General features: G+C 71.1%; 84 protein-coding genes and 2 pseudogenes. 46 read left to right on the forward strand and 40 right to left on the reverse strand.

The genetic code is table 11. The features are described 5' to 3' along the window. Window positions 1–526: 526 nt before the first annotated feature. Window positions 527–1,465, forward strand: coding sequence for an amidohydrolase family protein (locus ACZ49B_RS25725; RefSeq protein WP_468310167.1), 939 nt, complete (start codon window positions 527–529; stop codon window positions 1,463–1,465). A 36-nt stretch (window positions 1,466–1,501) separates the two neighbouring features. Here ACZ49B_RS25725 and ACZ49B_RS25730 read toward each other — a convergent pair whose 3' ends face one another. Continuing rightward, the gene (locus tag ACZ49B_RS25730; RefSeq protein ID WP_468310170.1) at window positions 1,502–1,726 is read right to left on the reverse strand and encodes a hypothetical protein; all 225 of its coding nucleotides are present in this window, start codon (window positions 1,724–1,726) and stop codon (window positions 1,502–1,504) included. A gap of 197 nt (window positions 1,727–1,923) precedes the next feature. On the opposite strand from ACZ49B_RS25730, the gene ACZ49B_RS25735 reads away from it, so the two are divergent. Then, window positions 1,924–2,148, forward strand: coding sequence for a hypothetical protein (locus ACZ49B_RS25735; RefSeq protein ID WP_468310171.1), 225 nt, complete (start codon window positions 1,924–1,926; stop codon window positions 2,146–2,148). A 98-nt stretch (window positions 2,149–2,246) separates the two neighbouring features. On the opposite strand, the gene ACZ49B_RS25740 is transcribed toward ACZ49B_RS25735, so the two are convergent. Further along, a complete protein-coding gene (locus tag ACZ49B_RS25740; protein ID WP_468310173.1) occupies window positions 2,247–3,395 on the reverse strand; it encodes a DUF7847 domain-containing protein in 1,149 nt (382 codons plus the stop codon). A gap of 183 nt (window positions 3,396–3,578) precedes the next feature. Between ACZ49B_RS25740 and ACZ49B_RS25745 the strand changes: the two genes are divergently transcribed. Together ACZ49B_RS25745 and ACZ49B_RS25750 are read left to right on the forward strand one after the other, a co-directional pair. Next, window positions 3,579–3,788, forward strand: a complete 210-nt coding sequence (locus ACZ49B_RS25745) for a hypothetical protein (protein ID WP_468310176.1) — start codon at window positions 3,579–3,581, stop codon at window positions 3,786–3,788. Next, window positions 3,788–4,036 carry a hypothetical protein gene (locus tag ACZ49B_RS25750; protein ID WP_468310179.1) on the forward strand — a complete coding sequence of 83 codons (249 nt, stop codon included), beginning with the start codon at window positions 3,788–3,790 and terminating at the stop codon, window positions 4,034–4,036. Before ACZ49B_RS25745 ends, ACZ49B_RS25750 begins: the two co-directional genes overlap by 1 nt. A gap of 60 nt (window positions 4,037–4,096) precedes the next feature. Here the strand turns inward: ACZ49B_RS25750 and ACZ49B_RS25755 are convergent, their stop codons facing one another. After that, window positions 4,097–5,332: a tryptophan 2,3-dioxygenase family protein gene (locus ACZ49B_RS25755; protein WP_468310182.1), complete on the reverse strand. Its 1,236-nt coding sequence runs from the start codon at window positions 5,330–5,332 to the stop codon at window positions 4,097–4,099. Between the two features lie 341 nt (window positions 5,333–5,673). Between ACZ49B_RS25755 and ACZ49B_RS25760 the strand changes: the two are divergent. The 4 genes and pseudogenes from ACZ49B_RS25760 to ACZ49B_RS25775 all read left to right on the forward strand — a co-directional run bounded on the left by ACZ49B_RS25760 (window position 5,674) and on the right by ACZ49B_RS25775 (window position 7,179). Next, window positions 5,674–5,793, forward strand: a pseudogene (locus ACZ49B_RS25760). 61 nt (window positions 5,794–5,854) lie between these two features. After that, window positions 5,855–6,229, forward strand: coding sequence for a VOC family protein (locus tag ACZ49B_RS25765; RefSeq protein WP_468310185.1), 375 nt, complete (start codon window positions 5,855–5,857; stop codon window positions 6,227–6,229). Window positions 6,230–6,232: 3 nt separating this feature from the next. Then, on the forward strand, window positions 6,233–6,679 hold the full coding sequence (locus tag ACZ49B_RS25770) for an ArsR/SmtB family transcription factor (RefSeq protein ID WP_468310188.1): 447 nt from the start codon (window positions 6,233–6,235) through the stop codon (window positions 6,677–6,679). After that, the gene (locus ACZ49B_RS25775; protein WP_468310189.1) at window positions 6,676–7,179 is read left to right on the forward strand and encodes an SRPBCC family protein; all 504 of its coding nucleotides are present in this window, start codon (window positions 6,676–6,678) and stop codon (window positions 7,177–7,179) included. The genes ACZ49B_RS25770 and ACZ49B_RS25775 overlap by 4 nt, the downstream gene beginning before the upstream one ends. An 80-nt stretch (window positions 7,180–7,259) precedes the next feature. Here the strand turns inward: ACZ49B_RS25775 and ACZ49B_RS25780 are convergent, their stop codons facing one another. After that, on the reverse strand, window positions 7,260–7,595 hold the full coding sequence (locus ACZ49B_RS25780; protein ID WP_468310190.1) for a hypothetical protein: 336 nt from the start codon (window positions 7,593–7,595) through the stop codon (window positions 7,260–7,262). A gap of 335 nt (window positions 7,596–7,930) precedes the next feature. Continuing rightward, window positions 7,931–8,470, reverse strand: coding sequence for a hypothetical protein (locus ACZ49B_RS25785; RefSeq protein ID WP_468310193.1), 540 nt, complete (start codon window positions 8,468–8,470; stop codon window positions 7,931–7,933). A 317-nt stretch (window positions 8,471–8,787) separates the two neighbouring features. On the opposite strand from ACZ49B_RS25785, the gene ACZ49B_RS25790 reads away from it, so the two are divergent. Beyond that, window positions 8,788–9,309 carry a DUF3887 domain-containing protein gene (locus ACZ49B_RS25790; protein ID WP_468310462.1) on the forward strand — a complete coding sequence of 174 codons (522 nt, stop codon included), beginning with the start codon at window positions 8,788–8,790 and terminating at the stop codon, window positions 9,307–9,309. Window positions 9,310–9,329: 20 nt separating this feature from the next. Here ACZ49B_RS25790 and ACZ49B_RS25795 read toward each other — a convergent pair whose 3' ends face one another. Continuing rightward, window positions 9,330–9,761, reverse strand: coding sequence for an SSI family serine proteinase inhibitor (locus ACZ49B_RS25795; protein WP_468310196.1), 432 nt, complete (start codon window positions 9,759–9,761; stop codon window positions 9,330–9,332). 492 nt (window positions 9,762–10,253) lie between these two features. Here ACZ49B_RS25795 and ACZ49B_RS25800 point away from each other — a divergent pair, with 492 nt between their 5' ends. Beyond that, a complete protein-coding gene (locus tag ACZ49B_RS25800; protein WP_468310198.1) occupies window positions 10,254–10,826 on the forward strand; it encodes an RICIN domain-containing protein in 573 nt (190 codons plus the stop codon). A 21-nt stretch (window positions 10,827–10,847) separates the two neighbouring features. Here ACZ49B_RS25800 and ACZ49B_RS25805 read toward each other — a convergent pair whose 3' ends face one another. Then, on the reverse strand, window positions 10,848–12,017 hold the full coding sequence (locus tag ACZ49B_RS25805; RefSeq protein WP_468310201.1) for a serine hydrolase domain-containing protein: 1,170 nt from the start codon (window positions 12,015–12,017) through the stop codon (window positions 10,848–10,850). Between the two features lie 230 nt (window positions 12,018–12,247). Here ACZ49B_RS25805 and ACZ49B_RS25810 point away from each other — a divergent pair, with 230 nt between their 5' ends. The 3 genes from ACZ49B_RS25810 (at window position 12,248) to ACZ49B_RS25820 (ending at window position 14,660) form a co-directional block, all read left to right on the forward strand. Further along, a complete protein-coding gene (locus ACZ49B_RS25810; RefSeq protein WP_468310204.1) occupies window positions 12,248–13,501 on the forward strand; it encodes a sensor histidine kinase in 1,254 nt (417 codons plus the stop codon). Continuing rightward, the gene (locus ACZ49B_RS25815) at window positions 13,498–14,265 is read left to right on the forward strand and encodes a response regulator transcription factor (RefSeq protein WP_468310207.1); all 768 of its coding nucleotides are present in this window, start codon (window positions 13,498–13,500) and stop codon (window positions 14,263–14,265) included. Before ACZ49B_RS25810 ends, ACZ49B_RS25815 begins: the two co-directional genes overlap by 4 nt. Before the next feature lie 158 nt (window positions 14,266–14,423). Continuing rightward, a complete protein-coding gene (locus ACZ49B_RS25820; RefSeq protein WP_468310210.1) occupies window positions 14,424–14,660 on the forward strand; it encodes a hypothetical protein in 237 nt (78 codons plus the stop codon). Between the two features lie 86 nt (window positions 14,661–14,746). On the opposite strand, the gene ACZ49B_RS25825 is transcribed toward ACZ49B_RS25820, so the two are convergent. From ACZ49B_RS25825 to ACZ49B_RS25835, 3 genes are all read right to left on the reverse strand, one after another. Continuing rightward, on the reverse strand, window positions 14,747–15,283 hold the full coding sequence (locus tag ACZ49B_RS25825) for an NUDIX hydrolase family protein (RefSeq protein WP_468310213.1): 537 nt from the start codon (window positions 15,281–15,283) through the stop codon (window positions 14,747–14,749). A gap of 385 nt (window positions 15,284–15,668) precedes the next feature. After that, window positions 15,669–17,012 carry a phytase gene (locus ACZ49B_RS25830; protein WP_468310216.1) on the reverse strand — a complete coding sequence of 448 codons (1,344 nt, stop codon included), beginning with the start codon at window positions 17,010–17,012 and terminating at the stop codon, window positions 15,669–15,671. Between the two features lie 164 nt (window positions 17,013–17,176). Then, a complete protein-coding gene (locus ACZ49B_RS25835; RefSeq protein WP_468310218.1) occupies window positions 17,177–17,584 on the reverse strand; it encodes a hypothetical protein in 408 nt (135 codons plus the stop codon). Window positions 17,585–17,763: 179 nt separating this feature from the next. Here ACZ49B_RS25835 and sigJ point away from each other — a divergent pair, with 179 nt between their 5' ends. Continuing rightward, the gene (gene sigJ, locus ACZ49B_RS25840) at window positions 17,764–18,726 is read left to right on the forward strand and encodes an RNA polymerase sigma factor SigJ (RefSeq protein ID WP_468310221.1); all 963 of its coding nucleotides are present in this window, start codon (window positions 17,764–17,766) and stop codon (window positions 18,724–18,726) included. 22 nt (window positions 18,727–18,748) lie between these two features. On the opposite strand, the gene ACZ49B_RS25845 is transcribed toward sigJ, so the two are convergent. Then, window positions 18,749–19,216: a ribosomal maturation YjgA family protein gene (locus ACZ49B_RS25845; protein ID WP_468310222.1), complete on the reverse strand. Its 468-nt coding sequence runs from the start codon at window positions 19,214–19,216 to the stop codon at window positions 18,749–18,751. Between the two features lie 74 nt (window positions 19,217–19,290). Then, complete coding sequence (locus tag ACZ49B_RS25850) at window positions 19,291–20,535, reverse strand: saccharopine dehydrogenase family protein (protein WP_468310224.1); 1,245 nt, start codon at window positions 20,533–20,535, stop codon at window positions 19,291–19,293. Between the two features lie 157 nt (window positions 20,536–20,692). On the opposite strand from ACZ49B_RS25850, the gene ACZ49B_RS25855 reads away from it, so the two are divergent. From ACZ49B_RS25855 to ACZ49B_RS25865, 3 genes are all read left to right on the forward strand, one after another. Further along, complete coding sequence (locus ACZ49B_RS25855; protein ID WP_468310227.1) at window positions 20,693–21,403, forward strand: TetR/AcrR family transcriptional regulator; 711 nt, start codon at window positions 20,693–20,695, stop codon at window positions 21,401–21,403. A gap of 76 nt (window positions 21,404–21,479) precedes the next feature. Then, the gene (locus tag ACZ49B_RS25860; RefSeq protein WP_468310230.1) at window positions 21,480–21,680 is read left to right on the forward strand and encodes a DUF5988 family protein; all 201 of its coding nucleotides are present in this window, start codon (window positions 21,480–21,482) and stop codon (window positions 21,678–21,680) included. Then, window positions 21,680–22,873, forward strand: a complete 1,194-nt coding sequence (locus tag ACZ49B_RS25865; protein WP_468310232.1) for a M20 metallopeptidase family protein — start codon at window positions 21,680–21,682, stop codon at window positions 22,871–22,873. The genes ACZ49B_RS25860 and ACZ49B_RS25865 overlap by 1 nt, the downstream gene beginning before the upstream one ends. 9 nt (window positions 22,874–22,882) lie before the next feature. Here the strand turns inward: ACZ49B_RS25865 and ACZ49B_RS25870 are convergent, their stop codons facing one another. Then, a complete protein-coding gene (locus ACZ49B_RS25870; protein ID WP_468310235.1) occupies window positions 22,883–23,437 on the reverse strand; it encodes a superoxide dismutase family protein in 555 nt (184 codons plus the stop codon). A gap of 383 nt (window positions 23,438–23,820) precedes the next feature. On the opposite strand from ACZ49B_RS25870, the gene ACZ49B_RS25875 reads away from it, so the two are divergent. Then, window positions 23,821–25,347 (forward strand): adenosine deaminase family protein, encoded by a 1,527-nt coding sequence (locus tag ACZ49B_RS25875; protein ID WP_468310238.1) that lies wholly within the window; start codon window positions 23,821–23,823, stop codon window positions 25,345–25,347. A 147-nt stretch (window positions 25,348–25,494) separates the two neighbouring features. Then, window positions 25,495–26,091, forward strand: a complete 597-nt coding sequence (locus ACZ49B_RS25880) for a hypothetical protein (protein ID WP_468310240.1) — start codon at window positions 25,495–25,497, stop codon at window positions 26,089–26,091. 119 nt (window positions 26,092–26,210) lie between these two features. Here the strand turns inward: ACZ49B_RS25880 and ACZ49B_RS25885 are convergent, their stop codons facing one another. Beyond that, entirely contained in the window at window positions 26,211–27,152 is a 942-nt protein-coding gene (locus ACZ49B_RS25885; RefSeq protein ID WP_468310242.1) for an alpha/beta hydrolase family protein, read from the reverse strand. Between the two features lie 330 nt (window positions 27,153–27,482). Here ACZ49B_RS25885 and ACZ49B_RS25890 point away from each other — a divergent pair, with 330 nt between their 5' ends. From ACZ49B_RS25890 to ACZ49B_RS25900, 3 genes are all read left to right on the forward strand, one after another. After that, window positions 27,483–29,288, forward strand: a complete 1,806-nt coding sequence (locus ACZ49B_RS25890) for a dynamin family protein (protein ID WP_468310244.1) — start codon at window positions 27,483–27,485, stop codon at window positions 29,286–29,288. Further along, window positions 29,288–31,360, forward strand: a complete 2,073-nt coding sequence (locus ACZ49B_RS25895) for a dynamin family protein (RefSeq protein ID WP_468310247.1) — start codon at window positions 29,288–29,290, stop codon at window positions 31,358–31,360. Before ACZ49B_RS25890 ends, ACZ49B_RS25895 begins: the two co-directional genes overlap by 1 nt. Before the next feature lie 387 nt (window positions 31,361–31,747). Continuing rightward, window positions 31,748–32,788: a trypsin-like serine peptidase gene (locus ACZ49B_RS25900; RefSeq protein ID WP_468310248.1), complete on the forward strand. Its 1,041-nt coding sequence runs from the start codon at window positions 31,748–31,750 to the stop codon at window positions 32,786–32,788. A gap of 40 nt (window positions 32,789–32,828) precedes the next feature. On the opposite strand, the gene ACZ49B_RS25905 is transcribed toward ACZ49B_RS25900, so the two are convergent. From ACZ49B_RS25905 to ACZ49B_RS25925, 5 genes are all read right to left on the reverse strand, one after another. After that, window positions 32,829–33,944: an MBL fold metallo-hydrolase gene (locus ACZ49B_RS25905; protein WP_468310250.1), complete on the reverse strand. Its 1,116-nt coding sequence runs from the start codon at window positions 33,942–33,944 to the stop codon at window positions 32,829–32,831. Between the two features lie 224 nt (window positions 33,945–34,168). Continuing rightward, entirely contained in the window at window positions 34,169–34,831 is a 663-nt protein-coding gene (locus tag ACZ49B_RS25910) for a hypothetical protein (RefSeq protein ID WP_468310252.1), read from the reverse strand. Between the two features lie 224 nt (window positions 34,832–35,055). Then, the gene (locus tag ACZ49B_RS25915; protein WP_468310254.1) at window positions 35,056–36,675 is read right to left on the reverse strand and encodes an ADP-ribosyltransferase domain-containing protein; all 1,620 of its coding nucleotides are present in this window, start codon (window positions 36,673–36,675) and stop codon (window positions 35,056–35,058) included. 73 nt (window positions 36,676–36,748) lie between these two features. After that, entirely contained in the window at window positions 36,749–37,426 is a 678-nt protein-coding gene (locus tag ACZ49B_RS25920; protein WP_468310257.1) for a macro domain-containing protein, read from the reverse strand. Window positions 37,427–37,651: 225 nt separating this feature from the next. Beyond that, window positions 37,652–38,974, reverse strand: coding sequence for an APC family permease (locus ACZ49B_RS25925; RefSeq protein ID WP_468310259.1), 1,323 nt, complete (start codon window positions 38,972–38,974; stop codon window positions 37,652–37,654). A 333-nt stretch (window positions 38,975–39,307) separates the two neighbouring features. On the opposite strand from ACZ49B_RS25925, the gene ACZ49B_RS25930 reads away from it, so the two are divergent. Further along, a complete protein-coding gene (locus ACZ49B_RS25930) occupies window positions 39,308–39,586 on the forward strand; it encodes a hypothetical protein (RefSeq protein WP_468310262.1) in 279 nt (92 codons plus the stop codon). Window positions 39,587–39,624: 38 nt separating this feature from the next. Then, entirely contained in the window at window positions 39,625–40,287 is a 663-nt protein-coding gene (locus ACZ49B_RS25935) for a hypothetical protein (RefSeq protein WP_468310263.1), read from the forward strand. Between the two features lie 31 nt (window positions 40,288–40,318). Here the strand turns inward: ACZ49B_RS25935 and ACZ49B_RS25940 are convergent, their stop codons facing one another. Continuing rightward, window positions 40,319–41,884 carry an MFS transporter gene (locus tag ACZ49B_RS25940; protein WP_468310465.1) on the reverse strand — a complete coding sequence of 522 codons (1,566 nt, stop codon included), beginning with the start codon at window positions 41,882–41,884 and terminating at the stop codon, window positions 40,319–40,321. 327 nt (window positions 41,885–42,211) lie between these two features. Here ACZ49B_RS25940 and ACZ49B_RS25945 point away from each other — a divergent pair, with 327 nt between their 5' ends. Next, complete coding sequence (locus tag ACZ49B_RS25945; protein ID WP_468310468.1) at window positions 42,212–42,754, forward strand: heme-binding beta-barrel domain-containing protein; 543 nt, start codon at window positions 42,212–42,214, stop codon at window positions 42,752–42,754. A gap of 87 nt (window positions 42,755–42,841) precedes the next feature. Here ACZ49B_RS25945 and ACZ49B_RS25950 read toward each other — a convergent pair whose 3' ends face one another. The 3 genes from ACZ49B_RS25950 to ACZ49B_RS25960 all read right to left on the reverse strand — a co-directional run bounded on the left by ACZ49B_RS25950 (window position 42,842) and on the right by ACZ49B_RS25960 (window position 45,819). Then, entirely contained in the window at window positions 42,842–43,600 is a 759-nt protein-coding gene (locus tag ACZ49B_RS25950) for an SDR family NAD(P)-dependent oxidoreductase (protein WP_468310266.1), read from the reverse strand. A gap of 68 nt (window positions 43,601–43,668) precedes the next feature. Further along, window positions 43,669–45,051 (reverse strand): MFS transporter, encoded by a 1,383-nt coding sequence (locus ACZ49B_RS25955; RefSeq protein ID WP_468310471.1) that lies wholly within the window; start codon window positions 45,049–45,051, stop codon window positions 43,669–43,671. A 183-nt stretch (window positions 45,052–45,234) separates the two neighbouring features. Then, complete coding sequence (locus ACZ49B_RS25960) at window positions 45,235–45,819, reverse strand: TetR/AcrR family transcriptional regulator (protein WP_468310268.1); 585 nt, start codon at window positions 45,817–45,819, stop codon at window positions 45,235–45,237. A gap of 260 nt (window positions 45,820–46,079) precedes the next feature. Between ACZ49B_RS25960 and ACZ49B_RS25965 the strand changes: the two genes are divergently transcribed. After that, window positions 46,080–46,223, forward strand: coding sequence for a hypothetical protein (locus ACZ49B_RS25965; RefSeq protein WP_468310271.1), 144 nt, complete (start codon window positions 46,080–46,082; stop codon window positions 46,221–46,223). A 29-nt stretch (window positions 46,224–46,252) separates the two neighbouring features. Here the strand turns inward: ACZ49B_RS25965 and ACZ49B_RS25970 are convergent, their stop codons facing one another. Beyond that, on the reverse strand, window positions 46,253–47,221 hold the full coding sequence (locus ACZ49B_RS25970; RefSeq protein WP_468310274.1) for a hypothetical protein: 969 nt from the start codon (window positions 47,219–47,221) through the stop codon (window positions 46,253–46,255). A gap of 280 nt (window positions 47,222–47,501) precedes the next feature. Here ACZ49B_RS25970 and ACZ49B_RS25975 point away from each other — a divergent pair, with 280 nt between their 5' ends. The 6 genes from ACZ49B_RS25975 to ACZ49B_RS26000 all read left to right on the forward strand — a co-directional run bounded on the left by ACZ49B_RS25975 (window position 47,502) and on the right by ACZ49B_RS26000 (window position 53,829). Beyond that, a complete protein-coding gene (locus tag ACZ49B_RS25975) occupies window positions 47,502–48,341 on the forward strand; it encodes a class II glutamine amidotransferase (protein WP_468310276.1) in 840 nt (279 codons plus the stop codon). A 382-nt stretch (window positions 48,342–48,723) separates the two neighbouring features. Beyond that, window positions 48,724–48,927: a cold-shock protein gene (locus ACZ49B_RS25980; protein ID WP_030299749.1), complete on the forward strand. Its 204-nt coding sequence runs from the start codon at window positions 48,724–48,726 to the stop codon at window positions 48,925–48,927. 356 nt (window positions 48,928–49,283) lie between these two features. Continuing rightward, window positions 49,284–51,353 (forward strand): phosphocholine-specific phospholipase C, encoded by a 2,070-nt coding sequence (locus ACZ49B_RS25985; protein WP_468310279.1) that lies wholly within the window; start codon window positions 49,284–49,286, stop codon window positions 51,351–51,353. A 126-nt stretch (window positions 51,354–51,479) separates the two neighbouring features. Further along, window positions 51,480–51,806: a hypothetical protein gene (locus ACZ49B_RS25990; protein ID WP_468310281.1), complete on the forward strand. Its 327-nt coding sequence runs from the start codon at window positions 51,480–51,482 to the stop codon at window positions 51,804–51,806. Between the two features lie 463 nt (window positions 51,807–52,269). After that, the gene (locus ACZ49B_RS25995) at window positions 52,270–52,530 is read left to right on the forward strand and encodes a helix-turn-helix domain-containing protein (RefSeq protein ID WP_468310284.1); all 261 of its coding nucleotides are present in this window, start codon (window positions 52,270–52,272) and stop codon (window positions 52,528–52,530) included. Between the two features lie 177 nt (window positions 52,531–52,707). Next, a complete protein-coding gene (locus ACZ49B_RS26000) occupies window positions 52,708–53,829 on the forward strand; it encodes a nucleotide disphospho-sugar-binding domain-containing protein (RefSeq protein ID WP_468310287.1) in 1,122 nt (373 codons plus the stop codon). 129 nt (window positions 53,830–53,958) lie between these two features. On the opposite strand, the gene ACZ49B_RS26005 is transcribed toward ACZ49B_RS26000, so the two are convergent. Further along, on the reverse strand, window positions 53,959–54,654 hold the full coding sequence (locus ACZ49B_RS26005) for a DUF1062 domain-containing protein (RefSeq protein WP_468310289.1): 696 nt from the start codon (window positions 54,652–54,654) through the stop codon (window positions 53,959–53,961). A gap of 345 nt (window positions 54,655–54,999) precedes the next feature. Between ACZ49B_RS26005 and ACZ49B_RS26010 the strand changes: the two genes are divergently transcribed. Beyond that, window positions 55,000–55,512 carry a hypothetical protein gene (locus ACZ49B_RS26010; protein WP_468310291.1) on the forward strand — a complete coding sequence of 171 codons (513 nt, stop codon included), beginning with the start codon at window positions 55,000–55,002 and terminating at the stop codon, window positions 55,510–55,512. A 51-nt stretch (window positions 55,513–55,563) separates the two neighbouring features. Here ACZ49B_RS26010 and ACZ49B_RS26015 read toward each other — a convergent pair whose 3' ends face one another. From ACZ49B_RS26015 to ACZ49B_RS26030, 4 genes are all read right to left on the reverse strand, one after another. Continuing rightward, window positions 55,564–56,088 (reverse strand): GtrA domain-containing protein, encoded by a 525-nt coding sequence (locus ACZ49B_RS26015; RefSeq protein ID WP_468310294.1) that lies wholly within the window; start codon window positions 56,086–56,088, stop codon window positions 55,564–55,566. Window positions 56,089–56,994: 906 nt separating this feature from the next. Further along, window positions 56,995–59,466 (reverse strand): SpoIIE family protein phosphatase, encoded by a 2,472-nt coding sequence (locus tag ACZ49B_RS26020; RefSeq protein ID WP_468310297.1) that lies wholly within the window; start codon window positions 59,464–59,466, stop codon window positions 56,995–56,997. A 221-nt stretch (window positions 59,467–59,687) separates the two neighbouring features. Then, window positions 59,688–59,837, reverse strand: a complete 150-nt coding sequence (locus ACZ49B_RS26025) for a hypothetical protein (RefSeq protein WP_468310299.1) — start codon at window positions 59,835–59,837, stop codon at window positions 59,688–59,690. 127 nt (window positions 59,838–59,964) lie between these two features. Beyond that, window positions 59,965–60,804 (reverse strand): SDR family oxidoreductase, encoded by an 840-nt coding sequence (locus ACZ49B_RS26030; RefSeq protein ID WP_468310302.1) that lies wholly within the window; start codon window positions 60,802–60,804, stop codon window positions 59,965–59,967. A 91-nt stretch (window positions 60,805–60,895) separates the two neighbouring features. Here ACZ49B_RS26030 and ACZ49B_RS26035 point away from each other — a divergent pair, with 91 nt between their 5' ends. Further along, window positions 60,896–61,267: a winged helix-turn-helix transcriptional regulator gene (locus tag ACZ49B_RS26035; RefSeq protein WP_468310305.1), complete on the forward strand. Its 372-nt coding sequence runs from the start codon at window positions 60,896–60,898 to the stop codon at window positions 61,265–61,267. A gap of 215 nt (window positions 61,268–61,482) precedes the next feature. Here ACZ49B_RS26035 and ACZ49B_RS26040 read toward each other — a convergent pair whose 3' ends face one another. The 5 genes from ACZ49B_RS26040 to ACZ49B_RS26060 form a co-directional block, all read right to left on the reverse strand. Continuing rightward, the gene (locus ACZ49B_RS26040; RefSeq protein ID WP_468310308.1) at window positions 61,483–62,577 is read right to left on the reverse strand and encodes a CU044_5270 family protein; all 1,095 of its coding nucleotides are present in this window, start codon (window positions 62,575–62,577) and stop codon (window positions 61,483–61,485) included. Beyond that, window positions 62,574–63,212 carry an RNA polymerase sigma factor gene (locus ACZ49B_RS26045; RefSeq protein ID WP_468310310.1) on the reverse strand — a complete coding sequence of 213 codons (639 nt, stop codon included), beginning with the start codon at window positions 63,210–63,212 and terminating at the stop codon, window positions 62,574–62,576. Before ACZ49B_RS26045 ends, ACZ49B_RS26040 begins: the two co-directional genes overlap by 4 nt. Window positions 63,213–63,328: 116 nt before the next feature. Beyond that, entirely contained in the window at window positions 63,329–64,408 is a 1,080-nt protein-coding gene (locus ACZ49B_RS26050; protein ID WP_468310313.1) for a sensor histidine kinase, read from the reverse strand. Continuing rightward, window positions 64,401–65,096: a response regulator transcription factor gene (locus tag ACZ49B_RS26055; RefSeq protein ID WP_468310316.1), complete on the reverse strand. Its 696-nt coding sequence runs from the start codon at window positions 65,094–65,096 to the stop codon at window positions 64,401–64,403. Before ACZ49B_RS26055 ends, ACZ49B_RS26050 begins: the two co-directional genes overlap by 8 nt. An 80-nt stretch (window positions 65,097–65,176) precedes the next feature. Beyond that, window positions 65,177–65,881 (reverse strand): VanZ family protein, encoded by a 705-nt coding sequence (locus ACZ49B_RS26060; protein ID WP_468310318.1) that lies wholly within the window; start codon window positions 65,879–65,881, stop codon window positions 65,177–65,179. Between the two features lie 513 nt (window positions 65,882–66,394). On the opposite strand from ACZ49B_RS26060, the gene ACZ49B_RS26065 reads away from it, so the two are divergent. The 5 genes from ACZ49B_RS26065 (at window position 66,395) to ACZ49B_RS26085 (ending at window position 73,203) form a co-directional block, all read left to right on the forward strand. Next, window positions 66,395–68,533, forward strand: a complete 2,139-nt coding sequence (locus ACZ49B_RS26065) for a YcaO-like family protein (protein WP_468310321.1) — start codon at window positions 66,395–66,397, stop codon at window positions 68,531–68,533. A 13-nt stretch (window positions 68,534–68,546) separates the two neighbouring features. Beyond that, complete coding sequence (locus ACZ49B_RS26070; RefSeq protein ID WP_468310324.1) at window positions 68,547–69,809, forward strand: MDR family MFS transporter; 1,263 nt, start codon at window positions 68,547–68,549, stop codon at window positions 69,807–69,809. After that, entirely contained in the window at window positions 69,802–70,308 is a 507-nt protein-coding gene (locus ACZ49B_RS26075) for a GNAT family N-acetyltransferase (RefSeq protein ID WP_468310327.1), read from the forward strand. The genes ACZ49B_RS26070 and ACZ49B_RS26075 overlap by 8 nt, the downstream gene beginning before the upstream one ends. Before the next feature lie 488 nt (window positions 70,309–70,796). After that, window positions 70,797–71,402, forward strand: coding sequence for a response regulator transcription factor (locus ACZ49B_RS26080; protein ID WP_468310330.1), 606 nt, complete (start codon window positions 70,797–70,799; stop codon window positions 71,400–71,402). Between the two features lie 106 nt (window positions 71,403–71,508). Beyond that, window positions 71,509–73,203 (forward strand): DUF885 domain-containing protein, encoded by a 1,695-nt coding sequence (locus ACZ49B_RS26085; protein ID WP_468310333.1) that lies wholly within the window; start codon window positions 71,509–71,511, stop codon window positions 73,201–73,203. 39 nt (window positions 73,204–73,242) lie between these two features. On the opposite strand, the gene ACZ49B_RS26090 is transcribed toward ACZ49B_RS26085, so the two are convergent. Both ACZ49B_RS26090 and ACZ49B_RS26095 read right to left on the reverse strand, forming a co-directional pair. Beyond that, the gene (locus tag ACZ49B_RS26090) at window positions 73,243–74,466 is read right to left on the reverse strand and encodes a PP2C family protein-serine/threonine phosphatase (RefSeq protein WP_468310335.1); all 1,224 of its coding nucleotides are present in this window, start codon (window positions 74,464–74,466) and stop codon (window positions 73,243–73,245) included. Between the two features lie 12 nt (window positions 74,467–74,478). Next, the gene (locus ACZ49B_RS26095; protein WP_468310337.1) at window positions 74,479–75,750 is read right to left on the reverse strand and encodes an MFS transporter; all 1,272 of its coding nucleotides are present in this window, start codon (window positions 75,748–75,750) and stop codon (window positions 74,479–74,481) included. 126 nt (window positions 75,751–75,876) lie between these two features. Between ACZ49B_RS26095 and ACZ49B_RS26100 the strand changes: the two genes are divergently transcribed. From ACZ49B_RS26100 to ACZ49B_RS26115, 4 genes are all read left to right on the forward strand, one after another. Then, entirely contained in the window at window positions 75,877–76,815 is a 939-nt protein-coding gene (locus ACZ49B_RS26100) for a LysR family transcriptional regulator (RefSeq protein ID WP_468310340.1), read from the forward strand. A 239-nt stretch (window positions 76,816–77,054) separates the two neighbouring features. Further along, the gene (locus ACZ49B_RS26105; RefSeq protein ID WP_468310342.1) at window positions 77,055–77,723 is read left to right on the forward strand and encodes a class I SAM-dependent methyltransferase; all 669 of its coding nucleotides are present in this window, start codon (window positions 77,055–77,057) and stop codon (window positions 77,721–77,723) included. 318 nt (window positions 77,724–78,041) lie between these two features. Further along, entirely contained in the window at window positions 78,042–79,565 is a 1,524-nt protein-coding gene (locus ACZ49B_RS26110; RefSeq protein ID WP_468310345.1) for an FAD-dependent oxidoreductase, read from the forward strand. Window positions 79,566–79,626: 61 nt separating this feature from the next. Next, window positions 79,627–80,295, forward strand: a complete 669-nt coding sequence (locus tag ACZ49B_RS26115) for a GDSL-type esterase/lipase family protein (RefSeq protein WP_468310348.1) — start codon at window positions 79,627–79,629, stop codon at window positions 80,293–80,295. Between the two features lie 41 nt (window positions 80,296–80,336). Here the strand turns inward: ACZ49B_RS26115 and ACZ49B_RS26120 are convergent, their stop codons facing one another. The 3 genes from ACZ49B_RS26120 to ACZ49B_RS26130 all read right to left on the reverse strand — a co-directional run bounded on the left by ACZ49B_RS26120 (window position 80,337) and on the right by ACZ49B_RS26130 (window position 81,573). After that, window positions 80,337–80,714: a hypothetical protein gene (locus ACZ49B_RS26120; RefSeq protein WP_468310350.1), complete on the reverse strand. Its 378-nt coding sequence runs from the start codon at window positions 80,712–80,714 to the stop codon at window positions 80,337–80,339. 68 nt (window positions 80,715–80,782) lie between these two features. Continuing rightward, a complete protein-coding gene (locus ACZ49B_RS26125; RefSeq protein ID WP_468310351.1) occupies window positions 80,783–81,130 on the reverse strand; it encodes an ArsR/SmtB family transcription factor in 348 nt (115 codons plus the stop codon). Continuing rightward, window positions 81,127–81,573 carry an SRPBCC domain-containing protein gene (locus tag ACZ49B_RS26130; protein WP_468310353.1) on the reverse strand — a complete coding sequence of 149 codons (447 nt, stop codon included), beginning with the start codon at window positions 81,571–81,573 and terminating at the stop codon, window positions 81,127–81,129. The genes ACZ49B_RS26125 and ACZ49B_RS26130 overlap by 4 nt, the downstream gene beginning before the upstream one ends. Window positions 81,574–81,801: 228 nt before the next feature. Between ACZ49B_RS26130 and ACZ49B_RS26135 the strand changes: the two genes are divergently transcribed. Together ACZ49B_RS26135 and ACZ49B_RS26140 are read left to right on the forward strand one after the other, a co-directional pair. Beyond that, window positions 81,802–83,019, forward strand: coding sequence for a serine hydrolase domain-containing protein (locus ACZ49B_RS26135; protein WP_468310356.1), 1,218 nt, complete (start codon window positions 81,802–81,804; stop codon window positions 83,017–83,019). Window positions 83,020–83,362: 343 nt separating this feature from the next. After that, window positions 83,363–84,694 carry an NHL repeat-containing protein gene (locus tag ACZ49B_RS26140; RefSeq protein ID WP_468310359.1) on the forward strand — a complete coding sequence of 444 codons (1,332 nt, stop codon included), beginning with the start codon at window positions 83,363–83,365 and terminating at the stop codon, window positions 84,692–84,694. A gap of 555 nt (window positions 84,695–85,249) precedes the next feature. Here ACZ49B_RS26140 and ACZ49B_RS26145 read toward each other — a convergent pair. Beyond that, window positions 85,250–85,597 (reverse strand): hypothetical protein, encoded by a 348-nt coding sequence (locus ACZ49B_RS26145; RefSeq protein WP_468310362.1) that lies wholly within the window; start codon window positions 85,595–85,597, stop codon window positions 85,250–85,252. Between the two features lie 668 nt (window positions 85,598–86,265). Here ACZ49B_RS26145 and ACZ49B_RS26150 point away from each other — a divergent pair. Then, window positions 86,266–87,013 (forward strand): annotated as a pseudogene (locus tag ACZ49B_RS26150) (hypothetical protein); the annotation flags it as partial.

An 87,013-nucleotide genomic window follows, 5' to 3' on the forward strand; every position in this document is an offset into this window, starting at 1 on the left:
CCGAGGAGGGCGAGGGAGGCTCCGGCGAGGACGACGCGGCGGGTCGGGAAACGCTCGAACATGGTGATTCTCCATTCGGCAAATGAATAAGGTTTTGTGTTCCGCCCTGTGGAGTGGGCCGGGGGGTTTGGTCGGCCTTTTGTTTTCCGGGGTTTCCCGGTGGGGCGTAGTTCCAATAAACCGTGTGGGGGAGCGGGCGTCACGCCCCTCGAATACGTGGCTTGACGCCGGATGCCGATCTTGATAAAAGCCGGCCGGCGCGGCCCGTGTGGCAGTCGGAGCAGCCTGCTGCACCGGGGCCCGCACCCTGAAACCGGGCCGACGGCATTCCGCCCCGACCGCGCCGGGTCGACCGCCCGCCGCTCTCAGGCTCGCCGCCCCGAGGCTCAGCAGACGCCGGGTGCGGTGGTTGAGCCGTTCCGGTGAGTTCCGGGTGGGGCCGGTCTGTCGGTCACCTGCTGCCCCTTCTCATGTGGACAGGGTGTCGCCGACGCAGACACCCGTATGCGAGGAGGCACGGGCAGGAATGACGGACCCCGCGCGCATCGACGTCCACCAGCACCTGATCCCCCCGGACCGCAGTCGTGGAATGGCCGAGCGCGCCGAGGCGCTCGGCTGGCCCGCGCCCGCATGGGACGAGCAGAGCGCGATCGCCATGATGGACCGCAGGTCCATCGCCACCGGCGTCCTGTCGTACCCCGCACCGCTCGCCGCCCCCGACGACCCCGCCGGCGCTCGCGCCGGGGCCAGGCGCGTGAACGAGTACACCGCCGAGGTCGTCAAGGACCGCCCCGACCGATTCGGTCACTTCGCCGCCCTGCCCCTGCCCGACGTGGACGGCGCGCTCGCCGAGGCCGCCCATGCCCTGGACGCACTGCACGCCGACGGTGTGATGTTGCTGTCCAACGCCAACGGCCGTTACCTCGGAGACCCGGAGTTCGATCCGCTCTGGGCGGAGCTGGACGCGCGCGCCGCCGTCGTCCTCGTCCACCCCACTGCGCCGCCCGGCGCGATGGTCCCGGGCCTGCCCGGCCCGCTGGTGGACTTCCCGTACGACACCGCCCGCACCGCCCTGCACATGGCCGTGCACGGTGTTCCGCGCCGGTACCCCGGGATCAAGATGATCCTGCCCCACGCGGGCGGTTTCCTGCCCTACGCCGCCCACCGCTTCGCGGTCGCCGCCCGCCTCCATCCCGACACCACGCCCGAGGGTCTCCTGGACGACCTGCGGCGCTTCTACTTCGACACGGCCATCTCGGCCGGCCCTGCATCACTGCCCTCCCTGACGGCCTTCGCCGCGCCCGGACACGTTCTGTACGGCAGCGACTTCCCCATGCTCCCGGAGGAGTGGGCCACCGGGTTCGACGCAGGGCTGGACACGTACCCCCACTGGGAGGACGGGCAGTTGCATGCGATCAACCGCGGCAACGCCGAACTCCTTCTCCCCCGACTTGCCCGGGCCTGAGACGCGTGCCTCCCACGTCGGGCACGGGCAGGGCCCTCAGGTGAGGGTCACGCAGGGCAGGCCGACGCTCTGACCGCCGCGGAAGCCTTCCGCGCACAGCCTGGTGCCCGCCGGGAAGTGGCGCTGGGGGTACGCCTGGTCCCGATACGTTCGAAACGCGGCGACATCCTCGACCTTCGTACCGGCGCTCCACCCGTTGGTGGTCCACACGCGGGCGGAAATCCTGTGCGGCTGGTTGGTGTTGACGACCGACACTTCCACCCGTCCCAGGTACGTCCCGCCCGTACGCGCTGGGTGGCCGGCCCGCTGACCTGCCCCAGCGGGTGCGTAGGGCAGCGGGCTGCTCTAGCGTCGAACGGGGAGGGGAAGCCCTGCCGAGCCGGTCCGGTGCGGGGCCCGGGCCATTCGCGGCACATCGGCCGTGTGCGCTCGGCGCCGTTCCCACGCGGATCCGGCAGATGCAGATCCCGGGCGCGGCCTTCACGGCCCCCGCCGCCCACGCGGACGTCTCGGCCTGTATCAACCAGGTCGAGCGGGAGCTGCAGGGTGGTGAGGTCCCGGCCTCCATCCGGGCGGCGTGTACGGTCGGGTCGACCGGCTACCACGACCAGTGCGTGACCGGCCTGACCAAGGCCAGTGTGACCAACGGGACCGCGGTGACCGCCTGCCGCGCGGCTCCCTGAGGGACTGCTCCAGTCCGCCACCCCGCGGCAGCAGTTCGTCCCGTCGCCACCACCTCGACACGGCCGGCAGTCGGACCGGCGGGACCTGCGGACACCCGTCAGGTGTCGGTCGGCTCCTCGGGTTGCGGGGGCGCGGGCGGGGCCGTAGGCGCGGGCGCGGGGCCGGTGGTCGGCGACTTGGAGGCGAGCTCGGCGAGGATCGCATCGGCGAGGCCCTCGCGGCGGATCCGCTGGTCGACGTACAGCACCCCGCTCACCAGCTGGCTGAATCCGATCTGGAACATCTGGCTGACGGCGGCGCCGAGGAGCATGGCGACGAAGGCCACCACCAAGGCGGTGATCATGCCGGACGTGGGGCCGCTCCCCTTGGGCTGATCCGCCGCAGCGGGAATCACCCCGAACATGCCGATGAGGTTGAACGGCAACTGGATCAGATACGAAATCGCCGCGGCAATCAGCCCGGCGAGCATCGTGATGCCGAAGATCCGCCACCAGTCGCCCCGGACCAGCTTGGCCGAGCGGCGCAGCGCGGTGACCGGGGTGACGCCCTCCATGACCACGGCGGCCGGCGCCAGGGCGAGCCGGGTGCTGAGCCACACGGTCACGGGCAGGGCAACCAGCAGGAGCACCGGCAGGAGGGCGAGTATCGCCGGGGAGACGTCCCCGGAGGCCGCGGAGAACATCAGCGGCAGCCACACCGCCATGGCGGCGAACACCGGAGAGCCGGCGATCAGCATGGTGAGCAGCATCGTGCCGGCCACCGCGGGCGTGCGCCGGAGGGCGGCGCGCCACATCGCGCGGAACGTGGTGGGGCGGCCCATGACCGCCTCCTTGAGGACGGCCGGACAGAGCGCGATGAGGACGGCCACGCCCAGCCCGCCCGTGAGGAGGAGCAGCAGGAACAACGCGCCGCCGGCGACGAGCACCGGCACGAGGTGCTCGGCCGCGGGCTCCGTCCCGAAGGGCGGATCGAAGACGGGCTCGATGTGCCGGTACACCGCGGCGACGGCGATGCCCACCGCGAGGGCCAAGACCGGCAGGACGATGGCCTGCACGGCCAGCATGACGCCGGCCAGCTGCTTCCAGTGGCGGCGGATGGTCGAGAACGATCCGCCGAGTATCTCCCCGAGGGCCAACGGCCGCAGGGGGATCACGCCCGGCTGCGGCGCGGGCGGCGCCCAGGCGCCCCACGGCGGGGTGTCACCCCAGCCGCCTCCGTGGCCGCCCCACCCTGTGTTCTGCGTCATGAACAAGCTCCGTAGATCGTCCCCCGAATGGAGGCACAACGTATCCCACCTCGTCAGAGGCCCGGCAGCCGCTTCCCCACCCCATGTGCCCTGCCGTGCACGCCCCTTCGTACCGGCCGAACGGGCCCGCGCGGCTGGGGTGCTGCGCTAGCCTCGGGTCAGTACCTATACCGGGAGGCCCCGATGCGGATCGTCTTCGACCAGGCGGAACAGGACGCGTTGCGCGCCGACGCACGCGATCTGGTGGCCGACGACCCGCAGATCGCGTACGTGCTCGAGCGGCTGGCCGGCGAGGGCATCGACATGGAGCGCGTCGTCCCGTGGGAAGACCTGCGCGAAAACCTCGGTCAGCCCCCGCTGGACGACAACTCCTCCGTCCCGAACGTCGCCTGATGGGCAAGCACGGCCCTCGCCGCGCCCGCGTCGTCTTCTACGACGTCGCGCAGGAGCAGATCGAGAGGATGTCGGAGAGCGAGCGGGCACGGCTCGACCCGGTGCTCGTCGCCGTGTCCCGGAACCCGGAGCTCGGAGTGGCGTCGAAGCACGGGTCCGTTCGGGAACACCGGCAGGACGGTGTCCGCGTCCTGTACGTCCCGACGGCTCTGGGCACACTGATCCTCGTCGCGTACGTCGAGGCCTGAGCGGCCCGCCCTTGGCGCGCCCGTCGGCCGGGGCGACCGGCGGAGCGGTTGCCCTTGTCGTCAGTCGGTCGCGGAGGGCTTCGAGCAGACCTCCCCGAGCTGCCGGAACAGGCGGTTGTCCAGGCATTCGGTCAGGTACGGAACGCCGTCGGTGTAACCCGACCCGTGGGCGTCGCCGAGCATGCGCAGGGCGAGCCTGCGGTGGGTGGACTTCCAGCGCTGGTGCCTGCTTTCCAGCCGGCCGAGTGCCGCGTTGAGAACGGTCCATTCCGCCTGGCTGAATCCGCCCTCGCCTCGGATGTCGAGGTAGGCCCGGGTCAGACTGTCGTGGGCGGCTTCTTCAGCCTCGGAGCGCACGGCCGGCACATTCGTGAAGGCAGCCGACTGCAAGCGCGGGGCCGTCGGCGGGCCACACGCTATCTCGAACCGCTTGTACTGTTCGGACTGGATGGCGCTGGCACCTTGGGTGAACTCCCGGAAGCCGAAGAATTGCTCTGCCCGCATCGTGGCGACTATCCGGAAGAGCGCCGAGGCGCGCTCGAACATCGCCGTCGCCTGGTCCACTCGCGCCACAGCGGCCTCGAGGCGCCCCTCACGCAATTCCCTGACGGCTGCCTGCGTGGCCGTCGAGATCGTGGTGAAGACCATTTCGTGAGTCTGAAGGGCGCGGATGAAGAAATATTCGTCGTGGAGCACGTATACCGGCTGGACGGATACGTCGAACCAGCGGCCTGCGTCCGTCGCCGGGGGCCGCGGCAGGTGGGGGAGGAGGTCCTCCATCCGCGATTGGGGCATCTGGGGTGTCCGGGACAGCAGGTCATCGGCATCCGTCGCGCCGAGAGGGCCGCCCACGAACCGCAGGGCGTGGCGCAGCCGCTTCCGCAGCGTCGCCGGATCCGGCCGGCCCCGTTCCTGCTCCCCTGTCGACGTGCGGGCTGCTTCGATCTCGAACCGAATGACATCGGACATGAGGAGCGTGGCCAGCCGGTCAGGGCTCAGGGCGGAGTGCCGTTCGTCCAACAGGAGCTCGAGGAGCGGCAGCGCGAGATAGGTTCGGTTCCAGAAGCGGCCTTCGTGCTTGTCGAGCATGCAGTGGAGAAATGCCTCGAGAAAGGGACGGCCCGAAGTGTTCCGGCTGTGAACCTCGCTCATCTGGGCAAGAATCTTCCTCGGCAGGAAATGCTTTCCTCTGCGCCGCGCCTGTTCCGTGATGGCCCGCGCCAGGGAGATCCCGTCGAGCTCGGCCGTCAGGCCGTCGCCGCTAGTCCAGCGTTTGACCTCTCGGAAACTGGCCACGCGTGAGGCGCACGTTCCGCTAGCCGGAAATTCGGGCCTTTTCTCGGCGTCTGCTCCGAGGCAGCCACCTTGGGACATGGCTCGAATGCATCGCGTTCGGCAGTCAGAACTCATGTGACTCATCTCTTCCTTGGATCACGGCTGCCGTGAGTGGCGAGGAACCGTTTTCTGTCCGGTGGTGAGCCTCACGCTTCCCGAAAGAGGCCCTGGGTCCCACTAGGCATGATCGAAGGGCCGTACGTCTTCGCTCGAATATTCGTGGCTTGACAAAAATGATGGCTGCCTCGCTGATCACGGCAGTAGGCTCCGCCGTAGTGGGACCGCGCGGTCCCTCAGGGCGCGGGGCTGTGGCAGAGCGGTCCATTGCGATCCCGGACACCGGAGGCCCCTGGCGTCCGGGACTGGTGGCCGATCGCCGGACCTGGCTGTCGGCCCCGCGGGTTCGAATCCCGTCGGCCCCGCGCCCGAACTCCCCGGTGATCGACTTGATAGGTAGGAAAATTCCTACCTATAGTGGTGTGCATGCACATCTCCCACACCCGCTTCGTGACCGTGCCCGTCTCCGACCAGGACCGGGCCAAGGCCTTCTACGTCGAGGTCCTCGGATTCGAGGTCGTTTCCGACCGCGCGGTGGGCCCCATCCGGTGGCTCCAGGTCGCTCCGAAGGGCGCCCAGACGAGTTTCGTCCTCGCGACCCCCGAGATGGGCTTCACCCCGGGGAACCTGGCCGCGACCCTCCTGGAGAGCACCGACCTGGACGCCGACTGTGCCGAACTCGCGCAGGGCGGCGTCGAGGTCGACGGCCCCGAGGACCACCCGTGGGGGCGCCAGGCCAAGTTCGCCGACCCGGACGGCAACACCTGGGTCCTGGCCGCACCCGTACCGGCAGGGTTCTGAGTCGTGGCCGGCGGGAGTGGCACGGCCGAGATGGCGCAAGAGGCGGAGAGCCGCGTGTTCGCGGCCCTCGCCAGTCCGATACGCCGCGAGGTCCTCAGGCTGCTGCGCGAACAGGGCCCGCAGCCGGTCGCCGAGCTGGCCGCGCACTTCGACATGGCGCGCCCGAGCTTCTCCGAGCAGCTGCGGGTCCTCCGCGAGAGCGGTCTGGTCGCCGAGACGAAGGCGGGCCGCCAGCGGATCTACCGCCTCCAGGCGGCCCCGCTGATGGAGGTCCAGGAGTGGCTGCACCCCTACGAGCGGTTCTGGCGCGAGAAGCTCACCGCCCTGGCCGGCCTCCTGGACGAGATGCCGGACGAGCCGACCCCGCTCGTCCCCGCGCCCGGTAGGCCCGGTACGGCCTTCGCGCCCGCCACGCCCACCACGCCAGACGGAAACGAGAACGCTCCATGACCGGACGCGAGGACCTGACCGCGGTCCACGTCGATCAGTTCCTGCCTCACCCGCCCGCGAAGGTGTGGCGCGCCCTGACGGAGCCGGAGCTGCTGGCCCGCTGGTTCATGCCGGGCGACTTCCGTTTGGAGGTCGGCCACCGCTACACCATGCAGGCGATCCCGATGCCGGCCACCGGCTTCTCCGGGACCATCGCCGCCGAGGTGCTGGCCTTCGAGCCGGGCCGGATGCTCCGTATCGGCTGGCAGGACGCCGACCCCGACCAGGGCATCGACGTCGACTGGACCATCACCTGGACCCTGCACCCCGAAGGCCGCGGCACCCGCCTCCTCCTCGACCACGAGGGCTTCGATCCCGACCACCCCCTCCAGCAGCGCGCCCGCACCCTCATGGGCAACGGCTGGCGCGGCGGGATCATGCGCTCCCTGGCCGCCTTCCTCGACCGCCTCGAGGGATCCGGCGAACCCGACGCACCCGCGGACGCCGACACCGCGGGATAGAGCCGCCGCTCCACGCAGCCAGGAAGGGCCCGCAACCCCGTACGGGATTGCGGGCCGTTCCAGGTTTCCGTGTGGCTGCCTCAGCCGTGCGACGCCGGGAGGGTCTTCTTGGACACGGTCGTCGTGATGGTCTGCTTGACCACCTTGCCGTGGTGCTTGGTCGTCTTGGTGACCGTCGTGGTCGTGATGACCCTGATCCTGCCGTCGGGCAGTGTGCGATTGACGGTCTTCGTCTCGGTGACCGTCGTCGTGTTGCCGACATGGTGCGTCTGGTGGTCGGGCGCCGTCTGAACGGCTGCGACCTGCGGTGCAGCCGGTGCGGCGAAGGCGCTGGAGGGCAGCAGCGCGCCACCCGCGGCGAGGGCGGTGGAGGCGCCGAGGAGGGCGAGACGCGTGGTCAGGGTCGTACGGATCATGATGTTGCTCCTTGTGGTGCGAGGGGGCCTCGGGGCCGAGACCCCGGGGCGGAGCCCGCGGCGGGCTCCGTGCTTCCATTGGGCCCCCGACACCCGCTCCCGGTCATGCCCCTGATGCTCGGGGCTTGACCCACGACGGCGGCTGTGGTCGCGGGCGGAGCAGCCCGCGGAGGGCGCCCCAGAGGCGGGCCCCGTGGATCCGTCGGACCGCCCGGCGGGCCCGGATGCGCGCAGCCGCCGCACGGTCAGCGTCCGGCCGACGCCACCCGGAGGCGGAACACGGTCCCTCCGGTCGGTGACGTCTCCAGCTCCCGCCTGGTCCCCCTGCGCCCGGCCTAGTAGCAGTCCATGCGCGAACCGTCGGGTTCCGCCTCGGCGGACCACGTGTACCAGGTCCGGGCGTCCACTCCGAGCAGCTCCGACGGGTGGGGTTCCATCCCGTGGAGCTCGCGCAGCGTCTCGGGCGAGGTGAAGGAGAGGGTGATGCTCGGGCGGTCGGCAGATTCGAAGCAGAAGACGACGAACCGGCCGTCGGACCCCATGTCCAGGTCCTCCACCGGACGCCATCCCACCGCCGACGCTTCCCGGCCGTAGTACTCCAGTACTTCCTTCCTGGTCCCGCCGTACGCGTAGAGCCGCTCCGCGGTGAGCCAGGCGCCCGCCGTGTCGTCGACGCAGTGGGCCCCGGACCGTGGAACGCCGCCGACGGCCACGGCCCCCTTCGGGCGCAGCTCCAGCGCGGGCAGCTGGTCGAGCTCGGCCACGGCGGCCTCCGTTCCCTCGCACGTCTCGAAGTGGGGAAGGAAGGAACACCCGCTCAAGCCGGTTCCCATGAGCAGGGCCGCCAAGACTGCCCGCACGGCAAGCATGTTCATGGCGAGATTATGACCCCGCCCGGAAGCCGTCCTCCGATGGGTCCGGTCGCTTGTCCGCCTGTTCACCGGTCTCGGGCGGTGATGCCGTGGCCGGGCGCGCAAGCTCGGCCCAGTTCAACGGGCGGGTTGGTGGCCACGTCGGCGACAGCAGCGCCATGAAGGCGTTCAGCATGCGGCCCCACTGCCGCAACGAGGTCAGAACACCGCCAAGCCGGGCCTGAGCCCGTCCGGCTGACGGGCCCTGGCATGCGCGGGGAGAGCGAGGGGAGCACGATGGACGTGTCCGGACCCGCCGAGCGGAGAGGGTCGTGGTGCTCATGCCGCACAACGTCACAACGCTCAGCAGCGGCAAGCGGCAACTCGCTCACGCCGTAGCCACTGTGGCGCTGGCCGCCTGCGCACTGCTGCCGGCCAGCGGTTTCGCGTCGGCTGCGACGCAGGCCCACGCCGTCACGACGACGGTCGCGGGCCCGGTCACGGCCGAATCCCCCGCGGCTCAGACTCCGTACGACCGGACCGCGACTCAGATGCTCGACGACATCGTGAGCGGCAAATTCGCCGCGGCCACGGCCCACTTCGATCCTGCCCTCCGCAAGGCACTGACCCCGGACGCCCTCGCGGGGGCCTGGAAGACCTACCAGGCCACGTTCGGGCGCTACCAGTCGCACGGGGATCCCAAGGACGTCGCAGTGGGCGAGTTCACCGTGGTCGGTGTGCCGCTGCAGATGGAACACGAGCCCGGGGAGTTCCGCGTGTCGTTCCACAAGGACGGAAGCGTCGCCGGTCTGTGGCTCCTCGAGCCAGGAGTACCGATCTCGCCGACCGTCCGACTGTCTTGAGCCCCCGTCGGATCCGCTGATCAGAACGCGAAGACGGCGTTCCCGTTGAAGGTCGCGGACATGGTGCACGCGTTGGAGAACGTGTGCTTCCAGGAGATCCGGCTGCCCTTCCAGACGCCGTCCGCGCTGACGGTGACGGGGTCGTAGTGCATCGGGCAGGCGCGGTTCGGGTCCGGGGCTGCCAGGAGCGTGTCGAGGCTGCCGGCGGTGGCGGCGAGGGCCGAACAGGCGGCCCGGGGGTCGGGGTGCGTGCCCTGGGCGGTCGGTGCGCAGCTGAGGGCGGACGCCCGTACGACGGTGGCCGCGTCCTCACCCTTGGCGACGGCGAGGACCACGGCGGACGGGGCGTACAGGCTCGCGGGCTGTGCCTCGGCGATGCCGGTGGCGCCGGTCAGGGAGAGGAGGGCGGCGGCGGAGACAGCAGCAGTGCGGTAGCGCACGACAGTACTCACTTTCAATTCGAAGGGTGGATGCAGCATTTGGCTGCGGTGTGTCGACTTGACGCTGCCGAGTCTCGCCGGTGTGAAGGACATGCGCACATCGGTGACCGATTTACGGACACCTTGTTCGAATGCAGGCGACCGAACGGTCGTTCTGGCTGCTCAAGTGCGGCGCGTGCCCTTCGCAACCGGGTGCGGACGGAGGGTGATGGCGGGCGTGGCGTGCCGATGGCAGGCCGTTGACCTGCCGACGGTCGCGCGCGGTTCATCGAACGGCCATCCAGGCTGACCGGATATCGTCGTTCCGCCTCCTTCGGTCCGGGGTCGGTCACCGGTTGCGGCACCGGGGGTGGGCTTCGATAGTGGGAGAGGCCGGCGCGCCGTGGCACTCGACCGACTCGAACCACCGGCAGGCCGTTCATGGGCCCAGGAGGACGGAACCGTCCTCGAGCCGGCCACCCGGTGCCTTCACCTCCCTCACACCCTCATGAGAGGGGCACTTCCATGCGCCAGCACACCCGCGCGCGTCGGCTTCTGACGGTGCCGACCGTTCTTCTCGCCGGGAGCCTCGTCCTGTTGCCCGATGCCGCGGTCGCGCAGGCAACCGCGGTCGCCTCCCCGGCACGGATATCGGGAACGTTCCAGCTCGTGAACGCGCAGACCGGCAAGTGTGCGACGGTCGCCGGCGGCGTTTCCGCCGCCAACAACCTCCAACTGGTCCAGTTCACCTGCGATACGCACCCCTCGCGCCGCTGGCGCATCCCTGCCTCGAGCAGCACCTCGAACCAGATCATCAACCTGCAGACCGGCAAGTGCGCCACCGTCGCGGGCGGGGTCTCCACCGACAACAACGTCCACCTCGTCCAGTTCACCTGCGACACGCACCCCTCGCGCCGCTGGCGCATCACCAACCGGGACAGCTCCGGCTCCGTCCAGCTCGTGAACGCGCAGACGGGCAAGTGCGCGACCGTGGCGGGCGGCGTCTCCCGGGAGAACAACCTCCCGCTGGTCCAGTTCACTTGCGACACGCACCCGTCACGCCGCTGGTTCCTGCGGACCGGAGTGCCCATCGACTGAGTGCCGCCACGGCGTCGTGGTTCAGCGGCACAAGGCCGTGTCCACGAGGCTCTCTACATGCTTCGTGGTTGCGTAGTCGGGCGGGATGATGGTCACCGCGACGCCGGCGGCGCGGCCGTCGTCGGTGACCCCGCCCCGGGTCTCGTATCCCGTGATGTCACCGCCGTGGCCCCAGTAGACACCGCCGCACGACAGGGGCCTGCTCATGAGCCCCAGTCCGTAGCCGGCACCGGTGTCCCCGACGGGGACGGTGGTGCGCATCTCGGCGAGCTGGGCCGGCGGGAGCAGGCGGCCGGCCAAGAGCGCGGTGAGGAACCGGTTGAGGTCGGAGTTGGTGGAGATCAACTGCCCCGCCGCCCAGGCCACCGAGGGGTCCATCTCCGTGACGTCGCGCAGGGGCGCGTCTGATGAATCCTTGTGATACCCACGGGGATGGGGCTCGCGGATGGCCATGTCACCCGGGGCGGGGAAGTAGGTGTGGCGCAGCCCGATGCGTTGGATGACGCGCTTGTCCATCTCCTCGGCCAGGGGGCGGCCGGTGACCTTCTGGACGATCAGGCCGGCCAGCAGGTAGTTCGTGTTGCTGTACCCCCAGCTCGTCCCGGGGGCGAAGTCGGCCTTGCGCTGGAAAGCGATGTCCAGGAGGTCGCGGGGGTCAAGGTAGCGGTGCTGACGTATGTCGTCGTCGACGAGTGCTTCGTAGTCGGGAAGTCCGCTGGTGTGCTGGAGGAGCTGCCGGACGGTGACGTGGCGCCCGTCGAACCCCTCTCCGCGTACGAGGCCCGGCAGGTAGCTGTCGACCGTGGCGTCCAGGGCGATCTTCCCCTCACCGACCAGTTGCAACACGACCACCGCGGTGAACACCTTGGTGTTGCTGCCGACCCTCACCTGCCCGTCGTCAGGCACCTTCGACCCGGTGGCCAGGTCACCCACCCCTGCCGTGTAGGTACGCGTACGGCCCTCACGGTCTTTGACGCTCGCCAGCGCGGCGGGCAGCCCGTCGGCGCGCACCAGGGAGTTCAGGCCCTGCTGGACGGTGTCCGGCCGGGCGGTGGCGAACGCCGCGGGCGGCGCCAGGGCGCCCAGCGTCATGACGCCGACGGCCACCGCGGCCACTGCCGACAGGACTCCGCGCCGGCCGCCCTGCCGGCGTGTGGAAGAGCGAAACATCTGCGCTACCTGCTCGGGCATGAGTCAACTCCTATGGAATCGTGGAATCGTGGAACTGCTGGGAAGCCGGCCCTACAGCTGTCGTTGGACGCACTGCTTGCGCTGCCGCAAGCTGTCGGGCGGCCTCCGGTCAACTGCTCAGCCCCGATCGTGACTTCTGGGCCCCGGTCGCACATCACGGGAAAGCGGGAGAACGTGCTCCCCCGATCGAGGGAGGTCACCGGCGCGCTGCCCGGCCATACTGGCCGACTATGATCAAGGTCATCCGGCCGCTGCTGCGCGGCTCCACGTACTCGGGCATGCTGTTCGCCTACTGCGGCGCGGTGGCGAGCCTCCCCCTCCTGCCCTTCGCGCTGCTGCCACTGCCGGCATGTCGATCCGCCCCCGAGGAAGTGCAGACCGTTCTGGTCCTGCTGGTCTGGGCGGCACTCCTCGGCGTGGTCGGGCTGGCCCGCATCACGCGGCGGGCGCTGATCGCGTCCGCCCGCCGACTGTTGGGCGTGCCGCTGCCGGATCTCGCGGCCGCACGGCGGCCCTCGAACTCAGGCGCTGACCGTTGGCGCACTCCACTCTGGCTGCTGCTGCACGTGGCACTGGGGTGGACCGGGGGCCTGGTGAGCGGTGTGCTGTTCCTTTCGGGCCTTGTGTTCCCGGGGGGCTGGCTCGGCGCCGAAGCGGGGCTGAGCCTGTTCGGCTGGTCGGTGCGGGTGGAGGGTGGCTGGCAGAGCTGGGTGGTGGCGCTCGGCTGCCTGCTGGGGGCGGCGGCCGTGTGCGCGGTGGTGACGCAGGCCCTGCGATGGTTGGCGCCCAGACTGCTGGGGCCGTCCTCGGCTGAGCGGCTCGCGCTGGCGGCGGAGAGGGAGCTGCAGCTGGCCGAGCGCAACCGACTCGCCCACGAGTTGCACGACTCCATAGGACACACGCTGACGGCGACCACGATCCAGGCCGCGGTGGCCGGCGAGGTGCTCTCCGCCGACCCGGTGGCGGCGCGAGCCGCCCTGCGCAGCATCGAGGAGTCGGCCCGGGCCGCGCTGGAGGACCTGGACTACGTACTGGGGGTGCTGCGCGAGGAAAAGGCGGAGACGGCGCCGACCCGCACCTTGGCCGACCTGCCCGAGCTGCTCGACCGGTTGCGGCACGCGGGCGCCATAGTGGAGCCGGAACTGTCGGGTGAGTTGGCGCAGGTGCAGGGGACGCTCTCTCGGGCGGCGTACCGGATACTGCAGGAGGGGCTGACGAACGCGCTGCGGCACGGTGCGGGCGGCCCGATCGGAGTCCGGGTCGCGGCCACGGAGGACGGACTGGAGCTCAGTGTCGTCAACCGGACGGGTGCCGGCACGGGCTCGGAGGCGAGCCCGCGCCCGGGTGCCTTTCCGACCTCCGGGCACGGCCTGCCCGGGCTGGCCGAGCGCGTACGGCTGCTGCAGGGTGAGATCGACGCCGGTCCGGACGGTCCGCAGCACTGGCGGTTGGCGGTCCGGCTGCCGGTACGGTGGTCGCCATGATCGGCTCTGACACAAGGGCAGCCGCCACGCCGAGCCCTGACGCGAGCGCACCCATCGGGGCCGGAGCTGCCGCTGACACAGGCCCGGCCGCCGCCGGCCCCACCAGCCGGCCCGTCACACTCCTGATCGCGGACGACGACGAGGTCACCCGCAGCGGTCTGCGTACGTTGCTGGCGGCACAGCCGGGGATCGCGGTGGTCGGGGAGGCCGCCGACGGCGTCGAGGCGGTCGAACAGGTGCAGCGGTTGCGGCCGGACGTGGTCCTCATGGACGTGCGGATGCCGCGTTGCAACGGGATCGAGGCCACCCGGAGGCTGCTGGCCGAGTCGGATGAACCGCTGAAGGTCGTGGTGATCACCACCTTCGAGAACGACGACTACGTCACCGCCGCGCTGAGCGCCGGAGCCAGCGGCTTCGTGCTCAAGCGACTTCCGGTCCGTCAGATCGCGGAGGCGGTACGGGTGGTCGCCGCGGGGGAGGCGATCCTCTTTCCGGCGGCACTGCGCCGGATGGTCGCAGCCCGTCCGCTGCACTCCTCGAAGGCGTTGCCGAAGGCTGCGCTGACGGGGCGTGAGGAGGGGGTGCTGCGGTTGATGGCCACCGGCCTGTCCAACCCGGAGATCGCGGAGTCTTTGACGGTGAGCCTGGAGACGGTGAAGACGCACGTCGGGAACGTGTTGACCAAGCTGGGAGCGCAGAACCGGACCCACGCGGTGGTGATCGCGTACGAGTCGGGTCTGGTGGTGCCCGGCTTCACCGGCTGACACGACCAGAGCTCGACCGGGTCCGGTCGACATGGGAACGTGTTTTCCCGTCACCACCCGCCGCCGGGGCGCGCCGTTTGGTGCCGTATGGGAAGCCGATCGGCCCTCGGAACGTGTCGCCGCGCCCGTCACCGGTCCCGGCATGGAACCGTCTCCGCATGACCGAAGGCTCGACACCTCACATCTCCCCGGCGCGGATCACCGTACTGGGCGTTCAACCCGGCAACCCGCCCTTTCGTATCGTGGAGGTCGACGGAGAGTTCATCGGCAGGGCGATGTCGATGACGGACGTGCTGTTGCTCGCCGCGGAGATGGGGATCGTGATCCACGACCTCGACGACCTGGACGTGGTGCGGTGGGTAGGAGGCGGCAAGTTCACCTGGACCCCGCACTAGTGGACGAGAGCCGTCCCCTGCGGGTCGCACCGCTGGTGGCACGCAGCAGGGGCTGGACCGGCCGGCCCCGGCTGGGCGCCGTTCACTCAGTACGTATGTCCCACGTGCGCAAGTGCTTGCTTCAGCAGTACCCCCTGCCCGCCGGGCATTTCGTTCTGCACGGCGGGGGAGGCAGCCTCCTGCGGACTGAACCAGACCAGGTCGAGCGCGTCCTGGCGGGGGCGGCAGTCGCCGCTCACCGGCACGATGTAGGCGAGGGACACCGCGTGCTGGCGCGGGTCGTGGTACGAGGTGACGCCCGCCGTGGGGAAGTACTCCGCGACGGTGAACGGCTGGAGGGAGGCGGGAACGCGGGGCAGGGCCACCGCCCCGAGGTCCTTCTCCAGGTGGCGCAGCAGCGCGTCACGGACCCGCTCGTGGTGCAGGACCCGGCCGGACACCAGGGTCCGGCTGACCGTTCCGTCCGGACCGATGCGCAGCAGCAATCCGATGCTGGTGACTTCGCCGCTGTCGTCCACGCGTACGGGTACGGCCTCCACGTACAGGATCGGCATCCGGGCCCGGGCCGTTTCCAGCTCGTCCGTGGTCAGCCAGCCGGGCGTGGTCTCGGTCGTGTCAGACATTGTTTGAGCATACTTTCCAGGTGGGGCGCCCGCAGGCATGCGGGCCGGTTCGGATACGGGAGTTTCGTGCCGGTCGTGCTCCACGGCCTCAGCTGGTGTTCCGTGTTGTCGCTCGGGCCGGTGGAGTTCCACGATCTCGCGTGCTGTTCGCGTCGATCCGGTCACCGATTCGCTGCGCGCGTCCGGGGGCCGGCCCGCGCACGCAGGCAAGGAGCTCGTCGGCAGTTCTACTTGGCATGCACCGGATCTTCTCAGGGCGCAGGACGACCGGCTCCGCCGGGTCGGCACCGGTCGTCGGACTCGGCGGCCGCCGGGCGCCCGAGTGGAGCCGCCACCGGGGTCATCCCTGGAGGGGGCGGGCCCGGTCCGGGGCCCGCCCCTGTGATCAGTCGTCCAGGGCGTCCAGCACCTTGCCCAGGTCCACGAACTTGAAGCCCGTGGCGGTGCGCGGGCCGCCCTCGGGGGCGTCGTGGCCGTCCTGGACCACCAGGAGGCCCCGGGGGAAGGCGCGGCCGAGGGGCTGGTTCAGGGCCGCGGCCCCGTCGCACTCCTCCGAGCCGTCGAGGTCCCGCGAGCGCGCGGTGATCCGTACGCCGCCCTCGTACTCGTGGTTGTCCTTGCGCTCCCGGTCGTAGAAGGCGAACGTGTTGTCGCCCTGGCTCGACACCATGAGGTAGCCGTCGCCGTCCCCTTCGTCGACGATGGTCAGCCCCTCCACGTCCGCGGTGAGGCGGCGGCCGCCGAAGCCCGGGTCGGCGCCGGGCGTGCACTCCTCGGCCTCCTCGTCGTACGTGGCCGGGACACCGTACTCGCGGACCCGGTCCACCAGCACCGGAGCCGACGTCAGATCGGCCCGCATCCGCCAGATGCCGACGTCCTCCTGGCCGGCGTAGAGGGTGCCGTCGGCGGGGTCGACGACCATGCCCTCGACCTGGGGCCGCTCGCCCGGCTCACCGCAAGGGCTCCAGGACGCGCCGTTCGGCAGGCGGAAGGAGGAGGGCAGGTCCACGGTCCGCACGAGGCGGTAGCCGACCGTGCCGCCGGGGGCGGTGGTCAGTTCGAGCAGGGCGATCCTGGTCTCGTGGCGGCGGCTGACCAGGGCGTAGGAGCGGCCGGTGGCCCGGTCCGTCCAGGTCGCCAGACCGTACGCGGTGCGCTGGTCGTTGATCTCCTCCTGCGAGGCGGAGAAGACCGGAGGAACGGTCGGCGCGGTGATGTCGGTCAGCGGGCCGCCGGGGCGGTCGCGGTCGATGCGGTAGAAGCGGAGCCGGTCGTTGCCGCGGTCGGTCACGACGGCGAGATCCGCCCGGCCGGCCGACAGGCGCATCCGGTGGACCAGGTCGACGTTGTTGAACCGCCCCGGTGAGTCCTCGGGCCCCGGCCCGCGCGGCGCGGGCAGCGCCTGCACCTGGCGCGCGCCGAGGTCGTAGACCCGCAGCCCGCCCGCCTTGGCCGTGGCGACGACCAGACTACGGTCGGGGTCGGCGCTGTTGCGCCAAATGGCCGGGTCGTCGGCGTTGGCGTTGCCGCCCTCCTCGTCGTCGAACAGCGTGGCGGTCTCCGCCACGGGGGTGACGGCGGGCAACGGGTCGCTCTGACCGCGGCCCTGCGCCGAGGCGGGGGCGGCCGCGGTGAGACCGGCGAGGACGGCGAGCGCCGCGATCAGGGCGAGGGCGGCTGCGGCGGGGCGAGCGGGGCGAGCGGGGCGAGCAGGACGATGAGGGTCCACCAGGAGTCTCCAACGGTTGGTCAGACACGTGTGCAGTCATGGGGCATGGCGGCTGAAGACTGGAGCCCACGCGTTAAGGGCTCGTCGTCGGCAGGCGACCGACAGTCATGCACGACATGAATACGACGTGTCGCCGCGCCGCTCGCCGGCCGTCGAATTCCCTTTCACCTACCGTCGCGCGGCAGCGCCGTCCCGCGTGCGAGGTGTACCTGGCCGCCCAGCGCCAGCAAGCTCAGCCCGAACATCAGGACCCCCAGGGGCACATGGACCGACGCTCTGTGTGCGATGCCCAACACCACCTGCACCGAAGCGAGGACGAGGAAGCCCGACGAGTACAGGATGGGGCGGGGCGAGCCGCCGCCCGGCCGCCACGCCAGGACCGCGGCGAGCACGTACACCATCGACGCGCCGTACATCACGCGCGCTCCCACGCCGTGCAGTACCTCGCCGTGGGACGAGGACAGCAGCAGTCCTGCGGTGACGGCCTGGAAGAAGATGGCCAAGGTCTGCAGGGCGATCGCGACCTGCACGAACGTGAGCCTGCGGTGGTGCGCCGTCGTCGTTGCGGCCATGAGTCGGTCCCCTCTTCTGCCTCGCGGCGATGGATCGGTAGTGTCTCGCCGGTCCGACGACGTGGGCCCGCGAAATGTGAGGCCAAGCCCCGACCTCACGATCCGGCGCGGTGTTTCGTCGAAGTGGCGAGAGCGGAAGCGGACGAGAAGAACCGAAGAACCAGGGAGCGGTCGAGGCCATGAACAACCCATCCGCGTCGGGGCACGACCGGTCCGAGCCGAGCCTGAGCGCGCTCGTGGGCGAGCGGCGGCATCTGATCAACCTCGCCTACCGGCTGCTCGGTTCGCTGAGCGAGGCCGAGGACGCCGTGCAGGAGACCTACACCCGCTGGTACGCGATGTCACGCGAACGGCAGGAGGCCGTCGAGTCGCCCGGCGCCTGGCTGACGACGGTGGCCACCCGGATCTGCCTGGACCAGCTCGGCTCGGCCCGGGCGCGGCGCGAGCGGTACGTCGGCGCGTGGATACCCGAGCCGCTGCCCGACCGTACGGAGTGGAACAGCGGTCCGGCGGGCGGGAGCAGGACCGAGCCGGCGGACCCGGCCGACCGGGTCACCCTGGACGAGTCGGTGAGCATGGCCTTCCTCGTCGTACTGGAATCGATGACGCCGGCCGAACGCGTGGCGTTCATCCTGCACGACGTCTTCCGGTACCCCTTCGCCGAAGTCGCCGAGATCGTCGGCCGGACGCCCGCGGCCTGCCGGCAGTTGGCCTCCTCGGCCCGACGACGCATTCGGGCCGAGCGGGCTCCGGCGGCCGCGACCGGTGAACAGGCCGCTCTTGTACGGCATTTCAAAGAGGCTTGGGAGGCGAAGGACATCGAGGCCCTCGTCGACCTCCTCGACCCCGATGCGACGATGATCGCCGACGGCGGCGGACAGGTCGGCACCGTCCTGCGTCCGGTCGAGGGCAGCGAGCGCATCGCCGAGTACCTGATCCACATCGCGGCCAAGGCCCCCGGGCTGACGCTGCTGGAGCGGACGGTCAACGGCCGGCCCGGCCTCGTCGCCCAGCACTCCGGCGTCACCGTGACCGTGGCGGCGTTCGACCTCACCGGCGACCGCGTCGCGCGTATCTGGGCGGTCCGCAACCCGGAGAAACTCCGACCGTGGACCGGGAGCCGAGACCCCCGCGACGCGTAGGTTCGGTTCCAGGGGTACCTGCCTATGGCCGCACGGTGCTGTCCGGTACCGCCAGGTGCCTGCGGCGCTCCCGGCCTCGCGGCAGGGAGCGCAGCACCGTGTGGAGCGTGAAGCCCGCCGCAGCGCCGACCGCGTACCAGAACAGGTCGGGCGGATTGAAGGTGGAGCCGAGTACGAGACGGGCGACGGTGCTGCGTCGGGAGAGTTCCCCGGGGACCTCGCTGAGCTGCAGGAACTCGATCGCCCAGCTCGCGGCCAGTGCGCCTGCCGCAGCCCGCAAGGGCGTCACCCGCGGTGCCAGGACAACGACGAGGGTGAGGAGCAGGACGGTGTACAGCGCGTCCCCGCCGTACTTGGCGACGTCCCCCGCCGTCACGGCCCTCAGCCCGAGCCCCGCGCCCACGGTCACCACCGCGGCTCCGGCCGCCGCGAGTCGGGTCCGTACGGGGTCGGCGGCGGCAGGGTCACGGATTTCGGGCGCGGAAGGCACGGGACCATCCTGCCGGACGTTCCCACCCGCCTCGGAGCCGGCCCCGCCTCGCGGAACGGGAGGCGGGATCCCGCTCAGCCCTGCTCCCGGACGCCCCACGGGGAGCCGTATGCGGTCAGCAGGTCCAGGAACGGGCGCGGCGGAAGGGCTTCCGGGCCGAGCACGCCGGCTTCTGCCCACGCCCCGCCGGCCATGAGCTCGAGGGCCACGACCGGGTTGACCGCGGTCTGCCACACCACGGCCTGGGAACCGTACTCGCGCATCGACCACTGGTTGTCCACGACGTGGTACAGGTACACCTCGCGCGGCCGGCCGTCCTTGGTGCCCTTCACCCAGGTGCCCGCGCAGGTCTTGCCGGCCATCCGCTCGCCCAGAGTGGCGGGGTCGGGCAGGCACGCGGCGACCACGTCCCGCGGGGAGACCCGCGCCGGGGCGCCGTCCGCGCCGCGCACCGTGACCGGCTCGGTCGAGTCCAGGCCGAGCGCGTGCAGGGTCTTCAGCTTGGCGATGAAGTCCTCGCCGAGTCCGTACTTGAAGGTGACCCGCCGGGCGCCCACCCAGCGCGGGACCAGCAGCACCTCCTCGTGTTCGACGTTGACGCACTCGACCGCGCCGATGCCCTCCGGGAAGTCGAACACCTCCGGCTCGCTGAACGGCTCGGTGGTGAACCAGCCGCGGTCCCGCTCGTAGACCACCGGCGGGTTCAGGCACTCCTCGATCGTCGTCCAGATGTTGAACGACGGGGCGAACTCGTAGCCCTCGACGGTCAGGTTCGCCCCGTCACGGATGCCGATCTCCTCGATCTCGTCGAACAGCTCGTCGGCCGCGTACCGGGCGAAGACGTCCGACAGTCCGGGTTCCACGCCCATGCCGACCAGCGCCAGTCGGCCCGACTTCTCCCACGCGTCGGCCCGCGCGAACTGCTCGTCGCCGAGCTTGACCCCGCACTCCGCGTACGGCCGGCCGGGGTGCGGCCGGGACAGTGACATCGCCATGTCCACGTAGTGGCTGTCCGCCGCGAGGGCCGCCTCGAACAGCGGCATCACGAACCGCGGATCGGTGGCGTTCAGCAGTACGTCGCACCGCTCCTCGGCGAGGAGCGCGGCCACCGCCGCCTCGTCGGAGGCGTCGATGCGGCGCGCGCTGAACCGGCCGGCGCCGGCGGCGGCGCCGGTCTCGGCGTCGACCGCGGCCACGGCCGCCTCGGCGCGGGCGAGGTCGTAGTCGGCGACGACGAAGTGGTCGAAGAAGTCCCGGCGGGCCGCGATCCGGGTGATCGCGGTACCGACGCCACCGGCGCCCACGAGCAGAACACGCATGACGAAACCCTCTCTAGGTGAGGTCCGCGCAGGTCCGCGCCTCATGGGAGGGATGAAAGCCGGGTCGGCAAGATAAGGTCAATGGTGTTGGCATAAGGCCCTCGCACGGCCGCCGGTCCGGCGGCGACCGTACGTCCGCGGCACAGGAAGGCACCCGATGGCGAAGCAGGTGGTCCCCGAGGAAGCCCGCAGGCGGCGGCGCCCCACCCGGCAGGGCACCGTCCTGTCCGAACGGCTGATCGTCGACACCGCCCTGCGCATGCTGCGCGAACACGGCAGCGCCGGGCTGTCCGCCCGCCGGCTCGGCGCCGCCCTCGGCGCGGACCCCAGCACCCTCTACCGGTACTTCGACGGCATGGACGGCCTCACCCTCGCCATCGGGGAGGAGCTGATCGGCCGGGCCCTCGACGGCTGGGCGGCCACCGGGGAGTGGCGCCGTGACCTGCGCGAACTCGGCCTCCGCATCCACAGCGCCTACCTCGCGCACCCGCAGGCCGCCGTACTGACCGCCGGCCGCGTGACCGGCCGGCCCCGCGAGATCGCCGCCGACGAGGCCGTCCTCGGCATCCTGCGCACCGCCGGCTTCCCCGACCCGGAGGCGGTCCTGATCTACCACGCCTTCATCGACCAGAGCTTGGCCTTCGCCGCCCTCGACGCCGGCGCGCTCGCCCTGGCCGAGACCTCCCGGACCTCCGACGAACAGCAGTGGGAGTCCACGTACGCCCAGCTGCCGGCCGAGCAGTATCCGCACATCGCGGCCACCCGGCGGCTGCTCGCCGCCCGGATGAACCACAGCGCCTACCCGGTCGCCCTGGACATGCTGCTCGCAAGCGCAGAGGCCAGGCTCCAGGCCCTACGGACCCGCTGACCCGACAGGGCCCGACGCCGCGGGCGGGGCGGCGCGTCGAGGTGCGCGGGGTTTGGCCGCTGGTGAGACTGGACCCATGACGACAAAGGCGGTACTCGAGGGCGGGCCGGACGATCTGCCGGAGCGGGTCGTACCGGTCACGGCGCCGGGCGAAGACCTGAAGATTGCGCATCGTGGCGGATACGAACACTTCAAAGCCACGTCGCGGTTCCAGGACGGCACGGAAGGCCGGCTTCCCGTCTACGAGTGGTGGGAGCGCACGGAAGTCGCCGAGTAGTGGACGCCCTGCTCGACGAGGCGCACCGGCTGCTGCCCGGCATCATCGACGCGCGACGTGCCCTCCACCGGGATCCGGAACTCGGCCTGCACCTGCCGCTCACCCAACAGACCGTCCTCGAGGCACTGGCCGGCCTGCCCCTGCGCATCACCGCGGGGGAGCGGCTCAGTTCGGTGGTCGCCACCCTGGACGGGGCGCAGCCCGGCCGGACCATTCTGCTGCGCGCCGACATGGACGCCCTGCCCCAACAGGAGGACACCGGCCTGGACTACGCCTCCCGGATCCCGAGCGCCATGCACGCCTGCGGCCACGACCTGCACACCGCCATGCTCATCGGCGCCGCCCGCCTGCTCTGCGCCCGTCGCGGGCAGATCCGCGGGCGCGTGGTGTTCATGTTCCAGCCCGCCGAGGAACGCGGCGGCGGCGCCCCGTACATGATCGAGGAAGGGGTCCTGGCGACCCCGGACGGCCGCGGCGTGGACGCGGCGTTCGCGCTGCACGTCATGACCCGCTTCGAGACCGGCACCGTGCACCTCCGGCCGGGCCCGATGTTCGCCGCATCCGACCTGATCCAGATCACCGTACGAGGCCGCGGCGGGCACGCCTCCGCGCCGCACCTCGCGCTCGACCCGGTCCCCGTCGCATGCGAAATCGTCCAGGCCCTGCAGAGCGCCGTGACGCGTACGGTCAACGTCTTCGACCCGGTGGTGGTCACCATCACCCGGATCGAGGCCGGCACGACCACCAACATCATCCCCGAGACCGCGGAACTGCAGGGAACCTGCCGCACGTTGACGTCCGGGTCCGGTCAGCGCATGCGCGCCGTGATCGAGAGGGTGGCCCGTCACGTGGCCGCTGCGCACGGCGCCGAAGCCGCCATCGGCCCGGCCGGGGGCTACCCTCCCGTGCACAACGATCCGGCCTTCACCACCACGGTCCGCGAGGCCGCAACCGACCTCCTCGGCACCGGCCCGGTACGGCACTTGCCCGACCCGGTCATGGCGTCCGAAGACTTCTCCTACGTCCTCGAACGCGTCCCGGGGGCCATGGCCCTGCTCGGAGCCCGGCCACCGTCGATCCCGGCCGACGGTGCCCCGGACTGCCACTCCAACCGCGTCGTGTTCGACGAGAACGCCATGGCCACCGGTATGGCCCTCCATACGGCCGTGGCGCTGCGGTACCTCGCGGGCTGACCCCGTGTGCTACTCGAACGGCACGTTGATGCAGGCGAGCCGCGCCCCGGCCGTGCCCGCCGTGCCGGGGTCCTTGTGGGTGGCGTGCTCGTGGATCACCACGGAGCGGGCCTCACCGCCGCGGTATCGCCAGGTCGTGGTGGACGCCGAGGCGCCGTCGCCGTGGCCGTCGGTGGTGATGTCGAGCCACGTCTCGTTGTGGGGATTGGCGTACGCGGGGTTCGTCGAGGGCTGCTTGGGGTCCACTTTGTTCTGGTAGTGCGGCCCGGAGTCGTTGGGCTTGCTGCCACAGGGCTTCTGGTGTACGTGGGCGCCGAACGTCCGGTTCGCCGTCACGCCGTGGAGCCGCAGCTCCACGTGGGTGCCGTCGCCCTCGACCCGCTCGGTGACAGTGACCTTGCTGCCGGCCGGTACCGCTTTGGCGTCGAAGGTGACCGCCTGCTGTGCGGGCCGGCCGTCGGCTGCCCGGAACGTCTCCTCCACCGTCACGTCCTGGCCGGCGACCACGCCCAGGGGCAGGACGACAGCCAGGGAGGCCGTGAGCGCTGAAACGAGCAAGGACATCTTCTGCTCCTCTTCACCACGGGTTCTCGCTGGGGCTCCCCCCGTCGCCCGCGGTCCAGCCATGTGCGTGCCGGATCATCAAGCGCTACACGGCCCGGATCTCGAGATCGTCCGGATGTGTCGGCCAGCGCTTCCTAGAACCATGTTCGCGCACCTCGGAGCCTTGCGCAGGGCGCCTCCGGGGTGTCGGCCAGCTTTTGCCTGATCAGCCCCTTGACCCGGCTGTGCGGCGAGGGTGGCTTCCGCGGCACCTGGCGGACTCGAGGCGTCGAGAACCTCCCTGCGGGGAGGAACGATCCTCTGCGGGGGCCTCCCGAGTGACACCGGACCCCGTCCGGCCCGGCACGCCGCCGAACGGCGGCCCGCTTCACCACCATGTGCCCGTGATCCCATCCCACTTGATTGCCGTGCTCTCCGCCTTCGCCCTGATCGCACCAGCTTCTGCGTACGTCGCCCCCGTCGCCCCCGTCGCACCAGGGGCCCCCGCCTCGGCCCGGCAGGGGGACTTCTTCGCCGACCTCCCCAAGGGCGGTGACCTGCACAACCACCTGCCCGGTGCGGTCACCACCGAGTTCCTGATCGAACTCGCCGCCGGGGACGGCCTGTGCATCACCACCGACACCACCACCGCGGTGCCCCCGCCGTGCGGGCCGGGGACGCGGTCCGCCGTCGACGCCGTCTCCGACGCGGCATTTCGCCGGCAGGTCATCCGGGCCTGGTCGATGCAGGACTTCCCGGCCGACGGGAACGGCCACGACCACTTCTTCGCGACCTTCGACAAGTTCATCGAGGCGACGCGGCGGCACCCCGGCCGGATGCTCGCGGAGGTCGCCAACACGGCCGCCCGGCAGAGCCAGTTCTACCTGGAGAGCATGATCTCCCCGGCCTCCGGACCGGCCCATGACCTCGCCGACCGGGTCGGCTACGACGCCGACCTCGACCGCATGCACGAGGAGCTCCTCGCCGACGGGGGCCTGGACGCGGTCGTCCGGCAGGCGCGCGCCGAAGCCGACGCCACCGACACCGAGTTCCGCACCGCCGCGCACTGCGACACCCCGCGTCCCGATGCGGCGTGCTCCCTTCCGTACCGCTGGATCTCCCAAGGCACCCGCCTCGGCACGCCGGAGCGGGTGTTCACCCAAATGGCTCTCGGCATGCGGCTGGCCGAGCGCGACCCGCGGTTCGTCGCCGTCAACCTGGTGCAGCCGGAGGACGGCGAGGTCGCCCTGCGCGACTACCGCCTGCACATGCGGATGCTGAACTATCTCAAGACCCGGTACCCGAAGGCGCACATCACCCTGCACGCGGGCGAACTGGTGCCCGGCCTGGTCAAGCCGGAGGACCTCACCTTCCACATCAGGGACGCCGCCCGGACCGGCCGCGCCGAGCGGATCGGGCACGGCGTGTCCGTCCTGCACGAGGACCGCTGGGAATCCCTCATGCGCTACATGGCCGAACGGCGGATCGCGGTCGAGGTCCCCTTCCACAGCAACGAGCAGATCCTGCGGGTCTCCGGTGACGCACACCCCTTCGCCACCTACCGCCGCCACGGCGTGCCGGTCGTCCTCGCCACCGACGACCCGGGCGTGTCCCGGATCGAGATCACCGACGAATACCGACGGGCCGCCGAGATGTACGGGCTCGGCTACCCGGAGCTGCGGGACCTGGCCCGGGCCTCCCTGGAGCACTCGTTCCTGCCCGGCCGCGGCCTGTGGAACCGTGACGTCCGCACCGGCTACCGGCCCGGCGGGCCGTGTGCCGGTGAGCGCCAAGGCGCCGAGCACCCGCGTGTGCGGTGCGCCGGCTTCCTGGCCGCCAGCCCGAAGGCACAGGTCGAGTGGCGCCAAGAGGCGGCCTTCCACCACTTCGAGACCGCCCAAGCCCGTGCCACCCGCCCCGACTCCCACTGAGCACGCACTTTGACGATGCGTGAGTTCCCGGCCCGGCAGTGGTGGACGGCCCGCCGATCGGGCCAGGCTTTCGGGCTGTGCGGCATGGCGGCAGTCCGAGGGCGCGATGCTCCGGGATGCTGATGACCGAACCGAGCAGGAGAGACCGTGGACGATCCCAGCCCTCAAGAAGCCCGGAGCTCGGCATCCACCAGCGCGGGTCGCAGTGCTGTCGGCCAGCCGGGAGTCATCGGCATCGCACTCGGCGCCGTGCTCACGGCTGTGCTCGCGCAAGGCTCCTGGCAGTGGTTCGCCACGTACATCGGGGTGACGCTTCTCGCGGTGCTCTTCTGCCTGTACCGACTGCCGACGTGGACGCCCGGTCTCCGCACTGCCTACATGGGGAATCTGACGGCGTACTCGCTGGTCGTCGGCCTGTGTGTGGCGATCACAGTGGCGCCCGTGCTGCAGCGCTGGCCTTGGCTGTTCCCCATGCCGGGCACTCGCGACAGGTGTCCCGCACTGCGTACCTACGAGAGGATCCGGACGGAAGCGGCGCTGGGGGACCTGGCCGGTCGCGACCCTGCCGCCTTGGCTCACGCACAGGACGTCCAGGGTCATGTCGCCTTTGCCGACTGCCTGTCCTCCACGACGACCCTGTGGTTGCCGCTCTACGCGGCCGGAGTGGCCGTAGCCGTGGGTCTGGGTACGTGGTCCTTCGATCGGCTGCGGGCGAGCAACGAAGAGCGCCTTGGTCGGGCGTAAGCCTCCTTGTCGGTGAACGGCTTCCTGATCGCCCAGGGCCGGGCGTTGGTCGTGGCCCGGCCCGGCCCAGCCCGAGCCGACGTCGTACGTACGGTGGTTCGCCAGGTCCACGATGCCGGCTACTTGCTCTGCAGTGTGCCCAGCGGGCCGGAGGCGTTCTCCAGCGCGGCCACCGCCGTCTTCCAACCGGTGTCCTCGGGGTGGAGGGCACTGCGGAGGAAAGCCGTGGTCAGCTGCTGGATCAGGGCGACGCGGGCGGGGCTCTCGTCCGTCGTCTCGGCGACCTCGTATCCGGCGATGCCGCCCAGCGAGTGCTCTGCCCCGAAAAGCGTGAGCAGGGTCTTGTCGCCCGGGCTGTGGGTGTAGGGATCGGTGAACCAGTCCGGTCCGCGGGTGGACAGCATGGACTGGTCGGCGTCCCCGGCGACGATGAGGGCCGGCGGGGTCATGGTGTCGAAGGAGGGCTTCAGGAAGGGGAGGTTCTCGGCGGCGAACGGGGTCAGGTCGTCGCCCAGTCCCGTCAGGCCGAGCAGCACACCCGCCATGACCCGGGGGTCGGACATGTCCTCGCCGGGAACACCGTCGGAGTCGAGGACGCGCGCTCCCAGCAGCGCGCTCGCCGTCTGGGCTCCCCAGGAGTGGCCGGCGACAGCGATGCGGCTGCGGTCGATCCGTCCGAGGAGGCCTGGCGCGGCGGCTTCCAGTACGTCGAGTTCGTCCAGTACGCGGGTGAGGTCCTCGATGCGGATGCGCCAGATCCGCGGCGTACGCGGGTCCTCGTGCGGGATGCCGAGCGTACGGGAGTCGAGGTGGGTGGGCTGGATGACGACGAAGCCGTGGGCGGCCCAGTAGTCGGCGAGCGGCGCGTAGCCGTTCATCGACCAGCCGAAGCCGTGCGAGAAGACGATGACGGGCAGATCGCCGCCCGTCGCGGGGGCGGACACGCGGACTTGGAGGTCCTCGCCGCGGTCCGGGGCGGGCAGGACGACCGGCTTCGCGGACACCACCGTGGTGGGCGCATGCGCGGGCTTCTGCGCGCTGGTGGTGTTCGAGTCGGGCATGGGGATCCTTCCGTTCAGGGTTCTTCGCACTGTTGGTCCGGTGGACCGGCGGCGGGGCGTGAGGGAAGTGGACGGCGTGTCCGCCGGCCCTCCGGTCTGCCCTCCCGGCCGAACCGGAACCTTGCTCCGCCAACGATACGGAGCGTTGTTCCGCTTTGCAAGGTCGGGCAGGGCGCGCGAAAGGCGCAGCCGGGTCCGAGCGCAACGACACGTGGCGCCGGCCGGAGCGACCACCACGGTGCCCTTCCCGCCGAACCGGCGGCGCACGGCGGCATCCGTTGGCATCATGGTCGCGCCGGGGAGGTCCTGACGGGGTGGGGTGGCGGCGCTGTGGTCGGTACGGGGGAGCACGAACGGGAGCTGCTGCAGGGTGAACTCGCCGAGCAGGTCGCCCTGCTCGCGGACCGGGCCGGAGCGGACTCCGCGGCCTCGCTGATCCGCCGCACGGCCCGCCGGGCCCAGTCCCCGCGCGCCCGGATCTGCGTCATCGGCGGCAGCAACGTCGGCAAGTCCCGCCTCGTGAACGAGCTGATCGGCACGGCCTGCCTGCCGGTGTCCGTGCACCCGACGGACGGGCCGCCCGTCGTCGTACGCCCGTTCACCGCGGAGTCCGCGGAGTCCGCGGAGTCCGCCGAGCCCGCCGGGTTGGCCGGATCCGGGGCTCCCCGGCCTCCCGCGGCGGTCGCTCCCGAGGACCCCGGCCCGGCCGGACTGCGTACCGTACGCGTCGAGGTGCCCTCCGCGTCCTGGCCCGCCCGTGCCGGAGTGGAACTCGTCGACACGCCCGGCTGGGAGGGCTGGTCCGGAGTGCGGCAGCCCGACACCGCCGCCCTCGCCAGGATCGTCGGCGACTGCGACGTGGTGGTCGTCGTCACCGAGGCGCGCCGCGCGATGCTCGCCACCGAACAGGCCCGGATCAAGGCGCTCGCCGCCGCACCGCACAGCCCTCCGCTCGCCGTCGTCGTCACCAAGCTCGCCGAGGTCGAGGACGAGGCGGCCGACATCCTGCGACGCGTCAACCACCTCGTCGCAGTGCTGGCTCCCGAGGCCCTCGTGCTGTCCGGACCGGTCCCCGCGCCCGGCACGGCACAGGGGGCCGGGGACCCCGACGGCATCGCCCCGCTCCGTGCGGCCCTGGGCCAGCTGGCCGGCATCCGGCTGCGCCGCGCGCTGCGGACCATCCGCAGGCTGAACCTCCTCGCCGCCACCTGCGGCCTGGTCGAGGAGGCCGCCGCGCGGGCGCTCACGGACGTGCACCGTACCGACCCCGTCAGAACGCGGGCCGCACAGATCTGGCACACGGCCCACGAGAGCGCCCGCTTCCACTGGATCGTGCTCAGCGCCGATGCGGGGGAGTGGCGCGCCTCGCTCGTCCAGACGATCGCCGCCGAGGCGCGCCGGCGCCGGGCCGCCGCCGCGCGCGAACTCGCCGCGCGCTTCTCCCGGATGCTGGAGACGCCGGAGGAACAGCACTTCATCCGCCTCCATGCGATCCCGTACACCGCCGAGGCCCTGCAGCAGTTCGAGGCGTGGATCACCGGGACCGTCGACCGGGTGCTCGAAGAGGACACCCGCCGCCTGCGCGGCATCCTGCTCCGCAACAGGCCCGGCGAGGAACTGTTCCAGGGGCTGGCCGCCCCCAGTGCCGGGCGGGTCGTGCCGGCCGCGGCACTACCCGGTGTTGCCGACGCGGCGGCCGCCGCGGAGTCGCAGAACGCCACCGGCTGGGACGCCTCCTGGCTGCCGGAGTTCGTCGGCACCGCCATCGAGAGCGTCTTGACCCCCGTCTCCACCGAGGTCGTGGCGCAGATCGCGGGAGCGGCCGGTACGGCGCTCGTCACGGAGGCGCTCGAACACGGCCAGGCCGAGCGCCGTGAACGCGCCATCGACGACCTGGAACGGATCGTCGAAGCGGCGTTCACGGAGCAGGTGGCGCGGACCGAGGCACGCATCGGGCAGGTGTACGACCGCCTGCTGAACCAGGCGCGGGACCGCGACGAGCAGTGGTGGCGGCTGCACACGACGGCCGTCGCCGCGCAGCCGGAGTCCCTCGACCACTGGCGTTCACTGCAGAGCACGGCGCGGTCGTTGAGCCGCTCCGTGCACGCCCACCTCTCTCCCCTGGAAGGGACCTGATGGCGCACGAGAACCGGCAGTTAACGGGCGGCCAGGAATCACCGGCCGCGCAGTTCCGCGGCTGGAGCGACAACATCGGAACACTGCGGTCGTACTACCAGCGCCTGCAGCACGTGGCCGGCGAGGCCGCGGCGGTCATCGCCCCCTCCGGCGGAGCGGGCGCGGCACTCGACCTCGGCATCAACGGGGCGGTCTTCGAGCGCGAGACCTTCCGCATCATGGTGCTCGGCGAGTTCAGCAGCGGCAAGAGCACCCTGATCAACGCCCTGCTGGGAAAGCGGCTGCTGCCGACCAAGGCCAATCCGGCCACCGCCTTCACGACCGTCCTGCGCTGGGGCGAGACCGAGCGGGCCTGGCTGTACCGGGACGCGGACCGGCAGGGCGTCGAGACGGCCGTCACGACGGAGGAGTTCAAGCGGGAGGTCTCCCTCCAGATCGACGCGTACGGGGCGCCCCGCACCCCCTCGTTCGCGCTGGCCGTCGTAGAGCAGCCGCTGGAGCTCCTGCGCAGGTCCGTCGAGATCGTGGACTCGGCCGGGATCAACGAGAGTTCCGACCGCGAGCTGGTGACCCTCCGGTACCTGGAGGAGGTGGACGCCGTCGTGTTCGTCACCGATGCGGGACGGCCGTTCACGCTCCACGAGACCGAGAACTACCTCACCCGGGTCCGGAAGCTCGGGCACCGCGACATCTTCTTCGTGGTGAACCAGTTCGACCGGATCGAGGAGGAGGAACGGGCGGAGGTGATGAGCCGCTGCCGCAACGCGGTCGCCGAGCTCAGCGGGGAATCCGGTTCCACGGCCGCCGCCAACGTCTTCTTCATCAGCGCCCTGCAGGCCCTGCGGTCGCGGATCGACGGCGACGCGGAAGGCCTGAAGGCATCGGGGATCGGGCGGCTGGAGTCCGCCCTCGAGGTCTTCTGCATGCGCGACGCGGCCCGCGTGAAGTTCGTCCGTCTCGCCGAGTTCCTGCGCCACAACGCCGTCAACCTGCGGGTGCGGTTGCACGACGAGGGCGCGATCCTGATGAAGTCGACGGCGGAGCTGCGCGAGCTCCTCGACCGCAGCCAGTCCACCCAGGACCAGCTGCGCGCGAGCGCCGACGCGATCCGCGACATCGTCGGTGGCAAGATCCTCGACATCGAGAACGAACTCCAGCTGAAGTTCAGCGCGTTCCTGATCGACATCAGCCGCGAGATCGGCGACTGGCACGTCACGAGCGGCCCGGGACGCCTGAGCCGAGCCGTCCGGTCCTTCACCAAGGGAGGCCGTGTCGCAGCCCAGCACGAGCTGATGGACGCGTACACCGTCCGGCTCCAGGAACGCATGCAGGTCTTCTGCACCCAGGACCTCGACCAGCTCATCGAGCAGCGGCAGGCCGATCTGGTGCGCCAGCTCGAGCCGCTGATCAGAGCGCACGCCACCCTGCTCGACAAGCTCCGCGCGGAACTCACCGGCAACACGCAGTCCATCCGGGACCAGAACGACCTGCTCTACACGCTGGCCATCGCGGCGGGGAAGGGCCACGGGCGCGACGGGCGCCGCCACCACGACGACGTGCCGCTGCTGTTCCGTCCCAGCTCGCTCATGGCGATCGGCGCGGGCAGCGGCGCGGCGGTGGTCGGCGGTACGGCCGCTGCGGCAGCCGCCGGTCTGATCAGCCTGGCCCTTCCACCGGTCGGTGTGGCGGTGGCCATCGGCGCGGCCGTCGGACCGTTGCTGGCCTCGGGGGCGGTCATCTTCGCCAACGGCAAGCTGCAGTCGCGCGCGGCGGAGGAGTTCTCCGACCACGTGAAGGACTCGGCAGGCCTGACCGCCCGCCAGTACGCCGACAGCCGCGCCGCCGACCTGCGCGCCGTGTGGGGCGGGATCAGCGAAACGCTCCACATCCAGCTCCAGGACCTCATCGGCATCGTCCAGCGCAACATCGAGGAGTCCCGCCTGGACGAGCAGGCCAAGGCGGGCATGCGGGATCAGCTCTACGCGTACGAGCAGCGGATCACCGATGTGGAGCAGCACATCGCGACCTTCCTGCAGCCGTTCGTCTCCGAGGCGGAGCCCGATCAGGGATAGCCGGAGGCGCCGTCAGGGGGCTCCGGGCGGGTCTCCGGGTGCGGGGTCAGGATCGGTCCGTACGAACCGGTGGGCGTCGGGCGAGGCGTAGCGCGCGAACGCGGCCACGAGCCTGCGCGAGGCCTCCTCCACGGCCGAACGGACTGTGGATCATGTTTAGCAGTGCGCCTGGACGTCCAGTTCACGGGCATCGTCCTCGAGGCAGTACCCAGGAGCCAGGACCTCACGAACCCCTACCAGCCCGTACCGGCCGTTCGGGAAATGTCACCGTCGTGTCTCAGGAGCTGAACGGCCAGAACTCGGCCGGGAGTAGATCCGTGTCCCCAGTGTCCTCGCCCCGGAACCTGCCGGGGCGGCCGAGCCGACCGAACCACCAAGGGGATTCCGATGTTTCGTACGCGTGCCGGTGTCGCTTCCCGCCCGGGTGTCCTGGCCGTCCTGCTCATCGCCCTGGCCGTGCTCACCGTGACGACCGCCTGCTCCGGGCCGGTCGATACGCTCCGGCGGGCCGTTCCGGGCTTCACCAACCCCGTGGTCCCGGGCCTTTGGACTCCGCAGCGCATGGCCGAAGCCGCCGGATACGACACGCCCGTGGCCGACGGGCTGGGTGCCGACCTGGGGGAGACCGACCCCGAACCGGCTCCCGTGCGGGCCGCCGCCGGACGTACTCCGTACCGCGCGAGCGCCCCCGCGCAGGGGAAGGTCTTCTTCGACGGGCCCGACGGGCCGAGCGTCTGCTCCGGCACCGCCGTCGAGGACCCGGACCGGCCCGGCCGCTCCAGCCTGGTGTGGACGGCGGGCCACTGTGTCCACGGCGGCGCGGGCGGCACCTGGCACCGCAACATCGTCTTCGTCCCCTCGTACAACGACCGGGGCCTCGCCGGCGCGTCCCGCCGCGCGGCCGGGGCGGCCGACGTCGCTCCGCTGGGCACGTGGTGGGCCGACCGGGCCGGGACCTCCGAGGAGTGGCTCGCGGAGGGCGCCGCGACCGGTGGCGCCGGGGCGTCCGGTGACTTCGCGGTGTTGCGCGTGGCCCGGCAGGACACCCGCACATCCCTCCAGGAGGCGACCGGGGCGGCCGTACCGGTCTGGTTCGATGCGCCGCCCACGCGCGCGATCCCGGCGATGAAGGCCTGGGGCTACCCGGCCGCCGTCCCCTTCGACGGGCAGCGGATGTTCACCTGCCAGGACCGCCCCGGACGGCTGTCCCTGCGCCGCGACCGGCCGTCGCTGTACCGGATCGGGTGCACGATGACCGGCGGCGCCTCGGGCGGCGGCTGGTTCGCCCAGCGTCCCGACGGCACCCTCGCCCTCGTGAGCAACACTTCCATCGGCCCGGCCTCGTCCACCTGGCTGGCCGGGCCGCGACTGGGCGGCAAGGCCCGGGCGGTGTACGCCTCGGTGGCGAAAGCCGCCCCGGCGGCGTGAGAGGCCCGGCCGGCGTGGTCGGGGCCGGCTCCTTCGCCCCCTACCGCGCTCCCCTGAGCGTGCTGGTCGGCTGACTGCCGCGGGCAGCCGGGGCAGGCCGCGGGGGGTCCGGCGCGGGGTTCTGGAGAGCGGGCCGGGACCAAGGCGCGTCGACGCCGCCGGACTCCGGCCGTAGCCCGAGCTCGTGGAGCTGGTTGACCGCCATCATGGCGGTGAACATCGTGTTCGTGTTGGCGCCGCCGACCCCCAGGTCAGCGACGGTCTCCGCGTACCGGGCGGTGAACGCGCTCGGCCGGACCCGACTGCTCTCCCTGGTCAGACCGAGGGCCGCCTCCTGCAGGGCGGTGGCCTGCTCCAGCAGTCCGTCCAGGTACGGCACCACCTCAGCGCCACGGCGCACGGCGAAGGTGTGGCCGTCGGTGAGGAGTGCGGCTCCTCCCTCCTCGAAGAGGCGAGCGACGGCGCCGAGCGTGTTCTGGATCTTGAGCTGATCGGCGTCGGCCATGGCACCGCAGGGTCCGTTGCCCTCGTCGGACAGGTGCAGGAGGCCGCAGTCCCTCAGGTGCACGATCACGTGCCCGGCGCAATGGCCCTGGCTGCGCAGCACACGGACCGCGCCGTCGGCGAAGGTCCAGCCGGTGAATCGCAGCGAGCCGACCCGGATCCGCTCCAGCGGGCGCTCTTCGTAGGTCCGGGTCGTAGCGCCGAAGGGCCGCATCGGGTGGAAGAGTGAAACCACCTCGTCGGCGACCAGCGCGGGCGCGGGCAACGGTGCCGCTCCGGCGATGCGCTCGAAGGACCGCACCCAGTACGACGCCGGGTCCCGCATCTGGTCGAGGTCGAGAGCGGGGACGTAGTGCTCGACCGGCACACCCAGCTCGTCGGCCAGGTCGTTGTTGCCGACGTGGTCAGGGTGGCCGTGCGTGGTCAGCACCAGCGCCCGGGACCATGGCCCGACCCGGTCCATCGACTCGCGCAGAGCCGCGCGGAAGGCCGGCGTGACGCCGGTGTCGACGAGTACCAGGGTGTCGCCGGCCCGGTGGACGAGGGCGTTGGCGACGTCCGGCTGGCCGTGCTCGACATCCAGTGCCTGCCCGAGGACCAGCACGGTCCTTTCGTCGATCTCGATCCGGTCACCGAGCGCGGTCACGGTCATGGATCCTCCCGCGGTCCTCCGGGTTCTGGTCGACTCGCCCCCGGTGAGCCCTGCCGTCCACCTCGACGATGCCGGCCACGAGTCCCCTGTCGACGAGCGTACGCCGCACCAACCGACACCGCCCTGTTGCGCGGCGCCGGTCGCCCGCCCCGGGCTGCAGCCGGCCGGCCCGCATCAAGCCCGGCACGGGAACCACAGCCTGCGCGCGACGACCACAGCGCAAGTCATCCGGCAGCCCCGCCCGGTCCCTCGTCCGCCTTCCCGGCCGCGGCACGCCGCCGCTCGTCCTCCCGCGCCGTCCAGGCGGCGGAGTCGATCCGCGAGCGGTATCCCTCTTCCGGCTCCGACGCGTCCAGATGCACCGTCCACGCCCACAGGACGACCGCCGCCAGCAGGAAACAGCCCGCCACTCCGAGGACCGAGTCGACGCCATCGGACTGTGCTGCTGCGTCCGTCCCGAAGAAGGCGGGAGGACCGTCGACGATCATGCTCACCCACCATGCGAGGGCCGCGTTGAACGCGAGGAGGGCCAGCCAGTACAGGGCCCGCATCGTGTTCGCCAGGCCGCCGTGCAGCGTACGCAGCAGGAGCAGACGGCGCAGCCTCCCCGGCCCTCCCCGGTGGCGGCGCGCCGCCTCCTCGAAGCTGCGCACCGACGCGTAGCAGGCGTCGAGCCAGAGCCCCGGCTCCGGGTCCGGGGCCTCGGTCGGCGCCAGCTTCTTGGCCTCGATCCAGCTGGTGATGAACTGGACCTCCATCTGCGCCTTCTCCAGCCTCCTGCGGTAGTGGTGGTCGGCGCTCCGTGTCTGGCGGCGGTCCCTGAGGACGAGGCTGATCCCGCCCACCAACCCGGTGATCACGGGCACGAAGAACGGCGCGAAAGACACCAGGGAATCCGCACCAGGCACCGGCAACGCCTCCTCGTCCGACCCGGCCTCGGCCGGGGGCCTCCCCTCCAGCCTTGCATCCCCGGTGCCGGCCCCCACGCTCCGCACCGCCGTTCGGGTGGACCGCCCGCGGCCCCCTGCCGCCGCGGGTACGGTTGCGCCACTGCCCTACGAGCGGATCCGGCCCCACCGAACCGGGCAGCGCCGCGGCCCCGGGACGGCGGTCAGGAGACGAGTGGGGCAGCCTCCTCTTCGGTCAGCTTGATCGTGCACAGGCCGCCGCGCTCGGTCTTCACGTCCGTCACCTTGAGCTGGGTGCCCGGCGCGAGGATGTATTCCTCTTCACCGGTGAACGCGGAGAAGCTCCGGATCCCCACAGCGCGGGCGGGCGTCACCTCGAACAGCGTCCGCTTGCCACGGCTGCCCAGGAAGGACCGGGCCACGCTCAGCTCGGAGGTGCACGAGGAGACGCCCCACCAGGTCACCGTCCCCCCGACCGGATACTGCGCCCGCAGGTCCAGCGACACACCGCGCCAGAGCGGTCGGGTGTGGGCGGGCAGCCCCGACACCGCCGAGAACAGCAGCCGCAGGTACGGGAGGTAGGGCACGACCTTGCTCCGGTCCGGGGAGCGGAGGACGGCGTTGATCTCGCGGTAGAAGGCGGACTCGCAGGTGTAGAGGTAGAGCGCGGCGATGGCGCCGGCGGACATGCTGCCCGCCGTCTCGTCCGCCCGCCGCTTGCCGAACTCGTGGGACCGGTCGATCTGCCGGCCGAGCCCGGACAGCACCTCGGCGACCGGAGCGACGGCATCCTGAAAGTCCATCAGCGGGGTGTCGAACACACCGGTGATCGCCGGGAGGACGAGCCCCTCGTCCTTTACGCCGGTGAGCCGATCCAGGTACAGCTGGTGCAATTCCATGGTCGACGCGATGAAGGCCCCCATGCGTGCCGCGACGTCCCCGTCCGCCCCGCCGACCCCCTGCGCACCCTCGTTCCACCCCTTGCTGGGCAGCCAGTCGATCTCCTCCGCGCCCAGCGACGCGAGGGCCGCGTTCACCGTGGCGAAGTGGTCGCCCTCGCAGAAGACGTCGCCCTGGGCCGCCGGGTTGGGGTGATCGATGTGTCGGACCTCGACGTCCGGGTACTTCTTCTGGAGTCGCAGGACGACCTTCTTCAGGCTGCGGGCATGGGCCCCCCACCAGGCGAACACGACACCGCGGTCCTCCTCGTCGGCGTCCTGTTTGGCCTTGAGGATCTCCTCGACGATCCGTTCGGCGACGGGCCGCCAGAAGGCGGTGTGCTGGTCGGCCCCCATCGCTCCGTCGCCACTGGCCGTGAGCGAGGCGTTCAGCAGCAGCACGCCCTGCGTGAGCATCGCCTGGAACCACTCCGGCGGCTGGACCGTGTCCCGTTCCTTCAACAGGGCACGGACGTCGGCTATGGGCGTCTTCTTGGCGATGCCGTACTTCCACATCGCGGCCGCTTTGATGATGCAGCGGATGCTGACGACCCTGCCGAACTGGCTGTCCTTCCAGTCGTTGAAGGTGTTGTCGAACATGGCTATCCCGGTGGCGCTCTCCGGCCGGGGGTACGGGTTTTGGCCGAAGACGACGACCTTCCACTTGTGCAGTGGGTTCGGCTTGAGCGCCTGGAAGGTCAGCTCACGGACCGGGACGACCTCCGGGCTGCGGCCCTGGCCGATGAACCGGGCGGCATCCGGCTGCGCTTCGATGACCGGCTTCAGCAACGGAAGCCAGGCTTCACCGCCACCCTTGAAGAGTTCGGTGAGGCCCAGCGGGTCGTTGGCATCGGGCTGGGCCGGTGTGGTGGTGGCGTCGGTCATGGGGGAAGGGCTCCCGGTTGTCGTACCTGAGGGATGGAGGTGGCCGGCAGGCTGTCCGGCGGTGTGCACGGGCTCAGCGGCGAAAGGAATGCCCTTTCGGCGGCACGATGCGCACCCGCTCCGTGACCGGCGCGTTCTCGATGCCGTCGAGCTGTGCGGTGATCGTGGTGCGCAGCTGGTCGTCGTCCTCGAACCAGTGGTCGTGGAAGAGCGTGAAGCCGGTCCACATCAGATTGGCGCACACCCGGGCCGGCACCCGGCCGGTCTGTGCGCCCATGCCGACCAGCGCCACCGAGCGAATGCTGCCCGGCACCTGCCGGTTCTGCCGGTGGACGGCCTGGAACGCGGCGGCGCACGCCAGGGCCACGTTCAGCGTGTCCTTCACGTTCTGCGAGGACTGCACCATGGTCGGAGTCGATATCAGGTACCGCGGGACGGTCGAACCGGAGGGAACGCAGACGGCACTGCCCACCGGGAGGGTCCCGGCGAACCGGTCGCGGATCGCCCGCTGCACACGCAGTTGTATGCCGGCTCCGAGGTGCCGCTTGATGACGGCGTCGACCCCGCCGTCCATCCGGCCCCGGGAGTTGGTCGGGGTGACCCACGCGTCGACGTCCTCGTCGAGGATCGAACCCCTGCGGATCTCGATCCCGGGGGTGTCCGCGAACGCCGCTCGCCACGCCTCCACCACACGCTCGTTGACGTCGGTCAGCACCACCCTGAGCGCGGGCTCCACACGGTTCTCGGTCATCGTCCACTCCTGTCGGGAAACGGCTCTTCCAGCACCCCCGACGCTATCGGCCACCACTGACAACGCCCCTACATCAAGGGGACGATGACGCCCCATCACGGCGCTGTCCCCGGCGCCGCTCCGGCGTGGTGGTCGCGGGTAACCGCGCCACCCGCCTCCCGCTGGCGAGAACGGCCACAGCGCGTGGGGGACGCGGACCGGGCCGCGAGGAGTGGAGTTGCGAGCTCAATACGAGCGCGTGGGAGTGAGGAACAGCAACGGCGTGCCGGCAAGGAGCACCGAGACGCCGATGATCGATCCCCATCCGGCATAGAACAGGCTGGACCAGAGCACCCACAGGCAACTGAGGGCAAGGATCGCCGGCGTCACCGGATAGAGCGGCACGCGATAGTGGGACTCGCCGCCGGATTCGCGGCGGCGGAAGACGTAGATCGAGAGGGAGACCAGCAGCATGAAGAACCAGAACACCGGCGAGGTATAGGCGACCATCGCCTGGAACCCGACACGCGTGGCGGCTCCGAAGACGACGAGTGCGGCCGACACCACGCCCTGCAGCACCAGCGCGTTGCCAGGAGTCGAGCCTTGCTCCTTCCACGTGCCGATCGAGCGGAATGCGGCCACGTCCCGGCCGAGGGCGTAGTACGAGCGCGACCCGGTGATGATCAAGCCGTTGAGCGTCGTCAGCGTGGAGAGCACCACGACGACGCTCGTGATCGTCGCACCGGTGTCACCGGCGACGACGCGCATCATGGCGGCGCCGACGGCGTTGCTGTCACGGATGCCGTCGAGCCCCAACACATGCAGATAGGCGAAATTGATCGCGAGGGACACCCCGATGACGATCAGAACGCCGACGACCAAGGCCCGGGCCATGGTGCGCCTGGCATCCTCGAGCTCACCTGAGAGGTATGCGGCTTCGTTCCAGCCGCCGTAGGTCAGGAGGATGAACATCATCGCGAGACCGATGCTGCCCAAGGACGAGTCGTACGGGGTTCCCTCACGAGGTGTCGGCACCGTCGCGACGAACGCGGCAATGACGAGGCCGAGCATGGAGAGCACGGTGATGACCTCGACAACCTTCTGGGTCAGCTTCCCCGGCGTGGTTCCCACGTAGTTGACGAGGGTGAAAAGGGTGATCGCAACAAGGGCGTAGATGCCCGGGCCGAACGCGCCGAGCGGCCACACCACATTCGCATAGTCGCCCATCACGAAGGCTGCGGCGGCGATGGCGCCTGGCTGGATCACCGTGCACCGCGCCCAGGCGAAGAGGAGCGCCACTCTCGGCCCGTAGGCTTCCCGCAAAAACGCGTATTCGCCACCCGAGTCGGGGCGCGCACTGCCCAGCTCGGCATAGCAAACCGAGCCGACCACCGTGATCAGTCCGCCGAGCAGCCAAAGCAACACGAACACCGTCTCGTCGCTCGAGTATTTCGCGACCAGCGACGGCGTCTTGAAGATGCCGATGCCGAGGACGATGCCGACCACCATGATCGCGACATCGGTGGGCGTCATGCTCGGTCGCGGGGCGGCGTTGACAGTTTCAGGCATCAGACACCTCGGGATGTCGGAAACGAGAGCCGACAGTCGTGCCGCCACCCGACGGCTACGGAGGGGGCCCTGCGGAGTGAGTCAATCGCTTTCCCTTCGCACATCGCATGGGGCGCGCCGGAACCCAAGGGGGCCGGCTGGGGGTATTCCGTTCGCTCGTACGGCCCTCGTCCGTGGGCGCCGACGGCCACGGAATGAATACGGCATTAGCGTCTGCCGACGAAAGACACCAGCGCCGGGGTGGTCTCGGACGTCCCTGACCGGGCTACGGTCGCCGATTTCATCCGGAGCATGGTGACGCGTTTCGGTGTACTGCGCTACAGGAGGTCGTGGGTGTCGGGTATCGCAGTATCACGGGTGTCGGAGCAGCGGCACGCGGGACGCAGACACGGGGCCGGGCGTGTACGTTGGACGCCGGCGCGGGTCTGGACGGCGAGCCTGGCCGTGCCGCTGGTCAACGACGACCCCAACAGGATCACCGCCACCGCGAACGTCGGCAACGGACCCTCCGGAGTGGCGGTCACCCCGGACGGCCCGCGCGCCTACGCCGTCAACGCTCCATCGCACAGCGGCCACGGAAAGCCCCGCCCAGCCGGGCTGCTCGACGGGTGAATGCCGGCCGCGTCGGAGCGTTCGCACCACATGGCGGCATGCGCGAACTCACCTTCAGGGCTTCGAGGAGGCTCACGGCCGGGGGTTTCCTCTGGGCATCATTGATCCAGATCTTCGTGGTGAACAATCTGATCGTCCTTCCCCATGCCTCGAGTCGGAACCTGGAAGAGCACATCATCTCGGCGCTCGGAGTTACGCGATGCGGTCTCATCGGGGGGTTCCGCTTCTGCTCTCCCTGGCACGAAGCCGCCGACATCGCCTGGATCGTCGGAGGGTCGTGCCTCACCTTGGGCGCGGTGCTCAACATGGTGATCTTTCCGTCAGGCCGTCTCAGGAACCTCGCGTTCGGCGTGTTGGCCGTCAGCGGACTGGGACTCGTGTCCACCGGCTTCAATCCCTACAACCTCCGTCCGGCCGTGCATCTCCTGTCCGCCGGAACGTGCTTCTTCTGCGGGGCCGTGGGCGTACTGCTCCTGGGAAGCATGCTCCGGCTCGCGCATCGGCCGTACTGGGGGGCCGCCGGCATCGCCTGCGGGGTGACGTCCATGGTCTCGGCAACGCTCACGGCGCTGAGACCGGACCCCGGGGTTCAAGGGCTGTTCGAGCGGATCGCCGCCTGGCCCAGCGTGGTGTGGATCATCTTCACCGGGGGGTTCATCCTGTTCTTCGCGCGGCGGGCAGCCCACAGCGGCGGCCGATGAGCGGTATGCCCGCGGCCGGCATCCGGGACAGTCAGGGGCGCGTGCGCCCCGGCACGGTCTCCTCCGCGTCCTCCGCGTCCTCCGCGTCCTCCGCCTCCGTGATCTCGCCCGTCACCCGCGTCCCCGGGTGCAGCAGTGTGCAGAGGCACGCCACGCCCAGTGCGACGGACATGCCGTAGAACACCCACTGGTTGGCCTCGGCGAAGTCCATGTGGACGGCCTGGAAGGCGCTCCGCATCAGCGTGGAGGTCGGCCCGCCGTCGGTGGGACTGCGGTCGTCCGGGTGACCGGTGACCGCTTCCGCGATGTTGCGGGCCGCCCCCTGGACGTCCCTCTCCGGCAGGCCCTTCGCGGTGAGCGTCTGCGCGACCCGGCTGGTCGTGACATGGGTGAGGACCGTGCCGAACACCGCCATGCCGAGGGCCCCCGCGTAGTTGCGTACGGTCTGGGTGACACCGGTGACCTCGCCGTACGAGGCGTCGATCGCCCGGTTCACGGCGTCGGTGGAGGCCGGGGAGAGCACGAGGCCCATGCCGGCTCCGGCGAGGCAGGCGTAGGGCCACTGGTCGTGGGCCGACAGGTCCGTCAGTTTCGCCGCCCACAGGGCGAATCCCGCACAGGCGAGCGCCGTGCCGAGCTTCATCGTGGGCCGGGCGCCGTGCTTGTCGAGGATCCTGCCGCCCCACTGGGCCGAAAGGCCGAAACCGGCGAAGAAGTACAGCACGTAGAGCGCTGCCTGGTGGGGCGACGAGCTGAGCGAGACCTGCGCGTACACCGAGGCGAAGTACAAGACGGGGATGAACGCCAGCATCGAGAAGAAGAGCACCAGAGTGTCGGCCGCGAACGCGCGGTCGCGGAAGATGCGCAGCTTGATGAGCGGCTCGTCGGTATGCATCTCGTACCAACAGAAGATCGTGAGGACGAGGAGCCCGCCGAGGATGCACGCCCAGGTGGCGGGGCTGGTCCAGCCCCAGACGGATGACTGCTGGATGCCGAGGACGCTGAGCCCCATACCGGTGGCGACGAGCACGGCGCCCGGCACGTCGAGTCGTTCACGCCGCCGGGCGTCGGGGATGCGGGCGAGGGCGATCAGGACGAGTGCGACGACGGCCACGGGGACGTTGATCCAGAAGATGGCCCGCCAGGTCCAGGACGTCAGCCAGCCGCCGAGCAGCGGTCCGAGAGCGGTGAGCGAGCCGGCGAGGACGAAGAACAGGGCCAGCGCCCGGCCCCGTTTGTCGACGGGGACGACGGAAACGACGACGGCGAGGGCGGCGGGGAACACCAGCGCCGCGCCCAGCCCCTGGGTGGCACGGAAGATGATGAGCCAGCTCTCGGCGAAGTCTCCGGTCGGCACCGAGCCGCAGAGCACGGATGAGACGACGAACACGACCGTGCCCACCACCACGATCCGGCGGTGCCCGAAGACGTCCGCGAGACGCCCGCCGAGCGCGAAGCACGCGGCGAGCGCGAGCAGATACGCGTTGACCACCCGCTGCATTCCGGAGGACGTGAGGCCGAGTTCCTCGATGATGCTGGGGGCGGCGATGCTGACGATCGTCTGGTCCACGAAGATCATCGCGACGGCGAAGACCATGGCCGCGAGGGCGAGCTTCTGGTTCGTGGCGACGTCTTGCCGGCCGGACAGCCACGGCGTGGTCCCGTCTTGCCCACCGTTTCCGCCCGGAGCACCATGGGAGGAGCCCCCGGCGGCGCTCGCTCGGTCCTTCACACCCTTCATCCTCCCCGCCGGAGAGCAGGTCCGCACGCCGGTGGGGGCGCGAGAGGCTCGTACGCAGCGGGGTATGGTGCCGGGCGGCGACGGCCCCGGGGCGTGTCCCGGCGGGAGCCGGGTGAGCAGGATCCGTGATCGACGGCCCGGGCTGTGCGCCGCCTCCGTTTCGCCGACACAGACAAGGTGACCATGTTCGATCCGGTGCAGGAGAATCCGTACCCCGACACCCACACCCTCGGCGAAGGCCCCGAGCCGCACCCTCTGTTGCAGCCGGTGCTGGGGCTTGTGGGGCGCTGGCACGGCCGGGGCCAGGGCCAGTACCCCACGCTGGAACGGGATTTCCGCTACGAGCAGGAGGTCGTCTTCAGCCACGACGGGCGCCCCTTCCTGCGCTACGAAGCACGGGCCTGGCTCGTCGACGAGTCAGGGGCTCCCGTCCGGCCTGCCGGACGGGAGGCCGGCTGGTGGCGGGTGACGCCGGACGCGGACCTGGAGGTCGTCCTCGCCCACGCCACCGGGATCGTGGAGACGTATGTCGGCACGGTGGCCGGTACGGAGATCGAGATCGGAACGAAGGACGTGGCGCTGACCCCGTTGGCCAAGGAGGTCACCGGGACGCGGCGCCGCTACAGCCTCGACGGCGACCTGCTGACGGTGGTGCACGACATGGCGGCCGTGGGGCAGCCGCTCCAGCACCACCTGACCACGCGGCTGCGGCGCCGCTCTTCCTGACGGCCCGGGAGACGGGCGGAAACCGGCCCCGCGCCGACCGGGCAGCGCCGGGACGGACGCGGGACGGGCCGGGCCGGGGCCGGAGGGTCAGGCGGAGGAGCCGCTGTCGACGACCAGGTCGTGGCCGACCACGGAACCCGCCGCGGAGGAGGCGAGGTAGAGGACCGCGGCCGCGACTTCCTCGGCTTCGGCGACGCGGCCGAGCGGGTTCTCGTCCTTGACCCGCTCTGCGCGGTCGGCCTCCGTCTCGCCCGGCCGCAGGGACATGGGCGCGGCGGAGATTCCCGGGCTGACCGCGTTGATGCGTACGCCGTCGCGGACGTGGTCCAGGGCGGCCGCCCGGGTCAGCGCGGAGACGGCGGCCTTGGAGGTGATGTACGCGGCGGCGTTCGGGATGCGGGAGTGGGCGCCCAGGTTCGAGGAGATGTTGACGATGGCGCCGCCGCCGTTCTCCCGCATGTGCGCGATCTCGTGCTTCATGGCCAGATAGACGCCGGTGACGTTGGTCCGCAGGACCGCGTCCCAGTCCTCCTCGGCGATGTCGCCGGCCGGCACGGTGCCGCGGAATATCCCCGCGTTGTTGACGGCGATGTCGAGCGTGCCGAACAGTGCGACGGTCTCCCGTACGAGTGCGGCCAGTTGGGCGGACTGGGTGACATCGGCGGTGACCGCCTCGGCCGTGCCGCCGACCGCCCGGACGAGGCGCACGGTCTCGTCGAGGGAGGATGCGGTCCGGCCCGCTGCGACCACACGGGCGCCTTCGGCGGCGAAGGCGAGGGCGACGGCCCGGCCGAGGCCGGATCCGGCGCCGGTGACGAGGACGGACGAGTTGGTGAAGCGGTTCATCTGCAGTGGCTCCTTGTAGGGGTGTCAGTGGGAGAGGGGCGTGGGGACTGCTGTGGGGGATGCTGCCCTCACGCCCGGGCGTGACGGCGGTGTCCGCGGTGTCCGCGGTCTCCGAGGTGGATGAGGGCCACGGCGGCGAACGCGGCGGCCGTCGCGGCGAGCGAGGCGGAGTCGTCGCCGAGGGTGAGCAGGAGGGCGAACAGGACGGTCGGGCCGAACTCCATCGCGGTGTTCAGTACGCCGCCGGCCAGGCCGGCGTCCCGCGCGGGCACTCCCTCGGTGGCCAGTACGGCTGCCCCGGCGAAGGAGGCGGCGCCGCCCGCCGCGAGCAGGACGAGGCCGGGCAGCAGGCCGAGCGCGTACGGGGTGCCGGCGTCGAGGCCGGTGAGGGAGAGCAGTCCGAGCCCGGCCGCGCCGGTGGCCAGTCCCCCGGCGGTGACGGCGCGGGCGCCGTGACGGGCCGTCAGGGGCCTGACCGCGCGGCCGCAGCCGATCAGGGTGACGGCGAAGGGGACGAAGGCGGCGGAGGTGCGCAGCGGTGACCAGTCACGGGCCTGCTGGAAGTGGAGGGAGAGCAGGACGAAGGTGCTCGCGGTCCCGCAGGCGGTGAGCGCGACGGCAGTGAGGGCCGCCGCCCGGCGCCGGTCGAGGAGGAAGCGGGGCGGCAGGAGCGGGTCGCGGGCGCGGCGCTCGGCGCAGGGGAACGCGGCGAGCAGGGCGGCTCCGGTGGACAGCGGCGCGAGGACCGCGGCCGAGGTCCAGGGGTGGGCGTCGGTGGCGACGAGGCCGTAACCGACCAGGCTGATCCCGGCGGTGGCGAGCAGGGCTCCGGGCAGGTCCAGGCTCCTGCCGCGGCTCGGCACGGTGCCCGGCAGCAGCCGAGGCGCGAGGAACAGGGCGGCCAGGGCCACCACCAGGGGTACGGCGAGGGCCCAACGCCAGGACAGCAGGGCGGAGACGACACCGGAGAGCAGGTTGCCGGCGGTCGCGCCGAGGACCGAGAGCCCGCCCCAGGTGGCCATGGCCCGGCCGTAGGCGTGGGGGGAGGGGAACAGGGCGCGTAGGACCGCCATGGCGGCGGGGGCGACGAGCGCGGCGCCGGCGCCCTGCGCGAAGCGGGCGGCCAGCAGGGCCGGGCCGTCGGGGGCGAAGGGGGCCACGAGGGAGGCCGCGGCGAACAGCGCGAGGCCCGCGGTGAGGGCGCACCGCCCGCCGTACCGGTCGGCGACGCGCCCGCCCAGGAGCAGCAGCCCGGCGAAGGTCAGGCCGTAGGCGGCGCTCAGCAGGATCAGGTCGGCGCGCTGGAGGTCGAAGTCGCGGGCGATGCGGGGGAGTGGGACGGTGGTTGCGGCGAGGGTGTAGATGAGCGTGATCTGGATGCTGCCGAGCAGCGCGAAGGCGGCGCGGCCGCCTGCGGCTCCCGTGGAAGCGGGCGCGGCGGCGGGTGCCATGGGCGTGGCGGCGGGTGTGCCGGTCGTGATGGTTCCGGTGGAGGTCGTACTCCTCCCCATGTCCTTCCCCCCCTTGATATGAGAACGATCGGTCTATTATTCGGGCATGCGGAAGGGAGCCGAGCGGCTCCTCCGCGAGCGCTCGCGGTCAGTTCGGATCGGTTCGGATCAGTTCGGTCGGGTTCAGTCCAGCAGGGACAGCGCCTGCTCGGCCGCGTCCCGTACGCGGGCGGAGTCCGCCGAGGCCTTCCCGACGACCCGTACCCCCTGTAGCAGGACCAGCAGCATCCGCGCCAGCGCGCGCGGATCGCGCTCCGGCGGCAGTTCACCCTGCGCCTGGGCCCGTACGAGTGCCGAGTGCAGCAGCGTCTCCAGTCGGTCCCAGCTCGACTCGACCCGGCGGGCCGCCACGGAGTCGTGAGCGCCCAGTTCGGCGGCGGTGTTGGTGACGAAGCAGCCGTTCAGCCGGTCTTGCGGCGAGGCGGCCTCGGCGGCGAAGCGGCGTACCACCGCCCGTACCGCCGGCAGAGCCGGTCCCGGCCCGGACAGGTCGGCGAAGAGCCGTGGGTCGACGGACTGTGCGTACCGGTCCAGCGCCTTGAGGTAGAGCTCGTGCTTGCTGCCGAACGTCGCGTAGATGCTCGCCCGGCCGATGCCGAGGTGCTCGACGAGGTCCGCCACCGACGTCGCTTCGTAGCCGCGTCGCCAGAACAGCTCGAGGGCCGACTGGAGCGCGGCGTCCGGATCGAATTCCTTGGTCCTGGCCACGAACAAGATCATAGGGTTATCTGGAACGACTGGTCAAGATTTCGAGTGCGAGACACCTGGCGCAGCTGTGCGCGGCTGCGGTCAGGGCTTCGTGACGGCAGCTGCGCGGTAGGTGTCCGGACCGCGCCTGCTGAGCCTGGACCCCGTGACCGACGAGATCGCCCGGGCCGCCGGCCGGGACGTCACCCTACCGTCCCGTCTCCCCGGCCGACTTCGCGGCCCGCGCCGAACGGAAGGGCCTGCCGGACGGGTTCATCGCGTTGCTGAACATGCTCTGCGGCTGGGTCGGCGAGGGGCGTTTCGCCCGACTCGCCGACGGCGTTCAGCGGGCTCTCGGCCGCGAACCCCGCGACTTCACCGACTACGTCCGGGCCGCCGCCGCGATTGGGGTGTGGCACGGCTGACCGGGTCCGTCAGCCCCGGGAGGGGGCGCTCATCCCTTCTCCGCCCGGGGCTGGTCGGGACAGCTGACCGCAGGAGCGTCGTGGGTGAGCGCGCAGATCATCTGCTCGCCGCGCCTGTTGTCGGGGTAGGTCGCGACGAGCTCTGCCGTGAAGTCCTTCCACTGGCGGGCGATGTCCTGGGTGGCAAGCTCGGTGGCTCGCTGGAAGTTGCCGTTGCTCGAACGTCGGGCGGCTTCGGTGTCCTTGTTCATAGCGCGGTTGTGCTCGATGCGTCCGGCGCAGTCGGTGGGCTTGATGCCGGTCGACTCGAAATCCGGGTAGCAGCCGGTGGCCAGGTCCTCGGGGATCAGGCCGGCGGCTTCCTCGGTCCAGTCGGCATCGTTCATGGAGCTGTAGCGGCGGACGTCGAGGAACGGCGCGGTGTCGGTGCGGTTCAGTCCGGGGGGATTGGCCGTGCCGATCGGACCGGCGTCGGCCTTGTCGGACCAATTGCTGTGCGAGTAGAAGTCCTCGATCGGGTGCCAGCCGCGGCCGAGCTGTTCCAGGACCTTGCACTTGGCTCGTCCCGCCCTCTCGTTCCACGTGCAGGGAGAGCTCAGGTCGCTCTGGCGGGCGATGACCCTGCCCTGGGAGTCGACCAGCCCGTCGGCGTAGCGGACGGCAGCCCGCAGGCGGGCGACGGAGCCACGGATACAGGCGAGCAGTTCGGTGTTCGCCTCGTCGCGGGTCCGGGGGTACGCGGACGCGAATCGCGGGGCGAGGTAGTCCGCGTTGTCACAGTGCAGGGTCCCGAGCTTGAAGTAGTCGCCTTGGTCGTCGGCCACGATCGCCCCGTCGCGCGCGTCGGCCATCGCCGTCAACGACCGGGCCTCCCACTTCAAGGCGGCGCGAGTGATCTTCTCGTGATTGGCGCCGGAGAACGCCTGCGCCGGACCGGGCGGCGGCAGCAGGATCAGACATGCCCCACAGACGACCGGGACGAGCGCAGTGGCGGGCATTCGGCGGACGGATACGGAGGCGCGCACCACGAGACCTCCAAAAACCTCGCAATATTGAATAAATCGTACCAATGGGGGTTGCGGGCTGCCGTCGGCAGCATCAGTGGTGCGGCGGACCACGGAGGCTCGTATGCTCGAAGTGATCGAGACTGAGACTTGAAGACCCTCGGGCCCTTGGCGGCCCTGACAGCCGTCGGGCCGGTCAGGGGCAGGTCGTAGACCGCGTGCTCGGCAGAATTCGTGACTTCCTGCAGGCGCTCACCCGGGAAGGGGATCAATCATGTGCCGGTGGCTCGCGTATTCGGGAACCCCGCTCGTCCTTGAAACGATCCTGTACCAGCCCGCACACTCCCTGATCGATCAGGGTCTCCATTCCCGTCTCGGCGTCGAGACGACCAATGGCGACGGATTCGGCATCGGCTGGTACGCGGAGAACTCGAGCAACCCCGTCCCCGCGGTGGTACGCGACGTCGGGCCGGTGTGGAGCAACCGCAACCTGCGTGAGATCGCCCAGCACGTCAGATCCGGACTGCTCTTTGCACACATACGCGCCTCGACGGGCACGCCGGTGCAGCAGACGAACTGTCACCCCTTCCGCCATGGCCGCTGGATGTGGATGCACAACGGCTCCATCGCCCAATTCCACACGCTGCGCAGGGAACTCTGCATGGCCGTGGACCCCGACCTGTATGCCGACCTCGAGGGGTCCACGGACTCCGAGGTGATGTTCTTCCTCGCGCTGACCTTCGGCCTGGACGCCGACCCCCCGGGCGCCGTGGCCCGGATGGCGGGCCTGGTGGAGCGCGTCGGCCACGCACACGGCATCGCTGCGCCCCTGCAGATGACGGTCGCCGTGACCGACGGCACGGCGGTCTGGGCCTTCCGCTACGCCAGCGAGGGCATCGCCCGGTCGCTCTTCTACAGCACCAAGGTCGAATCGCTGCGCGCGCTGCACCCCGACATGCCCCTCCTGCGCGGCTTGTCGGACGAGACCCGCCTCATCGTGTCCGAGCCGCTGGGCGACCTCCCGGGGGCATGGAACGAAGTACCCGAACACAGCTACGGAGTGGTGCGGGCGGGAGCGGACGACCTCCGCCCGTTCGCCCCCGAGCCCATGTGAGGCGCCGCCCGCCATGGCGATCGCCCCGTCAGATCGATCCCTTCAGACGGACACGTGTGTGCGTGACGCGTGATGCCGAGGCACCGAGGTGCCGCGCTCGTCGATGTGGACGTGGAAGACGATCGCCCGATCTGTCCGGTTGCGTCGGCGCCGGGGGCCCGGTCCGGGACTTCTGGAGGGCCGATGTGACCGTTCCCGACAAACAGTGATCGTCGCTCTCTGGTGACGGGGCGCTCCTGCGTGTAGCGTCATCGGCAGCTGTCGTGGTTCGCAGTCCCTGCCCGCGCCCTGGCGTGGGCGTTTTGCTGTGCAGTGCCGGACCAGGGCGATCACCTCCGGGGCCGCGCGGTGCGGACCCGACATCGACTGAGAGGGCAAGACCATGGCAAGCGGAACCGTGAAGTGGTTCAACTCCGAAAAGGGCTTCGGTTTCATCGCGCAGGACGGCGGCGGTCCCGACGTCTTCGCTCACTACTCCAACATCAACTCCAGCGGCTACCGTGAGCTCCAGGAAGGCCAGGCCGTGACCTTCGACATCACGCAGGGCCAGAAGGGCCCGCAGGCGGAGAACATCACCGCCGCCTGATCCGCGTAGCCCGCTTCCACCCGCCCCCGGAGCACGAGCTCCGGGGGCGGGCCGGTTTCAGGGGTGGGGGCGCGGATCGTGCAGGCCGGTCATGTGTCCCATCGGCGCCCCGAGCGCCGCACGACCGCCGGTGTCCGTGTCCCGGCCGTCGACCGTGACGGCGGCCGGCGAGGCGCGCCACCCGTCGAGACGCCTTACCCCTCGGTGACCGGGAATGGCCGAACTCCTGCGGAATCCGACTGCCGTTCGCCTGGTGTATTCGCCGCCGTCACGCCAGGCTCCCTCTCCGGTACCCCGTGCACGATGTCCTGGGGGCGCTCAAGCACTTCTCGACCGAAGCAGAGGTCCCTCTCGCCATGGCAGAACTGAACCGCCGCCGCTTCCTCCAGCTCACCGGCGGCGCCGCCGCCCTGACCATGCTCAACGAGAGCATCGCGCGCGCCGCCTCCATCCCCGCGCAGGGGACGACCGGCACCCTCGCCGACGTCGAGCACATCGTGGTCCTGATGCAGGAGAATCGTTCCTTCGACCACTACTTCGGTGCGCTGCGCGGCGTCCGCGGCTTCGGCGACCCGCGCCCGGTGACCCTGCCCAGCGGCAAGTCCGTATGGCACCAGACCGACAAGGCGGGCAAGGAGACGCTGCCGTTCCGGCCGCCGTCCGACGACCTCGGCATGGAGTACCTGCAGGGCCTCAACCACGACTGGGCGGGCGGCCAGAGCGCCTTCAACAAGGGCAAGTACGACAACTGGGTGCCCGCCAAGACGCCGGCCACCATGGCCCACCTGACGCGCGAGGACATCCCGTTCCACTACGCCCTCGCCGACGCGTTCACCCTCTGCGACGCCTACCACTGCTCGTTCATCGGCTCGACCGACCCCAACCGCTACTACCTCTGGTCGGGCCACACCGGCAACGACGGCAAGGGCGGCGGCCCGGTGCTCAACAACGCCGAGGCCGGCTACGGCTGGACCACCTACCCCGAGCGCCTCGAGGCGGCCGGCGTCTCCTGGAAGGTCTACCAGGACATCGGCAACGGCCTCGACGCCGCCGGTTCCTGGGGCTGGATCAACGACGCCTTCCGCGGAAACTACGGCGACAACTCGCTGCTCTACTTCAACAACTACCGGGGCGCCCAGCCCGGCAACCCGCTGTACGACAAGGCCCGCACCGGCACCGACGCCAGGACCGGCGAGGGCTACTTCGACAAGCTGCGCGCCGACGTCGCCGCCGGCACCCTGCCCCAGGTCTCCTGGATCGCCGCCCCCGAGGCGTTCAGCGAGCACTCGAACTGGCCGGCCAACTTCGGCGCCTGGTACATCGCGCAGGTGCTGGACGCGCTCACCTCCAACCCCGACGTGTGGGCCCGTACCGCTCTGTTCATCACCTACGACGAGAACGACGGGTTCTTCGACCACGTCGTCCCGCCGTACGCCCCCGCGGACGCCAATCAGGGCCTGTCGACCGTGCCGACCGCGCTCGACGTCTTCCCCGGCAAGGCCGGCTACGTCGCCGGCCCGTACGGTCTGGGCCCGCGCGTGCCGATGCTCGTGGTCTCGCCGTGGAGCACCGGCGGCTACTCCTGCTCCGAGACCTTCGACCACACCTCCGTCATCCGTTTCATGGAGAAGCGGTTCGGTGTGCAGGAGCCCAACATCTCGCCCTGGCGCCGCGCCGTCTGCGGTGACCTGACCTCCGCCTTCGACTTCGCCCGTACGGACACCGGCACGGTCCGGCTGCCCGACACCGGCCGCTGGGAGCCGCAGGACCGCGAGCGCCACCCCGACTTCCGGGCCACCCCGCCGGCCGTGGCGACCATGCCGCGCCAGGAGAAGGGCCTGTGCCCCACGCGTCCGCTGAAGTACGCCCCGTACGTGGACGGAACCGCACTCACCGACGAGGGCACGTTCCGGCTGACGTTCAGCGGCGGCCCGGACCTCGGTGCGCAGTTCTACGTCACCTCGGGCAACCGGACCGACGCCCCCTGGACCTACACCACCGAGGCCGGCAAGTCGATCGCGGACGCCTGGAACACCCGCTACTCGGCCGGTGTCACCGACCTGACCGTCCACGGCCCCAACGGCTTCCTGCGCGGCTTCCGCAATCCGGGCGCCACCCCCGGCCCCGAGGTCACCGCCCGCCACAACGCCTCCACGGGGAACCTGGACCTCACCCTCACCAACGCCGGAGCGTCGACCGCGACGCTCACGGTCACCAACGCGTACGGCGGCGGGCCGAAGCGCCTCACGGTCGCCAAGGGCGCGACCATCACGTACAGCGTGCCCCTGAAGAACACGCGACGCTGGTACGACGTCACGGTCACCGCATCCGAAGCCCCGGACTTCCGCCGCCGCTTCGCCGGCAAGGTCGAAACCGGCGCGGCCGGCCTCTCGGACCCGGCGATCCTGACGGACCAGTCCTCCTGACCCGATCCCCGCTCCGCGGAAACCTCCGCGGAGCGGGCCGCTCGAGGCCTGCCCGCCGAGCGCTGCCCTGCCGCCTGGTCCCGCGGCACCGGCGAGGCTCAGGTAGGTGCTGTGAGAGGGTGCAGCGTGTCCTACTACCTGCGGTTCTTCTTCGAACACGGCGTCCACACCCCGCTGTGGCCAGGTCCGCCCGGTGATCCCGATCTCGACAGTCCGTACGGATACCCCTGCGAGCTGGAGCGGTTGCCCATCAGTGCGGACATCCAGGCCGAACTGGCGAGACTGGCCGATTGGTACTACTCGTCGCTCGACTGGGAGTACCCGCCGAATCCATGCCCGTGGCCCAAAGAACAACAGGAGCTGTTCACACGGCAGGCGGACGCCGCGCTGGAGGTTCTCCGCCGTGAGCTGGGTGACGGCTGGACAGTGGAAGACCGGCGCCGACAGTTCTGACAGCACGTCAACCCCCTGTCGGCGCGACGCCCCCCTGGTCCCGGCCTCCGGCGCGCAGCGGCCGCGCTCCCGTGCGCCGGTACCGGTCGAGCCCTCTGCTACGGGGTACGGGGCGGCCACGGCCCGGGCGCTGCTGCTCCTGGGTTTCGCCGCCGGTCTGCCGGTCGTGTGCTCGCCGTACGGTCGCCACGGCTGCCGCTCGACCGGGTGGGCGGCCTCGTCTGCCCGGGCCGCCCGGTGAAGGCGGCGCAGATCGGCGGCGTGGGGGTGGTGCCGGCCGCCGCCGTCGATCCGGACCGGCTTCCGGCGGGCGTGCGCGCGGGGGTCGGCTCCGCCGAGGGCCCCCGGCCGGTCGTGGCGGGAGGCCCGTACCGCCCTGCGCTTCGCCACGCCCCGCGAACCCGTCGTCCCCTACGCCGACTTGGGCGCGCCGGCGCTCCTGGCGGAGGTACCCCGGGCGGCTTTGCGCGAGAACCCGGACGGCGCCGTGCTCGCCCGCGTGGCAGCCAACCCCGAGGACCTGGACACGCTGGACGCCTATTGCGCCGCCGGGTCCCTGCGCCGGGCCGCCGACCTGCTCCACCCGCACCACGGCCGCGTCGCCCGCCGGATCGAACAGCTCGGCAAGGCGCTCGCCATCGACCTCGCCGGCGCCGCCGGGCCGACGCGAGCCGGGCTGGCCCTCGCCGCAGGGCGGCCGCGCGACGACGAGGTGCCGCTGTGAAAGTGCCGCGAACGGCATCGGATCCCGCCACATGAGTCCGGAGGACGCGTTTCAGAATGTCCGATTATCGATGCTCATAGGGGAACTCGGCGTGCCTTCCCGTCAGTTCACTGAAGCGAATCGGGACGAGCCCGCACGACTCGTCCTGGACCGGTAGACCACTGGCAAGGAGAAACCGTGCGCATACTCTTCACCGGACCGGCCGCGGCCGGCCACCTCTTCCCGATGATCCCGACGGCGCAGGCGCTGCGCGCCGCCAGCCACGAGGTGCTGTTCGCGAGCTCGCAGCCGCTGAACCGGCTCCGCGAGGCAGGTTTTCCGATCGTCGAGATCGGCGACGGCCGTACCATCCGGGACGTGTTCGAGCAGTCCACCGGGGAGGAGGTGCGCTACGTCGCCACCGACATGACCCCGGACGAGATTTTCGACAGGGCGGCCCGTGGGTTCGCGATGATCTCCCGCCCCACCGTGGACGGCCTGCTGGAGACCGCCGACAGCTGGGGCGCCGACTTGCTGGTCTACGACTCCTTCCAGGCCTCCGCCCCGCTGGTCGCGGCCAAGCTCAAGATCCCGTCGGTGATCCAGAACTTCGGCGTCACCTCCGGCCTCGACATGGTCGGCCGGCTCGCCGCCAACTTCACCGAGGCGTACGAGACGTACAAGGTGCCCGGCCCCGCCGAGCCCACCGCGCTGAACATCGTCCCCGCCTCGCTCGGCGGCGACCCGGGCGGCCTGCGGATGCGCTACATCCCCTACAACGGCGGCGGCACCGTCCCCGCCGAGCTGCTCCGCCGCGGCGCGCGCCCGCGCGTCGCCGTCACCCTGGGCACCGTCCTCACCGAGATGGACGGCGTCCGCGCCATCGTGCGCCTGATCGAGGCCGCCGCCTCCGTGGACGCCGAATTCCTGCTCGCCGTCGGCGACGCCGACCTCGCCCCGCTCGGTACCCTCCCGGACAACGTCCGTCCGCTGCCCTGGGTTCCGCTTGCCGAGCTGCTGACCGCCTCCGACGCGCTGATCCACCACGGCGGCTCCGGCACCCTGCTCACCGCCCTGCAGGCCGGTGTGCCCCAGCTCCTGCTCCCGCAGGGCGCCGACCACTTCACCAACGCCGACGCCCTCACCGCGACCGGCGCCGCCCTGCGCTCCGCCTCTGACGACGTCGACGCCCCGCTCCTCACCCGCCTGATCACCGACCCGGCCCTGCAGGAGGCCGCCGCCCGCCTCCGGGCGGAGAACGCCGCCCTGCCGAGCCCGGCCGAAACGGTCCCCGCCCTGGAGGCCCTGGCCGCCTCGTAGGCCTGGCGGACGGATGCGGCACCCGCCCCACCTCCCGAAGGAGGGGCGGGTGCCGCGCAGAGCAGGGCCTCCCGGCAGCTCGATGGCCGTCGGCCAACATGCCGTCCAGGAGGCCCCGCTGTCCCTCGCTTACGCTCCCGCCGTCGCCCCGCGCGACGATTGCCGCGGCGTGTCGTGCAACCCGATGTGGCTCAGGTCGGTCCGAACGCCGTTCGGAGCGCCGAGGAGCCTCGAGTGTTTCGCGGTGTCGACGGAACCGGGTCCGTGGATGGTGAGCTCGAAGTCCTGGTGCCTCTTGGCGTTCAGAGCCAGCGGCAGATGGATGCGTCCGCCCCCGACCATGCGCCGTACCTCAGTGCGGCTGAGACCGAGCCCGCGAACGAGCAGTCGTTCGACGCGGACCGGCGCGGGCAGTTCGAAGCTGACCAGCACCCTGAGCGGTGTCGGGTCGTCGAGTGCGTAGAGGGGCGTGCGGGTCTCCAGCGCCCAGGTACCGGTCCAGTCGAGGCGGTATCCGTTCTTCGCGGCGAGCGACGCACTCATCGTCAGTTCCCGTACCACGGCCGGGTCATTGTTCTCGTACGCCACCAGGCGGACGGGGTCCAGCGACGAGACGTGGACGCGTTCGTGGACGGGCACCTTCGAGGTCCGGTCGCACGCTGCACAGTTCAGGAGGAGCCAGACGTCGAGGAGCTTGCCGTTCGCGTTGACGCGGATCTTGCCCGAGGGACGGTGACGCGAGCCGGAGCAGTCCGGGCAGGGTCGTATGACGTGGGGCAGGGCGGACTGACGCACGGTCCACAGGGCCTTGCGGTCGGTATTCATGGATGTGGTTGCTTTCAGGACTCAGCAGGAGCTCGCAGGCCAGGCCGCGGCTCCTGGATCTGACGGATGCACACGAGGGCGCGAGTCATCGCCTCGGGGCGGATTCGTCAGGCTCCGAGGTCGATCGCGCGGCAGGTTGGCTTTTGCTACGTGGCAGCCGTTACAGGTCCATGCGGACGAGCGTGATCGAAGCCACGGCCCGCAGGCAACTCATTTTCCGCGCACCACCGGCGGGCGGTGACCCGGTGCTCCACTTCCTCGGCGACGCCGTGAGGCGTTGCGGGACGGTCACCGCAGCCCACCCTGGGCGCAAGCTTCCGGCAGTGATCCCACAAGATGCTTCCCATGCAGCACATCGAGTTCTTCACCTACGCGTCCGCCCGCCTGTGGGGCATCCGCGTCGACGGGGCCGACGCGCGCGTCCACGCCGCACATGCCACCCGCCCCCTGTGGCTGCAAGAGATGAGGCACTACGAGAGGACGCCGGAGGACACGGAGGACTTCCTGTTCCACCAATACGCCGGAATGTCGGAGTCCGACCTTCGTGACCCAGCGCTCCACTTCCTAGGCGACGCCGCCCCGGAGCTACGGCACGCGCCGACGGACGCAACCGTGGTGCTGGGCTGCCCCTGTGGCATATGGAGTTGCTGGCCCCTGTTCACCCGCATCACCGCCACCCCCGAGACCGTCACATGGTCCGCCTTCCACCAACCCCATCGCCCGGCCTGGGGCGACCTCGCCATCGGACCGTTCGTCTTCCCCAGACCCGCCTATGAGAGTGCGCTCGAGCACGTCCTCCACCATGCCGAGGACCCCCTCACGGCACTGCCTCCCTCAGGCATGGCCGGCGGGGCGTGACGGCGGGCCCCTACGTGGCCAGGCCCGCGAGGCATGGCGCCGGCGGGCCGGTCAGGCGGCGCGGCAGAGTTCGGCTGCGCCGGCCGGTGCTGCTGCGCGGGGCGCGGTCGCGCGTACGGGACGGGCGGTGCGGACCGTGGCCGCGGCCTGCGAGCGGTTCCGTGCGAAGACGACGAGGCGCAGCACCGCGAACCGCGCGACACCGGCCATGGCGGAGGCGGACAGGTAGACGACCTGCTCGAGCACCGCGCCGGGTGCCGCCGCGAGTTGGTGCAGGACAAGCATCGCCCCGCAGGTCACCGCGTACGCGGCCGCCGCGGACCCGGCCGACTGGGCATGCTGGCGCCAGGTAGCGCGCCCGCCTGCGCCGAAGGAGAAGCGGGCGTGCAGCTCGGTGGTGAGGAGTGTGGAAGCCGCCGTGATCAGGGCGTTGGCCAGGCCCCAAGGAATCCAGACGGCGAGGGCCGCCACGGCGAAGCTGGAGGCGAGCCCCACTCCGCCGCCACACAGCACGAAGCGGGCGAAGGCGGTGACGGCGCCGGGTGCTGCCTGCTGCTGACGCTGCGCTGTCTCCATGATCCGACCCCTTCGCTCGCTCCCTTTGCGAAACGCGCACCTCCCGGCCTGCGAGGCCTTCGGTCCGCTGTTTCTCATGCAAGAAACGCTACGTTGCATTCACGTTTCGAGCAACGGGATTGTTGCGTGGAATCGGCATAGTTGCAGGTCAGAGTCGAGAAATCGTTGCAACTGCTTTAATGGTAACGCAACAAGGGGCACTCGGCTTGTTGCAATGGATTGATGGTGAACGCTAGGCGCGCCTCCCCGGCCGTTCAGTCGTGGGTGCACGCAGCCGTGACAGCCGACGGGCCCCGGCACCCGCCGGGGCCACCCAGCATCCTGGCTCTCAGGTTTGGCACTGCTTCGTAGCTGCGGGAGACCAGCCGCTCCAGGCTGCCCCGTCGGCCCGGGCGTGTACCCGGATCTCGACCTTCACGGGGCCGCATACCCGGGTCGTGCTTCCCACTTCGACGGGGCCGATGGACTCGCCGGCCCGGACGTAGGCCCGACCGCTGCCCACCTTCTCCCAGTGACCACCGTCGACGACGCGGAAAAACGCCTCATAGGAGACGTTCACTCCCCTTGTGCCGGTGTTGCGCGCCTTGATGTGCGCCGTGATGTCCCGAGTGGGGAACCGGCCGGCAGATCCCCGCTGGGCACTGATGCAGCCATTGACGACTACGCGGCCGGTAGATGTACCCCCGCCGCAAGCGATTGCCGCAGCGTGAGCGTTGGCCGGCATCGCCAGCATGCTCAGCGCGGCTGCGCCCAGGACCGTTCCGGTACGCCTGAAATGCAATGTCTCATCCCTCTCCTCGAGCCGTCTTCTCCGTAGAGACCATGGCGTGTCCCGAGGCACGACGAGCAGCGTTTCATCAACTTTTTCGCCCAATTGGGCGCAAGTGGGCACGAGACACGGACCCGTCAGACCACGGGCGGAGTCGCTGCGCGCGTTGGGGGAGTCGCTCGCGCGGTGGACAGGGGGACCTCCGCCCACACCTGTTTGCCGCCGCTGAGCGGTACCGAGCCCCACGATGCCGTCGTCGCCTCGACGATGAGGATTCCGCGGCCACCGGTCGCCGACCAGTCCACGTTCGCCGGCTTGACCGGGCTGCGGGGCGAGGTGTCGTTCACGGCGATCCGCAGCCGGTCCGCGGACAGCGTCAGATCCAGCTGCACCTCTCCCTGCGTGTGGGCGATGGCATTGGTGACCAGCTCGGAGACGACCAGCAGAGCGACGTCGAGTTCCTCCTCCACGCCCCACGAACGCAACGTACGCGCGGCGAAACGGCGCGCGTGCTGGACGGCGTTGGGGAGCCGCCAGACGGTCCAGTTCGTCCGCATCGGCCTGGCGCGGGTGCCGTCATAGCGCAGGAGCAGCAGCGCCACGTCGTCGTCCCGCCGGTTGACCCCTGCGAGCAGTTCGTCGGCGACCATCCCCGGGTCGGCCGGGTCCGCCGTGGCCAGGGCCTCGCACACCCGGCGCATGCCGTCCTCCAGACGGACGTTGGAGGACTCGACCATGCCGTCCGTCAGCAGCGCGAGCACGGCCCCCGGGACCAGGCCGACTTCCGTCATGGGGAACGCGGTGTCCGTGACCACTCCCAGGGGAGGTCCGCCTTCGACCGCCAACTCCGCGGTTCTGCCGTCCGGATGGCGCAGGATCGGCTGCGGGTGACCGGCGCGGACGAACCAGGCGATGCCCTCCTCCATGTCCAGGTCCACGTACAGACAGGTGGCGAACAGGTCCGTCTCCATGCCGACCAGCAGCCGGTTGGCGCGGGCGATGACCACATCGGGCGGGTGGCGCTCGACGGCGTAGGCCCTCACGGCCGTCCGCATCTGACCCATGATGGTCGCGGCCCCGGCGCTGTGCCCCTGCACGTCGCCGATGACGAGCGCCACGTGGCCGTCGCCGAGCGGGATGACGTCGTACCAGTCGCCGCCCACCTCGAGCCCCACGGTCGCCGGCAGATAGCGGGCGACGGCCACCCCACCGGGCAGCGAAGGGAGTTTGCGCGGCAGCAGGCTGCGCTGCAGCATGGTGGCGAGTTCATGGCCGGCGTCCAGCGCGTGCGCGCGCGTGAGGGCCTGTCCCACCAGCCCCGCGGTGGCGGTCAGCAGCGACCGCTCCTCCGGCCCGAAGCGGTGCTCGCCGTCCCATCCCACGAGGCAGACCCCGACCATCCGGCCGTCCGCCGGCAGTGGCAGGACCGCGAGCCCGCCGGGCCCGATCCCCGCGAGCGCCGGTTCGAGGTCCGCACCCGGCGGCCACAGGCTCACATGGCCCTCCCGCAGTACGCTCTGCAGCGTCGGCACGTCGTGCATCGAGGCGTCCGGCCACTCGGACCGCCATTCCGAACGCCACATACCCGGCCACGCCTGCGGCTCCGGAGGGTCGAGGACGGTGAACACGAGCCGGTCGCCCTCCACCTCGGCGACCGCCACCCGGCTCGCGTCCAATGGGCCGCGCAGCGAGTTGACGACCATTTGACTGACGTCCCTGATGGTCGACGCACCGGCCAGCTTGGCGGACAGCCGCTGCACGATGGAGACTTCGTCGGCGCTGGGCCGCAGGTACGAGGCGTCGGCCACCACGCCGAGCACCCGTACAGGGGTGCCGTCGTCGTCCGTGATCACCCGGCACCGCAGGCCCAGCCAGCGCAGTTCACCCCCCGGTCGGCGGATGCGGAACGCCAGCTGTTGCGGACCCGACGCCAGCCTGTCGGGCTCCACGACGGCCATCAGCGCAGGGACGTCGTCCGGTACGGCACTCGCGAGCAGCGTCTCCACGTTGCCGTCGAACTGGTCGGGCGGGATGCCGAGCAGTTCCAGCACGCGCGCGTGCGCCTCCATGCGGCCGGTGCCGAGTTCCAGGATGAACGCGCCGCCCCGGAGCGGCACCAGCGTGTGTCCCCGAAGGGGGCGCGGCGCCGGGCGCCCGGGCGCGTGGGCGGCCACGGACGCGAGTCCGGCGGCGACCTGGTCGGCGTACAGCTCCAGCAGGCTCTGTCGGTCGTTGCTGAACCCGTCGGGGACATCGCCGGCGACGACCAGACAGCCCAGCTCCTTGGAGCCGTGTCCGAGCGGCAGGGCGCCGAGCGAGAGCCTGGCCGGAGATGCCTTGACGGAGTCGTCCCGCACCCGGCCGGGAAAGTGGTGCGGGTCCTCCTCCACGTACGCGGCGAGCTCCTTCGGGTTCAGCCACAGCGGGCGGCCCGAGCGGTAGGCCTCGGCGGCGGGGGAGTGCCCGTCCACGGAGAGGACCGCCGGCAGGCCGTACAGCAGGGCCCGGTTTCCGGTCATCTCGGCCAGATGGAGTTCCTGGCGTCCGTCGGCGAGCACGTAGACAGCGGCCAGCTCAGCCCCGCAGAACGCAAAGCGCTGCCTGGTCACGGTCTGTAACGCCTTCCTGCGAGGGCCGCCACGGTCGACCACCCTCTCTCCCTCCATGCTGTCGCGCCCGACGCCGTCAGGGCGAGTCGGGAAGCCGTGGACGTAGGTGAGGTCCTGCGTCAAGGTGCCCGGGGGGCGGCGGGCGTGCTCCGCGTGGCCGTGTCGATCTGCACGGCACGTGCGGGAAGGCCAGCCCGCTCCCGATCGCGACCAGCTGCAGGTCAGGGGCTGTGGCGGTGGTCCCCGACCAGGGTCGGGACGCGCCGGAGCGCACCGTCGGCCGCCCGCCGGAACGGCGCCCGCGGGCGGTCCCCCCAGCGGCCCGGCTCGGCCGGGAGCGCCGACAGGACGGTCAGGCCCGAAAGAGGCAATTCGCCGCTCCTGCGCCGCGCCCCGTCGTGGAGGACTGCGTGCCGGGCCGGGCCGTGGACGAGCTCGGTCGAAGCCCCGTACGGGCCGACCCGGGCGCGCCGAGTGGTCCCGCCACGCCGGCCGGCCTCAGCGGAACGCGGCGACATTGCGGGCGGCCCAGTCGGCGAAGGTGCGTGGGGCGCGGCCGAGGATGCGCTGCACGTCCGGGCTGACGCGCAGCTCGGCCGGGTTCGGAGAGCCGAGGATGTCCAGGGTGTCCTCGGCGAGTTCCACCGGCATGCTCCGGGCCATGGCTGCCTTGGCCTCGTCGCGGGTGAGGCCGTGAAACCGCACGGGCGAGCCCAGCGCCGCGGCGATGGCGTCCGCCTGCTGCCGCGGGGTGATCCTCTCCGGGCCGGTCAGTTCGTACACACCGCCGGTGTGGCGGTGATCCAGCAGGCAGGCCGCCGCGACCTCGGCGATGTCCGCCGGGTCGATGATCGGCACCCCGACGTCGCCGAAGGGTGCGGCGACGACCCGCCGCGCGCGGACGGACCCGGCCCACCACAGGGCGTTGGAGGCGAAGCCGCCCGGCCGCAGGACGGCCCAGTCCAGGCCGGACTCCCGCAGCACGTCCTCCACCGCGCGCAGCGCGATCCGCGTCGGGCCGAAGGGCCTGGTGGCCACGCCCTGCGAGGAGAGCAGTACGACCCGGCGGACCCCGCGGGCCACGGCTTGGCCGATGACGTCCGCCGGGCCGGCTCCGGCGGCGTGCATGTCACCGGGCAGCAGCAGGAACAGCGCCTTCGCCCCGGCCAGCGCGGGCTCGAGCCCGGCCGGCTCGGCCAGGTCGGCCGCTACGTGGCGGACACCGTCCGGCACGGCCGCCGCGTGCCGCGACACCGCCGTCACCTGCTGGCCCGCCTCGGCCAGCGCCTGCGTCAACGGCCGGCCCACATTCCCGGTAGCCCCGGTCACCACGATCATGTTCAGCTCCTCGCCCGATGCCCTCTGTGGCCCTCACGCTAGGAGCGGGGCTTACTTTTGGTAAGGACATACCCCGAGGTAAGCTCCTCACATGACGGAAGGCGCGCAGCTCACACCACCCGAGGCGGCGAAGCGGTATGAGGTGTTTCACACCCACTGCCTCGCGCGCGATGTGGTCGACCACGTGACCAGCAGGTGGGGCGTCTGGGTGTTGATCTCCTTGCGGAGCAGCGACCTCCGGTTCTACGAGCTGCGCGAGAGCATCCAGGGCATCAGCGAGAAGATGCTCGCCCAGACCCTGCGCGTGCTGGTCCAGGACGGCTTGGTCTGGCGGGAGGTCGAACCGACGACGCCGCCCCAGGTCACCTACGGGCTGACCGAGTTCGGTCGGGACGTCGGCGAGCCGCTCACGGAGCTGTTCGACCGGATCACACGGCGGCTGCCGCCGCGCAGCGCGGGATAGCGTGGCAGCAGATCGCCGACCAGCCGGGTGTCTCCCGGCAGTGGGCGTGGAACCTGCCGGCCGGCAACTGGTCAGCCCTGGCCGTCGGAGCCCTGGAAGAGGGCTTGCCGACCGCACCGCGGCGGCCGGGCCCCTCGCCCCGGGCCCCCGAACTCCGGCGCCACGCGGCGGAGTTCGAGCCCCTGTACGGATGAGCGAGGGGCGGGGCCGGTGCGTCAGACGGCGCCCTGCGTGGCGCCGGGCCGCTTCTTCTGCCCGTCCACCACGGCCCGCTCCAACACCGCCGTTCGCTCGATCACCGTGCCCGCCTTGATCCCGTCGTTCTCCCTGACCTGCACGCCCCGGCTGCCGAGATAGGTGTACGTCGAGCGGTCGAAGACCCACTCGGTGCGCTCGCCGCGCTGTTCGTCGAGCCGGGCCAGCGCGATGCCGTCGCGCCCGGCCGCGTCCTGGGAGTGCTGGACGACGACCACGCCCGGGATCTTGGCGGCCGCCTGGTAGAGCGCGGCGGCGATGGGCGCGGGGACCAGCTGCTCGTGCAGGATCGAGCCGACCTCCCGGAACGCCTGCTGGTCGCGGTCCCCGCTCTCGCCGACCGCCGCGTAGGCCGCCTTCAGCAGGGCGTCCGGGTCGGCGTTCTGCGCCTTCAGCCAGTCGTACGAGAAGTTCATCGCCTCGCCCGGTATGTCCTGGCCGTTCTTCGGCTTGGACTGCGGGCCGTCCTTGTCCAGCGTGATCCCGCCCTTGGGCTGCTGCGCGGGCTCGTCCAGCCAGCCCTTCATGCCGTCGAGGGACTTCCAGACCTCTCGCGTGTGCAGCGGCTGCACCCAGGTCTTGGACTCGTTCTTGTCGACGTCGTGGGAAATGGCCAGGTACGAGACCTGGCTCTTGACGTACACGTACTGGCCGGGCCCCGGCTCCGGAAGCCGACCTGTCGACGCGGCGGCGGCGATCTGCCGCACGGTGGCGGCCACCTGCTCCGCGCTGCCCGCCTCCACGGCGACCACCGGCGCTTCGACCCGCGCGGCCCGACCGGGACCTGCGGAGCCCGCACCGGTGTTGAACACGGCCACGGCGGCCAGCGCGGCGGCGGTGACCGGTACGCCGAACACCAGGGCCCGGCGTACCGGCCGACGGGTCGGGGTGCCGGGGGCGGTGTCCGGGGCGGAACTCTGGAACTCGTTCATGAGGTGCTCCTCAAGAAGGCGCTGACGGTCGAGCGGCAGTTCCGGGCTCCCCGGGGGCGGCAGCAGCCGGCCCAGCTCCGCGTGGTCCAGCGACTCGTCCCGTCGCCATGTCTTGCGGATCATCGGGTTTCCTCCTCATGCGACTCTTGCGACCGGGCCGCGGGAGTGCGGCCGCCCTGTACTTGTCCGGAGCGGGGTTCGGGTTCCCCGATTTTTCCCAGTTCCTCCTCTGCGAGCCTGCGCAGCCGCGTCCGGGCGCGGGACAGCCGGGAACGGACCGTGCCGACGGGCACGCCGAGCGCGGCCGCGGCCTCCGCGTAGCCGAGCCCGGACCAGACGCAGAGCGTGAAGACCTCCCGCTCGCCGCGCCGCAGCTTGCGCAGTGCGCGCTGCGCGGCGGCCAGCTGGTCGGCGTCGGCGAGGCGGGCGACGAGCTCGTCGGCGAAGTCCGGCACCGTCTCCTTGGCGGGCAGCCGCCCGAGGGCACGCTGGTGCCGGCGGGCGGCGCGTGTGGTGTTGCGCAGGACGTTCACGGCGATCCCCATGAGCCAGGGGCGCGGGCTGTCCCCCTCGTCGCGCAGCTTCGCGCGCAGCCGCCAGGCTTCCATGAAGGTCAGCGAGACGACGTCCTCGGCGAGGGCCCAGTCCCCTGTGACGCGTACGGCGTGCCGGTGAACCAGCTGCGCGTGATCGCGGAAGATCTCCCGGAACGCTTCCGGTTCCCCGGCGCGTATCCGGGAGTGCAATGAGTAGTTCACGTCAGTAGTTGTCCGCCCGAGCCGGGAGGTTCCCGTGGCCCGTGTCACATGGTGTCGTCGGCGCCGACGGCCGCCACAGGTGCCCGAGATCGGGGTACGTGATCACCGCCGGCACGCTACGGCGCATCGGGAAGCCGGACGGTGACGAGGAGGCCGCCGGCGGGGCGGGGGACGAGGTCGAGGGTCCCGTCGTGGGCGCGGACGATGCTGTGCACGATGGCCAGGCCGAGGCCGACGCCGGCGTGCTCGTCGGTGCGTACGCGTTCCGTTCCGCGCTGGAAGGGTTCGGTGAGGGTCGGTACCAGTTCCGGGGGGAGCGGACGGCCCGTGTTCTCGACCCTCAGCACGCTCGTGTCGCCGTGCGCCTCGGTATGGACCGTCACCGCGCCGCCGGCGGGGAGGTTGTGGACGATGGCGTTCTGGACGAGGTTCGTCACCATCCGCAGCAAGAGCTCTGCGGAGCCGCTGGTCCGGGCCGCCCCGCCGGTGACGTCGAGCGTGATCCGGCGCTGTTCGGCGAGGGGAAGCAGCGTTTCGGCGGCGTCTTCGGCGATGAGGGAGAGGTCGACGCCCTCGGGGGTGAAGTTTCCGCGGTCGCCGCGGCTGAGCAGCAGGAGGGCCTCGGTGAGGTCGATCGCCCGCGTGTTGACAACCTGCAGGCGCTCGATGAGTTCGCCCCGGTCCCGTGTGGGGTCCTTGAGGGCGACGTCGAGGAGGGTGCGAGAGATCGCCAGCGGGGTGCGCAGTTCGTGGGAGGCGTTCGCGGCGAACCGCTGCTGCTCGCCGACGTGGGACTCCAGTTGTCGGAGCATCGAGTCGAATGCGTCGGAGAGTTCACGGAATTCGTCCTGGCGGCCTTCCATACGGATCCGGTGGGACAGCGACCCGCTCCCTGCCCTCCGCGCCGCATCCGTGATCCGTGTGAGGGGCGCGAGCATCCGGCCGGCGAGGACCCATCCCCCGACGAGGCCGAACAGGAGCAGGAAGACCATCGCCACGGCCGCGGCGGGGGCGAAGGTGTGCACGAGGAGGTAGCGGTTGGGCGAGATCCCGAGAAGGCCCTGGGGGTTGTCGGGTACGTAGCGCAGCAGGAACACCCACACCACGGCCAGCAGGAGAGCGCCGGCGACGGCGAGGAACCCGGCGTAGCTGAGGGTGAGTTTCAGTCGGGCGCTGAGCCCCCGGCGTCTATCCATGCGTACGGCCGGGCGCGGTGGTGTCCGTACCGGTCTCGATGCGGTAGCCGACACCCGGCACCGTCGCGATGATCCACGGTTCGCCGAGCCGTTTGCGCAGTGCGGAGACGGTGATGCGCACGGCGTTGGTGAGCGGGTCGGCGTTCTCGTCCCAGGCCCGCTCCAGCAGCTCTTCGGCGCTGACGACCCCGCCCTCGGCGGCGACGAGGACTTCCAGCACGGCGAACTGTTTGCGGGTGAGCGCGACGTAGCGTCCGTCGCGGAAGACCTCCCGGCGGAAGGGGTCGAGCCGCAGGCCCGCGATCTCGCGGACCGGGGGCCGGGCGTACGCGCGTCTGCGGTCCAGCGCCCTCAGCCGCAGGACGAGCTCCCGCAGCTCGAACGGTTTGGTGAGGTAGTCGTCGGCGCCGAGCCCGAACCCGGAAGCCTTGTCGTCGATCCGGTCGGCAGCGGTGAGCATGAGGATCGGGATGCCGCTGCCGGAGGCGACGATGCGCCGGGCGACCTCGTCGCCGGAGGGGCCGGGGATGTCGCGGTCGAGGACCGCGAGGTCGTAGGAATGGACGCCGAGCAGTTCCAGGGCGGAGTCGCCGTCGCCGGCGATGTCGGCGGCGATGGCCTCCAGCCGCAGGCCGTCACGGACGGCTTCCGCCAGGTAGGGCTCGTCCTCCACGATCAGTACGCGCATGTCCGAAGCCTAAGCAGCAGAACATATCGCCGACGTATGCAGAGACATATGTAAAAACATGTGCACACCGGACATGCGACTCAGCCTGCTGGTGCCGGCGCGGGGCGAGGCCGGCCCGACGCCGCTTCCGCGGTGGTGCGCCACCAGCGGCGCGACGCCAGCGCGGCCAGCACGGCGCCGGCGGCGTTGACCAGTACGTCGTCCACGGAGGACACCCGGTCCAGCTGCAGCGCGTACTGCGCGGTCTCGACCAGGACCGAGCAGCCCGCCCCGAGCGCCAGGACGCGCGGCAGCGACGCCAGTGCGGCGAACCGCATCGGGGCGAAGAACCCCAGCGACGCGAAGACCAGCAGGTTGCCGACGATCCCGAGCGGCCCCATCGTGACCAGGTCCCGCATCGGTACCAGGCTCACCCGGGCGGGGGCGATGCCGGGCGCCGCGCCCGGCATCATGGTCAGCCAGAGGAACGGCACCGTCCCGTGGACCATGCCCACCTCGGCCAGCGACGTCCGCCACGCCGATGCGACGCCGGCGGCACGCCGACGGTGCGCCAGAGCCCACGCCACCAGCACGGCCAACGGCAGCGCGACCAACGTCATGAGCACCACACCGTTGAACGTGTCGAAGCAGCCGTGCCACCGCCCGGCCACGCACCTCGGAGCGGACATCATGAGGGGCCCCCGCACGACGAACAATGCGCTCGTCACGCCGAGGACCGCCAGGCCGAGGAGCAGGATCCTGCGCCTACGGCGGGCCGGTGCTGCCCCGGCTGCGTTGTGGTTCATGCCCCCCATGGGAGACGGAGGGCCGTTGTGGTGGCGTATGCGATTTTCGATACGCCCGCGATACGCGGAATGCCCGGCACCGTTGAACCGGCACGCGGTCACCTTTGCCGTCCGGCCCTGCAAGAATTCCCGGGAGCGGAGTTCCGGGCGAGGAGTTCCGGGCGAACCCGTGAGCCATCCATGAGGGTTCGTGAGGAATGCACCTAGGTGGCGGCGCTGATTGCCCGTAACGTATTTCTCGTACCTGACAACCAAACGGGAGGAATTTCCATGATCTCGACCGTCAAGACCAACGTCATCTGCGCCGTGGTTCACAACCGTGCCGTCGTGCACAACCGTGCGGTGGTCCACAACCGTGCGGTCGTCCACAACCGTTCGGTCGCCAAGTGAAGATGACCCTCTGAGGTCGCTGACCACGGTCCCGGGGTTTCTCCCGGGGCCGTGGCACTTTGCGCGAGGAGTCAGTTTTTTATGGGGGCTGATATGTCGGCGGACGACACCGCTTTGGAAATCGTGGACGTTGAGATATACGACCTCGAGCAGGACCTGTGCTTCCTCGCCACCCCGAACGGTGGGCAGTTCTACATATCCGCCCCCACGTCCGAGTTCCGCGCATGGCTGGCGCGCTGCGACGGAACCAGGTCCCGCAGCGAACTGCTGGCGGGAATGACCCCCGAATACGCCGAGGTGGTCGACGTCCTGCGGCACGACGGCTGCCTGCGTCCGGCCGGGGCCACCCTCGCCTCCGAGCGGGCCGCGCGAGTGGCCCGCACCACGGTCCTCATCACCGGCGCACCGGACCTCACCGCCCCCATCGCCCACGCGTTGAGCACCACCGGCTACGCACACGTCGGGCCGGCCCCGAAGGACCTGTCCGTCGTCGACGTCCGAGACACCGTGCTCGTCGCCGCCTTCTCCCACCCCGCCCACCGGGAACTGAGCCGCATCGACGAGCTGTGCGCCCGGTCCGGCCTGCGCTGGCTGCCGCTGCGCCATGAACGCGGCCGAGCCGTCCTCGGACCTGCCATCACCCCCGGTACCACGGCGGACTTCACGGACGTGCTGGACCGCCGGCTCAGCGCGGCACACGACCCGCGGGTCCTCGAGGCCATGCGGGATGCGCCGCAGCCGGACGGCCACCGGCTCCGCGACGGCGACGTCCGCTGGACATCCGCACAGCTCGGCACGTACCTGGAGCGCTGGGTCACGGGCGAGGCCACCGTCGACGAGGTCGAGCTCGATCCGCGCCGGCTCGACCGGATCGAGCGCGCCATCCTGCCGGTTCCGACCCGGCCGCGGCCGGTGGTGCGCGGCGACGCCGAGGCGGACCTGCTGGTCGACGACCAGGTCGGCGTGGTGACCGGCGTCCAGGAGCTGGCCCCCTTGCCGGGCATGCCGGCGCGGCTGCGGGTGTGCGCGGTGGACGTCGCCGACATGCGGCGCGTCGCGGACTGGCCCAACGACCGGCAGGCCTTCGGCACGTCCTGGTCCGATTTCGACGCCGCCCGCCGCAGCGCCGTCGGCGAGGCGGTCGAACGCTACTGCGGCAGCCGGCTGCCCCAGGACCGGCTCCGGTACGGCAGCCACGCCCAGCTGCGCAGGGCCGGCGTGCCCGTGCTCGACCCCCGCCGCCTGCACCTGTACTCGCAGCGGCAGTACCGCAGCGAGGGCTTTCCCTTCGCGCCGCTCACCGTGGACGCGGAGTGCGCCTGGGTCGAGGGCCGCTCGTGGACGACCGGCGAACCGGTGTGGGTGCCCGCCTTCCTGGTCGCCCACGGAGAGCACGACCCGGTCGCCTACTCCGATCCGCTGGTGGCCGGCGTGGCCTGCGGCGTCAGCGAGGAGCACGCCGTCACGTCGGGGCTCGAAGAGGTGATCGAGCGGGACGCCACCATGCTGTGGTGGGCCAACGCCGCCCGCCTTCCCCGGCTGCCGATCCCCGACCGGATCCGCGAGCTGGTCGCGGACAGCCTGGACGCCTACGACATCAGCCTGATCCACCTGGACAACGAGTTCGACGTCCCCGTGCTCGCCGCGGTCGTGCGCGACCGCGCCGCCGGGTGGCTGGGCATCGGCTTCGCCACCCGGCCCGACCCCCTGGAGGCGGCGGAGAAGGCGCTCGCCGAAGGTTTCACCCTGCACCACACCTGCCGTTTCCTCGACGACGACAAGACGCTGGCGGACGGCCGGGCGGAGCTGCCCCACCTGGGCAACCTCAAGCCGTACCGCGCCGACCGGCGCTACCTCGACTCCTACCGGCCGGACTTCGGCGACGTCCGGGACCTGCTCTGCCAGCAGCAGGTCCACCTCGATCCGAGGGCGGGGGAGCGGGTCGCGCCCTGGGTGCTGGACCTCCCCACCCGCCCCTGGGACGGACTGCCCGCGCTCGCGCAACGGAGCCTCGAGGCGTACCGCGAACGGGTCGAGGCCCGTGGCTTCGAGGTGATCAGCGTCGACCTGACGACCTGTGACGCCGAGGCGGCCGGGTTCAGTGCCGCCCACACGATCGTGCCCGGCCTCGTGTCGAACTTCCCCGCCGGCATGCCCATGTGGGGCGACGGCAGGATCGGCCGCGCGGGCGTCCGGCTCGGCTGGCGGTCGCAGCCGCTGTCCGAGGACGAGTTCAACGTCTTCCCACTGCCCCACGCGTGAGTGAGGGATACCCATGGCTGTCATCGACACGCTCGGCCTGCCGAACACCAAGGGCCGCAGGCCCCTGATCGTCGCCCAGGTCGTCGACGCCCTGGGTACAGGGCTCTTCCTCCCGTTCGCCGTCGTGTACTTCCACGCGGCCAAGGGCATCCCCCTCACCGCGGTCGGTCTGATGCTGTCCGCCGGCGCGCTGCTCTCGCTGCCCGCGGGACCACTGGGGGGCCGGCTCATCGACCGGCTCGGGCCGCGGCGCGTGCTGGTCTCGAGCAACCTGATCCGTGTACTGACCTTCACCGCCTACGTGTTCATCGACGCACCCTGGCAGCTGGTCGCGCTGGTCACGGTCACCATGTGGGGCGACAGCCTGTTCCGGCCCGCCGTCTCCGCGCTGGTGGCGCAGGTGGCCGACGACGGGCACCGGGCGCGCTGGTACGCGATGGACCGGTCCCTGCGCAACGCCGGGATCGGCGCCGGCGGACTGGTGGGCAGCACGCTCGTCGGCTGGGGCGGCACCTCGGGCTACACGGCCGTGGTCGCGCTGAACGCCGTGTCGTTCCTCGCCGCAGCCGGGCTGGTCGCGACCTGGCGTCCGTCCGTCGTGCTGCCCCCCGACGGCGCCGAACCGGCCCCGGCCGGGAACGCTCCCGGGGAGCCGCGCGGGGGGTACCGGGAGGTACTCGCCGACCGGCCGTTCCTCGGCGTCCTCGCCACCGTCTGGGTGTTCGCGCTGTGCGACCTCGCGCTGACCTTGCTGCTGAGCGCCTACGTGATCGAGGGGCGAGGGTTGCCGGCGTGGCAGCCCGGGATGCTGTTCGCGATCAACACCGTCATGGTGGTGCTGGCACAGACCGCACTGGCCAAGGCGGTCGAGCGGCACCGGCGGCCCAGAGTGCTCCAGGTGGCGGCCGTCCTGTGGATGGTGTCCTTCGTCCTGATCGCGGTGGTTCCCCGTGAGCACGTCGCACTGGCCTTCGGCGGGCTCGTACTGGGCATGGTCGTCTTCACGGTGGCGGAGCTGCTCCAGGCCCCGACCAGCAGCGCACTGATCGTGGGGATGGCCGCAGAGCACCTCCGCGGTCGCTACCTGGGTTTGGAGGAGCTGATGTGGAGCCTGGCCAAGGTGCTGGCGCCGACCATGTTCACCTGGCTGCTGGCGCGGGGAGCGGGCCTGCCGTGGCTTGCGCTCTGCCTCTGTTGCCTCGCGGCGGTCGTGGTGCTGCAGCGACTCCACCGTGTGCTGCCCGCACAGGTCCAGCGGGAGACCGTCCATGGCTGAGAGCGGGGCCGAGGTCCGCCGCCCGGAGGAGTTCCGCAACGTCTACCACCGGGTCTACGGCGAGCCGCCCTACCACGAGGACGCGGCGGCGGCAGACGGCTTCGCCCGGCAGCTGGCCGGCCATGCGGCGCTGCCCGGCTTCTCCGTGACCACCGTCCTCGACGGCGGTGCGCTGAGCGGTTTCGCCTACGGCGTGCACCGCGAGGAGGGATGGTGGCATCCGCGCGCCGCCGCGCCTGCGCCGAGTTGGCTGCGCCGACCGCTGTTCTACGTCTACGAGCTCGCGGTCGTACGGGAGTTGCGGGGACGCGGGCACGGGCGCGCGCTGCTGGACCTGCTGCTGGCCGGGCGCGCCGAGCCGTACGCCGTACTCGCCGCGTCGAGCAGGGCGTCGGCGGGCGAGATGTACCGACGGTGGGGCTGGACGAAGGTCGGCGAACTCACGGGGCCCCCGCACGGTGTGGACCTCCTTGCACTCCCTCTGACGCCGCTGCGGTGACCTGGGCGCCGACCAGGGGTGTCCCGCTGCGGTGACCGGTGATTCGCCGGTATCCAGGCGTCCACGCGGGCGCCCCTGAGACCGAGCCCGCGTAGGACGTCGTCTCCGTGTGCCCCCGCCACCCTGGACCCGCTCACCCCCTCCGAGGTTCTGGCGGAGGCGACCGGCGGGAGTGACCGCGCACCGTTTCGCCCTTTCGCCACATCGCCGCGTCCCGCTCCCTGTCGCAGAGCGGAGTTCCGCCGGCGGCGCGCGGTACGACTTGACACAGGCAGCGGAGGGTTCGACGGCCGAAACCCGTCGCATGCAAGGGTGTTCGGTATGCCCATTACTACCGGGTCGCGCCCGTCCAGCGGCCGGCCTCCCACCACCTGCTGACCGCGCAGGGCCTTCCGTAACGGTCCGTTGCGCCACCCTGCGCGCCAGCACATGAACTCTTCGTACGCGCACGCTATCGCTGCATCGTCTCAATTGACAGGGGGAATTGAGTGAGTATCGATGTGATGGTTTACGATGATCTTGCCCTGTCTCGATCTGCGCTCACGGCATTGTTGGAACAGCATCCGGAGATCCGAGTCGTGGGATCGGTGGACAACAGGTATGCCGCACTCGAGTTCGCCGAGATGAATCGACCCGATGTCGTGATCATCAGCTTCGAAGGCAGGGACGAGGAAACGGTCGACATCGCCGAGAAGATCGCGATCCTTCCGAATGTCCGCACCCTGTTGGTTGCCACCGCGTGTGTCCGATCGGCCGTCCGCAGGGCCTTCACCGGGGAAATCGGCGGCATGGTGCGGCGCAGTGTCCCGCCCCAGCGCCTTTTCGAGGCCATTCATCTGGTGCACGAGGGTGAGCGGGCTTTCGACGCCGAACTCGCGGTCGCGGCCGTGGCCAACGGAGACTGTCCGCTGACCCCTCGGCAGCTGTCCGTGCTCGAGCATCTCGACGGCGGTGACACGGTGGAGGAGATCGCCGCGCGCCTGTCCCTGTCCGAAGGGACGGTGCGCAACTACATCTCGTCCATCGTGGTGAAACTGGGTGCACGCAACCGCATCGATGCGTTGCGCATCGCCCGGAACCTGCAATGGATCTGATCCGAAGAGGGCGGATTCCGAGCGCGGTTGCTGCGGCACGAACGCCGGACGCTGATGTCCGCACCACGCACTGAAACCGCAGACGCATCGCACAAGGACGGTTCGCATGCTCAACACCAGTGATTCCAGCGGCGGTCGGCTGCCCCGCCAGGTGGCCGACGCCCACGTCGACGCCCTCGTCGAACTCGACCCGATCGCCGGTACGTTCCTCGGCGTCGCCGAGAGTTCCGGGCGGCTCCCCGACTTCTCGCCGGAGGGCCAGGAAGCGGTGGCCCAACTGGCCCGTACGACCCTGCGGCAACTCGCTGCCGCAGAGGCCGCCCCCGGTGCGGACGACATCGCCGAGCGTCGCTGCGCCCGGCTGCTGCGTGAGCGGCTCACCGCCGAACTCGCGGTGCACGAGGCAGGCGAGGGCCTGCGTACGGTCAGCAACCTCGACTCACCGCTGCACCAGGTCCGCGACGTCCTCACGCTCACGCCCACGGACACGGACGAGGACTGGGCGGCGATCGCGCGACGCCTGCGCGCCGTCCCGGAGGCCCTGGCGGGCTACCGTGCCTCTCTGGACGCCGGCCTCGCACGCGGGCTGCCCGCAGGGCCACGGCAGGTATCGGCCGTCATCGGCCAGCTGAGCGAGTGGATCGGTACGGACCGGAGCTGGTTCGCGGAGTTCACCGACCCCGGTCCCGAGCGGCTGCGGGGCGAGCTCACCACGGCCGCCACCGTGGCCACCGGCGGCCTGGCCGAACTGCGCGACTGGTTCCGTGACACCTACGCCCCAGCCGTCCAGAGCGCACCCGACGTCGTCGGCCGGGAGCGCTACGTCCGTCTCGCCCGCCACCACAACGGCGCCCATCTCGACCTGGACGAGGCCTACGCGTACGGCTGGACCGAGTTCCACCGGCTCCTCGCCGAGATGCGCACCGAGGCCGAACGGGTCTTGCCGGGCGCCGGTACCCCCTGGGAGGCGCTGGCTTGGTGCGACCGGCACGGCGAGGCCATCGAGGGGGTCGAGGAGACCCGGCAGTGGCTTCAGTCGCTGATGGACGAAACCATCGACACGCTGGACGGCACCCACTTCGAGCTGGCCGAGCGGGTACGCCGGATCGAGTCGCGCATAGCCCCGCGGGGCAGTGCCGCCGCCCCCTACTACACCGAGCCGTCGCTGGACTTCTCCCGGCCCGGACGCACCTGGCTGCCGACGATGGGGGAGACCCGCTTCCCGGTCTACGACCTCGTCACCACCTGGTACCACGAGGGCGTACCCGGTCATCATCTCCAGCTGGCCCAGTGGGCGCACGTCGCCGACGACCTCTCCCGCTACCAGACCACCGTGGGCCTGGTCAACGCCAACGCCGAAGGCTGGGCGCTGTACGCCGAGCGCCTGATGGACGAGCTCGGCTTCCTGTCCAACGCCGAGCGGCGGCTGGGCTATCTGGACGCGCAGATGATGCGGGCCATCCGCGTCGTCATCGACATCGGGATGCACCTGCAGCTGGAGATCCCGAAGGACTCCCCCTTCCACCCGGGCGAGCGCTGGACGCCGGAACTGGCCCAGGAGTTCCTCGCCCACCACACCAGCCGCCCGGCCGACTACGTCGAGAGCGAGGTCACCCGCTACCTGGGCATGGCAGGTCAGGCCATCGGCTACAAACTCGGCGAGCGGGTCTGGCTGATGGGCCGCGAGGCGGCCCGAGCCCGGCACGGCGCGGACTTCGACCTCAAGGCCTGGCACATGGCCGCGCTGTCGCAGGGCTCGCTGGGCTTGGACGACCTGCTGAGCGAGATTTCAGCGCTCTGAGGGCTGAGCGGGCACCGGGCACGTCGCACTGGCCGCCGCTCAGAGCCGGACGATGACGAGGGCGGTGTCGTCGGTGGCGCCCACAGCGGGGAGCAGGTCGAGAAGAAGCGCGTCGGCGAGCGGCTCGGGGTCGGCTTCGCGGTGGTGGGTGAGCGCGTCGGCGAGGCGGGCGAGGCCGGTGTCGATGTCCTCGCGGCGGCGTTCGATCAGGCCGTCGGTGTAGAGGACGAGGGTGTCGCCTTCGGCGAAGGCGGTGGTGGCCTGGGGACGGGCGACGTGGTCGGGTCGGGCGCCGAGCGGGGGATCGGTGGCCTGGTCGAGGAATTCGACGGTGCCGTCGGTGCGGAGCAGGGCGGGCGGGGGATGGCCGGCGCTGCTGTAGGTGATCGTGTGGGCGTCCCAGTCGATGCAGGTCTCGACGACGGTGGTGTTCTCCGCGCCTTCTACGGAGCGCGCGTACAGACCGAGGACTTCCAGGGCCTGGGCGGGGCCGTCGGCGACGCGGGAGGAAGCACTGAGGGCGCTGCGGAGCAGGCCCATGACGCAGGCGGCGTGGAGGCCGTGGCCTACGACGTCGCCGACGGCGACTCCGATGCGGTCCCCGGGCAGGTCGACGAGGTCGTACCAGTCGCCGCAGACATTGAGCGTTCCCGTTGCGGGCCGGTAGCGCACGGCGGCGCGGTGGTGGCCGAAGTCGCCGGGGGCGGGCAGCATCGCGTCCTGCAGGGCGAGGGCGATCTCGCGCTCGCGGGCATGGGCCTCGCGGAGCCGTTCGTTGAGTTCCTGCAGCTCCCGGGCCCGGGTGTACAGCTCGGCCTCCAGCACCCGGGTACGGCTGCCTCGCCCGCTGCGGGCCTTGATGAGCTCGGTGACCTCCTCGACACGGTGCACCAGCACCGCCACCCGGCCGTCCGGTCCGAGCACCGGTGCGTTGACCGGGCTCCAGTACCGCTCCTCCCACTCACCCGGCCGTTCCACGGACTCCACGTCGTAGCGCTGCAGGGCCATCGTGTCCCGCTCGCCGGTGGCCAGCACCCGCTGGAGTGAGGCGCGCAGGTTCCGCGCGCCGTTGGCGGAGGGGTCGCCGGGATTGTCGGGGAAGACGTCGAACAGGTACCGGCCCACCAGCTGCTCGCGCGTCCGGCCCGACATCCGCAGGAACTCCTCGTTCACGTCTGCGTACACCAGTTCGGGAGTCAGCAGCGCGACCATACCGGGCAGTGCCTGGAACACCGCCGCGTAGTCGATTCCCGCCTCCGCCATGGTCGGCCCGCCTCAGCGCTCGACGCCGTCTGTGGTTTCCACGATAGAAGCCGGGTGATGAGAGTGCTCGGACGGAACCGCTGCCGCGCGGCGGGTGAGCAGCAGCGGGCTTGCCAGGAGGAGTACGCCGGCCAGGCCGATGGCGGTACGCAGGCCGACCAGGGCACCCAGCACGCCCCAGACGGCCGTCAGGAGGGCGGTCGTGGCCTTGGTCGTCACCGCCCAGGCGGACAGCGTGCGGGTGACCCGGTCGGTCGCGGTGCGCTCGAGGCGGTACGTGGCGTAGACGGGGTTGAAGACCCCGCAGCAGAAGATGAGCCCGAGTTCGACACCCGTCACCAGCAGCAGCCCACCGGTGCCCGACCCCGGGAAGGCCAGGCCGATCGGCCAGATCGCGCGCAGCGACCCCGCCACGGCCAGGACCTGGTGCTGCCCGAACCGGGTGACGAGAGGTCGGGCCAGCTGCGCACCGAGCAGCCCGCCGATCGAGGGTGCGGCGAAGGCGAGGCCGTACTGCCAGGGTGCGAACCCGAGTCGGCCGAGTATCAGGACGGCCAGCAGCGGCTGGGCGGCCATCACCAGGCCGTTGAACAAGGCGGTGTTGAAGAACAGCGGACGCAGCGTCGCGTCGGCGAGGACATACCGCCAGCCGTCGAGCAGGTCCCGGGCCCGCATGTGCGCGGCCTCCCGGCGCTCGGGCTGCGGCTCGTGCCCGCCCGTCGCGCGGATGCCCAGGGCCGAGAGCAGGTAGCTGATCGCGTCAGCCGCCACCGTCGCCATCGGGCCGAGGAAGCCGATCGCTGCGCCGCCCAGAGGCGGTCCGATGATCGTGGTCGTCCAGGCGGTGGACTCGAACCGGGCGCCCGCGACGAGCAGGTCCTCGGGCGGCAGCAGCGTCTTCAGGTACGCGCCGGAGGCGGCGCGGAAGGTGATGTCGGCCGCCGCGACGACGACCGAGACCAGCAGGAGCTGGACGAACGTGAGCACACCGAACGCAAACGCGAGGGGAAGCGTCAGCAGCGCCGCGCACCGCACCAGGTCCATCGCGATCAGCACCGGCCACTTCCGGCGGAACTCCACCCACGGGCCGAGCGGCACCGCCACGGCCGCGCCCACCGCGGCCCCCGCGGAGGCGAGCGCGGCGACCTCGGCAGGCCCGGCGTGCAGCAGCTGGACGGCGATCACCGGGAACGCGCCGAAGGCGAGCCAGGTGCCGAGCGCGCTGGTTCCGTACGCTCCCCAGAACCACCCGAACCGCCGCCCCAGCCGCCGTCCGCTCCGCATGCCCGATCCCCTCACCCGCACAACCGATCCGCGATCGGAAGCATCAAAGCGAGCACCACGACCAGGGATCAAACAACCACGAGATCGACAGCCACAACCAACAGTTGTGGCGGTACGGTAGCCGGCATGGACCTCGACACCGTCCGGACCTTCGTCACCGCCGCCGATGCGGGGCAGTTCCAGGAGGCAGCCGCCGAGCTGGCGGTCACCCAGCAGGCCGTCTCCAAACGCATCGCCGCGCTCGAGCGCAAACTCGGCGTGCGGCTGTTCACCCGTACCCCGCGCGGCGCCGAGCTCACCATCGACGGGCAGGCGTTCCTGCCCCACGCCCGCGAACTGCTGCGCGTCGCCGAACGCGCCGCCGCGTCCGTCCGCACCGGCCACCGTCCGCTGCGCGTCGACGTGATCGCCTCGCGCGTCGCGCCTTCGGGCCTGATGCGCGGCTTCCACCACGCGCACCCCGAGGTCGACCTCGACGTGCTCATGCTGTTCGACATCCAGACGGCCGTCGCCGCCCTCCGTTCCGGTGAGATCGACGCCTCCTTCCGCGCCGTCGCCGCGCCCGGCCGGCCCCTTCCCGAGGACATCGAGTCCGTCCGGGTCCTCGACGAGCCGCTCCAGCTCCTCACCGGCCCCGCCCACGCGCTGGCGGGTGCCCGGTCGGTGGCCCTCGCTCAGCTCGCCGGGCACCGGATCTGGATGCCCGGCATCGTCCCCGGTACCGAGTGGGCCGCCTTCTACGACGACCTCGTCGCCGAGTTCGGCCTCACCATCGAGGCGACCGGCCCCAACTTCGGCTCCGACGCGCTCCTCGACACCGTCGCCGACACCCCGGCCCTGGCCACCTTCATGGGCGAACACACCCGCCTCGTCTGGCCCGCCGGCCACGGCCTGCGCCGCATCCCGGTGACCGACCCGACACCCGTCTACCCGCACTCCCTCCTCTGGCACCGCGACAACCCCCACCCGGCACTGGCCACCCTCCGCACTCACCTCGCCACCACAGCGACCCGCCACGAGGCCGCTGCCGTGACCTGGGCCCCGAGCTGGGTGCTTCCGCGCTGAATGCCGTCTGTGCCGAAGCCCAGGCATCCTCGAACCGTTCCGTGCCCCCGTACCCGCGGACTCGCGCGTCGTCGACGCGGCCGATCCATGAGCGGGGCGACCTCCCGGGGCCTGCACAGGTAGCCGAGCGTCTCGGCCCGGGTGCGCCCGAGGCGCGCCTGTGGCCGCCCGTCTCCGAAGCCCTCGGCGAGCCACCGGCTGTACTGCCAGAACCATGACCGTCCTCCTATCGTTGGCTGATGCGCGCACACCGTATTGACCGTCCGGCAGATCTCGACGTGGTCCGCGAGTCCTATGACCGGGTGGCCGACAACTACGTCCACATGGTGATGACGACCGGGTTCGGCGACATCCGTCGCCATCCATGGCTCAAGGCATCGATCGATGCCTTCGCGGACACCGTGAGCGAGCTCGGGCCCGTCCTCGACGTCGGCTGCGGACCCGGAACGGTGACCGCCTACCTCGCCGAACGCGGTCTCGACGTGTCCGGAGTCGACCTCTCACCCCGCATGATCGAAAACGCCCGCCGTCTTCATCCGCAATGCCGCTTCAGCGTCGCCTCCGCCACCGACCTCGACCTGGGCGAAGCCTCCCTTGGCGGCGTGCTCGGATGGTGGTCACTGTTCAACCTTCCCCGCGATGTCCTTCCTCAGGTCCTCGCCCTGTTCGCACGGGCCCTCAAGCCGGGCGGCCACTTCATCACCGCGACACACGTCGGCGACGAAGACCTGGTGCACACCGAGGCGTACGGAGGTGTCACCGTTCGTTGGACGACGCACCAATGGCGGCCGGAACAGCTCGTGGACCTGATCGAGCAGGCGGGACTGCGCCCGGTGGCCGAACTCCGGCTCCCTGCGGATGAGCAGAGCGGGCCGGGTCTGGTCGTCATGGCCAAGCGCCCTGCCTGAGGAGCAGGCGCAGGGGGACACAGGGCCTCATGCCGGGACCCCGCGGGGGCGTGTCTGGTGGGACGGCGCGCCGGATCCCGGCGAGGCTTCCGCGGCGCCGACAGGGCAAGCCCGTAGCGCCTCCTCCTGACCGATCGGCACTTTGACCAGGGGTGATCGGGCGGCGGGGCGCCGCGGCGTCGACGGCCTGTCGGGGGTTGTCTGTCCGGTGTCGGCGGCATATCGGCGGGTTGTCGGTCCGATGTCGGTGAAGCCCGGCACATTTCCAGAAGTGCGGCCGGGTGCCCATCCGGCTGCAGGTCTGGGAGGGGAACTCTCGTGCATGACGTAGTGATTGTGGGCGCAGGCCCGGTCGGTCTGTTCCTTGCCTGCGAGCTCGGCCTCGCGGGCTGTTCGGTCCTGGTGCTCGAGCGGGAGCCGCAGCCCGGCTCCCCCTGGAAGGCGGAACCGCTGGGGATGCGCGGCCTGTCCGCCGCGTCGGCAGAGGCGTTCTACCGCCGCGGGATGCTGCACCCGCTGGTGACGGCTTCGGGGGTCGAAGGCGATCCCGCCGCGAACCCCGACGCGGACGAGGCGTCCCCCCCTCGCTGGGCGGGCCACTTCGCCGGCATGATGCTCGACCCGGCCAAGGTCGACGTCGCCGCCCTGCCGTTCCGGCTCCCCAGCCCGGCGATCGAGGGCATGATGACGCACCTCGAAACGGTCGAGGCGGTACTGGCCGAGAGGGCAGCCAAGCTCGGCGTGGACATCAGGCGCGGAGTCACGGTATCGGCCATCGCCCAAGACGGTGAGAGCGTGATCGCGCGAGCCGGTGAGCACGTGTACGAGGCACGCTGGCTCGTCGGCTGCGACGGCGGACGCAGTACGGTGCGCAGGTTCGCGGGCTTCGACTTCGTCGGCACCGAGCCGCAGTTCACCGGCTACACCATGCACGCGACCCTTGCCGATCCCGAGAAGCTGCGGCCCGGGTTCAACCTGACGCCGACCGGCATGTACATCCGCATGCCCTCGGAAGGGCACATCGGCATGATGGACTTCGACGGTGGCGCGTTCGACCGCTCGCAGCCGCCCACTCGCGACCATCTCCAGGCGGTTCTGCGCCGCGTGTCCGGCACCGACGTGACGGTGAGGGACGTCCACATCGCCTCGAGCTTCACCGATCGCGCGATGCAGACGACGACGTACCGGCAGGGACGCGTCCTGCTCGCCGGCGACGCCGCCCACATCCACTCACCCCTGGGCGGGCAGGGACTCAACACCGGCATCGGCGACGCCATGAACCTGGGCTGGAAGCTGGCCGCGACCGTGCACGGGCACGCGCCGGACGGGCTGCTCGACACGTACACCGGCGAGCGCCATCCGATCGGTGCGGCGGTGCTCGACTGGTCGCGCGCGCAGGTGGCGGCCATGCGGCCGGACCCGCACGGCCAGGCGATCCAACCGGTGGTCCGCGACCTGATCGGGACCCGTGACGGAACGACCTACGTGTTCGAGAGGCTGTCGGGATCGTGGGTCCGTTACGACCTCGGCAGCGAGCACCCCCTGGTCGGCCGCAGCGCCCCGGACCTCCGTCTCGAGGACGGCACGCGCCTCGGCGACCTGATGCAGGACGGACGGGGCGTCGCGCTCGACTTCAGCGTCGACCGACGCCTGCACGGCTCAGCGACGCGCTGGGAGAGCCGCATACGGTACGCGGCCGGCCCGGCGCGGAACGACCTCGGGCTGGGTGCCGTACTCGTCCGACCCGACGGCACCGTCGCCTGGGCAGGTGATCGCACCCCTGATCGTGAGGCGTTCGAGCGGGCCGCCGGCCGCTGGTTCGGTGGTCCGGAAACCTCCTGATCGCCGGAGCACCGACGTCCTCGTCCGCTTTCCCCTCCTCACCCCGTTTCAAGGAGTGCACATGACGATCACCATCCGGCCGGGGAGCACCGTGATGTTCACCGGCGATTCGATCACCGACTGCCAACGGCTGGAGAGCGAAGACGGCCTCGGGTTCGGCTACCCCCTGCGCGTCGCGGGCGAGTGGGGACTCCGGTACCCGGACCGGCCCGTGACCTGGCTGAACACCGCGAACGCGGGCAACAAGGTGAGGGACCTCGAAGCCCGCTGGCAGACGGACGTACTCGACGCACGCCCGGACGTGGTATCGATCCTCGTCGGGGTCAACGACATGGGCTGGCACACGCTGGACCCTCACGGGTACGTGATCCCCGCGGACGAGTTCGAAGCGGGTTATGACCGCCTGCTCGCGCCCCTCGCCGAGGCGGGCACGCAGCTGATCCTCATCGAGCCTTTCCTCCTGCCGATCCGCGGCGTCGTCGAGGCCGGTGCCGGTGTCGCGCTCATCGGAGAGAAGGAGCGGGAGGAATGGCGTATCGACCTGGACCCGAAGATTCACGTCGTGCGCAAGCTCGCCCGCAAGTACGGCGCGCACCTGCTCGCCGCCGACGGCATGTTCGCCGAGCTCGCCGCGAGGACCGGGCCGGAGTACTGCGCCGTGGACGGCGTACACCCGACACCGGCCGGCCACGCCGCACTCGCGGCAGCCTGGCTGCGCCTGGTCGCGTAACCCGGCCTCGCAGGTCCGAGCCCGTCTTTTCTCCGACGCCCCTACCTCGGTGCCTGCCCCCAAGGCAGGGCTCCCTCCGGGTCCAGGGCGTCGGCCCGGGCGCGGAGGTCCTCGGCGAGGTCGTCCCAGGAAGGGCCGTGTGCCTCGAGGTTGAGGGCGGCCACCCGCATCAGCGCCGGGTCGTCGGGCCGCTGGAGGAGAACCAGCCGGTAGGCGAGGTTGCGGACCCATACGGGCAGGAGACCGTCGACCACGTTCGGGCACAGCTCGCGCAACATGGCCAGGATCGTCTCGGCATCGGCGAAGGTGAGTTCCTCCGCGAAGTACATCCAGTGGTGTTCGCGGGCTCCGCACTCGGGCGTCGGGCCGTACTCGTCGCCCCAGACGCACCGGGCGTGCTCCGTCAGGGTGGTGTGCATGGGGCGAACGCTACGCGAGGTGCCCAGTGTCGGGTGCCGGGCGTCAGCGCCTCGTCAGGGGGCCTGCCTCAGTGCTCCTCCGTCGACTCGGCGATGCGCTTGATGTGTGCCAGGCGCCTGTCCCAGTCGGCGGCGAGCGCAGCCATCCACCGGGCCGTCGCGTCCAGTGCCGCGGGGCGTACCGCGTACCGCACTTCGCGTCCGACCCGGCTGCCCGAAACCAGACCGGCGGCGTCCAGCACGGCGAGGTGCTTGACCACGGCTTGGCGCGAGACGGGGAGCCGGTCCGCGAGTGCCGTTGCCGAGGCCTCGCCCTGCGCCGCGAGCAGATCGAGCAGTCGCCGTCGCGTGGGGTCGGCCAGGGCGGCGAGGACGCCGTCGACGGCCTCCGCCCTGCCGCGATCTTCGTCCGTCACGCGGAGGACTGTTCGATGCGCTTCTTGAGGGCGTCGAGCACCTGGGGCCAGCCTCCGGTGTTGTCCTTGACGGCCTTGGCACGCAGGTCCTCGGGGCCGGCCAGGCTCGCGAATCCGCTCTCGACGACGCGCAGCCTCGTCTTGTCGCCTTCCGCGGTCAGCGTGAACTCCACGAGGGTGCTGTTGTCCTCGCGCAGCTCCTCTCCCGGGAACGCGCTGGCCCAGCGGTACGCCAGGTAGGTCTGGGGCTCGACCTTCTCCACGCGCACCGGGAAATCGCCGTACTCGGCGTTCCGTGCCACGAGGGACTCTCCCTCCCGGGCCAGGGTGCCGGTCGAGCTCGCCGGGTCGGCGACCCAGAAGCCGGGCTCCGCCACCAGGGGCCAGACCCGGTCCAGGGGCGCGTCGATCAGGGTTTCGCGTTCGATCCGGTCTTCGCTCATGACGGAACTCCTTCATCGCGATCCAATGATGCAACTCCAGGGTTGCACGTCAGTCCTTCAGGTGCAACCGGGAGGTTGCGCATAGGGTCGTCGCGCCGGTCGTGGATGAGCAGTGGGGTGATGCTGCAGGGGCGCCGTCCATGGCTGTGACCGTCGGCTTTCGTCCGGCATCGCCGTCGAGCGCCGCCCGCCGGGCCGGGTGCCCGCGGCGCGCCCATACTGGGGAACGTGAGGCGTTCTCGAACGGCGTGCCTCTGCGCTGCCGGTCTGGTCGCCGCGATCCTGCCGCTCGGCGTGGGGATCGCCCCGGCCACGGCGGTCGCCGCACGTGCGCCGAAGTGTGTCAGCTCCCCGGACCCCCGGTCGGCCTCGGGCCAGGCGGCCCGTGTCCTCGACACCGCCCGCGCGGCGCAGCAGGAGTTCGGACTCAACTCGGTCGTCTTCCGCGTGACCTCGGGGGAGCGGGAGGTCGTGACCGGAGCGCTCGGCACATCGATGACCGGAGTTCCGGCCGACCCCGCCATGCACTTCCGCACCGGCTCGGTCGGCATCGTCTACATGGCCACCGCGCTGCTGGCCCTCGTCGACGAGGGCCAGGTCGGCCTCGACGACCCCCTCTCGAAGTGGCTGCCCGACGTCCCCCACGCCGACGAGATCACCCTGCGCATGCTGGGCAGTTCCACCTCCGGCATCCACGACTACGTCACCGACCCGGTGTTCCTCAAGGAGATCGAGGCCAAGCCCTTCCGTCAGTGGACCCCGGCGGACACCCTGGCCATCACCAGCAGGCACCCGCTCTGGTACAAGCCGGGCACGAGCTTCAGCTACTCCCACGAGAACTTCCAGCTGCTCGGCGCCGCTCTCGAGAAGATCACCGACCAGCCCCTCGACCAGGTGCTGCAGGAGCTCGTCCTGGACCCGCTCGGCCTGCACGAGACGAGGAACTCCGCGACCCCCGAGATCCCGGCCCCGGCCCTGCACGCCTTCACCTCGGAACGCGGTACGTACGAGGAGTCGAGCTACTGGAACCCCTCGTGGACCACCGCCCCGGGCGCGGTCCTCACCGGGGACATCTGCGACCTGGCCACCTCCGCCCGCGGCATCGGCACGGGCGCTCTGCTGTCGAAGCAGGCGTTCCGCACGCAGCTGAACCCCGGCACGGTCGGCCTGGGCGCCCCGACGAAGGAGTGCCCGGCCCCGTACTGCCGGAAGAACACCGAGGCCCTCCACTTCGGATTCGGCGTCCTGGTCCTCCACGACTGGATCGCGACGAACCCCTCCTTCTCCGGATACGCGGCCGTCTCCGCCTATCTTCCGGCGCAGAAGTTGTCCATCGCGGTCTCCGTGACCAAGGGCCCCTCGTCCCCCGAGGGCAACTCCGCCTCCACGGTGGCCGAACGGATCGCGAAGGACCTCGCTCCCGACCACCCGCTCACCCTCGGCTGAGGCGCGCCGCCCGCGGCTCCGCGTGCAGGCTCCTGCACAACCCGGAGTGCACCCTGCGTAATCGGTCGGCGCAGGCCGCGCCCGTGCCCCCGTCGGTGATCTGCGGTGATCTGCCAGACCTGCGAACGAGGGCCAGTGCCACACACTCGGTCACCGGTGCCTGCGTACGGTCCGTACGGCCGGCGGCCCCAGGCGACGGCGGGCGCCAGTGCCAACTGGCCCAAGCCCTGGACTAAGCGGGCGATCTCCCGGCCCTGACTGCCACCGCTTCGGGCTGACGCATCGTCACCTTCTTCTTGTGTCGCGTACTCCCGGCACCTCGTGCCCGCCCAAGGAGAGGCCCATGTCCCGACTCTCACGCCTGGCCGCCACCGCCACGGCCGCCGCCCTCACCCTGCTCGTGTCAGGCCCGGCGTCGGCCGGCGAACCGACCATCTCCAATCCCCGCGTCGTCGCGGTATTCGACTTCACCACCGGGGAGGCGCCGGAGAACATCGCCCTGGAACCGGACGGTTCAGCGAACCTGACCCTCGCCTTCGCAAGGCAGGTCGTCCGCGTCGACAAGCAGGGGGCGGTCCTTCCCGTCGCGACCTTGCCCGCCGTGGCGAACCCGAACACCCCCGTCCTCGGCGCGGCCGTGGTCATGGGGATCGTGCGCGCCCACGACGGCACCCTTTACGTCAACTACGCCACCGGGACGAGCGAGACCGGCATCTGGCGCATCGGGCCCTATGGCGGCCCGCCGGTCCAGATCGCGCAGCTTCCGACGGACGGGCTCCCCAACGGCCTCGCCCTCGACGAGGAGCGCGGTGTGTTCTACGTGGCCGACACGGCACGCGGAATCGTCTGGCGCGTCCCGCAGGAAGGCGGCGCCCCCACGGCCTGGGCCACGGGGACCGACCTCCAGCCGCTCCCCGAGGCCGACGGCTTCCAGGCCGGCGCCAACGGCATCAAGGTCCACAACGGCGCCGTGTGGGTGTCCAACACCGACCGCAAGACACTGCTGCGCATCCCGGTACGTCATGACGGCTCCGCCGGCACCATCCAGACCAAGGCGACCGGACTCGACTGGATCGACGACTTCGCCTTCACGGGGGACGACGACACGGTCCTCGCCACGCTGATCATGGCCAACCAAGTCGCACTCGTGCGCCCCGACGGCACCCGCGAGATCGTCCTCACGGAGCAGGACGGGCTGTCCAACCCGACAGCCGTGGCGGTGCGCGACAAGGGCGACGGCCGCGGCAAGGGTGAGGGTCGCGGGGAGCACGATGAGGGCGACGGCCGTGACAAGGGAGACGGCCGCGGGGAGCACGATGAGGGTGACGGTCGTGACAAGGGCGATGGCCGCGGGGAGCACGATGAGGGTGACGGCCGTGACAAGGGTGACGGTCGCGGCGAGCACGACGGGGGCGACGGCCGTGACAAGGGCGATGGCCGCGGGGAGCACGACGGGGGCGACGGCCGCGACAAGGGCGACGGCCGCGACGAGCGCCACGAGGGCGACGGCCGCGACAAGCGCGACGACCGCCGTAACGGCGACGACGGTGACAAACGCGACACGTATGACAAGACCGTGTACGTGACGAGCGCGTCCTACTTCGCCACCCTGAAGGACCCGAACCTCCTCGTGGGCCGCCTCCACGAGGGCAAGGACTCTGCGGACACCCCCTAGGGGGCGTCTTGTCGATCAGGCCGGGCTCGCGGCGTCCGGCAACGCGCGCTCGCCGCGTTCTCGTCACTCGCCGACGTCCCCCAGCTACCGCTGGGAGGTGCCCCCACCGCGTCGACTCCCTCCTCGGCCTTGCGATCGCACGCACGGGACGCCGCTCCCTGATCCGGCCTGATCGGCAAGACCCCTAGGACCCCGGCAGCACGTTCCGCCATCCGGCTCGGCCGGAGATCTCCGGCCTCGTCGAGATGCGGGCGGGCGCCGCGATCGCTCGGGTCGCCGGTGAAGCCAGTCTCGGCTGCATGCCGACACTGGCTTCACGGACCTGCTTTCGACGGCGGCGGCCGGGCGGGGAACTGGCGCCACGAGGACCCCGCCTCTGCCGCCCCGCTTGGCCGACGGTCAGGATCGTGCCGAGGCGGCGGAGCTGTCAGTGCCAAGCAGTGCAGTGGGGAAGCCAGTTCCCGGCCACGTCAGCCGTGCACACCTGCACCTTGTAGGGGCTGCCGTCCCGGACGTCCGAGTCCGTGGCGCGGGCCTTGCGGCCGGCGCCCTGGCTCAGGCGGTCTCGTACACCCAGCCGGAAGTCGCGCCGCCGCCGACCCGGGCCCGCCACGCGAGGGTGTTTCCGTCCCGGATGCCGGTCTCGCCGGAGTACACGTCGCGCCAGGTCCCGTTGCCGTTGTGGTTCCCGAACGTCTGCTGGGGACCACCGTTGACCCTGACGTCCAGGTACGCGGTGCGGCCGTCTGCCTCGGTGTCGCCGATGCCGAACATGTTCCGGGACGGGTCGAAGTACACGTACGCACCCTTGATGACACGGGTGTCGGCGCTGGCCGAGGTCGCGGCGCCCATCACGGTGACCGCGGCTGTGGCGACGGCGAGCAGAGCGAGCTTCTTTCGCATGTGTTCGTCTCTTTCGGCAGAGTTCCGGTTGTTCCGGCGGGTGTTTCCGCCGGTGTTCCCAGATTTCGGGCGGCCCGATTGTCCGTCCACAGAAATCGGGGAAATCGCAGTTCAGCCGCGGACAATCGGCATTGTCCGCGGACAGGGACGGATCCATCGCCGTCCGTATCGCTCCCTTGCCGGATGAGCCGTGCGGAATCGAGCCACGGAACGGCAGGTTGTCCGACAACCGGTGGAAAGCCCGACGCATCACCTGATCTGCTGGTACGTCGACCGGAACGGGGCGGGCGGAAACCCGGGCGCCCCGCGAACACGGAGGAGCCTTACGGATGGGCAGGGCGGGGCGTCTGCAAGGGGAACCGAAGGGGGAGACCGCCCAGGCGAATGCGCTGGCGGTGTTCCTGCGGGGCATGACGGAGGGTCGTACGGTCCGGGAGTTGGCGAAGTCGTACGGGGCGGGAAAGACCAGTTGGAGCGACTACCGTTCGGGAGCGAAGATCATTCCTTTGGACCTCCTGAAAGGGGTGGTATCCGCCCGGGTCCGTGATGAGAGGGGCCGCGCCGCATTGTGGGCCCGCGCCAGGGAACTGCATGCCGCCGCCTGCGCGGCCGAGGAAGGCGGGTCCCGACCGTCGGGCGAAAGGGAAACGCCTCCGCAGACATGGGAGATGCTCCAGCGCGCCCGGCGTCAGGCCGACACCGAACTCGCCCGGTCGGAAGAAGCATTACGCACCCTTCTGGGGCTGACGGCCAGGCTCCAGAAGGAACTCGACGAAGCCGTCGCCCGAGCCGAAGGCGAGCCGGTCGTCGGCGCCGAACCCGAGCCGCAACTGGAGGAGGGGCGCGGGGACGCAACGCCCGCAGATCGCGCCGCTCACCTGCCGGGGACGGAGCTCGTCCTGTGGGCACCGCGTCCCGCCGTCCTGTCCGGCCTGGAGGACGCCGTGGCCCGGGTCGGCGCCGAAGTGGACGCCCGTAGGCGGCAGATCACCCTCCTGCGCGAGGAGATCCGGCACCTGCGGGAGCCGTGTCCAGCGCCGGTCAGGGGGAGCCTGGTACTGCGGGAATCCCGCGTACCGGCCGTCCGGGCCCAGCGGAAGCTGCCGGCCCTGCCGCTGCGCTCCCGCATCCTCCGAGGCGCCCGCGACCCGCGACGGCTGCGCCGGGTGCTGCTGCTCACCGCGCTCGCCCTGGCCCTCTCGGTACCCGCGACCTCCCTCGAGCAGGTCCGGCAGTGGACGGCGCCCCCGATGGCCGAGCCCGTGACCACTCTCCCTCCCGGCCCCCTGGAATCCTCGGCGGGTTCCCCGACCCCGGGCGGGGTTCCGGCGCCGGGGGGAGGGCCGCCACAGCCCCCCCCCCCCGCGGGGCCCGCCACGCCGCCCCCGAACCCTTCCCCCCCCCCCGGGGGGCCGA

It is taken from the genome of Streptomyces sp. NPDC031132 (assembly GCF_055570595.1).

Bases quoted from the DNA above. Each gene is read 5' to 3' on its own strand.
- ACZ49B_RS25725 (WP_468310167.1), top strand. From the start codon at position 527: ATGACGGACCCCGCGCGCATCGACGTCCACCAGCACCTGATCCCCCCG.
- ACZ49B_RS25735 (WP_468310171.1), top strand. From the start codon at position 1,924: ATGCAGATCCCGGGCGCGGCCTTCACGGCCCCCGCCGCCCACGCGGAC.
- ACZ49B_RS25740 (WP_468310173.1), bottom strand. From the start codon at position 3,395: ATGACGCAGAACACAGGGTGGGGCGGCCACGGAGGCGGCTGGGGTGAC.
- ACZ49B_RS25745 (WP_468310176.1), top strand. From the start codon at position 3,579: ATGCGGATCGTCTTCGACCAGGCGGAACAGGACGCGTTGCGCGCCGAC.
- ACZ49B_RS25750 (WP_468310179.1), top strand. From the start codon at position 3,788: ATGGGCAAGCACGGCCCTCGCCGCGCCCGCGTCGTCTTCTACGACGTC.
- ACZ49B_RS25765 (WP_468310185.1), top strand. From the start codon at position 5,855: ATGCACATCTCCCACACCCGCTTCGTGACCGTGCCCGTCTCCGACCAG.
- ACZ49B_RS25775 (WP_468310189.1), top strand. From the start codon at position 6,676: ATGACCGGACGCGAGGACCTGACCGCGGTCCACGTCGATCAGTTCCTG.
- ACZ49B_RS25780 (WP_468310190.1), bottom strand. From the start codon at position 7,595: ATGATCCGTACGACCCTGACCACGCGTCTCGCCCTCCTCGGCGCCTCC.
- ACZ49B_RS25785 (WP_468310193.1), bottom strand. From the start codon at position 8,470: ATGAACATGCTTGCCGTGCGGGCAGTCTTGGCGGCCCTGCTCATGGGA.
- ACZ49B_RS25790 (WP_468310462.1), top strand. From the start codon at position 8,788: ATGCCGCACAACGTCACAACGCTCAGCAGCGGCAAGCGGCAACTCGCT.
- ACZ49B_RS25800 (WP_468310198.1), top strand. From the start codon at position 10,254: ATGCGCCAGCACACCCGCGCGCGTCGGCTTCTGACGGTGCCGACCGTT.
- ACZ49B_RS25805 (WP_468310201.1), bottom strand. From the start codon at position 12,017: ATGCCCGAGCAGGTAGCGCAGATGTTTCGCTCTTCCACACGCCGGCAG.
- ACZ49B_RS25810 (WP_468310204.1), top strand. From the start codon at position 12,248: ATGATCAAGGTCATCCGGCCGCTGCTGCGCGGCTCCACGTACTCGGGC.
- ACZ49B_RS25815 (WP_468310207.1), top strand. From the start codon at position 13,498: ATGATCGGCTCTGACACAAGGGCAGCCGCCACGCCGAGCCCTGACGCG.
- ACZ49B_RS25820 (WP_468310210.1), top strand. From the start codon at position 14,424: ATGACCGAAGGCTCGACACCTCACATCTCCCCGGCGCGGATCACCGTA.
- ACZ49B_RS25825 (WP_468310213.1), bottom strand. From the start codon at position 15,283: ATGTCTGACACGACCGAGACCACGCCCGGCTGGCTGACCACGGACGAG.
- ACZ49B_RS25835 (WP_468310218.1), bottom strand. From the start codon at position 17,584: ATGGCCGCAACGACGACGGCGCACCACCGCAGGCTCACGTTCGTGCAG.
- sigJ (WP_468310221.1), top strand. From the start codon at position 17,764: ATGAACAACCCATCCGCGTCGGGGCACGACCGGTCCGAGCCGAGCCTG.
- ACZ49B_RS25850 (WP_468310224.1), bottom strand. From the start codon at position 20,535: ATGCGTGTTCTGCTCGTGGGCGCCGGTGGCGTCGGTACCGCGATCACC.
- ACZ49B_RS25855 (WP_468310227.1), top strand. From the start codon at position 20,693: ATGGCGAAGCAGGTGGTCCCCGAGGAAGCCCGCAGGCGGCGGCGCCCC.
- ACZ49B_RS25860 (WP_468310230.1), top strand. From the start codon at position 21,480: ATGACGACAAAGGCGGTACTCGAGGGCGGGCCGGACGATCTGCCGGAG.
- ACZ49B_RS25870 (WP_468310235.1), bottom strand. From the start codon at position 23,437: ATGTCCTTGCTCGTTTCAGCGCTCACGGCCTCCCTGGCTGTCGTCCTG.
- ACZ49B_RS25885 (WP_468310242.1), bottom strand. From the start codon at position 27,152: ATGCCCGACTCGAACACCACCAGCGCGCAGAAGCCCGCGCATGCGCCC.
- ACZ49B_RS25895 (WP_468310247.1), top strand. From the start codon at position 29,288: ATGGCGCACGAGAACCGGCAGTTAACGGGCGGCCAGGAATCACCGGCC.
- ACZ49B_RS25900 (WP_468310248.1), top strand. From the start codon at position 31,748: ATGTTTCGTACGCGTGCCGGTGTCGCTTCCCGCCCGGGTGTCCTGGCC.
- ACZ49B_RS25905 (WP_468310250.1), bottom strand. From the start codon at position 33,944: ATGACCGTGACCGCGCTCGGTGACCGGATCGAGATCGACGAAAGGACC.
- ACZ49B_RS25915 (WP_468310254.1), bottom strand. From the start codon at position 36,675: ATGACCGACGCCACCACCACACCGGCCCAGCCCGATGCCAACGACCCG.
- ACZ49B_RS25920 (WP_468310257.1), bottom strand. From the start codon at position 37,426: ATGACCGAGAACCGTGTGGAGCCCGCGCTCAGGGTGGTGCTGACCGAC.
- ACZ49B_RS25925 (WP_468310259.1), bottom strand. From the start codon at position 38,974: ATGCCTGAAACTGTCAACGCCGCCCCGCGACCGAGCATGACGCCCACC.
- ACZ49B_RS25935 (WP_468310263.1), top strand. From the start codon at position 39,625: ATGCGCGAACTCACCTTCAGGGCTTCGAGGAGGCTCACGGCCGGGGGT.
- ACZ49B_RS25940 (WP_468310465.1), bottom strand. From the start codon at position 41,884: ATGGTCTTCGCCGTCGCGATGATCTTCGTGGACCAGACGATCGTCAGC.
- ACZ49B_RS25945 (WP_468310468.1), top strand. From the start codon at position 42,212: ATGTTCGATCCGGTGCAGGAGAATCCGTACCCCGACACCCACACCCTC.
- ACZ49B_RS25950 (WP_468310266.1), bottom strand. From the start codon at position 43,600: ATGAACCGCTTCACCAACTCGTCCGTCCTCGTCACCGGCGCCGGATCC.
- ACZ49B_RS25955 (WP_468310471.1), bottom strand. From the start codon at position 45,051: ATGGCACCCGCCGCCGCGCCCGCTTCCACGGGAGCCGCAGGCGGCCGC.
- ACZ49B_RS25970 (WP_468310274.1), bottom strand. From the start codon at position 47,221: ATGCCCGCCACTGCGCTCGTCCCGGTCGTCTGTGGGGCATGTCTGATC.
- ACZ49B_RS25975 (WP_468310276.1), top strand. From the start codon at position 47,502: ATGTGCCGGTGGCTCGCGTATTCGGGAACCCCGCTCGTCCTTGAAACG.
- ACZ49B_RS25980 (WP_030299749.1), top strand. From the start codon at position 48,724: ATGGCAAGCGGAACCGTGAAGTGGTTCAACTCCGAAAAGGGCTTCGGT.
- ACZ49B_RS25985 (WP_468310279.1), top strand. From the start codon at position 49,284: ATGGCAGAACTGAACCGCCGCCGCTTCCTCCAGCTCACCGGCGGCGCC.
- ACZ49B_RS26005 (WP_468310289.1), bottom strand. From the start codon at position 54,654: ATGAATACCGACCGCAAGGCCCTGTGGACCGTGCGTCAGTCCGCCCTG.
- ACZ49B_RS26010 (WP_468310291.1), top strand. From the start codon at position 55,000: ATGCAGCACATCGAGTTCTTCACCTACGCGTCCGCCCGCCTGTGGGGC.
- ACZ49B_RS26015 (WP_468310294.1), bottom strand. From the start codon at position 56,088: ATGGAGACAGCGCAGCGTCAGCAGCAGGCAGCACCCGGCGCCGTCACC.
- ACZ49B_RS26030 (WP_468310302.1), bottom strand. From the start codon at position 60,804: ATGATCGTGGTGACCGGGGCTACCGGGAATGTGGGCCGGCCGTTGACG.
- ACZ49B_RS26035 (WP_468310305.1), top strand. From the start codon at position 60,896: ATGACGGAAGGCGCGCAGCTCACACCACCCGAGGCGGCGAAGCGGTAT.
- ACZ49B_RS26040 (WP_468310308.1), bottom strand. From the start codon at position 62,577: ATGATCCGCAAGACATGGCGACGGGACGAGTCGCTGGACCACGCGGAG.
- ACZ49B_RS26050 (WP_468310313.1), bottom strand. From the start codon at position 64,408: ATGGATAGACGCCGGGGGCTCAGCGCCCGACTGAAACTCACCCTCAGC.
- ACZ49B_RS26055 (WP_468310316.1), bottom strand. From the start codon at position 65,096: ATGCGCGTACTGATCGTGGAGGACGAGCCCTACCTGGCGGAAGCCGTC.
- ACZ49B_RS26060 (WP_468310318.1), bottom strand. From the start codon at position 65,881: ATGAACCACAACGCAGCCGGGGCAGCACCGGCCCGCCGTAGGCGCAGG.
- ACZ49B_RS26070 (WP_468310324.1), top strand. From the start codon at position 68,547: ATGGCTGTCATCGACACGCTCGGCCTGCCGAACACCAAGGGCCGCAGG.
- ACZ49B_RS26075 (WP_468310327.1), top strand. From the start codon at position 69,802: ATGGCTGAGAGCGGGGCCGAGGTCCGCCGCCCGGAGGAGTTCCGCAAC.
- ACZ49B_RS26085 (WP_468310333.1), top strand. From the start codon at position 71,509: ATGCTCAACACCAGTGATTCCAGCGGCGGTCGGCTGCCCCGCCAGGTG.
- ACZ49B_RS26090 (WP_468310335.1), bottom strand. From the start codon at position 74,466: ATGGCGGAGGCGGGAATCGACTACGCGGCGGTGTTCCAGGCACTGCCC.
- ACZ49B_RS26095 (WP_468310337.1), bottom strand. From the start codon at position 75,750: ATGCGGAGCGGACGGCGGCTGGGGCGGCGGTTCGGGTGGTTCTGGGGA.
- ACZ49B_RS26100 (WP_468310340.1), top strand. From the start codon at position 75,877: ATGGACCTCGACACCGTCCGGACCTTCGTCACCGCCGCCGATGCGGGG.
- ACZ49B_RS26105 (WP_468310342.1), top strand. From the start codon at position 77,055: ATGCGCGCACACCGTATTGACCGTCCGGCAGATCTCGACGTGGTCCGC.
- ACZ49B_RS26115 (WP_468310348.1), top strand. From the start codon at position 79,627: ATGACGATCACCATCCGGCCGGGGAGCACCGTGATGTTCACCGGCGAT.
- ACZ49B_RS26120 (WP_468310350.1), bottom strand. From the start codon at position 80,714: ATGCACACCACCCTGACGGAGCACGCCCGGTGCGTCTGGGGCGACGAG.
- ACZ49B_RS26130 (WP_468310353.1), bottom strand. From the start codon at position 81,573: ATGAGCGAAGACCGGATCGAACGCGAAACCCTGATCGACGCGCCCCTG.
- ACZ49B_RS26140 (WP_468310359.1), top strand. From the start codon at position 83,363: ATGTCCCGACTCTCACGCCTGGCCGCCACCGCCACGGCCGCCGCCCTC.
- ACZ49B_RS26145 (WP_468310362.1), bottom strand. From the start codon at position 85,597: ATGCGAAAGAAGCTCGCTCTGCTCGCCGTCGCCACAGCCGCGGTCACC.